The sequence below is a fragment of the Acidimicrobiales bacterium genome, from assembly GCA_016794585.1.
Classification (GTDB): Bacteria; Actinomycetota; Acidimicrobiia; order Acidimicrobiales; family DATDAH01; genus JAEUJM01.
Window position 1 is genome coordinate 1 of sequence record JAEUJM010000047.1, and the last position, 113,718, is coordinate 113,718.

The window sequence follows — 113,718 nt, forward strand, 5'->3', positions numbered from 1 at the left end:
ACCACCGCCGCAACCGAGCTCGGCACCCACCCATCGCGCATCAGCGAACTCGAACGAGGCACCCGCCGACCCCGCGAGCTCGAACACCGCTACCGCACCTGGCTCGACCAACAAGCCTCTTGACCATTCATAGGAGCATCAAGAAAGAGTGCTGTCGAGGGGTCAGCCTCGGCTCGACCTGGCGCTGATCGAAGCGCCCGTTCAGCGGGTCCGGTGGCGCGGGTCGAGGAGCCACGCGCTCGCCCCGGTCATGCAGAGCGAACCGAGGAAGACCAGCCACCAGCCGACGCTCGGAACCGCCCAGAGGTCGGGGTGGGCCCTCGCCCAACCGTCCAGGCGACCGAGGTCGTACACGGCGAGGGCCAACGTGAGGAGCGAACAGGCGAACGCAATCGCGTAGCGCCACGAGCGCAGCGGCCTGACGGCAAGGAACGCGATCGCGGCGATGGCGAGTATCGCGGCGGCCTGGAAGGTCATCGGGTCGACGGCTGGGAGCCCTGGTGGCGTGGCCGTGAACCGCGGGAGGTGGCCGGCGATCGCGACCACGATGCTCGATGCCAGCAGCACGTAGCCGGCGATGGGGATCGAGGGTGCGGCGGGCGGAACCGGCGCAGCGTCGAGCGGCGACTGCGGTTCGATCGGCGCCGCGGGAGCATCGAAGCCCCACCACGCCCACCGGGAGGGGTGTGCGTCGTCCTCGGCGATGCGTCGGCCGGTCCTCACCACCACAGTCTGCCGACCCGCCGCCTCACACGCCGCGGAGGTGGCGGAGGGGCGCCACCGGTTCCGGTGTCGGGTCGTCGATCTCGGGCGCCGGGTCGTCGTCCCACGGCATCGCCCGCTCGAGCCACATCGTGTCGAGGTAGGTGGGAAGGTCGGCGCGCCACAGGGCGGTGCGCAGCTCGCACTCGATGAAACGGCCGGCACTGCGGCCACTGGACGCCCAGGCGAAGCGGAAGGCCTGGCCGTCGGGCCCGAGGCAGAGCTCGCCGCCGCCGGCGTGGTGGCGGTAGATCGAGACGGTGGGCAGGCGGTCGCGGGCCACCGAGCCGAGGAAGTCGAAGTCCTCGATGTAGATCGCCCAGGGGAACTCGTCGATGCGGCACCGGCGGGCGTAGCCGACGAGGGGCCGCCACCACTCGACGAGCGGTGACTGCGACGGCGGCGGCGTCCAGAGGCGGTGGCGCACCGCGGCGGTGATGGGGCAGTCGGCGATGGGCAGGGAGACGACGTGGTTGGGCATGCCCCGAACGTACGGAGGGGGTCTGACGGGAATCCCCGCCCTGCCCCGCCGCCGACCCCTAGATTCCTCGCCCATGGCGGACACCCCGAGCACCCCGAGCACCCCGAGTACCCCGACCAGACCTGGGATCTCCCGTCGCGCCTTCCTGGTCGGGACCGTGGCCTCGGGCGCGCTGCTCGCGGTGGGCTGTTCGAGCGACGGCGGCGGCAGCGGCAGCGGGGGAGCGGCGGCCACCACCACGACGCTCCCCGTGCCCGACCTCCCCGGCGACCCGTTCACCCTCGGCGTCGCGTCGGGCGACCCTCTGAGCGACTCGGTCATCCTGTGGACCCGTCTCGCTCCCGAGCCCCTCGCCGCCCGTGGAGGCATGCCGCGTGGCGTCGACGTCCCGGTCCGCTGGGAGCTCCAGACCGCCGACGGCGGCGAGACCGTCGACGAGGGCGTCACCGTCGCCCCGGCCGACCAAGGCCACACCGTCCACCTCGATGCCCAGGGCCTCGAGCCCGACACCGTCTACCGCTACCGCTTCTCGGTCGGCGACTTCACCTCGAACTGGGGCCGGGCCCGCACCCTTCCGGCCGAGGGCACGTCGCCCGAGCAGTTCGTCATCGCCCAGGTCAGCTGCGCCCAGTACGACAGCGCCCGCTACGCCGCGTACCGGGACCTCGCCGAGCAGGAGCCCGATCTCGTCCTCTGCCTCGGCGACTACCTCTACGAGCATCCCGGCGGCGACGTGCGCCCCGGCGTCATCACGGCCATCGACCTGGCCGACTACCGCTACCAGTACGCCCTCTACCGCACGGACCCGCAGCTGCGCCGGGCCCACGCGGTGGCCCCGTGGATCGTCACCTGGGACGACCACGAGGTGTCCAACAACTACGTGTCGGACACCCCCGACCCCGAGAGCGAGTCGCCGAACGCGGCGGCGCTGCTGGAGCGGCGGGCCGCGGCCTACCGGGCCTGGTGGGAGAACATGCCGGTCCGCCTCGACCCGCCCGACGGGCCCGACCTCGCCATCCACCGCCGCTTCGCGGTGGGCGACCTGGCCGCCATCCACGTACTCGACACCCGCCAGTACCGCACCCCCCTCGACTGCGAGACCGCGGCCGGCATCTCCGCCGGCCGGCGGTGCGACACCAGCGTCGCCGCGTCCACGACCGTCCTCGGCGAGGAGCAGGAGGCCTGGTTGGCCGAGGGGCTCGCCGAGGAGGCGACCTGGCACGTGCTCGCGCAGCAGATCGTCACCCACCAGTGGCGCTTCGGCCCCGGCGACGACACCGTCTGGAACCTCGACCAGTGGGACGGCTACCCGACGGCCCGCGAGCGCCTCTTCGCCGACCTCGCCGACGCGGCCGGCGCCCCCGTCGTGCTGACGGGCGACGTCCACACGAGCTGGGCCGCCGACCTGCTCGAGGACTTCGACGACCCCGACTCGGCGCAGGTGGGCGTCGAGCTGGTCGCTCCGGGCATCGGCTCGTCGGGCGACGCGCTCGCCGGGATCCAGCAGGTGCTCCTCGACAACAACCCGCACATCGTCTACTCCGAGGTGGGCCACCGGGGCTGGATCAAGAACACCCTCACGCCCGACGACTGGACCGCCGAGTTCCGCCTGGTGGCCGACCACACCGACGCGGCCAGCCCGGTGACCGTCGACGCCACCCTCGTCACCCGCCCGGGCGAGGGCTTCACGCCGACCTGATCTCCTCCACGTCGAGGAGCAGGGGACCGGCGTCGAACGACGAGAGCACCTCGTCCACGTCGTCGCCCAGCAGCAGGGCGCGAGCCAGCTCGCCCTTGGCCGCCTTGGCGCCGTGTCCGCCGGGCTTGCCGTCGGCAGTGGTGAACGCCGGGCGCAGCAGGCGGTAGCGGGACGGGTCGGGCACCCAGGCGGCCCGGTGCTCGAGGGGCAGCAGGTCGACGACGGTGCGGCGCGCCAGGTGTCGGTTGAGCGCCGCCGACAGTGGCTCGCGCCAGAAGGCGTCGAGGCGTCCCAACCCCGGCGGGGCGACCGAGAGCTTGAGGCGGAAGTCGGGGACCGGGTCGCTCCACGCCGTGAGCCCCGTCAGCGCCGAGACCACGACCACCGAGGACCGGGCCCGCGCCTTGGCCTCCGGGGGCAGATCCGCCGCTCCGAGCGCCGTCCACACGACCCCGGTGAAGCGCCGCCACGCCGGCAACGTCGGTGCGCCGAGCACGGACCGGTTGGCCTCCCGGGCCCGCTCGAGCAGCTCGCCCCTCGCTCCGAGCAGCTTCTCGCTGCCGCCGCCGACGGCGACGAGCGCGTCGGCCACGGCCCGGCGTTGCTCGGCCAGGCGCCGGAACCGGCCCGAGGCCGGGTCCCACCCCGCGCCCCGCCCGCCCGGCGCCTTGCCCTCCGAGGGGGGCAACAGGATGGTCAGCACCCAGCGATCATGGCCGCACGACCGCATTCCGGTGGAACCCAGGGGATGCGATACCTTCGGCCTCCCCGACGACCGGAGGTTGGACGTGGCCGAACAGGTCCCCCTGGTGGACTACCTCGTCTTGGGAGACGAGCCCCACCTGCAGGCGAACGAGTGCACCGCGTGTGGTGCGCGCTTCTTCGACCGGCGCAACGCGTGCGCCTCGTGTGGCAAGACCGAGTTCACCAAGGCGGCCATCGCCACCGAGGGTGTGCTGCGGTCGTTCACCATCGTGGCCTTCGCTGCGCCGGGCATCCCCGTGCCCTTCGTGGCCGGCATCATCGACTGCGACGGCACGCAGGTGCGGGCCAACGTCGTGGACGTCGAGCCCGACCCCGAGCACGTCACCCTGGGCATGAAGCTCAAGCTCACCACCTTCCCGATCGGCGAGGACAGCGCCGGCACCGAAGCGATCGGCTTCGGCTTCGCACCCCTGGAGGCGAACTGATGGCAAGTGACGACATCTGGATCCTCGGCATCACCATGACCAAGTTCGGCAAGCGGCCCGAGGACGACGTCGTCGACCTCGCCGCCGAGGCCGCGCTCGGCGCGCTCGCCGACGGCGGGGTCACCATCCAGGAGATGGGCGTGCTGGCCGCCGGCAACCTCATGGGCGCGGCCGCGGGCATCGGCCAGCAGCTCCAGAAGCAGATCGGCCAGACCGGCATCCCCGTCTACAACGTGGCCAACGCCTGCGCCACCGGGGCCACCGCACTGCGCACGGCGATCATGGCGGTCAAGGCGGGCGAGTGCGACATGGGCCTGGCCGTCGGTGTGGAGAAGCTCTCCGGTGCCGGCCTGCTCTCCGGCGGCAGCCGCAAGGAGGACGCCGACACCTGGACGCCCAAGGGTCGCTACGGCGCCGTGGCCGGCCTCGACGGCCGCGTCGGCACCGAGATCATGCCGGGCGTCTTCGCCCAGGTGGGCATGGAGTACGGCTACGAACACGGCGGCGCCACGTTCGAGCTCTTCGCCCGCATCAGCGAGAAGAACCACTCGCACTCGACGCTCAACCCGCTGGCCGCCTACTCGAAGGCCATGACCCTCGAGCAGATCATGGGCGACATCATGATCGCCTACCCGAACACCCGGCCGATGTGCTCGGCCAACTGCGACGGCGCCGCCGCCGCGGTCGTGGTGTCCGACGCCAAGCTCAAGACCCTCGACCCCGACCAGCGCCGGCGGGCGGTCAAGGTGTCGGCGTCGGTGCTCACCAGCGATCCCTGGGACGAGGGCTGCCAGCAGCTCCCCAACGTGAACACCCTGACCCGCCGGGCCGCGGTCCAGGCCTACGAGCAGGCCGGCGTGGCCCCCGAGGATCTCGACCTCGTCGAGCTCCACGACTGCTTCGCCACCGCCGAGCTCGTCCACTACGACAACCTCCAGCTCTGCGCGCCGGGCGAGGCCGTCCCGTTCTTCGAGTCGGGCGCCACGTGGCGCACGGGCAGCACCCCGGTCAACGTGTCCGGCGGCCTCGAGTCCAAGGGCCACCCGATCGCCGCCACGGGCATCGCCAACATCTGGGAGGTGTGCCACCACCTCCGCGGCGAGGCCGGCGACCGCCAGATCGAGGGCGCGAAGGTGGGCCTGGCCCACGTCATCGGCCTCGGCTCGGCTTGCGGCGTGCACATCCTCGAGAAGGCCGCCTGAGCCTGATCGTCTGACGGCTCGGCGCCGCCGCCCCCCCGTGCGGGTCGGCGGCGCCGGGTCCACTCAGTCCTCGGCGCCCGCCGGGAAGCTGTCGACGTCGCGCAGGGCGGGGAAGAAGACCCACCACCCGGCGGAGATCAACACGGTGGCGATGCCGCCGAGCACCACCGCGCCGCCGGCGCCGAAGAACTGGCCGGCCACGCCGGACTCGAAGGCGCCGAGCTCGTTGGATCCCCCGATGAAGACGTTCTCGACCGCGAGCACCCGCCCGCGCTTGTCCCGCGGCGTGACCAGGGGGACGAGCGTGGCCCGGATGAACACGCTGATGGCGTCCGACCCGGACAGCACGAGCATGGCCACGAACGCGACCGCGTAGCTGGTGGTGGCGCCGAGCACGATCGTGCCGAGGCCGAAGATGGCGACGACCACGAGCAGGATGCGCCCCACGTGGCGCTTCAGGGGATGCCGGGCGAGGCGGAGGGTGACGACGCCGGCGCCGATGCCGCCGGCCGCCCGCAGCCACCCGAGGCCGACGGGGCCCACGCCGAGGCGCTGCTCGGCGAGCGCCGGCAGCAGGGCGATGGCCCCGCCGAAGAGCACCGCGAAGAGGTCGAGGGAGATGGCCCCGAGCAGGATCGGGGTGCGGCGGATGAAGCGGAGCCCCTCGAGCGCCTCGTGGCCCACTCGGGCGGGCGCCACCCCGGCCGTCGCCGAGGGCGCTTCGAGGGCTTCGACGGCGGCGGCGTCGACGGGGTCCTCGAGCAGGGGCGCCCCCCGAAGGAGCGTCTCCTGCGCCTCGGCGGCTTCGGACACCGGGTGGTGGGCGTCGGGGCGGATGCGCACGAGGCTCACCGAGACCGCCGCGGTGAAGAGCAGCACGGCCATGGCGGCGTACGGCAGGGCCGGGTCGACGGCGTAGAGGGTGCCGCCCAGGACGGGCCCGAAGATGATGGCCAGCTGCCAGGTGGCGGAGTGGCGGGCGACCAGCCACGGCAGGTCCTCTGGTGCCATCAGGTCGGCCGGCAGCGAGCGGGAGGTGGGGGCGACGAAGGCGCGGGCGGTGCCGAAGAGCACCACCAGCACGAAGATGGGGGCGACCGCAGTCGGGTCGCTGGCGGCGTACCAGGCCAGGACGACGGCCACCGCCCCCTCGGACAGCGCGCCGATGGCGGTGACCCGCCGGCGGTCGAAGCGGTCGGCCACCGAGCCCGTGACGAGGACGAGCAGGAGGGCCGGCGCGAACTCGGCGAGGCCGAGCAGGCCGAGGTCGATCTCGCGGCCGGTGAGGTCGAACACCTGGATGCCGAGGGCGGTGACGCCGGCGAAGGCCGCCGACGAGGCGCAGAAGACGCTCAGCAACAGCGCGGTGACCGAGCGGTCCCAGTGGCCGGTCGGCGCGGCCGCCTCGTCGCCCGACTCGCTCATGCGTGGCTCACCGGCGCATCTTCGCGGGGTCGATGCCAGGCGGCGAATCCCTTTCGGTGGCAGCATGCGCCCGTGCCGTGCCCCGGGTGCCCGTCGTGAGACTCCTCTACGTCGACATCGACACCCTGCGGGCCGACCACCTGGGCTGTCACGGATACCACCGGGACACGACGCCCACCATCGACGCGCTGGCGGCCGACGGTGTGCGCTTCACCAACGTGTACGCGTCCGACGTGCCGTGCCTGCCCAGCCGCACCGCGCTGAGCACCGGCAGCTTCGGCATCCGCAACGGCGTGGCCAACCACGGCGGACTCGCCGCCGACCTGCGCCCGGTCGGGGCCCGGCGGGGCTTCTTCAGCCAGTGGGCGGTCAATGCCTGGGCCAGCCGCTTCTACTGGTCGGGGTGGACTACGGCGTCGATCTCGAGCTTCCCGTTCCGCCACTCCGCGACGTGGTGGAACGCCGGGTTCATGGAGTCGATGAACCTCATGCGGGGGATGGGCATCGAGCGGGCGGACCAGGTGCTGCCCAGCGCCCTCGACTGGCTGGACCGCCGGGGCCGGGACGACGAGTGGTTCCTCCACGTGCACCTCTGGGACCCGCACACGCCCTACAACACGCCCGAGGACTACGGGAACCCGTTCGCCGGCGACCCCGTCCCGGCCTGGCACACCGAGGCGGTCCGCGCCCGGAACTGGACCCTGTCCGGGCCGCACTCGGCGCAGGAGCCCTGGGGCTTCCGCCCCGACGAGTGGGGCGACCCTCCACCCCGCCAGCCCTGGGACGCCTCGTCGATGGACGCGGTCAAGGCCATCTTCGACGGCTACGACGTCGGGGTGCGCTACGCGGACGACGCGCTGGCCACGCTGCTGGACAAGCTCGACGGCCTCGGAGTGCTGGACGAGACCGCCGTGCTCGTCAGCAGCGACCACGGCGAGGCCTTCGGGGAGCTGGGGGTCTACGCCGACCACCAGGCCGCGGACGAGGCCACCGCGCACATCCCGGCCGTCCTGCGGTGGCCCGGCGTCGCCCCCTCGGTGCACGACGGCCTGCAATACCACCTCGACATCGCGGCCACGACGCTGGCCCTGGCCGGGATCGAGCCCGGCCGTCAGTGGGACGGGAAGGCGGTCGACATCGGCGGGCCCGGCCGCGAGCACCTGGTCATCTCCCAGGGAGCGTGGTCGTGCCAGCGGGCCGTGCGGTGGGACGACCACCTGTACCTGCGCACCTGGCACGACGGCTACCACGGCCATTGGGCCGACGAGATGCTGTTCGACGTCGCCCGCGACCCCCACGAGACCGAGGACCTCGCCCCCTCGGCGCCGGAGCGCACCGCCGAGGGCGCGCGGCTCCTCGAGACCTGGACGGCCGAGCACCTCGAGCGCAGCGGCCAGGAGGACCCCCTCGACGCCGTGCGCCGCGAAGGCGGGCCGTTCCACGTCCGCCACCACCTGGGCCCCTACCTCGAGCGCCTGCGGTCGACGGACCGTGGCGAGTGGGTCGAGGTGCTCCTCGCCCGCCACGCCGACGAGCTGGGCTGAGCGCACCCGGCGGGAGAGCGCTGCTCGCACCTAGGGTCGCGCCGTGCCCACCGCCGCGCTGAACGGGATCGAGGTCTACTACGAGCAGCGGGGGACCGGGCCCCGCGTGCTCTTCGCGAACGGCTCGGGCTCCACGCTGGCGGAGGCGGCCCTCATCGTCGACGTGCTGGCCGCCGGGTGCGAGGTGGTGGCCCACGACCAGCGGGGATTGGGAAAGACCGAGGTGCCACCCGGGCCGTACACGATGGCCGACTACGCCGCCGACGCCATCGCCCTGCTCGACCACGTCGGCTGGGAGCGCTGCCGGGTGCTGGGCATCAGCTTCGGCGGGATGGTGGCCCAGGAGCTCGCGGTCACGGTGCCCGAGCGGGTCGAGCGCCTCGCCCTGCTCTGCACCTCTCCCGGTGGCGAGGGTGGCTCGTCGTACCCGCTGCACGAGCTGGGTGACCGCCCGCCGGCCGAGCAGGCGGCCATCGGCCTGAGCATCCTCGACACCCGCTTCACGCCGGAGTGGCTGGCGTCGCACCCGAGCGACCAGGCGTTGGTCGAGATGATGGTGGCGCGCCGCTCGCAGCCCGATGATCCCGAGCAGGCCCGCGGCAAGGCCGAGCAGCTCGGTGCCCGCCGCAACCACGACGTCTGGGATCGCCTCGGCCGCATCACCTGCCCGACGCTCGTCGCCGGCGGCCGCTACGACGGCATCGCCCCGCCCGCCAACAGCGAGGCCATCGCATCGCGGATCGCCGATGCCGATCTGCGCTTCTACGAGGGCGGCCACGCCTTCCTGGCCCAGGACCCGGCGGCGTTCCCCGACGTCCAGGCCTTCCTCAAGAGCTGAGGTCGGCGACTCCGAGCTCGATCAGCCCGACGTCCGGGGGCGCGAGGAAGCGGATCTGGGGCGCTCCCTGCTGCTCGTGGCCGACCCCGTGGCTCACGTAGATCGGGGTCCCCTCGATGTCGTGGAGCCCTCCGGCGGCGACGTCGCGAGGCACGTCGGTCAACGTCATCAGGGGCCCGATGAGGGGCAACTGGATCTGGCCACCGTGGGTGTGGCCGGCGACCATGAGGTCCACGGCGCCAGGGGTCCCGGGGACCTCGGTGATCCAGTCCGGCCGGTGGGTGAGGGCGAGGCGGACCGTCGTCGGTGGCGCCGCCGTCAGCTCGGCCAGCGCGGCCCGTCCTTCGCGGCCCCGACCGAGCCCCAGGCCGGCGATGCGCACCCTGCGGTCAGCGACCTGCGTGTCCACGACCTGGTTCCAGAGGTACGTCACCGAGGTTCCCGCGAACAGCTCGGCGAGCGTCGGCCCGTCGTCGGTGTCGCCCTGCACCACGTACACGCCGCCGGGTGCGTCGATGCCGGTGAAGAGGTCGCGCAGCGCCTCCCGGTTGGCCGCGAACTGGCCGGGGGTCCCCTGGAAGAGGTCGCCGCACACGAAGACGATGTCCGGGCGCTCTTCCTGGAGCAGGCGCACGGCCCGCCGCTCGTAGCCACCGATCTCGGTGGTCTGGAGGTCGGTGAGCACGCCGACGCGGATCACGTCGTCGCCCGAGCGTTCGGCGGGCAGGGCGAGCGAGGCGCGGTCCACCGAGACCGCGTAAGGCTCGACGTGGGTGGCGTAGAAGCCGAAGAGGGGCAGCGCCACGAGCACGAGCACGGCGAGGATCGACGCGACCCGGCCGAGGCGGGGGAGCCCCCACCGCCGACCCACCAGGCCACCGAGGAGGAGGATCAAGGCTATGAGCGGCAGGGCGACGACGACGTCCAGGTACACCACCGACATGGCGTCGAAGTTGTTGCCCCCGACCGCCAGGACCACGGCCAGCTGACCCACCCCGATCAGCACGGCGAGACCCAGCTCGAAGGCCGCCGCCTCGATGCCGTGGTGGCGGCGGGCGATGGCCCATACCCCGCCGACGAAGACGGGGACCGCCAGCAGGGCCAGCAGGAGGCTCAGCGTCGACGGGGCCACGGGAATCAGACGGGAGCGACCGCGGCCTCGGCGTCCAGCTCGGACATCGGCTCGTCGCGCCGTCCCGCCAGCCAGCAACCGGCCAGCACCACGGGGAAGCCGAGCAGCAAGCCGACGGTGAGGGCCTCGCCCAGGACGATGACCCCCAGCGTGACCGCCACCGCGGGATTGGCGAAGGTGATGAGCGTCGACCGGGCCGGGCCGATCTCGTCGATGAGGGCGAAGAACACGATGAAGGCGATGGCGGTGCAGAGCACGCCGAGGCCGACCATGGCCCAGAGCGCGTCGGCGGGCGGGGTGGTGTCCGGCCGTTGCACGACGGCCGCTGGCAGGTAGAGGAAGGCCACCCCGCCGATGGCGGCCGTCACCACGCCGAGCGTCGGCACGTCGGAGAGGCGCCGGTCGGCCACGAACGGGGCCGTGGCGTAGAGGACGGCCACGATCAGCACCTGCACGACGCTGCGGACGTCGACCGTGCCGCCTTCACCACCGAAGCCGACGAGCAGCCCGACGCCGGCCATGCCGAGCGCCAGCCCGGCGAGGCGCCGCGGCGCGAGCACCGAGCGGTCGCCGAGCCCCAGGGCGGCCATGGCGCCGAAGAGCGGCACGGTGGCCACGAGCAGGCCGGTGAGCGACGACGGCAGGCGCTGCTCGGCGTCCGTGAGCAGCAGCCACGGGATGGCCATCTCCATGGTGGCGAACAGGACGAGCCACGGCCAGCGGGCGAGCACGGGGCGCAACGCCTTGCGGTGGATTGCGACAGGGAGCAGCAGGACGAAGGCGATCATGGTGCGCCCGGCGACCACGACCGACGGGTCGAGGTCCTCCACCGCGATCTTGATGAAGAGGTACGGCAGGCCCCAGATCACCGACATCGCGGTGAAGAGCACCCAGCCTCGTCGGGTCACCTCGTCGCCCCGTCTACCAGCGCTCGGCCGGCGCCGGCACGGTGACGTGGATCTCCTCGCCCAGGGAGGCTCCGGCGGACAGGTCGAGCTCGTCGCCGCTCCAGAAGCGCCCCGGGTCGTACCAGTTCACCGGCCGCTTGGCATCGAGCAGGCCCATGCGCTGGTAGGTCAGGGCGACGAGCTCGGCGCAGTAGATGTCCTCCAGGGGCACGCCGCGCCGCACCCGGCCGAGTAGCCAGTGCTTCGCCAGGGTGCCCGTGTGGGGGAAGCGATGGCCGTCGAACTCGTTCACCACCCGCAGGACCTCGTCCTCCATCTCGCGGGTGACCTCGTGGTCGAGCTGGCGGAAATAGGGCGTCTGGCCGTACTTGTGGACCCAGGTCATCACGGCGTCTTCCAAGCGGTGCAGCTGGGCGCCCCGGTGGGGCTCGCCCGTCCATGCGTCCGGAAGGGACTGGCCCAGCTCTGCGTGCCAGAGCAGTGGCGGCAGGTCGTCGATGGTCACCGCCATGGCGACGTGGTTGACGGGACTGTTGGTGAACACCCGGATGGCGCGGTCGGCGGCCTTGCGTCCCCGGAAGAGCCAGAGGTCGCCGGTGGAGGTGACGTCGGCCGCCTCGGCGAGGGAGAGGGTCGTCGGGGCGGACATGACGGCTACGTTACGTGTCGTGCGCGTCTGGAAGCTCCTCGGGATCGCCGGCATCGTCGGCGTGGCCGCCACCGGCTACGTGCTGGTCCGGCGGCGCCGGGCCTGGCAGCACTACGACGCCGACGAGCTGCGCGACCGCCTCCGTGGCCGCCTCGCCGAAGCCGACGAGCGCGCCGCTTCCTAGAACCAGCCCCGCCGCTTCAGCAGCACGAGCACCGCGGCGACGCTCACGACCTGGAGGCCGACACCGAGCGCCAGGAAGGGCGCCGGCCCCTCGACGTTGCGGACCATCCAGGCGAAGTTCATGCCGAAGAAGCCGGTGAGGAACATGAGGGGCAGGAAGAACGTGGACACGGCGGTGAGCTGCTTCATGACGTCGTTCTGCTTGTTGCTGACCGTCGAGAGGTAGACGTCCATCACCGAGGCGGCGTGCTCGCGCTCGCTGTCGACCTGGTCGGCCACGTGGACCAGGTGGTCGTAGAGGTCGCGGAAGTAGCGCCGGGCCTCGTCGCTCATGCCCGGCAGCTCCTCGATGGCGAGGCTGGTGCCCCCGCCCAGCGTGTCCCGGCCCGGGATGACTGCCCGGCGCAGGTGGCTGAGTTGGCGCTTGAGCGACGTGAGCACGGCCATGTGGCTCGGATCCGGGTCGGCGAGGATCGCGTCCTCGAGCTCGACCAGTCGTTCGTCGATCTCGTCGAGCACCGGCGGGAAGCTGCCCGCCAGCGAGTCGAGCAGGCGGTAGAGCAGGAAGAGGCCCGGAGCGTCGAACTCGTGCTCGAAGCCCTTGGCCAGCCACTCCTCGACCGCAGGGCAGGGCTCGCGGTGCACGGTGACGATGACGCCCGGGCGGTAGTAGGCGTGGACCTCGGTCCGGTCGTGCTCGCTGTCGACGTTGGCCGCGAACGCGACGACGAACGCGTGGTCCTCGTAGACCACGAGCTTCGCTCGCTGCGAGAAGCGCTGGCTGTCGTCGATGGCGAGGCGGTGGAAGCCGAAGAGGTCACCGACCCGGTCGATGTCCTCGTCGGACGGATCCTGGAGGTCGAGCCAGATCGTGGTGCCCGCGTCGCGGTGCTGGGCGATCACCTCCCAGGACGGGTCGACCTCGATCCCGCCGGCGTCGACGAGTGTCACCCGCGGACCCGCATCCATGCCGAGATGGTGCCACGGCCCCGTCCCTGTCGAGGGGAGGCGTGCACCCACGTGGCAGAAAGTAGTTAGCTTGGTAAACTAACTTCCATGCCAAGCGCCGCCCTCCAGGATGACCGGCTCGATGGCCGCGACCGCAGCGGTGACGAGGCGCCCGACACGACCGACAGGACCGACACGACCGAGTTGGCCGGGCAGCTGCGGGTGGTCGTCGCCCGCCTGGCCCGCATCCTGCGCCAGCAGGATCAGAGCGGCATGCCGCCGACGCTGCTGGCGGCGCTCACCACCATCGGCCGCTCGGGCCCGCTCACCTTCGGTGAGCTGGCCGCCCACGAGCAGGTCGCCGCGCCGACCATCACCAAGGCCGTGCAGAAGCTCGAGGCCAAGGGCCTCGTGAGCCGCCGGCCCGATCCCGACGACGGCCGGGTGTGCCGGGTGGCCATCACCGCAGCCGGGCGGCGCCACCTCGAGCGGGCCCGTCGTCGCCGCACCGCCTGGCTCGCCACCCGCCTGACCGAGCTCGACGAGGACGACGTCCGCCGCCTCGCCGACGCGGTCGACGTCCTGGAGGCCCTCACCAACGCCGAGGCACCTGCCTCTGAAAGACCCGCCACATGACCCGATTCCGACTCGCCACGCGCGAGACCTTCAGCTCGCTGGCCATCCGCAACTTCCGCCTCTTCTTCGTCGGCCAGGGCATCTCCCAGGTGGGCAACTGGCTCACGCTGGTGGCCCAGAGCCTCCTGGTCCTCTCCATCACCCGTAGTGGCGTCGCCTTGGGCCTCCTGACCGCCTTCCAGTTCGGTCCGGTGCTCCTGCTCGGTGCCTGGGCCGGTCTGGTGGCCGACCGCTCCGACAAGCGCAAGCTCCTGATGATCGTGCAGGTCGGCGCGATGGTGCAGTCCTTCGTCCTGGCCGCCCTCGCGTTCATGGACGAACCACCGCTCGTCGCCATCTACGCCGTGGCCGCCCTCGGCGGGCTCGCCATGGCCTTCGACAACCCGGCCCGACGGGCCTTCGTGGTCGAGATGGTGCCGGAGGAGGCCGTGCCGAACGCCGTCGGCCTCAACTCCGCGGTCATGACCAGCTCGCGCATCGTCGGCCCGGCGCTGGCGGGCCTGCTCACGGTCACGGTCGGCTTCGGGTGGGCCTTCGTGGTCGACGGCCTCTCCTACGTCGCCGTGCTGGTTGCGCTGGCCATGATGCGCACCACTGAGCTGCGCCCGAGCGCGGTGGCCGAGCGGGCGAAGGGACAGGTCCGCGAGGGTCTGCACTACGTCCGCCGGGCCCCCGACCTGTTCATCCCGCTGGTGATGATGGGTGTGATCGGTGCGCTGGCCTTCAACTTCCAGGTGGTCCTGCCCTTGTTCGTGACCGACACCTTCGACGGGGCGCCGTCGACGTTCACCCTGCTGCTGTCGGCCATGTCGGCCGGCTCGCTCGTCGGTGCCCTCGTCGGCGCGAGGCGCACGCAGGTCGAGACGCCCCACGTCGTCGTGTCGGCCGCGTTCTTCGGACTGGCCATGCTGGCGCTCGCGCTGTCGCCCGTGTTGTGGATCGCCTTCCCGCTGGGCTTCCTCGTCGGCGTCGCCAGCATCACCTTCCTGACGACCTCCACGGCGATCGTCCAGATGAAGTCGGACCCCTCCATGCGAGGGCGGGTCCTCGCGCTCCAGGCCATCCTCTTCCTGGGCAGCACGCCCGTCGGCGGCCCCATCCTCGGCGTGGTGTGCGATGTCCTCGGGGCCCGCGCCGGTCTCGCCCTCGGCGGGTTCGCCGCCCTCGGCGCCGCCGCCTGGGGACGCGCCGCCCACCAGCGGGCCGCGGCCGGGGCCGACGATGCCGACCTGCTGGTGGCACCGGGGACGCAACCGGCCTGACCGTCGGCGCTCGTGCCCTGTGGCCGGCGCCGCTGGCTTAGGCTCCTGGCCCACACGACAACGGGGGGACCGTGAGCACAGTGCTGTCACACGTGGGGGTCTGCGTGAGCGACGTCGAGGCATCGACGCGCTTCTACTGCGAGGCCCTGGGATTCGAGGCCGCCGAGGCCTTCGACGTCGGCGACGAGTTCGGTCCGCTGATGGAGCTCGACGGGGTCCAGCTGCACTCGCAGTTCCTGCGCCGAGACGGCCAGGCCATCGAGCTGCTGTCGTTCGCGGCGCCCGAGCCGGGCGGCACCAAGGAGCGCCGACCGATGACCCAGTTCGGCCTCACCCACCTGTGCTTCCGGGTGGACGACGTGGAGGCGGTGGCCGCAGCGGTCGCCGCCCACGGGGGGACGGTGCTGGACCACACCCGCACGACGCTCGCCGACGGAGCCCTCGACTTCGTCTACTGCACCGACCCCGACGGTGTCCGTCTCGAGCTCATGAGGATGCCGTCGTGAGCGCCCCCGAAGTGGACCTCACCCCGCTCGACGCCGACGCCCTCATCACCGAGGTCGTCGAGGCCACCGGCTTGGACGACTTCGGCGAGCCGTTCTGGCGGGAGGGCTTCGAGCGCCTGCTGGACTCCCAGCGCACCGAGTCCCGCCTGCACGAGATCGGGGTCTTCGTCGCCGCCGACGACGCCCGCATGAACCTGACCAACCGCCTGGAGGTCACCGACTGGCACAAGCGCCACCCGGACATGGCCGAGCGCGACGTCACCCCGCCGATCGTCGTGGTGGGTCAGGGCCGCACGGGCACGACCATCCTCCTCGATCTGCTGGCGCAGGACCCCGCCCACCGGGTGCCCCTCACCTGGGAGGTGGACCAGCCCTGCCCCCCGCCCGAGACGGCCACCTACGACACCGATCCCCGCATCGCCATCTCCCAGGCCAAGGGCGACGCCAGCGAGCTGCTCATCCCCGGCTTCCAGGCCATCCACCCCATGGGCGCCCTGCTGGCCCAGGAATGCGTGCGCATCACCTGCGGCGACTTCCGCAGCCTCCTGTTCCCCACGCTGTTCCGGGTGCCGTCATACGCCCAGTGGCTGCTGAACGAGGCCGACATGGCGCCGGCCTACCGCTGGCACCGGAAGGTGCTCCAGCTGCTCCAGTGGCACCACCCCGGCGACCGCTGGGTGCTGAAGTCGCCAGGGCACATCTGGTGCCTGGACGCGCTGCTGGCCGAGTACCCCGACGCGCTGCTCATCCAGACCCATCGCGACCCCCTGCGCATCATCGCCTCGCTCGGCTCGCTGCTGGCCACCCTGCGCCAGATGACGAGCGATCACCACGAGATCACCGAGGCCGCCGAGGAGTGGTCCGAGTACGTGCTCGACGGGCTGGACCGGTCGGTCGACGCCCGGGAGGACGGCACGGTCGCCCCTGGTCGCATCGTGGACGTGCAGTTCCGCGACTTCATGGCCGACCCCTTCGGCACCATCGGTGGCATCTACGACCGCTTCGGCCTGGAGTACACCGCCGAGGCCGAGGCCGCCATGCGCGAGTTCCTCGCCGCTCACCCCGGCGACGGTTACGGCACCCATCAGTATTCGTTCGCCGACACCGGCCTCGACGAGGGCGCGCTGCGCGAGCGCGCCAAGCGCTACCAGGACTACTTCGACATCCCCTCGGAGAAGCTGGGCTGACGGGGCGAGCGCCGGCCCCGGTGCCCGGGGCCGGCGGTGCGATCAGCCCACGCCGAGCAGGTCGACGATGAACACGAGGGTCTCGTCGCCCTTGATGACGCCGCCGGCGCCGGCCTTGCCGTAGCCCTTGTGGGGCGGGATGGTGATGCGGCGGCGGCCGCCCACCCTCATGCCGGCGACACCCTCGTCCCAGCCGGTGATGACCTGGCCCTGGCCGAGGCCGAACGAGAAGATGTCGCCGCGGTCCCAGGAGGCGTCGAACTGCTGGCGGGTGCTCCACGCCACCCCGACGTAGTGCACGTTGACGTTCTGGCCGGGCGTGGCCTCGGGGCCGTCACCCACGACGAGGTCCTCCAGCACCAGGTCGGCCGGTGGAGCCTCACCCGGGGGGACGTAGACGTGGGGCTTCTCGTTGAGATCGTGGTCGGGCATCCGCCGAACCTACCGGGTGATGGGAGGGAGGTCACCCGATAGGTCCGGCGGGCCCGGAGACGCCGTGGCGGGAAGGGAGGGGACCCGCCCGGCGGTGGTGGAGATCAGTGGCGGCGGATCGCGATCAGTTGGCGTGGATCACGGTGTCGAGCATGGCCAGCTGGAGTGATGTGGCCGCACGGGTGGCGGCGAGACCCCGGTGGTCGCCGCTCTCGGCGTCGAGTCGGCGCAGTGCGGCCTCGAGCACCTTGCGGTCGCCGTGGGCGACCCGGGTGACCTCGTCGACCCGGGCGTCACCGGAGATGGTCGGGTCGAGGGCGGTGGAGAGGGCTCGTGCGAGCACCCGTTCGGTCCGGATGGGGTGGGGGTGGTTCGCATCCATGGGCCCAGGATGTCGACCTCGGCGTAAAGCTGGGTGAAAACCAGGCGGCATGCTGGTGTCGTGCCCGAGAACATCTTCCACGTCACCCGCGCCACGGACTGGGCCGAGGCCGCCGCCGCCGGCGAGTACCGGCGCTCGACCGTCGACCGCACGCTCGAGGAGGAGGGCTTCATCCACTGCTCGACGGCGGCGCAGGTGCCGGGCACCCTCGGCCGGTTCTACCGGGGCCTCCCCGACCTGGTGCGCCTCGAGATCGACCCGGCCCGCCTCGGCGACGTCGAGCTGCGGTGGGAGGGCGAGCCGGAGGCCTTCCCCCACGTGTACGGCCCGCTGCCGGTGGCGGCGGTGGTCTCGGTCGACCCCATCGAGGCGCCACCGGCCTGAGGGCGGCGGGCCGTGCCCCTCAGTCGAAGGGGTCGGACGCGAGTTCCGGCTGGCCACCGTTCGCCTCCAGCACGAAGCGGTGGCGGCGGTCGCCGGCGAAGGCGGGATCGTGCCAGCGGACCCGGTAGTGGTGGCGGTCGTCGTCCTGGCGGAGGAACGTGATCTCGACCGCCCACCCCTGGTCGTCCACGGGGCGCCCCCGGAAGCGGGCCGGCTCCCAGGGGCCCTCGCCGGAGGATGCCTCGACCCGCAGGAGGGGCCGGTGCCACTCGAGGTTGCCGGGGGCGACGTCGACCCACTCGGCCTCCCACCAGCCGTCGCTGCGGGGCGTGGGGTCCACGAAGCGGGCCGGCCCCACCCAGCACCGTTCGACGTCCACGGGGAGGGGCTCGGGCAGGTAGCGGTGGACCCGCAGGTCCCACCGGCGCTCGTGGGCCACGTCGCTCACCCGGCCGGCGCCGCCCAGGTCTCGCGCCAGGCGGGCCAGCTGCGCGGCGAGGAAGGCCTGGGTGTTCGGGCCGTACAGGGTGTGGCCGCCCTCGTAGTGCTGGAGGCGGTACTCCTCGGCGGTGGCGACGTAGCCCGAGTACTCGTTGGCCAGCGACGACACCGCCACCCGTTCGACGGCCAGGTCGGACGAGGTCAGGGCCGCCGCGGCCGCGGCCTCGATGCGCCGCCCCGACTCGACGGTGATCTCGAAGGGCAGGCCGACCACGGCCGTGCCGTCGATGACGAGGAGCTGGGCGGGCAGGATGCGGGGGAACGAGCGGGGCGGCACGAACAGGGGCTGGAGCCACCGGGTGCCGAGGACCCATTTCTCGCCCTGCGGGTTCGGCTTGCCCCAGCGCTTCGGTGTGCCCGGCTTGAACGGCGGCAGGCGGTGGATCACCGGGGTGAGGTTCTCGTGGGCACCGGCGACCAGCGCGGCGCCGACCGCGGGCCGCTCGGGCAGCTCGACGCCGTCGATGCGTCGGTCGGCCCTCAGGTCGATCTCCCGGAAGGCGGTGGCGAGGCGGACCTCGGACCGCAACTCGTCACCGAGGCGCTGGTGGAGAGCGGCTGCCTCCGCGCCGACGCCACGGCCGATGCGGGCCGCCTCCAAGGGTCCCGGCGCGCCCGGGCGGATGGCGGGAGCCACGTCGGCATGGGTCCCCTCGATGGCGCCGACGACGGCCCGGGTGCCGTGCGCCTCCTCGATGCGGTGGTCGAGCTCGCCGACGAGGTACGCCCAGACGTCGGCGTTGTACTCGGGGGCCTTCATCGAGATGCCGGTGCCGTGGACCGAGAAGATCACGGTGGCGGCGAGCGGTTCGGTGGCCCCGTCAGGGCGCTCGCGGTCGACGCGGATCAGGTGGAGCCACGGGTTGACCGACACGTACTTGCGCTGCGGCTCGGTGCGCTTGTCAGCCACGGTCTCGTTGTCGACGTGGGGGTCGAGCGAGCGGTTGCGGGTGAGCCCCCACACCTCGGTGCGGCCGGTCGCGAGCACGGCGGGGGAGCGGGACTCGACGGCCTCGATCACCGCGCCGGCGATCTGGCGCACGAGGAAGTCGGTGTAGGCGGGGTCGAAGCCCGACCGGTTGGAGGCGAAGCGGTTGTAGAAGTCGGTGCCGAGGAACTGGCCGGGGCCGGCGTGGGTGTGGGTCGCGCCGATCATCAGCCCGGCCAGCGGGACGTCGGTGCGACCGGCGACGGCCTTGGCCACGAGGTGCTGCACCACCGACGAGCCGCCCAGGAGGTCGCACTGGACGATGGCGAGCGAGGCCGTGCCCGCCCGCAGGTGCAGCACGCGAGCCCGGAGTCGGGTGCGCACCCCCTGCCCGTCCTGGGCGTTGGCCGAGTAGCCCGCCTTGGGCATGCCCGGGGGAGGGGTCAGATCGGCGACCGCGGCGCCGGCCAGGAGGCGGGGCTCGTGGGGCAGGGTCGGCATCGGGGTCGGCCGCACCGAGAAGCGGGCCCGACGGGTGTGGCCGTCGACGAAGGCCGCCAACGGCGTCGACAGGAACGCTTCTGGCCGCGCTGGATCTTCCGCCATGCCCTCACCCTCGCGCGCTCGGGGAGCGTCGTGCCTCTCGCCGCCGCCCAGGGCACTACGTTGCCCGCATGCCCGTTCCTGCCGACGAGTACCCCCTGCACCAGACGTCGTTGTCGCTCCAGTACCCCGCCACGAGCGACCGCAACGCCTACGACCGGTGCTACCTGAACGCCCACGACCGCACCGGCGACATCTTCCTCGTCACCGGCCTCGGCTACTACCCGAACCTCGGCACGATGGACGCCTACGCCACCGTGCGCCGGGGCGACCGCCAGCACACCGTGCGCATCTCCGACGCGATCAGCGAGGACCGCCTGAACCAGCAGGTCGGGCCCTACCGCATCGAGGTGGTCGAGCCGCTGAACGTGATCCACCTGGTGTGCGACGCGGATGACCACGGCCTCGGGTTCGACCTCACCTGGACCGGCTCGTTCCCGGTGGTCGAAGAGCCGCACCACGTCATGCGCCAGGGCCCCAAGGTGATCCTCGACGCCTGCCGCTTCGCCCAGGTGGGCAGCTGGGAGGGCACCCTGCGCCTCGACGGCGAGGAGATCGCCGTCACCCCCGATGTGTGGCTGGGCACCCGTGACCGCTCCTGGGGCATCCGCCCGACCGGCGAGGCCGAGCCTGCCGGTCGCACCGCCGCGGAGACGCCTCCGGACTACGGGTTCTGGTGGATGTACGTGCCGCTGCGCTTCGACGACTTCGCGGTCGTGCTCATCGCCCAGGAGGACGGCGACGGCCACCGCACCCTGAACGACGCCGTGCGCGTCTACGCCGACGGCAAGGTCGAGCAGCTCGGCTGGCCCCGCGTCGACATCCGCTATGCGTCGGGTACCCGCCACCCGGAAGGCGCCCGCCTGACCATGGCCAAGCACGACGGGACGCCCGTGGTGATCGACGTCGAGACCCTCGGCTTCGTCGCCCTCAACGCCGGGCCCGGCTACGGCGGCGACCCCGACTGGAACCACGGCCAGTGGTTCGGCCGCGACCACATCGACTCGCTCACCTTCGACATGTCCGACCCTGCCGTGATGGGCCGCGTCCCCTTCGGCGTGATCGACCACGTCGCCCGCGCCACGTGCACCGACGGCGACGGCCCGACCGTCGAGGGCTGGGGCATGTTCGAGCACGGCACCTTCGGCCGCCACGACCCCACCGGCTTCGCCGACTTCGGCTCCGTCGCCCCCTGAACCAGGAGACCTGCCATGCCCGAGCCCATCGAGATCGTGCAGCAGTTCTGCGACGCGTGGGGGACGCCCGATGAGATCGAGGCGTCGATCGCGCTGTTGTCGGACGACTGCGTGTACCACAACATCCCCGTCGACCCCGTGGTGGGGATCGAGGCCATCCGGGAGTTCGTGGCGAACTTCGCCGCCGGCGTCGAGTCGGTGACGTTCGCCACGAACGCGATCGCCGCCAACGGTTCGACCGTGCTCACCGAGCGGGTGGACACGTTCCTGTACCCGGGCGGCAAGCGCATCGACCTGCCGGTGATGGGCACGTTCGAGGTGAACGCCAGCGGGAAGATCAGCGCCTGGCGGGACTACTTCGACCTCAACCAGTTCATGTCGCAGATGGGCTGAGGTAGGGGAGCGGCGTGACCTCGTTCGCACCGTCGGGAGCCGCCCAGATCGCCTACGACGACGAGGGCTCGGGCCCGCCCGCGCTGTTCCTCCACGCCGGCGTGACCGACCGCCGCTCCTGGCGCGCGGTCGTGGACGACCTGCAGGGGTCGCGGCGCTGCCTCGCCTTTGACCAGCGGAAGTTCGGCGAGACCTCGTACACGCCCGAGCCCCACTCGACGCCGGCCGACGCCGTCGCCGTGCTGGACCACGCCGGGGTCGACGAGCCGGTGGCGGTGGTCGGGTGCTCGATGGGCGGGACCGCGGCGATGGACCTCGCGCTCCTGCACCCCGAGCGGGTCGAGCGCCTCGTCCTGATGGCGCCTGGCGTGCGCGTCGAGGGGGTCTACCCCGACACGATCCCGGACTCGTGGCGCGACCTCGTGGCGTCGCTCGAAGCGGCGGAGGAGGCCGGTGACCTCGACGAGGTGAACCGCCTCGAGGCCCACCTGTGGCTGGACGGGCCGACGGCGCCCGAGGGCCGGGTCGGCGGCGCCGCCCGGGAGCGGTTCCTCGCCATGAACGGGCGGGCGCTCGCCGCCGAGGACCCCGGCGGGACCGTGGGCGTGCCCGAGCTCTGGGAGGGACTGGAGCAGCTCACGATCCCGGTCCTGGTCCTCGTCGGCGACCTCGACACCGACGAGGAGCAGGGCGCCGCCGAGCAGCTCGCGGCGATGATCCCCGGCGCCCGCTTCGAGCGCCTCGATTCCACCGCCCACCTGCCGCAGATCGAGGCCCACCCCCGGCTGCTCGAGGTCGTCGCCGAGTTCCTCGCCTGAACGGCAGTCGCTCTCACTCACTGGAGGGAGTTGTCGCCACTGCGGCCCACTCCCTGCAGGCGGTGAGAGCGTCAGCGGCCGGTGATCTCGGTGGGGGAGATGCCCAGCCAGGCCTCGAGGTTGCGGTGGAGGTTCCAGATGCGGCACTCCTCGTTGGAAAGGGTGACGCGGGTGAACCCGGGTTGGTGCAGGCCCCGCTGGGCCCGCTCGGCGTTGGCCACGTCCTGGCTGAGGACGAGGCCGATGGGCAGGTCGCCGTCGGGCGGCAGGGTGACGTCGAGGGGCGGCGTGCGGGGCGGCGCCGGCTCGGTGGGCACCCGGTCGAAGACGAACACGTCCATGACGCCCTCGTCGGGGGTGGCGCCGGGGCGGGCCCGCACCACCGAGAGCAGGTCGGGGAACACCACCATGGTGATGTTGGGGAACAGGTTGTACTGCGACATGGTCAGCAGGCGGTCGTCGTCGTAGGCCGAGAAGTCGAGCCCTTGGGCCTCGTTGTGGGCCCGCAGGCGGCCCGCCAGCACGTCCCGCAAGGAGGAGCCCTCGGGCACCTCGGGCGCCGGCCCCGCGGTGGCTTTGTCCGAGATGCCGATGCGCTCGCCCATGACCTCGACGAACGACTGCCACACGCCCTCGTCGTCGGGGCGGTTCCGAAGGCGCGGCGACGGCAGGCCGTAGCGCTGCTCGAGCTTGCCGTGGTGGTCCCAGATGGTCTGGGGGCCGTCCACGTCGTCGACGCTGCCGAGCATCTCGCGGTGGATCCCCTGCACGTGGTACGTCTCGCTGAAGCCGTCGATGATCGTCTTCCAGTTGGCGGCCAGCGGGATGCTGACCAGGTAGCGGCAACGGAAGTCGTCGAGGCCCGCCCAGGCCACGTCGGCGGGCACCTCGCCGAGGAACTCGGCCAGGTCGGGGTGGTCGCCGTCGGCGGGCCCCGGGTGGACGAAGACCAGCGGCCCCCAGGTGGCGACCGCCACCGTGCGCAGCGCGTAGTCCTCCGGCGGGAGCACACCGAAGCCCTTGCGCGACGGCACCTCGCGCAGGCGGCCGGTGAGGTCCCAGCTCCACCGGTGGTACGGGCAGCGCAGTTCGTCGAGACCCGTGGCCGAGCCGGGGCACAGCTCGCTCCCACGGTGGAGGCACACGTTCTCGAAGCCCCGCAGCTCGCCGTCCTGGCCGCGCACGATCAGCACGGACCGGTCGGCGAGGCGGTAGTCGAAGACCGACCCGGGCTCGGCCACGTGGTCGACCGTGCAGGCGAGCTGCCAGACCCGGGGCCACAACCGCTCGTGCTCGAGGGCGGCGAAGGCCGGCGAGGTGTACCGGTCGGCCGGCACCGTCACCGGTCCGGTCGCGCCGATGCCGGTGCGGATGGTGGCGCCGAGCGGCGCCTCGTCGGTGTGGACGGCCTCGTGGAGGTCGGTCATCGCGGGTCCCCCTCGTCCGGTCCGGTCAGAGCACCCAGTTGTTCGGGACGTCGTCGGGGCGCAAGAGCGCGTCCGTGCCGCCGTCCACGAAGAGCAGCGAGCCCACGAAGAACTTCGCCTCGGGGCCGAGCAGGAAGGCCACGAAGGCGGCCAGCTCCTCCGCCTTGCCGGGCCGGCCCACCGGGAGGGGGAAGTCCTTCAGGAAGGGGGCGAGCATCGGGTCGGCCAGGCCCTCGTCCACCAGGGCGGTGGCGACCATGCCGGGGGCGACCACGTTGAGGTTGATGCCGGCGCCGATCCACTCGTCGGTGACCGCGGCGCGACGGCACCAGCGGGCGATGGCGGTCTTCGTGGCCGGGTAGGCGCCGAAGGACCCGTCGGCCTCGCTCGCCGCCCGGGCGGCAGCCTCGTCGCCGCTGAGGCAGGCCTCGACCACGGCGGCGGGCACACCGGGCTGGACCGTGGTCGAGTTGGAGCTGATGGCCACGGCGGCGGCGCCGTCGGGGGCTGCGGCGAGGGCCGGGCGCAGGCCCTCGAGGAGCGTGATGGCGCCGAAGTAGTTGACCGACACGACGATGGGTCCCGGACGGTCGGGGAGGGGACCGAGCCCGGCGAAGGGGACGAAGCCGTCGAGCACCCCGCCCGACGCGGCGAGGACGCCGTCGATGGCGGCCTGGCGGCCCTCCGGCGTGCCCAGGTCGGCTTCGATGTCGGCGTCGTGGAGGTCGACCCCGATGACCGTGTGCCCGTCTGCCTGGAGGCGTGCCCGCGTGGCCGCCCCCATGCCCGACGCCGACCCCGTGATGGCGATGGTTCCCATGCGTCCATCATGGCTGTTGGCGGCGGGCGGCCCGGTCGGAGCACACTGCCGGGCGATGATGCCCACCGACATCCGTGCCATCGACCTCATGATCGGCTTCCCCTCGGCCGAGTCCCGGGAGAAGTACGACTACCTCCGCAAGAACCTCCGCGACGCCGAGTCGGCCGAGATGGAGATGCCCGCCGAGTACATGTTCAAGGACATCCCGGACCACAAGGAGCCCGAGGACGACGCGGTGGCCATCACCCTCGCGGCGATGGACCAGTGCGGCGTCGAGATCGGCCTTGTCGGCGTCCAGTCCGACGCCGCGAAGCGGGCCCTGCGCCAGCACCCCGACCGCTTCGCGCCCAGCCTCGAGATCGACCCGAACGCGATCACGAAGGCGGTCCGACAGATCCGCGAGGCCCACGAGGAGTGGGGGCTGAAGGCGGTCACGACGTTCCCCTCGGGCTGCAACCCACCGGTGCCCGTGAGCGACCGTCGCTACTACCCGATCTACCAGACCTGCATCGACCTCGACATCCCGATCGTGGCCAACGCCGGCATCGCCGGGCCCCGCCTCCCGTCCGACGTGCAGGACGTCATGCACTTCGACCAGGTCTGCTACGACTTCCCCGAGCTGCGCATCGTCATGCGCCACGGCGCCGAGCCGTGGGAGGCGCTGGCGGTGAAGCTGATGCTCAAGTGGCCCGGCCTGCACTACATGACCAGCGCGTTCGCCCCGAAGTACTACCCGCAGGCCATCGTCGACTACGCCAACACCCGGGGCGCCGACAAGATCCTCTACGCCGGCTACTTCCCGATGGGCCTGAGCCTCGAGCGCATCTTCGCCGAGCTGCCCGACGTGCCCTTCCGCGACCACGTGTGGCCCAAGTTCCTCCGGGAGAACGCCCAGCGGGTCTTCAAGCTGTAGCGCTGGCCGAAGCGCGATTCAGAGCGCGTCGAGCGCGACCAGCACCGCCATCCCCACCACCAGGGTGAGGATGGAGTTCCTCGTCTTCCAGGCCACGCCGGCCGCGACGAGGCCTGCAGCGAGCTCGGGGGTCGACAACGAGAACTGGCCATCGGGACGCAGGAACGCCGGTACCACGATCGAGGCGAGCGCCGCCGGTGGGATCTGGCGCAGGATGCGCTGCACGAACGGGGGCACGTCGGCCATGCGGTGGGCGGCCATCAGGAACGACGCCCGCATCGAGAAGGTGCCGATGCCGCCGAGGATCACCGCGAACCAGAGTCGGCTCACGGCACCTCCTCCTCGCCTGGGCCCGCCTCGTCGGGCTCGACCGCCGGCGTGCTGGTCGCGGGACCGTCACGGCGGTACTCGGCGACGACGCCGGCGGTGATGCCCGCCGCTGCGCCGGCCACCGTGGCCAGGTGGGGGTCGCCGAACTGGGCGCACAGCACTGCGGCGATCCCACCGAACAACGCGGCCAAGACCGCGGGTGACGAGTTCAGCGTGGGGATGAGCAGCACGAGGAAGACGAGCGGGACGGCGAACTCGATGGGCAGCGAATCCGGGATGGCACCGCCGATCAGGACGCCGACCACGGTGCAGATCTGCCAGTTGACCCACAAGGCCAGTGCGGCGCCCAGGTAGAAGGGCACTCGCCGCTCGGGCTCGGCGCCGTGGCCGCCGCCGGTCCAGCGGGTGATGGACACGGCGTAGGCCTGATCCGTGAGCACGTAGGCGATGCCCGCCCGGTGGGCGTGTGACTCGCGGGCGAGGAAGGGCGAGAGGGACGCCGAGTAGAGCATGAGGCGCAGGTTGATGGTCCAGGCGGTGAGCACGGCCACGGCGACCGAGCCGCCGCCGCCCAGCACGTCGACCATCGCGAGCTGGCTCGCGCCCGCGAACACGATGCTGCTGAGACCGACGGCGATGCCGCCGCCGAGACCTGCGTCGACCGGGGCGGCCCCGGCTACGAGACCGAAGGGGATCACGCCGACGAGCAGGGGCGTGACGGCGATCACCCCGGCCCGGAACTCCTCCCTCCTCACCCGCTCTGTTTAGCGCCGCGCTGGCGCGCGCCCGGCACCGGATTCCGCCCAGGACCCCGATGGGTCGCCGCGGGCCTTGTTCCGGTCCCTCCCCGGCAACACCCCTGTGTAGCCAACTCGCTACCAGAACGCTGATGGGGGACGGGGACGTGCCGAGCGGGCGTCGGGGGCTCAGGTGCCGTGGGGGCCGAGCTGGGCCACGCCGCACACCACGTCGGCGTTGATGCAGTAGCGCACGTCGGTGGCGAGGGCCTCGGGGTCCCACGCGTTGAAGAAGTCGGCGTGGGCGGTGAAGGTCTCCCCGGAGGCGAGGCGGAGGTTGGAGGCGTCGCCGTGGAACGGGTACTCGATGATGAACTCGAGCTGCGGCACGGCCACCGGATGGCTGTCCGGGCAGCCGTCGGCATCGCTGTAGGCCATGTGGCTGGTGTGGTCGATCGGGTCGTCGAGGCGCTCGCCGTCCCAACAGTCGGGATAGGTGATGCGGACCCGCAGCGGCGAGCCCTCACCGCAGTCCGGGGGAGCGGCGTGACGGCGGGGGTTGAACCCGCACGACCAGCCCACGATCGCCGTGTCCTGCTCCTCGGTCGAGAACTGGTCGCCGCCCAGCATCTTGAGCCCGAGCGGGAAGGGCACGACGGTCGCCGGGTCCACCCCGGGGGCGGCCCGGTAGTAGGCGTTGGAGCCGGACGGCTCGATGCGTCGGTCGCCGTCGTAGAGCGCCGGCGCCCAGTAGCTGGCCCGGTCCTCCTTGTTGCGACAGGTGGTGTCGGCGTCGACGAGGTCGTCCACGGTCGTGGAGGCGTTCACCCCGACGGCGCCGAAGAACTCGTGGAGGTGGGACATGCCCTCCATGCCGTAGTGGACGATGGGGTCGGCCGGGGCCGCGTGGGACCACGAGCACTCCACCACGAAGCGACCCTGGTGGGGTGGCACCGGGCCGGCCTGCTCGTCGGACGAGCCGGACGACCCGAACGACGACGGCCGCGTCAGCGCGACCGCGGCCGCCACCGCCACGAGGGCGATGGCGGCCGCGGCCACGACGACGGTGCGGCGTCGGGTCAATCCGTGGGCGCCGGCGGCACCTGGATCGCGTCGACGTCGATCTCCTCGGTCGGGCCGCGGGCGGGCTCGGTCGGGGCGGTCGCGGCGTCGGGCATGTTCTCGAGGTCGCCCGGGTCGGGCAGCTCGACGGTCTCGAAGTCCGCGGGCTCGGCCTGGTTGGCGTCGAGCAGGCCGATGAGCGCGGCCGACTCGGCGTTCACGACGCCGAAGGGCCCGCCGCAGGGGGCGACCGTCTCGAGGTCGGCCGGGCTGAACACCGCGGCGTCGTTGTCCGCGAAGCAGTTCTCCTTGTCCTCGGGCTCGACGCTCATGATGTCCCAGCCGCCGTTGGCGTCGTTGCCCTGGGCGACGTTGCCGACGACCTGGTTGCGGTGGGCGTGCCAGACGAGCGGGTTGGGCAGCTCGGCCAGCTCGGCATCGGACACGGGCACCGAGTCCTCGACGCAGTTCGGGTCGGGCTCCTCGATCAATGGCCCGATCGGGTCCGACTCGGGGGTCGGCGCCACGAGGATGCCGGCCACCGGGTTGTTGTCCACCCGGTTGCGCTCGACGATGTTGTCGTTCGAGCCGGTGATGATGATGCCCACGCCGGGGAACTCGGCGGCCACCGCGATGGCACTGGTCTCGAGGTTGCCGTTGTCCGAGGCCACGTTGCCCACGATGGTGTTGCGAATCGGGGGCGCACAGCCCTCGTAGCTGCCGGCGTTGGGGACGATGCCCGAGCGGTTGTGGCGGAACGTCGAGTTGACGATGGTGACGTTGGTCGAGTTGGTGCCGGAGTAGCCCAGGCCGTTCCATTCGGACGTGAAGTCGTCGATGACCGCGTTGCAGTCCCCGCACTGGCCGATGTAGATGCCGGCGTCGGGGCTGCCCGAGCCGTACGAGTGCTCGAACACGCCGTTGACCGAGCCGTAGGCGTAGACGCCGTAGTCGCCGTTGCGGATGGCGGTCAGGTACGAGCCCCGGTAGCCGTCGGCGCCGGTCCAGAAGAACCCGTTGCCGGTGTAGTTCTGGGCGGTCATGTTCTCGACCACGACGCCGTCGGTCTCGAGGATGCGGATGCCGTTCTCGAGCTCGAAGCCGCCCTCGAGGATCACCTCGTTGCGGTCGATGCCGCGCAGTGTGATGTCGGGGCAGGTGACGTTGACGGCCTCTTCGTAGGTGCCCTCGGCGATCAGCACGAGCGCGCCGGGTGCGGCGGCGTCGGCCGCGGCCTGGATGGTGTCGAAGTCCTCGGGCACGTTGAGAGTGCCCTCGGTGTCACACGTCGGCGTCGCGGGCGCGTCGCCCCCGCTGCTGCTCTCGTCGCCGCCGTCGCCGCCATCGCTGCCGCAGGCGGCGGCGAAGAAGACGACGGCCAGCAGCACGGCCAGCAGTCGTTTGGTGGTGGTGGTCATCGGTGCAGGTCTCCCCCTGGTGTGCGGCCGTCAGCCTTCGACGGTGATGGAGCCGATCATGCCCGCCGTGGCGGTGCCGTGGATCGAGCAGAAGTAGTCGTAGGTACCGGGCTCGTCGAACGCGATCGGGGCCGCCTCGGTGCCGGGCTTGAAGTCGTCGACTTCGATGGTCCAGTCCTCGTCGGGGTCGGCCGGGATCACGTTGTGGTCGTTGCGGCCCCGGTTGGTGAAGACGATCTCGGTGCCGGCCTGCACGGTGATCTCCTCGGGAGCGAAGGAGTTGTCGAGGGCGTCGACGTTCTCGGTGACGCCTTCCACGAGCTCGACGTCGTCGCCGCCGCTGCCACAGGCGGTGAGGCCGAGGCCGGCCACGAGCAGCGTCGTGGCGGCGAGGCCGAGCAGGCGGCGGGGGGTCGAGTGGGATGGCATGGTCGAGCGTCCTCCGGAGATCACGGGCCGGGTGATGGTAGTGGCTCGGTCGCAACCCGTCGGTGCGGGTCGGGTGGAGCTCAGTTGCCGCGCACCGCGCCGTCGAGCATCGGTGGCCGGTTGGGCCACTTGTGGAACGTCTTGCGGTGCGCCGCCATGGCCGACTGGATCAGCTCGATGTAGACGAGCTTGCGGATCAGGTAGCTGTGCTGCTCCTTCGGGTCCAGGTAGAGGTTGAACATCTTCCCGTAGCCGTACTGCTGCATCACGCCGCTGAAGCCGCCCGAGTTCACCACGTCGGTGTCGTTGTCGGAGATCGACGCGATCATGTACTTGTACTCGGCCACCCGGATCGCCGAGAAGGTGGCCGTGAGCCAGTAGTAGTGGAACTTGCGGTTCGACAGGCCCTCGTCGCCCAGCAGGAACGAGGTCTGGTCGATGGAGTCGATGAAGCGGTCGCCCGGCAGGGTGTGATCGGCGCCGGCGAGGTGCAGAAGCGTCGCGAACAGGTCGAGCTGGTCGAACAGGCCGTCCGAGGCCCGGGGCGCGATCATCCCCGGCCACGAGAAGATGCCGGGCACGCGCACGCCGCCCTCCCACGTCGAGCCCTTGGCGCAGCGGAACGGGGTGTAGGCCGCGTCGGGCCACGTCTCCATCTCGGGGCCGTTGTCCGACGAGATGAAGATCATGGTGTTGTCGGCCTGGCCGGTGGCTTCGAGGCGGGCGACGAGGCGCCCCACGATGTCGTCGAGCTCGACGATGGTGTCCTTGTAGGGGTGCTTCGCCGGGGAGGAGCCCTGGAACTTCTCCAGCGGGTAGTTGTCGAAATGGGCACCGCGGGTGCAGTGGTAGAGGAACCACGGCCGCTCGTCGCCGGCCATCCGGTCGATGAAGGCCTCTGAGTACTCGGCCCAGCGGTCGTCGAGGGTCGAGAGCACCGGGATGGTGACCTCCTCGACGTTCTCGGGGTCCCCGCCGCGGGTGGCGTGCACCCAGCACTTGTTGAAGCGCTCGTTGCGCACCCACTCGGTGCGCTCCTCGCTGTAGACCACCTCCGGGAAGAAGTAGGGGTCGCGCCACTCGGTGTACATGTCCGACACGCTGAGGAAGCCGTAGAAGTCGTCGAAGCCCACGTGCTGGGGCTGCGAGCCGATGTTCTCGCCCATGTGCCACTTGCCCACGGCCTGGGTGACGTACCCCGCCTCGCTCAGCTTCTCAGCCAGGGTGACCTCGCCTTCGAGCCCGCCGGGCATGCCGTACATGGGCGGGATGAGCAGGCCGTGGCGCATCGGGAGGCGGCCGGTCATGATCGAGGCGCGCGACGGCGTGCAGGACGGCTCGGAGTAGCAGGACGTGAGGAGCAGCCCGTCCCGGGCGAGGCGGTCGATGTGCGGGGTGGGCGCCCCGGCCATGACCCCACCGCCGTAGCAGCCGAAGTCGCCCCAGCCGACGTCGTCCATGAGCACGATGAGCACGTTCGGCTTCTTGCCGGTCCGGGCCTCGAGGGCGGCCAGCTTGTCGGCGACCTCCCGCTCCTGGTCCGCGTGCACGAAGCGGGGCTCGCGGTTGTCGGCCACCGGCGTGGTGGCAGCGGTGATCGGATCGTGGGCCATGGTCCCCCCTCGAGGCGTCGCCAAGGACGTCTCCGGTCTAGTCGATGGGCCGCAGGGGCCCGGACGGCGCCGCGAGGTCAGCGGGGCGTCATCGTTCGTTCACGAGAATTAGGTCGATCGCCCTATCACAAGTCGGCTGCAACCGGTCGATACAAGTGTTTGTCAGAACACGGGTCCAGCAGGATCTCGTGCCGAAAGTACAAACACGGAGAAACCGATGATCCTCACCTACGAGTTCCTCGCCAACTGGATGCGTGCCCGCTTCGCCGATTCCGAGCGTGGTGCCTCGCTCGTGGAGTACGCGCTGCTGGTGGCCCTGATCGCCGTCGTGTGCATCGCCGCCGTCACCATCCTCGGCAACAACGCCTCGAAGAAGTTCGACAGCGTCGGCACCTCGATCAGCTGATCGACCGCTCGCAAGAGCTTGGCAAAGGGGGCGGGCCTTCGGGCCCGCCCCCTTTCCGCGTCCCTGCAGGGGCCCGCGCTGGCCCGGCAGGTCGGCGACCGGTGGGCGCACCCTCAGGTGCGCTTGACCTTGGCCCGCACCACGTCGGTGGCGCCGGCGTCGTTGCTCGAGGTGACCCGGACGTCGGCGTTGTGCCCCGAGCCACGCACGGAGGTCGTGGTGGCCTTCACCTTCACCCGCAGCGTGGTGGTGGCCCCGGGTGCGAGGTCGGGGACGACGTAGGTCCCGGCCTTCACCGCGGCGGTGATGTTGGTGCCGACGGCGTCGAAGTAGGACACCTTGTAGCCGGCGGCGCCCGAGTCGACGCCCCGGACGGTCAGCGAGTCGGTGGCGTCACCGTCGTTGCCGATGCGGACGTAGAAGTTGCGGGCTGCGCCCCTCGCCACGTTGGCCTTGGCGGTCTGGGCGGGGGTGACGGCGGGGGAGTAGGTGCCGTTGACCGCGAAGGGCCCGGCGAGCGCAGTGCCCACCTCGGCGTCGGCCGCTCGACGCGGGTTCACCGTCGTGCTCACCGCGTTGGTCGTGGTCCCCGTCGTCTCGGCGGTGTCGACCGAGGCCGTCCGGGTGAAGGAGCCGATGTCGGCGACGGTCGCAATGCGGGTGCACGCCACGTGGGCGGTCTCGCCCACCGCCACCGAGCTCGGCGGGGTGGCGCAGGTCGCGCCCGGGATCGTGGCCGTTACGCCGGTCAGGCCGATGTCGCCGGTGTTCGCCACGGCCACGTCGTAGTGGATGGTCTCGCCGACCTTCACGGTCGCCTCGGTTCGGCTCAAGGTCGCGGTCATCGCGGGGCTGGCGATGAGGGTCGAGACGATCACCTGGTTCGGGTCGTCGGGGATGCAGGGCGTGTTGGCGTCGTTCCAGTTGACGTCGATGAGCCCGAACACGTTCCGCTGGTACTTCACCACCGCGTTGAGGGTGGGGGCCTTCCAGTTGATCGAGTTGCCGCGTGCTCCCGTGACCACCGCATCGACGTCGACGCTCGGGACGAAGTCCAGGGGCTGCCAGTTCCCCGACGTCACCTCGATCTCGATGGTGGGCGGCGTCGCGTCGGCGTTGACCCGGATGTAGGAGCCGGGGACAGCGCTCTCGATCCGGACCTTGAGGTTGCCGCCTTCGCGGGCCACGGTGGCCCAGTTGGGCGACGGTGAGAGCGTGGCGGTCACGGTGTTCCAGTTGATGCCCGCCGGGAGCGGCTGCCAGATGTCGACCCGCTTGATGTAGAAGAAGCCGTAGCTGATCCCCACGTCCGGCAGGCTGGTCGTGATGTCCGGGAAGGGGACGTCGAGGTCCAGGTGGGTGGTCCCGCCCTGCAGCACCGGATCGGGGCTGTCCACCACGGTCACGTCGAACGAGTCCGTGATGGTGTCCGGGATCTGCGCGGCGAGGACCCCGGTCGCCCCGGCGGGCAGGTCGCAGGTGTAGGAGACCGCGGTGGTGTCGGCGCCGGCGGGCGCGAGGCCCCCGAGGGCGAGCACCCCCACGAGTCCGATCGTGGTCGCGACGGCGCGCAGCTTCTGCATCCCAGCCCCTTTGCTCGTTCCCGCCCCCGCACGTCGTGAACGGTGTTCAGATACTAGACACCCGTGGCTACACCGGACCCACGAGCTGGCTCACCTCGAACAGCTCGTTCAGGTCGAGCACGCCGCCGGCGGCCTCGATCTCAGTCCGGCTGATCGGGGCCGGCTCGAACTCGCCCTCGCTGTCCTCGAGGGTGACGAGGTAGTCGTCGGCCCCGGCCACCTGGGTGAACTCGACGGTGTACTCGCAGTCGTCGAAGAGCCCTCCCGCGACCTGCTCGCCCTCCGGGAAGGGAGTGGGCGCCACCACGACGGTGCCGTCGGCCGTCTCGAGGCCGACGCTGGCCCCAGGGGCGATGCACTCGGCGTCGCCGGTGAAGATCTGCCCGAAGATGTCCCCGAGGTCGTCGGCGCTCAGCGTCAGGACGGCGGTGGCGTCGAGGGGGGGCGGGGGCGGCTCGGTGGTGGTCGTCGGTGCCGCGGTGGTGGACGGCGCAGCCGGCCCCTCGGCGGGCCCCGAGGTCGCGGTGTCGTCCGCCGGGTCCGAGTCGTCACCACCCGAGAGCAGGAGCGCGGCACCCGCGCCCAGGGCCAGGCACACGAGAGCCACGATCAGCACGACTGGCCACACCCTTCGGTGCGGCTCGGGCGGGGTCGGTGCGGCGGCCGGGGCACCAACGGCCATCGGCGGCGAGGAGGAGGGTGGGGAGGGTGGCGCCGGAGCGACCGGCTGCACCGGGGTGGCCTCGGCCGACGCGGGCCACCCGGTCACCGGGAGGACCCAGGTGTGCTCGATGAGGTTCGTGGTCTCCTCGACGAGCTCGTCGGTGGACGCCTCGTCGGCGCCGCCGACCAGGCCGGACAGGACGGCACGGGCGGAGGGCCGCCGGGTCGGGTCCTTGATGAAGGCGGCCTCGACGAACGGGCGCACCTCCTGCGGCAGGCCGGCGAGGTCGGGCTCGCCCGAGAGGATCCGGGTGGTGACCTCCTCTGGCCCGCCCATCCCGAACGGCGGCCGGGCCGTGCCGGCGAACGCCACCAGGGAGGCCCAGGTGAAGACGTCCACCGCCGGCGTGGAGACCTCGCCGGCCGCCTGCTCGGGGGCCATCCATCCGGCCGAGCCGATCACCGTGCCGACCATCGTCAGCGGCATCGAGCCGGCGGCGGCGGCGATCCCGAAGTCCACCAGCTTGGGTTGGTCGGCGGCGAGGATCACGTTGCTGGGCTTCAGGTCCCGGTGGATCACGCCCACCTCGTGGATGAGGACCAGCGCCTCCGCCAGCGCGGCGGCGAGCGCCCGCAGGCGCGGGCCGTCGAGGGGGCCGTCCTTCACGACGCTGTCGGCGAGGGTGGGCCCGTCGACGTACTCGACGACGAGATACGGCTGCTCGGCCTCGGTGTCGGCCGCCACCAACGCCGCGACCCGGGGTCCGGACACCCGGCGCAGCGCCTCGACCTCGCGACGGAAGCGCTCGCGGAAGGTCGGGTCGTGGGCCAGGTCGGCGCGGACGAGCTTCACCGCCACCTGCTCGCCGGCGGGGTCCTCGCCGAGGTACACGACGCCCATGCCGCCGGCGCCGAGCCGTCCCGTGAGCACGAAGTCGCCGAGGCGCTGGGGGTCGCTCGGCTCGAGGGGGGTGACCGCCATCGCCCCCAGTCTGCCCGGTCGGGGGCCGGTGGGCGCTGCACGGGCAGCCACCCGCTTTGTTCCTGCGCCGCACGCGAGCACACTGGGCCCATGGCATCGCTCCCGGTGGACGACCCCCGTGACTTCCTCGGCCTCGACCTCCTCCTCGACGAGGAGGAGCGCCAGATCCGCGACACCGTCCGGGCCTTCGTCAATGACCGGGTGCTCCCCGACATCGGCGAGTGGTTCGACGAGGGCACCTTCCCCCGCGAGATGGCCAAGGAGATGGGGGCGCTCGGCCTGCTCGGCATGCACCTCGAGGGCTACGGCTGCGCCGGCACGAACGCCGTGAGCTACGGCCTGGCCTGCCTCGAGCTCGAAGCCGGCGACTCGGGCTTCCGCAGCTTCGTCTCGGTGCAGGGCTCGCTGGCCATGTTCCCCATCCACGCCTTCGGCAGCGAGGAGCAGAAGCAGGAGTGGCTGCCCAGGATGGCGGCGGGCGAGGCCATCGGGTGCTTCGGCCTCACCGAGCCGGACTCGGGCAGCGACCCCTCCAGCATGCGCACGAACGCCCGTCGCGACGGCTCCGACTGGGTCCTCAACGGCACCAAGATGTGGATCACCAACGGCGGCATCGCCGACGTGGCGGTGGTCTGGGCCCGCACCGACGAGGGCATCCGCGGCTTCGTGGTGCCCACCGACACCCCCGGGTTCTCCACCAACGACGTGCACCGGAAGGTCTCGCTCCGAGCGTCGGTCACCTCCGAGCTCGTCATGGACGACGTGCGCCTGCCCGCCGAGGCCGTGCTGCCCGGGGTGGCGACCATGCGGGGCCCGCTGTCGTGCCTCAACGAGGCCCGCTTCGGCATCCTGTTCGGCGCGGTGGGCGCGGCTCGGGCCTGTTACGAGGCCGCCCTCGACTACGCCGGGGAGCGCGAGCAGTTCGGCAAGCCCATCGCCTCGTTCCAGCTCACCCAGCGCAAGCTCGTCGAGATGATGGTCGCGGTCAATCGGTGCGCGCTCGTGGCGCTGCACCTGGGCCGACGCAAGGACGCCCACGAGCTGACCCCGGCACAGGTCAGCTTCGGCAAGTTCGACAACGTCCGTCAGGCCCTCGAGATCGCCAGGGAGGCCCGGAGCGTCCTCGGGGCCAACGGCATCACCCTCGAGTACCCGGTGATCCGCCACATGAACAACCTCGAGTCGGTGTTCACCTACGAGGGGACCAACGAGATCCACACGCTCGTCCTCGGCCAGGCCATCACCGGCCTCCCCGCCTTCCGCTGATCCGCCGCCGCACAGGAGCCGAACCCATGGAGTTCACCGAAGACCACGCCATGTTCCGCAAGACGGTGCGGGACTTCGTCGAGCGGGAGATCAACCCTCACGTCGACGAGTGGGAGTCCGCCGGGATCTTCCCGGCCCACGAGCTGTTCCCGAAGCTCGGCGCCCTGGGCCTGCTCGGCCTCGAGTACGACGAGGCCTATGGCGGCCAGGGCGCCGACCACTCGTACACGGTCATCTTCGGTGAGGAGCTCGGCCGCATCCACTGCGGGGGCGTGCCCATGGCCATCGCGGTGCAGTCCGACATGGCCACGCCGTCGCTGGCGCAATTCGGCACCGAGGAGCTGAAGCAGCGGTACCTCGTGCCGGCCATCAGCGGCGAAGCGGTGGCGGCCATCGCCGTGACCGAGCCCGACGCCGGCTCGGACGTGGCCTCGCTGCGCACCCGTGCGGTGCGCGACGGCGACGACTGGATCATCAACGGCACGAAGCTCTACATCACCAACGGCACCCAGGCCGACTGGCTGTGCCTGCTCGCCCGCACCTCCGACGAGGGCGGGTCGCGCGGGATGTCGCAGATCATCGTCCCCACCGACACGCCGGGCTTCCACGTCAGCCGCAGCCTCAAGAAGATGGGGATGTGGTCGTCGGACACCGCCGAGCTCAGCTTCGACGACGTGCGGGTGCCCGTGGCCAACACCATCGGGGAGGAAGGCCGCGGCTTCCAGCAGCAGATGGCCCAGTTCCAGAACGAGCGCATGATCGCCAACTACCTGGCGGTGGGCTCCATGGAGCTCGCCATCGAGCGGACGGTGGCCTACCTGCGCGAGCGGGTGGTCTTCGGCAAGCCGCTCGCCGAGAGCCAGCACATCCAGTTCGAACTGGCCGAGCTGGTCGCCGAGCTCGATCTCGTCCGCCACTACAACTACGCCTGCGCGGCGGCCTACCTGCGCGGCGAGGACACCACCCGCTTCGCCACCATCGCCAAGCTCGTGGCGCCCCGACTGGCCCGGCGGGTGGCCGACACCTGCCTCCAGTTCCACGGCGGCATCGGCTACATGGACGAGACCTGGGCGTCGCGCTACTTCCGCGACAGCCGCCTGTGGTCGATCGGCGGCGGCGCGGACGAGGTCATGTTGCGCACGATCGCCCGCATGGACGGCATTGGCGGCTGACCAGCGGGCGCCCACCCCGAACCACCCCGCGGGACGCGCGCTCGTCATCGCCGGCGGCGACCCGCCCCGCCCCGACGAGCTGGCGGGCGAGGCGGCCTGGGAGTGGGTGGTCGCCGCGGACTCGGGCCTCGATCACGCGGAAGCACTCGGGTTGGCCGTCGACCGGGTCGTCGGCGACCTGGACTCGGTGTCGGCCCCGGCGCTCGCCCGCGCCCGGGCCGCCGGCGTGGCCGTGGACGAGCACCCCCGTGACAAGGACGCCACAGATCTCGCCCTGGCGCTCGATGCCGCGCTCGACCTCGGCGCCGCGGAGCTGCTCGTCGTGGGGCTGGGGGGCGGCCGTCCGGACCACCTCCTGGCCAACCTCCTGCTGCTGGCGGCGCCGGCGTACGCCGAGGCCGAGATCGACGCCCGCACGGCCGACGCCCGCTACACCGTCGTGCGGTCCCGCCCGCGGGCCCTGCGTGGTCGGGCAGGCGACGTGGTCACGCTGCTGCCGCTGCACGGCGTCGCCCGCAAGGTGCACACCGAGGGCCTGCGCTGGCGCCTCCACGGCGACGACCTGGCGCACGGGTCCACCCGGGGCGTGAGCAACGAGATGACGGGCACCGACGCCTGGGTGCTCGTCGGTGAGGGCGTGGCGCTCGCGATCCAGCCACGGTGACCCGTGCGTAGACCATCTGGCGGGTAGGCCGCGGACGAGTAGGCCATCTGGCTCAGGTGGCGCACGGAGCTGCCGATAGCGACAACGATGTCCCGCCACGCCACGCGTGCGCTCCTCGTCGTCGTCTGTGCATCCGTCCTGCTCGCGCCGCCGGCGATGGCGGAGCGCCGTCCCCACACCGCCACGCGCGTCGACGACCCGGCCGGCGACACCACCACCTCCACGACGGCACCGCCGCCGCCCTCGTCGACCACGTCGACGACCGCCCCGTCCGGCACCAGCACGAGCACGACGTCGACCACCGTGTCGCCGACCGACCCGGGCGCCGGCGGCGACGTGACCGGCGGGGTGGTCCCCGACGTCGACGTCTCGGTGCCACCGCCCGGCGACCTCGACGGCACCCACGTGCCCAGCGTCGCCATCGTCGGCGACCTCTCGTCCGCCCGTGCCCTGCTCGACGAGGCCGTCGCCCGCGCCGACGCCGCCCGGCAGCGGGTCGACGACCTGCACCGCCGACTCGACGACGTCGACGCCCGGATCGTGGCGCTCACCGACGAGGAACGCCAGGCGGTGAAGCGGGTGGAGGAGTCCCAGAACGTCCTGGCCGAGCGGGCCGTCGACGCCTACATCCGGGGCAACTACGGCGATCTCGCCGCCACCCTCACCGCCGAGGACCCCAACGAGGCGAGCAGGAACGAAGCGATGATGGAGAGCGTCCTCGACGCCGACCACGACGCGGTGGGGGACTACCGCTCCGCCCGGCGCGAAGTCTCCGGTGAGCTCGTCGAGCTCGGGGAGCAGCGGGTCGAGGTGGCCGGTGACCTCGTGCAGGCCAAGGACTGGGACAAGGCCATGCGGGCAGAGGTGCGAGACGCCCGCGTGCAGCTCCTGGCCTTCGAGGCGGGCAGCGAGATCTTCGTCACCGGCATGCACTTCCCGGTGGACGATCCGCACGACTACATCGACTCGTGGCTCTCGCCGCGATCGGGCGGACGCCAGCACCAGGGCATCGACATCTTCGCCACGGCGGGCACCAATCTGTTCGCGGTCGAGCGGGGCGTGATCACCAACATGGGGAGCAACTCGCTCGGGGGCATCAAGCTCTGGCTCTACGGCGAGAGCGGCACGACCTACTACTACGCCCACCTGTTGCGCTTCGCGCCGGGCATCACCGAGGGCATGGTGGTCGAGGCCGGCGACGTGGTCGGCTTCGTCGGGAACACCGGCAACGCCGCCACGACCCCGTCGCACCTGCACTTCGAGATCCACCCGAACAACGGGCCCGCGGTCAACCCCACGCCGCTCCTCCGCGTCGTCGACGCCCTCGACGACGCCAGCGTCGCGTCGGTGGCCCGGCGCTGAGCTGCGCCACCGCCGGCACACGTCGCGCGACGCGTTGGCGGTCGGATCGGGTGGAATGAGGGCCATGGGCATGGATGTGACCGAGACGCTCGAGGTGGCGTGCGCCCCCGAGGCGCTGTTCGCCTGGGTCGAGACGTTGGACCGCTACCCCGAGTGGCTCGACATCGTCACCCGTGCCGAGCCGGCCGAGGCGGTCGAGGGTGACCCGGGGCCGGCCTGGTCGATCGACCTGAAAGGGCGCCTCGGGCCGTTGTCGCGGGCCAAGCGCCTGCGCATGGTCCGCACCCGGCACACCGCACCGACGCGAGCGGTCTTCGAGCGTCGCGAGCTCGACGGGCGGGCCCACTCGCCCTGGGTGCTCGACGCCACCGTCGAGGCCACGTCCGGCGGCGCCCGCCTCACGATGCTCCTGCACTACGGCGGCGGGCTGTGGGGACCGGTGCTCGAGCGCATGCTGCGCGACGAGGTCGAGCACAGCCGCCCCCGCCTGGCCGCCGCCGTCGAGAGCTGACCGCCGGCCACCCGACGGGTGTGGGGCGTCAGGGGGCGCGTCGGGCCAGGCGGGTGAGGGAGGCGGCGAGGGCGTAGATCACCCCGGCGTAGACGAGGACGAACTTCACGTAGGCGCACGCCGCCGCCACCTGGGGCGCCGGGGACTCGACCGGGCCCCGGATCATGTCGAGGAGGGCCACGTTCTCGACGGCGTCGAGGGCGCCGCCGACCCAGGCGGCCCACGCCAGCGCCCCACCCAGGGCGACGAGCCACGCGTGGCGGAACACGCGGCGTCCCCAGATGCACGCCAGGGCGATGGTGGACGAGTACGCCACGAGGAAGAGGTAGTCGAGGCCCGTCCCGAAGGCGGCGTGGATCACGTCGCGGTCGTCCCACGGCGCCATGACCTCGCGCGCCGCCTCCACGCTGCCCGCCACCTCGAGGCCGACGATGCCGTCCCCGCCCGGGTCGAGGAGGAGCAGTGCGGCGCCCACGACGACCGTGAGGCCGAGGAGGGGGAGGAACCACACCCGCAGCCGTCCGGGGGCGATCTCGTCGAACGGGTGGTGGAACCTCATCGGGCCCCAGCCTCGTCGTCGATCGCCTGTGCCGTCCACCGCCGGCCGCGCCGTTCGACGGCGAGGGGCAGCCCGAAGCACGCCGACAGCGCGTCGTCGGTCAGGACCTCGTCGGCGTGCCCCGCCGCCTGCACCTCGCCGTCGCGCAACAGCAGGACGTGGTCGAACGCCGGGGGGATCTCCTCGACGTGGTGGGTGACCAGCACCACGGGCGGGGTGGTGGGATCGCCGGCGAGGTGGCCGAGGCGACGGACGAGGTCCTCGCGGCCACCGAGGTCGAGGCCGGCCGTCGGCTCGTCCAGGAGGAGGAGGCCGGGGTCCCCCATGAGGGTCCGGGCGAGTTGCACCCGCTGGCGCTCACCGGAGGACAACGTGCCGAAGCGCTGCCCGGCGAGGGCCGCGCAGCCCAGCCGGTCGAGCAGGCCCAGGGCCCGCTCCCGATCGGCGTCGTCGTAGGTGTGCCACCACGGTTCCAGGGCGGCGTGCTTGGCCGTCATCACCACGTCGGTGGCGGTGAGGCCGGGGCGCAGGAGGTCGGCCATGGCGGCGCTTGCCACCCCGATGCGGGTGCGCAGGCGTCGCACGTCGGTGCGACCGAGTCGCTCGCCCAGCACCTCGACCACCCCCTCGGTGGGGTGGAGGTACAGCGAGGCGATCCGCAGGAGCGACGTCTTTCCCGACCCGTTGCGGCCGAGCACCACCCAGCGCTCGCCGGGCGCGACCGACCACGTGACGTCTCGCAGCACCCTCCGCCCGTCGATGGCGAGGCCGACCCCCTCGAGGTGCAGGGCCGGGCCGGTCGCCGGGCTCGGACGTGGGCCACCCATCCGAGGGGACGCTACCGGCCGCCGAGTACCGTGATCGGGACCCTTCGACGCCCTCGGACGCACCCTGCTCACCACCGCGCTCGGCCTGCTGGCCGTCCTGCTCCTGATCCTCGCAACGGCGTTCTTCGTCGCGGCCGAGTTCGCTCTCGTGGCCGTCGACCGGAGCCGGGTCGAGCACCTCGCCGGTGAGGGGTCGCGCCGGGCGAAGATCACCCTCAGCGTCCTGCGCCGCCTGTCGTTCCACCTCTCCGGAGCGCAGCTCGGCATCACCATCGTGTCCCTCGTGCTCGGCTTCGTGGCCGAGCCGACCATCGCGGCCCTCATCGAGCCGGCCCTCGAGCCGCTGGTGGGCGCCAGCTCCCGAGGTGTCTCGGTGGCCATCGCCCTCGCCCTGGCCACCGTCTTCCAGATGGTGGTGGGCGAGCTCATCCCCAAGAACGTGGTCATCGCCCGACCCACCCGTTCGGCGCTGCGGCTGGCGGCGCCCTTCCGGGCCTATGCCGTGGTGTTCGGGCCGGTGATCTCGGTGTCGGAGCGCGCCGCGAACTGGGCGGTGCGCAAGCTGGGCGTCGAGCCGCAGGAGGAGCTCTCCGCGGTGCGCTCGTTGCCCGAGCTCGAGCTGCTCTTCCGGACCTCGGCCGCGCAGGGGAGCCTCGAGCCGCGTGCCGCCGACCTGCTCACCCGGTCGATCCGCTTCGGGGAGAAGACCGCCGACGACGCCCTCACCCCACGGACGGCCCTCCAGGCCCTGGAGTCCGAGGCCACCCTCGCCGAGCTCACCGAGCGGAGCCTCGAGACCGGGTTCTCCCGGTTCCTCGTCTTCGGCACCGACCTCGACGACGTGCGCGGCGTGGTGCACGTCAAGTCGGTGTACGAGATCCCCCCGCAGGAGCGGGCCACGACGCCCGTGGCGGCGGTCATGAGTGAGGCCTTCGTGGTCCCCGAGAGTCGACCGCTGAGCTCGCTCCTCGGCGAGCTGCGCGAGGTGGGCACGCACCTCGCGGTCGTGGTCGACGAGTACGGGGGCACCGCCGGCATCGTCACGATGGAGGACCTCATCGAGGAGATCGTGGGCGAGATCGACGACGAGTGGGACCCCGAGCCGCCCGAGCTGTCGGTGGCGCAGCCCTCGGGTGCGTTCGTGCTGTCCGGGGGGCTCCACCCGGACGAGGTGCGGGACGCCTGCGGGTTCGTGATGCCCGACGGCGAGTACGAGACCCTCGCCGGCTTCGTCCTGGACCGGCTCGGCCACCTGCCGGTGCCGGGCGAGTGGGTGGCGCACGACGGCTGGGAGATCGAGGTCGTCGAGCTCGACCGCCGCCGCATCGACCGGGTCCGGGTCGTGCCGCCGGCCCCGCTGCCCGACTCCGAGGACGTGCCCTGATGGACGTCCCGGCGCTCCTCCTCACCGTCGCCCTGCTCGCGCTCAACGGATGGTTCGTGGCCGTCGAGTTCGCCCTCATCACGGCCCGACGCACCAAGCTCGAACAGGACCGCCAGGCCGGCAGCCGCGCCGCCGGTGTGAGCATCGGGCTCATCGACGAGCTGTCGGTGCAGCTCGCCGGCGCGCAGCTGGGCGTGACCGTGGCGTCCCTGGTGTTGGGCTACGTGGCCGAGCCGGCGGTGTCGCACCTGATCGAGTCGGCCATCTCCACCTTCGTGACCCTGCCCGAGGGGGTGCTGCGGACCATCGGCTTCGTCACCGGCCTGTCGCTCGTCGTGCTCGCCCACATGGTGCTCGGAGAGATGGTGCCGAAGAACCTCACCCTCGCCGCGCCCGAGCGCACGCTGCGGCTGCTGGCCCTCCCCACCCGGGCCCTCACGACCGTCCTGCGCCCGGTCATCGCCTCCCTCAACGCGATGGCGAACGTCGGCGTGTGGCTGCTCCGGGTCGAGCGTCGCGACACCCTGTCGGACATCCACTCGGCGGCGGAGCTGGCCACCATGCTCGAGGCCTCGCGCGAGGAGGGGCTCATCGCCGACGATCAGCACGAGCTGCTGGCGAGTGCCCTGGACTTCGGTGCGGCGCCGGTGTCGACGGTGATGGTGCCCCGTGACCGGGTGGTGCACATCCGTCGGGGCCAGACCCCGGCCGAGATCGAGGAGGTGATCCGCAGCAGCGGGCACAGCCGGCTCCCGGTCGTCGGGCGCGACCTCGACGAGGTGGTCGGGTTCATCCACGCCAAAGACCTCCTGACCCTTCGCCCCGACGCCCGGGACCTCCCGCTCCCCGAACGCCTGCTGCGGACCGAGCTGGTCGAGCTGGACGAGGCCGGCACCGTCGAGGACGCCATGGTCGAGATGCGGCGGCGGCGCCGCCACCTGGGGATCGCCCGGGACCGAGCGGGCCACACCACCGGCCTCGTGACCCTCGAGGACCTCGTCGAGGAGCTCGTCGGCGACATCCGCGACGAGTCCGACCGAGACGAGCCCGACCGGGGCACCGACGCCGTCGAGCCGCCGGCCGGGGCCGGTGACGACGGCGACGGCGGGCCCCGATGACCAGCCGCAACGGTCAGGCACTGGGTAGCCTCTGGCGGGTGCGGATGGCGTCGAGACTCCTCGTGGCCGCCCTCCTGTCGGTGGGCAGCGTGGCCGTGGTGACGGACGCCTCTGCCTCCGACGTCGACGAGGCCCGTGCCCGTGCCGAGGCGACCATCCGCGAGCTGGACGAGGCGCAAGAGGACCTCGGTCGCCTGGAGCAGCGCGTCTCGGAGGTGGAGCACCGCCTCGAGGTGGCCTCGAACGGCATCGAGGGGCTCGAGGCCGAGGTGCAGGCCATCGCCGTGGACCAGTACATGCGGGCGGGCGAGCCGCCCGCGCTGGTGCCCCTCGACGCCGACGTGGGCGACCAGCTCCTCGGCAACGAGCTGGCCCGCTTCGTCACCGAGGGCGACACCGACGCCATCGACGCCTACGCCGGCCAGCGGGCCGATCTCGAGGACGCCGCCGCCGAGCTCGACGCGCTCCGGGCCGAGCAGGAAGGCGCCGTCGAGCGCCTCGAGCAGCGCAACCGTGACCTCCAGGCCGAGGTGGCCCGCCTCGAGGAGCTCGAACGGGCCCGCATCGAGGCCGAGCGCCGTCGCATGGAGGAGGAGCGCCGCCGCCGCGAGGCCGCCGAGGCCGCCGCCGCGGCGGCAGCTGCGGACGCCGCCGACGATGCCGCCGACGACGCCGACCCGACCACCCCCTCCAGCGGGGGACCGGCCCCCGCGCCTCCCTCGGGGGGAGGCGACTTCCTGTGTCCGGTGCCCGGCTCGACCTTCATCGACTCGTGGGGCGCCCCCCGTTCCGGAGGCCGCAGCCACCAGGGCGTCGACATGATGGCCTCGTCCGGGACGCCGATCTACGCCCCCGTGACCGGCAACGTCTCGCACCGCGGGGTGAGCCTCGGCGGGCTCTCGTTCTTCCTCTACGGCGACAACGGCAACACGTACTTCGGCACCCACCTCAGCGGGTACGCCGCCTCCGGGCACGTCGTGGCGGGCACCGTCATCGGCTACGTCGGCGCCACGGGCAACGCCAACGGCATCAACCACCTGCACTTCGAGATCTGGCCGGGTGGGGGCGCCCCGGTCAACCCGTACCCGACCGTTGCCGCGGCCTGCTGACGAGGCGCTGGCGACAGCGCTCGAACAGGTCCTCGTCGACGCGCTCGGCGGTGCGGCCCGGGTCGAGGGGCTCCATCGCCTCTCGGGTGGTGCCTCCCGGGAGACCTTCGCATTCGACGCCGTGCTCGCCGACGGCACCACCTGCCCCCTCGTGCTCCAGCGCGAACGCCCGGGCGGGGCCATCAACACCGGCGGGGGCACGAGTACCGAGGCGGGGCTGCTGCGGGCCGCGGCGGCGCAAGGCGTCCCCGTGCCGGCGGTCGTGGCCACCGGGCCCGCCGACCCCGCCAGGACGGGGGAGGGGGAGGGCGAGCCGCTCGGGGCCGCCTACCTCGTGGTCGAGCGGCTCGAGGGTGAGACCATCCCCCGGCGCATCCTGCGCGACGATCAGTACGCGGCCGCCCGCGAGGGGCTCGCCGCCCAGTGCGGGCGGGCCCTCGCCGGCATCCACGCCATCCCCGTCGAGGACGCCCCCGGCCTCCACGACCTCGACCAGATCACGCAGTTCCGAAACCTGCTCGACGCGTTGGGCGAGCCTCACCCCGCCTTCGAGCTGGCCTTCCGCTGGCTGGAGGCCAACCGCCCGCCCGTCGGGCCCACGCGGGTCGTCCACGGCGACTTCCGCAACGGCAACCTGATCGTCGGACCCGAGGGGCTGCGGGCCGTGCTCGACTGGGAGCTGGCCCACCTCGGCGACCCCATGGAGGACCTCGGCTGGCTGTGCGTCAAGGCGTGGCGCTTCGGTGGCACCCCGCCGGTGGGGGGCTTCGGCGAGTACGAGGATCTCTTCGCCGCCTACGCCGACGCGGCGGGCCTGGCCGGCGGCGTCGATGCCGACGTGGTCCGGTGGTGGGAGATCCTCAGCACCGTGAAGTGGGGCGTCATGTGCATCATCCAGGCGGCGTCGCACACGCGGCGGGTCTCACGGTCGGTGGAGCTGGCGGCCATCGGTCGGCGCACCTGTGAGAACGAGCACGACGTGCTGGCGCTGCTGCCATGAGGCCCACGGGAGCGGGCAGGGCCCGAGCGGCCCGGCGCCGGAGCAGCCAGGAGGGGGTGGAGTGACCGCACCGCACGACTCGCCCACCGCCGCCGAGCTCGTCGAGGCCGTTCGGGAGTTCCTCGAGAACGACGTCCTCGGAGCCACCGAGGGCCGGGTGCAGTTCCACACCCGCGTGGCCATCAACGTCCTCGGCCAGGTGCAGCGCGAGCTCGAGTCGGGGGCGGCCATGGCCGACGCCCACCACGACCGCCTCGCCGCGCTCGGCTTCGCCGACGACATCGAGCTGGCCGCGGCGATCCGCTCGGGGGCCCTCGACGACCGTTACGACGAGGTGAAGGCGGCGGTCTGGGCCACCGTGCGGGACAAGCTGGCCGTGGCCAACCCCCGCTACCTCGAGTCGTGATCGCGCACCGGCGGTCCGCGGCGCCGCACGCGGGGTAGAGGGGGACGATGCGGCGCCTGGTCGACGGCCCACCGGTGGCTGACGTGCTCGGGCCCTACCGCGAGGTAGACCGGGTTCGTGCCGAGGGGGGCTGCTGGGTGCTCGCGAACATGGTCGGCGGGCTCGACGGGAGCGCGGCCGTGGGTGGTCGCGTCGGCGCCCTCACCGGGGGCGCGGACGCCGTGCTGTTCCGGCGCCTGCGCGCCCTGGCCGACGTGGTGCTCGTCGGCGCCCAGACGGTGCGGGCGGAGGGCTACGGCCCCGTGCGCCTCCCGGACGACCTGCGCGCCGAGCGCGAGGCGGCCGGGCGGCCGCCGGTGCCGCCGGTGGCGGTGGTGAGCCGGACGCTGCGGCTGGACTGGGAGAGCCCGTTGTTCACCGAGGCGGACGCTGCCAGTCCGACCTTCGTGGTGACCGGACCCGGTTCGGCGGAGGGGCCGGACGCACCGGCGGCCCGCCGAGGTGCGGAGCTCGTCGTGGTGGATCCCCCGGTGGACGCTCCCGACGCCGGCGTCTCGGTCCCGGGCATGCTCGCCGCCCTCGCCGATCGCGGCCACGAGGTCGTGTTGTGCGAGGGCGGCCCCACCCTCCTCGGCGAGCTCGTCGCCGCCGGCCGTCTCGACGAGCTGTGCCTCACCGTCGCCCCCGTCATCGGGGGAGACCCGCTGCCGGTGGTCACGACCGTCCCGGGCGCGTCCCTGCGGTCGTTCACGCTCGGCCACGTGGCGACCGATGAAGGCTCCCTGTTCCTGCGCTACGAGGCGAACCGCGATGGACGCTGATCCCGCCGAGACGACCACCGACGACTCGGTCGCCGAGGACTTCGACGAGCTCATGGCCCAGGTCGCCACGGCCATGGTGATCGTGACCGTCGCGGTCGACGGCGAAGCCTCCGGTTGCCTCGTGGGCTTCCACACCCAGTGCAGCATCAACCCCCGCCGCTACGCGATCTGGCTGTCGAAGGCGAACCACACCTACGAACTGGCCCTGCGGGCCCACACCTTCGCCGTGCACTTCCTCGACGACGGCGACGAGCAACTGGCGGCCCTCTTCGGCGGGCTGACCGGTGACGAGGTCGACAAGTTCGGGCGGACGGGCTGGGCCCCGGGCCCGGACGGGGTGCCGCTCCTCGACGACTGCGCCCACCGCCTCGTCCTCGCCCGCCACGCCCTCTTCGACGCGGGCGAGGACCACGTCTGCCTGGTGGGGGACCCGGTCGCCGCCACCAGCGCCGAAGACTTCATCCCCCTGCGCCTCCCGGACGTCGACGACATCGAGCCCGGCCACGAGGCCGAGGAGGAACGCCACGAGGGCTGAGGTGGGGCAACGGGAGGCGCCGGACGCCGGCGACGCGGGGTCGGTGCCGGGGTCAGGCCCCGATGGCGTGGTAGCCGCCGTCCACGTGCACGATCTCGCCGGTCGTGGCGGGGAACCAGTCCGAGAGCAGCGCCACGCACGCCTTGGCCACCGCCGAGCTGTCGGTCACGTCCCAGCCGAGCGGGGCGCGGGCGTCCCACACGTCCTCGAAGGCCGAGAAGCCGGGGATGGAACGGGCCGCGAGGGTCTTGATGGGGCCTGCGGCGACGAGGTTGACGCGGATCTGGCGCTCGCCGAGGTCGCGGGCGAGGTAGCGCGAGGTGGACTCGAGCGCGGCCTTGGCCACGCCCATCCAGTCGTACGCGGGCCAGGCCACCCGGGCGTCGAAGTCGAGGCCCACGATCGAGCCACCCCCCGCCATCAGGGGCACGACCGCGTCCGCGACGGCCCGGAGCGAGTAGGCGGACACTTGCACCGCGACCGAGACGTCGGCCCAGGTGGTGTCGAGGAACTGGCCGCCGAGGCAGGCCTCGGGGGCGAAGCCGATGGCGTGCAGGGCGCCGTCGACCTCGCCCCACCGCTCGGCGAGGGCGTCGCGCACCGCCGCCGGGTGGGTGTCGTCGGTCACGTCGAGCTCGAGGACGTCGGCCTCGTTCGGCAGCTTCCGGGCGGTGCGCTGAGTGAGGCGCATCCCGCGCCCGGCGCCGGTGAGGACGACCTCTGCGCCCTCCTCCTGGGCGAGCCTGGCCACCCCGAACGCGAGGGAGGCGTCGGTGAGCACGCCGGTGATCAGGAGACGCTTGCCGTCGAGGAGGCCCATGGCCGAGACAGTACGGCGCACGGCGGATGCGCGTGTCGGGAGAGGCCACCGATAACCTCACCGCCGTGAAGATCGGAGTGTTGGGAGGAACCGGCCCGGCCGGTCGGGCGATGGCTGCCCGGCTCGCCTCGGGTGGGTTCGATGTCGTCATCGGGTCGCGTTCGCGCTACCGGGCCATGGAGGAGCGGGACCGCCTGCTCGAGCGGTGGCCCGAACGCAACCTGTCGGTGGATTCCGAGGACAACGAGGGTGCGGCGGCCGCAGACGTCGTGGTCATCGCCACCCCGTGGGACGCCGCCGCGTCGACCGCGGCATCGGTGTCACGCCAGCTCCGCGGGAAGGTCGTGATCTCGATGGCCAACGCGCTCGCGAAGGTCGGCCACGAGTTCCAGCCACTTGTGCCGCCCCGCGGGTCGGTCGCGGCGAGCGTGCAGGCCGCGGTCCCGAAGTCGCTGGTCGCCGCCGCGTTCCACCACGTGCCCGCCAAGGAGCTGGGCGACCTCGACCACCCGGTCGAGAGCGACGTCCTCATCTGCTCCGACCACCCGTCGGCCACCGAGACGACGGCCGAGATCGTGCGCAAGCTCGCCGACATGCGCCCTCTGGACGCCGGAGAGCTCTCGAACGCGGCGCCCATCGAGGCCTTCGCCGCCGTGCTGCTCCAGCTCAACGTGCGCTACAAGACCCGCGCCGCGGTGAAGTTCACCGGCATCGACGAGTGACCACGCCGGGGGGCGAGCCGCCTCTGCGGCTGTACGACACGGCACGGCGCGAGGTCGTCGACTTCGCCCCGGGGCCCATCGTCACCATGTACACGTGCGGCATCACGCCGTACGACTCCTCCCACCTCGGCCACGCCGCGGTCTACCTGGCCTACGACGTCCTCCAGCGACGGCTCCGCGACCGGGGTCACGAGACCCGCTGCGTCCGCAACGTCACCGACGTGGACGACGACATCTTGCGCAAGGCCCGCGAGCTCGGCGTCCACTACCTCGACCTCGCCGCCGCCGAGATGACCAAGTTCGACGCCGACATGGACGCCCTCGGCATCGTGCCCTGCTGGAGCGAGCCGCGGGCGACCTCCGCCATCGCCGACATCCGTGGATTCATCGGCATGGTCCTCGACCAGGGCTACGCCTACGAGTCCGGCGGGGCCGTGTACTTCGACGTCGGCTCGTTCCCGCGGTTCGGCCAGATCAGTCACCTGTCACGCGAAGAGATGCTGGCGCTGGCGGCCGAGCGGGGCGGCAACCCGGACGACCCCAACAAGCGCGACCCCCTCGACTTCATCCTGTGGCAGCCCTCGGCCGAGGACGAGCCCGCGTGGGAGTCGCTCTGGGGCCCCGGTCGTCCCGGCTGGCACATCGAGTGCTCTGCGTTGGCCCTGCGCGAGCTCGACACCACCATCGACCTGCACGGCGGGGGAGCGGACCTGATCTTCCCCCACCACGAGTGCGAGGCGGCGCAGTCCGAGGCCGCCACGGGTCAGCCGTTCGTGCGCCACTGGATGCACCAGGCCATGGTGAGGATGGACGGCGAGAAGATGTCGAAGTCGCTCGGCAACCTCGTGTTCGTCCACGACCTGCTCGAGGACTACGACGCGCGGGCCATCCGCCTTGCGGTCGTCGCCCACCACTACCGCGATTCGTGGGAGTGGAACGAGGCGCTGATGCCCGCGTCGGCCGCTCGTCTCGAACGCTGGCTGGCCGCCGGCGCCGGTGACGGGGCACTGAGCGAGGTGCGAGCCGCGCTCGACGACGACCTCGACACCCCGACCGCGGTGGCGGCCATCGACGCCGCCGCGGCAGCGGGGGTCGGCGTGTCCTCGGCAGCCGCCCTCCTCGGCGTCCACCTCACCGGCTGACTACGCTCGCCGTTTCGGCGGAGTCGACCTGGAGGTCAACGGTGCGGGCAACGGTGCGGGCAATCTTGGCGGTCGTGATCGGGGCGGGTGCGCTGCTCGCCGCCGCACCCGCGGGCGCGGGTGCCCCGGTGTCGCTTCCCTACTCGTGCGAGACGGGTGTGCCCGCGATCGGGACCCTCTCCGCACCGATCGACGTGTTGACGGCGACGAACCCCCAGCCCGTGGACGTGTTCGAGAAGGTCACCTACACCGCCGACCTCTCGTTGCCCGACATCGCCCCGCAGGCGTTCGCCCTCAACTTCAACTACTTCAACGTCGACATCGCGGTGCCACCGGGGCTGCGTGCGGTGAAGGTCAAGATCCAGAACCCGGCGGCAGGCGCAGCCAACCCGGCGGTCACCGAGGTCTCGGCCACCGTCAGCGACGGCATGGTGCAGGTCAACCTCCCCGCGGTGCCCGCGGCCAACAAGCGGTTCCATTTCGGCACCGACGGCAGCTTCGTGTACCCGTTCAACACGAACACGAACCAAGGCGGGGCGCCGATCGTGCTGCCCCGCATCAAGATCACGGCCATGCCGACGTTCGCGGCCCGGGGCGCCACCGTCGACTGGGCCGCTCCCGAGGTCGAGACCTTCACCGGGTTCTTCAACATCGGGGTCATCCCGTGCACGCCGGACGATCCGGGCGACGTGCTCTTCTCGAGCGCCGTCACCACCGCCGTGGCCATCCCGGCCAACGGCTACCCGGACGTCCCGGCCTCCCTGGACGCCGCGGTCAACTGGTCGAAGCACCTCAAGGTCACGACCTTCCCCGGCACGACGTACCGCCCGAGCCAAGCCATCACCCGCGCCGAGGCCGTGCAGGCGCTCTGGAACATGGTCGATCGACCGGCGGCGACCAGCCAGCACACGTTCACCGATGCGCCCCGCACGGCCCCCTACGACGCCGCCCTCGACTGGGCCTTCAGCGAGGGTGTGGTCACCGACAACGGGAACCACAAGTTCAAGCCGTCCAACCCCGCGCTCCGGGGTGCGCTGGTCGACATGGTGTTCCACATGATCGAGGCGGAGGAGGGCAGTCCCTGGCCAGCCGAGCCGTACACCGACGTCGCGTCGACCGCTCCCTACGCGGAGGCGATGGGCTGGGCCAACGCCACCAACACCATCAACGAGTTCGCCGGCGGCACGCAGGTCAAGCCGACCGTGGCGGCCACCCGGGCCGACCTCGCCCGGATCCTGTTCAAGACGGCCAAGAACCCCACCTGGTTCCGTCCCTTCCCGACCACCGTGCTGGTCGCCCCCGCCTGACCCGGCCCCGCGGTAGCCTGCCGCGGAGCAGTCGAGCGATCGAGAGGGGGGCACGTGGCACGAGAGGCAGGACGTCTGTACCACGTGGCCCGCGCGGTCATGTCGCCGGTGTTCCGCTTCAACTGGCGCGTCTACGTGCGGGGCCTCGAGCACGTTCCCGACGACGGGCCGGCCATCTTCTGCCCGAACCACACGTCGGTGCTCGACTCGTTCTTCCTGCCCCTGGTGCTGCCGCGCCGCATCACCTACGTGGGCAAGGCCGAGTACATGGACGACTGGAAGACGAAGTTCATCTTCCCGGCCATGGGCATGATCCCGATCGACCGGTCGGGAGGCTCGGCCAGCGAGCGAGCGCTCAACGCCGCGGCACGGGTGCTCGAGGCCGGCGAGTTCTTCGGGATCTACCCCGAGGGCACCCGCTCCCGTGACGGCGTGCTGCACAAGGGCCACACGGGCCCCGCCCGGCTGGCCTTCCGCACCGGCGCACCCATCCTGCCGGTCGGCCTCGTGGGCACCCGCGAGGTACAACCGCCCGACGCGAAGTTCCCCAAGCCCTTCATGCCCGTGTGGGTCAACATCGGGGCGCCCATCGACCCGGCGCGCTACCGCGAACGCGAGGGCGACCGCCTCGCGCTGCGCCAGATGATCGACGAGGTCATGTTCGAGATCCGCTCCCTCTCGGGCCAGGACTACGTCGACCAGTACGCCACGAAGAAGGACGAGACGCTCCCGGCGCGCACCGCCGGTGTGATCACGAGCGAGGGCCTTTCGGCGAACGGGTCCGGCTCGAACGGCAACGGCAACGGCACGTCCGCCGAGGCCGCCCCGGAGCGCCGATCGTCGGCATCCGTGCTCAACTCGGCCTGAGCAGCCGCCCACCCCGGGAATGGACTGCCGGGCGCCAGGGGCGCCCCGGTAAGTTCAGGGCGTGAGCGAAGCGCTGGCCCGAGCGGCCCGGCGACGCAGTCGCCAGGAGCGGAGAGTATGAGCGAACAGATCAACATCGGCCTGCCGGACGGTTCCACGCGCCAGGTCGACGCCGGCGCCACCGCCGGTGAGCTCGCCGCGAGCATCGGTCGGGGCCTGGCCAAGGCCGCCGTCATCGCCGAGATCAACGGCGAGGAGCGCGACCTCGCCACCCCGCTCGCCGAGGGCGACACGGTGGCGATCATCACCGCCGACAGCGAGCGGGGCCGCTACACGATCCGCCACTCGACGGCGCACGTGTTGGCCCAGGCCGTGCTCGAGCTCTTCCCAGGCGCCACCTTCGCCATCGGTCCGCCCATCGAGAACGGCTTCTACTACGACTTCGAGCTCGCCGACGGCGGCACGTTCACGCCCGAGGACCTCGAGCGGCTCGACGCGAAGATGCGCGAGATCATCAAGGAGCGCCAGCCGTTCCTCCGCGACGAGATCCCCGACGCGCAGGCCCTCGAGTTCTTCGCCGCCCACAAGTACAAGTGCGAGATCATCCGGGGCGCGGCCGACGACCCCACGTCGGCGACGGAATCGGGTCTCGTCCGCACCTACGAGAACCCGCCGCGCTTCATCGACCTCTGCCGCGGCCCGCACGTCCCCGACACGGGGAGCCACCTCGGGCACTTCAAGCTGACGCGGGTGGCCGGCGCCTACTGGCGGGGCGACGAGCGCAACCCCATGCTCCAGCGCATCTACGGCACGGCATGGGAGTCCAAGGCCAAGCTCGACGAGTACCTCACGATGCTCGAGGAGGCGGAGAAACGCGATCACCGCCGCCTCGCCCAGGAGCTCGACCTGCTGTCGTTCCCCGACGAGCTCGGCCCCGGCCTCGCCGTCTGGCACCCCAAGGGCGCCATCGTGCGCAAACTCATGGAGGACTACAGCCGCGAGCGCCACGAGCGCGGCGGCTACCAGTTCGCCTACTCGCCCAACATCGCCAAGTCGGTGCTCTGGGAGACCAGCGGGCACCTCGGCTTCTACGCCGACGCGATGTACCCGCCCATGGAGCTCGACGACGGGGTGAAGTACTACCCGAAGCCGATGAACTGCCCGTTCCACATCCTGATCTACAAGAGCAACCAGCGCTCGTACCGCGAGTTGCCGTACCGGTTGTTCGAGCTCGGGACGGTGTACCGGTACGAGCGCTCGGGCACGCTGCACGGCCTGTTCCGCATCCGGGGCTTCACCCAGGACGACAGCCACATCTTCTGCACGCCCGATCAGCTGGCCGACGAGCTGGCCAGCCTGCTCGACTTCGTGCTGTCGGTCCTGCGGGCCTTCGGCTTCGAGGACTTCCAGGCCAAGCTCTCCACCCGCCCGCCCGAGAAGTCCCTCGGCTCCGACGAGGACTGGGAGCGCGCCACCGGCGCGCTGCGGTCGGCCATCGACGTCGCCGGCCTCGACTACGAGGTGGACGAGGGCGGCGGCGCCTTCTACGGGCCGAAGATCGACGTCGACGTCCGCGATGCCATCGGGCGGAGCTGGCAGCTGTCGACCATCCAGGTCGACTTCCAGAACCCGCAGCGCTTCGACCTCGAGTACGTCGGCGCCGACAACCAGCGGCACCAGCCGATCATGGTGCACCGCGCCCTGTTCGGCTCGGTCGAGCGGTTCTTCGGGGTGCTCCTCGAGCACTTCGCGGGCGCGTTCCCGGTGTGGCTGGCGCCGGTCCAGGTGCGGGTCCTGCCCGTGCGCGACGACCACGAGACCTACGCCCGCCGCCTCGTCGACCGCCTCCAGAGCGAGGGCTTCCGGGCCGACATGGTCGGCGCCGACGACAAGCTCGGGGCGCGCATCCGCAAGGCCAAGGTGGAGAAGCTGCCGTACGTGCTGGTCGTCGGTGACGACGACGTCGAGCACGGCACCGTCGGGGTCAACCCCCGTGGCGACGAGGTCGAGCGGGGCGTCACGGTCGACGACTTCGTCGCCCGACTCGGCGCCGACGTGCTCGCCCGTGCCTGACGGCGGCGGCCCCGCGCTCGAGCGCCAGTGGGCGGGCTGGCGCAGCGACTACATCACCAGCGCCTTCGCGGGCGACGCCACCACACCGTCCTCGTCGGCCGACCGGGACGACGAGGGCTCGCTGTTCGAGCGCATCCTGCACTCGGGCGAGCCCGACGACGTCACCTACGTGCTCCACCGTGGCGACCACACCTTCGCCATCTTGAACGCCTACCCCTACAACAGCGGGCATCTCATGGTGCTGCCGAACCGGGCCGTCGCCGACCTCGAGGGCCTCACCGCCGACGAGTCGGCCGAGCTCTGGGCAACCGTGACCGACGCGGTGGCCGCCATCAAGGCCGCCTACTCGCCCCAGGGGGTGAACGTGGGCATGAACCTCGGGCACGCCGCCGGCGCGGGCGTGCCCGACCACCTGCACGTGCACTGCCTGCCTCGCTGGTTCGGGGACACCAACTTCATCACCACGGTGGCCGAGACCCGGGTCCTGCCTGAGGCCCTGTCCGTGAGCTGGGAGCGGCTTCGGGCCGCTTGGCCCGGGTGAGCCGCGCCCCGGTACGGTCGTCGGCGATGGACGACGAGACGACCCCGGGCGACGCCCCCGACGAGGAGCTCCCCGAGACGGGCGACGCGCTGCCCGACGACCTCGACGTCTCGACCTTCGTCGGCCCCTACCAGTTCCCCAACAACAACCGCCGGCGCATCCCCGGCTACATCTACCTGGGGCTCGGGGCCGTCTGCATCGCGGTGTGGGGCTTCACCCGTGGCGGCGACCCGGTGCTGGTGAACGACGGCGTCCTCTACGCGGGCCTCGCCCTCGTGGTGGTGGCCGGCTACCACTTCCTCGCGGGCGTGAGCCTCGAGCTCGACGAGAAGGACGCCCTCGTGGGCGCCACGTCCGCCGTGGGCTTCCCCGTCGGACACGCCTCGGCCCAGATGGGCTGGCGGGGCCTGCGCAGCCGCCCGACGTGGCGGGTGCTCGTCTACTCCGCCGACGAGCCCCCGACGAAGCGCGGCCTCGTGCTCATCGACGGCGTCGACGGCGAGATCATCGACCAGTTCGTCGAGGACAACCCCGAGGACTGGACGCAGTTCCAGGACGACTGAGGCGCCCGGGAGGCCCGTCGGTCAGCTGCGACGCACCTCCTCGAAATCCCGTTCGGCGGCGCGCAGGTCGGTGACGCCGGTGCGGACCGCCTCGCGCAGGACGTCGAGGGCCGTGACCTCCGCACCGCCGCCGGCGACGGTGGCGGTGCGACCCCAGTCGCCGGCGGGCACCCGCTCGGCCACGGCGGCGAAGGCTTCGGCGGTCTCCTCCAGGCGGGAGAGCTCGTCGACGAGGCTGCCGCGGGCCGTCGGCCAGTCACGGGCCGCGGGATCGGTTGCCGCCGGTACGAGCACGGGGGTGTCGTGGTGGAGCACCTGCTCGAAGGCGTGGTGCAGGAGGGTGAGGCTGCGGTCGGTGTCCACGAGGTGGTCGAGGGGTGCGTGGCCGCTGGATGCGACCCGCTCGGCCCACTCGTCGAAGTCGGGATCGTCGAACGGGCGCAGCGCGCCCCGGAAGCGGCGGGGGAGCGAGCGCAGGGCCACCACCCCGTCCTGCGGGGCCATCCGGGCGAGGTCGCTGGTCTCCATCGTGTGTGTCTACCCCGGGCCGGGCGGCGGTGGTTCTGTCAGTCGTCGGTCGGGAGGGCGGCGACGAGGTGGTCGGGGAGCACGTCGTAGTGGTCGTGCTCGACCGAGAAGCGCCCCCGTCCGCCCGTCATCGAGCGCAGGTCGATGGCGTAGCGCAGGATCTCCGAGGTGGGGACGAGGGCCACGACGACGGCCTCGCCATCGTTGCCCGAGTCGCTGCCCTGGACCCGCCCGCGGCGGGCGTTGAGGTCGCCCATCACGTCGCCCAGCTGCTCCGCGGGCACGGTGACCTCCACCCGGGACACGGGCTCGAGCACGACGGGATCGGCGGCGGCCATGGCGTCCCGGAACGCCAGCCGCCCCGCCGTCTTGAAGCTCATCTCGTCGGAGTCGACGGCGTGGAACTTGCCGTCGAGGACGGTGGCCCGCACGTCGACCACGGGGAAGCCGTGGAGGCCGCCGCTGGCCATGGTCTCCTGGATGCCCTTGTCCACCGACGGGATGAGGTTGCGGGGGATGGCCCCGCCCACGATGGCGTCGACGAATTCGTAGCCCGCCCCACGCTCCATCGGCTCGATGCGCACGGACGCCACGCCGTACTGCCCGCGCCCGCCGGACTGCTTCTTGTGCTTGCCCTCCGCCTCGGCCGGCCCGGTGATGGTCTCGCGGTAGGCCACCCGCACCGGCTCGGTGAGCACCTCGACCCCGAACTTCCGCTTCAGGCGCTCGATGGTGACGTTGAGGTGGGTCTCGCCGGCGCCCCGCAGGAGATCCTGGTGGGTCTCGTCGTTGCGCTCCACGACCAGGGCCGGGTCCTCCTCGGCGATGCGGTGGAGCGCCCCGGCCACCTTGTCCTCGTCGGCCTGGGTCTTGGCCGAGATGGCGACGGCCAGGACCGGCACGGGTTGCTCGATGGCCGGCACCCGCACGGGCAGGCCCTTCGGGGCGAGGGTGTCGCTGGTCTCGGTGCCGCTCAGCTTCGCCACCGCGGCGAAGTCGCCGGCGGGGACCTCCTTCACCGGCTCCTGCTCACGGCCCCGGACCGACAACAGGCTGTGCAGGCGCTCGTCGGTGTGCGTGCGCGGGTTCACGAGATGGTCGTCCTGGCGGATCGTGCCCGACAGCACCTTGAGCAGCGAGATGCGCCCGACGTAGGGGTCGGCGATGGTCTTGAACACGAAGGCCAAGGGGTTGCCGCCCGGGTCGGGGGCGATCTCCGCGGTGCCGTCGCCGGCGTCGACCACGACCGGCGGCCGATCCTGTGGCGCCGGGCCGATCTCGCAGATGAAGTCGGCGAGGCGGTCGATGGCCACGTCGCCCGCCGCCGATCCGCACACGACGGGGAAGACCTGGGCCCCCGCCACCCCGTGGGCCAAGGTGTGCTCGAGCGCCTCCACCGAAGGGATCTGGCCCTCGAGGTAGCCCTCGAGCAGGTCGTCATCGGCTACGACGATGCCCTCGACCAGGTTGTCGTGGACCTCGTGCTCCTGGGCCTCCATGTCGTCGGGGATCTCGCCTTGCACGGCCCTGCCCGTGTCGTAGGTGAAGGCCGTGTCGGTGAGCAGATCGGCCACGCCTCGAAACGACGACTCCTCGCCGATGGGCAGCTCGAGGGGGGCGATGCCGGCCCCGAAGCGGTCGCGCAGTTGCTCGAGGACCCGGGGGAACGAAGCCCGCTCCCGGTCGAGCTTGTTGATGAACACCATCCGGGGCACCCCGAGGTCGGCGGCCATCTTCCAGATGACCTCGGTCTGCACCTCGACCCCCTCGACCGCGCTGACCACGAACACGGCCAGGTCGACGACCCGGAGGGCGGCGGCGACGTCGCCCACGAAGTCGGCGTAGCCCGGGGTGTCGATCAGGTTCACCTTGTGGCCCTTCCAGGTGAACGGGGCCAGCGAGAGCGAGAGCGAGAGGCGGTGGGCCTGCTCTTCGGGGTCGAAGTCGCAGACGGTGTTGCCGTCCTCGACCCGGCCCCGCCGGGTGACGGCTCCCGCTTCGAAGAGCAGCGCCTCGGCCAGGGTCGTCTTGCCGGCGCCCCCGTGGCCGACCAGGGCCACGTTGCGGATCCGGTCCGGGCTCACTACGTCCACGTCACGCACCTCCGCGCTTCGATCACGGTGTGGCCCGAGGGACGTGTGCCCCGCGGGCTCCGGCTGCCAGGCTAGGCACGCCGGGCCGGGCGCCGTGACGAGCGGGTCGGGGTGCCCGGGCACCCACCCTGCCGGTAGCCTGTGCACGGCTTCGCCCACCCCCGGTCAGGAGAACCATGTTCGACGGCAAGTTCCGCACGAACATCGAACGCGGACTCAAACCCGTCGGCAACAACCTGCGCAAGGTGGGCATCACGGCGGACTACCTGACCGCCACCGGCGTCATCATGGCCGGTGCCGCCGCAGTGGCCATCGCCAACGGGGCGTTGCGGGGCGGCCTCGTCCTGTTGATCCTGACCGCGCTCCCCGACGCGCTCGACGGCGCCGTGGCCAAAGCCTCCGGCACGGCCGGGCCCCGGGGCGCGTACTTCGACTCCGTGATGGACCGCGCCAGCGACGCCCTGCTCCTCGGCGGCGTCGCGTGGTACCTGATGGACACCGATCCCGGCAGCCACGTCGCCATCCTCCCGATGGCGGTGCTCGGCGCCTCCTTCCTGGTGTCGTACCAGCGGGCCAAGGCCGACTCGCTCGGCTTCGACGCCCGCGGCGGCCTGATGGAGCGGGCCGAGCGCACGATCATGCTCGCGTTCGGTCTGCTGTTCGACTCCCTGCTCGTCGCGGTGCTGTGGGTGATGCTCGTGCTCACCCTGTTCACCGCCGGGCAGCGCTTCGTGAAGGTGTGGCGCCAGGCCAGCGCCGAGCGTCCCAAGCCCGAGCCCCTGCTCGACCGCACCCGTCGGCGCAACCGACGCACGGCACGGCCCATCGCCCAGACCTGGCGGGCCCGGGCCCGCGAGCGCGCCGAGAACCGCCGGCAGAACCCCAGCTAGCAGAGGTCGGCGAGGTGGATCGGGCGCTGGCGGCCTACAAGCTCGGCTCCGGGGTGGCGCGTTCGCTGCCCGGGCCGCTCGCAGCCGCCGCGTCGCGCGCCGCCAGCGTCGGGGCGGCGCAGGCCATGCGTGAGCGCCGCCTCATGGTCGAGCGCAACCTCCGGCGCGCCACGGGCCGCGACCTGCGGGGTGTGGCGCTGCGCTCGGCGGTGCAGCGCACCTTCGAGTCCTACGGCCGCTACTGGATGGAGTCGTTCCGGCTCCCGGGCATGAGTCGGGCCGAGGTCGACGCCGGCCTGTCCTACGAGGGCTTCGAGCACATCGAGCAGGCCCGTGCGGACGGGTACGGGCCCCTCATGGCCATCCCACACCTCGGCGGCTGGGAGTGGGCCGCCTTCTGGTTGACCATGGTCGCCGACATCCCCGTCACCGCCGTCGTCGAGCCCATCGAGCCCCCGGAGCTGTTCGAGTGGTTCGTCGAGTTCCGTCGGTCGCTGGGGATGCACGTGGTGCCCCTCGGCCCGAAGGCGGGGTCGGAGGTGGTCCGGGGGGTCAAGGAGCGCCACGTGGTGTGCCTGCTGTCGGATCGTGACATCCAGGGCGGAGGCATCGAGGTGGAGTTCTTCGGCGAGCGCACCACGCTCCCGGGCGGTCCCGCCACGCTGGCCCTGCGCACGGGCGCGCCCATCCTGCCGTGTGCGGTCTACAACCGGGGCAAGGGCCACCACTGCGTGATCCGACCACCCCTCCCGGTGGAGCGTCGAGGCTCGCTCCGTGAGGACGTCACCCGCATCACCCAGCACGTGGCCACCGAGCTCGAGGTCCTCATCCGGGCCGCGCCCGAGCAGTGGCACCTCATGGCCCCCAACTGGCCCAGCGACCACGAGGCGCTCGTCGCGGCCGGGCTGCGACCTGCCGATCCGGATCCCACCGGGGGCGCCCCCGGCGAGGCCCCCGAGACGAACAAGTAGCCTCGAACGGTGCGCATCGGGCTGATCTGTCCCTACAGCCTCACCATTCCGGGCGGAGTGCAGGGGCAGGTGCTCGGCCTCGCCCGCTCGCTGCGGGGCATGGGGCACGACACGCGCGTGCTCGGCCCGTGCGACGGGCCGCCTCCCGACGCCGGCGTGACCCCGCTCGGCAACAGCGTCCCCACCGCGGCCAACGGCTCGGTGGCGCCCCTCGCCCCCGACCCGTCGGCCCAGCTCCGCACGATCCGCGCCCTGCGCGACGAGGCCTTCGACGTGCTCCACGTGCACGAGCCGATGTGCCCCGGCCCCACGATGACGTCGCTGCTGTTCAAGAGCGCCCCGCTCGTCGGCACCTTCCACGCCGCCGGCGTGAGCGCCGGCTACCGGTGGCTGAAGCCGGGACCCCGTCTCCTCGCCAACCGGCTCGACCACCGGTGCGCGGTGTCCGAGGACGCCCGACGGCTCGCGGCCACGGCCCTGGGCGGCGAGTACACGATGGTGTTCAACGGGGTCGAGCTCGATCACTTCGCCAAGGCCGACCCGTGGCCGACCGAGGGGCCCACCCTCTTGTTCGTCGGTCGTCACGAGCCACGCAAGGGCCTCGACGTGCTTCTCGCCGCGTTCGCCGACCTCCCCAACGACGTCCGCCTCTGGGTGGGCAGCGACGGTCCGGAGACCGACCGCCTCAAGGCCCGCCACGCCGGCGATCCGCGCATCGAGTGGCTGGGTCGCATCTCGGACGAGGAGAAGGCCTCGCGGCTGCGCGGTGCGGACGTGTTCTGCGCTCCGTCGCTGCGGGGGGAGTCGTTCGGGGTGGTGCTGCTCGAGGCCATGGCCGCCGGGTGCGCGATCGTCGCCAGCGAGCTTCCCGGGTACGCAAACGTCGCCCGCTCCGGCCAGGACGCCCTGCTCGTCCCGCCGGGGGACGCCGCCGCGCTCGCCGCCGCCATCGAGCGCCTGCTCGACGAGCCCGGTACCGTCGCCGACCTCGTGGCCTCGGGCGCCGAGCGGGCGGCGGGGTTCTCCATGGACCACCTCGCCGAGCGCTACGTGGAGATCTACGAGCGCATCTGCTGACCAGCCGCGGCCCAGCGGTGCCGGTGGTCAGGGGGGAGGCGGCCCTATGATGTCTCCGCTGTCGGCCTGACGCCGGCCCCGCCTCCAAGGAGACGACATGACCGCAGTCCTCATCATCATCGGCGTGATCGTGCTGCTGGCGATCATCCTGATGGTCCTCTACAACGGCCTGGTCAAGCTGCGCAACCGCATCGAGAACGCGTGGGCGCAGATCGACGTGCAGCTCAAGCGCCGCTACGACCTGATCCCCAACCTCGTGGAGACGGTGAAGGGCTACGCCTCGCACGAGCGCGAGACGCTCGAGGCCGTCACCCAGGCGCGCAACATGGCCGTCAACGCCGAGGGCCCCCACGCCCAGGCCGAGGCCGAGAACGTCCTGAGCGGTGCCCTCAAGTCGCTGTTCGCGGTGTCGGAGGCCTACCCGGACCTCAAGGCCAACCAGAACTTCCTCAACCTGCAGGAGGAGCTGACCGGCACCGAGGGGCGCATCGCCTACGCGCGGCAGTTCTACAACGACTCGGTTTTCAAGTACAACACCAAGATCCAGACCTTCCCGGCGGTGCTCATCGCCGGCATGTTCCGGTTCACCGCCCGCGAGTACTTCGAGGCCGAGGACGAGGCCCGTGGGCCCGTGCAGGTGTCGTTCGGCAACGACGCCCCCGCGGCGCCTCCGGCGGCCACGCCGCCCGCCGCGCCCCCCGCCGCCCCGCCGACGACGCCTCCGGCGCCCGGCGCGCCGTCCTGAGCTCCTCCGCCGGCCCCTCGGGGTGGCAGCGCGCCCGCGCCGCCACCCCGATCCGGTAACCCGCCATGGCCGCCATGTACGACCAAGTCGCCGCGAACAAGCGCCGCTCCGCGGCGCTCATCGTCGTGTTCGTCCTCTTCGTGGCGCTCGTGTGCGCCGCCTTCACCTACCTGCTCCAGTGGGGCCCGATCGGCATCGTGATCGCGTTCGCCATCGCCGGCGGCTCGGCGTTCTTCTCCTACTGGAAGTCCGACTCGATCGCGCTGGCCATGAGCCGAGCGCAGCCCGCCACCGTCGAGCAGTACCCCCGTCTCCACAACGTCGTCGAGGGCCTCTGCATCGCCAGCGGGCTGCCCAAGCCCCGGCTCTACGTCATCGACGACCCGGCGCCCAACGCGTTCGCCACGGGCCGCAACCCGAAGCACGCCGCGATCGCCGTGACCACCGGCCTGCTCGAGAAGATGAACCGCATCGAGCTCGAGGGCGTGCTCGCCCACGAGCTGAGCCACATCAAGAACGACGACATCCTCGTGTCGACGTTGGCGGTCACCATGGTGGGGGTCGTCGCCCTCCTCGCCGACATCGGCGTGCGCGGGCTGCTCTTCGGCGGCCGCAACCGCAACAGCAACGACGGCGGCAACATCGTCTACCTCGCCCTGATGGCCCTCGCCCTCGTGCTGTTGGTCCTGTCGCCCGTCATCGCCCGCCTCATGCAGTTCGCCGTCTCCCGCAAACGCGAGTCGCTGGCTGACATCTCCGGGGTGGAGATGACCCGCTACCCGCCGGGGCTGATCTCGGCGCTCGAGAAGCTCCAGGCCGACCAGACGGTGGTCCACAGCGCCTCGCGCGCCACGGCCCACCTCTGGATCGAGTCGCCCCTGGCCCGCACGCCCGAAGAGGGCAAGATGTCGAAGCTCAACCGGATGTTCGACACCCACCCGCCGCTCGAGGAGCGCATCGCCGCCCTCCAGGAGCTCTGAGCACGATGTCGTACCGCCGCTGCTTCGCGCGCCTCCTCGCGCCCCTCGTCCTGCTCGTGGCGGTGACGGGGGCCTGTGCCAAGAACGTCGACGGCCCCGAGGCGGCCCCGGACGAGTCGACGACCACGACCACCGCCGCCCCCGCCGGCCCGACCTTCCCGCTCACCGGCCTGCCGAGCGACGACGAGGCGCGCCGCACCCGGCCGGCGCTGGTGGTGAAGATCGACAACAACGAAGGGGCGCGCCCGCCGGTCGGCATCAACCAGGCCGACGTGGTCTACGAGGAGGAGATCGAGGCCGGCTTCACCCGCTTCGCGGCCGTGTTCCAGAGCCAGGACGCCGATCCGGTGGGCCCCATCCGGTCGGCCCGCATCTCCGACATCGAGCTCCTCGCCAACCTGAACCGGCCGCTGCTGGCGTGGTCCGGGGCCAACCCGGTGACGGCATCGGCCATCCGGTCGGCCGACCTCGTCGACGTGGGCTTCGACGCCGTCACCGACGAGTACGACCGCGCCACCAACCGGCCCGCCCCCTCCAACCTCTTCGCCACCACGACTGGTCTCTACGCCCACGCCGGCGACGCCCGCTTCGCCCCCGCGCTGTTCCAGTACGACACCGACACGGCGACCGCCGACGCGACGACCACGACCGCCCCCGCGGGTGCGGTGCCGTCCACGACCGTGGCGGCGGCAGGCGCGCCGACGCCGGTCGCCGGCGGTCGGGTGGCCTTCCGGTCGCGCGACATCGCGTACGTGTGGGACGAGACGCGGGCGGGTTGGGTCCGTTTCCAGGACGGCACGCCCTACGCCGACGACAAGAACGAGGTCGCGGCGCCGGCCAACGTGGTGTTCCTCTACATCGACTACGTGTGCTGCCCGACCGTGCCCGGCACGCCGGAGGCGCAGACCGTGGGCGAGGGGGACGCCGCGGTGTTCGTGGACGGCCACTTCATCGACGCCCGCTGGTCGCGGCCGTCCGCCGCCGACGTCTGGAACCTCACCGACAAGGCCACCGGCCAGCCCGTCCTGCTCACGCCGGGGCGCACGTGGGTCGAGCTGGCCAACCCCGGCACGGGCAGCTTCGTCGAGCCGACCGAGGCGACCGAGCTACTGGCGCTCGCCGCCCAACCGATCACCTCGGATCTCGGTACCCCCGAGTTCTAGGTCGGGCCGTAGACTCGGCCCATGGCTGAGAACGAAGCAGCGAGCAGCGGATCCATCGGACGCGAAACCGGCACCGTGCGGGTCAAGCGGGGGCTGGCCGAGATGCTCAAGGGCGGCGTCATCATGGACGTGGTCGACCCCGAGCAGGCCAAGATCGCCGAGGACGCCGGCGCCACCGCGGTGATGGCGCTCGAGCGGGTGCCGTCGGACATCCGGCGCGACGGCGGCGTGGCCCGCATGAGCGATCCCGAGATGATCGAGGGCATCAAGGCCGTGGTCACCATCCCGGTGATGGCGAAGGCCCGCATCGGCCACTTCGCCGAGGCGCAGATCCTCCAGTCGCTGGGCGTCGACTACGTCGACGAGAGCGAGGTGCTCACCCCCGCCGACGAGGCCCACCACATCGACAAGTGGGCCTTCACGGTGCCCTTCGTCTGCGGGGCGACGAACCTCGGTGAGGCCCTGCGCCGCATCAGCGAGGGCGCCTGCATGATCCGCTCCAAGGGCGAGGCGGGCACCGGCAACATCGTCGAGGCCGTACGCCACCTGCGGTCGATCCTCGGCGACATCCGCAAGATCACGCAGGCCGACTCGGCCGAGCTCTACGACTGGGCCAAGCAGCTCCAGTCGCCGGTCGGCCTCGTCCAGGAGGTCGCCGAGACCGGCACCCTGCCGGTGCCCATGTTCTGCGCCGGCGGCATCGCCACCCCGGCCGACGCCGCGCTCGTCATGCAGCTCGGGGCCCAGGCCGTGTTCGTGGGCTCGGGCATCTTCAAGAGCGACCAACCGTCGGTGATGGCCAAGGCCATCGTCGAGGCCACCACCAACTACGCCGACCCCGACATCCTGGCCAAGGTGAGCCGGGGCCTCGGTGGCGCCATGCCCGGCCTGGAGATCGACGCCCTCGACACCAAGCTCGCCGACCGCGGCTGGTAGGGGCGGGATGTCGCTGGAGGCTGCGGAGCGGAGCGAGGCAGCGGCAGCGGGCGAACCGGATCCCGAAGGGGCGCCGAGGGACGAGGCGCTGGTGATAGGCGTCCTGGCGCTCCAGGGGGCGTCGTCGCTGCACGCGGAGGCGCTGCGGGCGCTGGGCGCCGAGCCCGTCGAGGTGCGCACGCCCGAGGCACTGGCCGGGGTCGACGCCGTGGTGCTGCCCGGCGGCGAGTCCACCACCATCTCCATGCTCCTCGAGGCCAACGGGCTCTTCGAGCCCATGGCCGAACGCCTCCGCGGCGGCCTGCCCGCGTTCGGGACGTGTGCGGGCATGATCATGCTCGCCGAGCAGGTGCTCGACGGGCGCTCGGACCAGCGCAGCTTCGGGGCCATCGACGTCGACGTGCGCCGCAACGCCTTCGGCCGCCAGGTCGACTCGTTCGAGGCGCACCTGCCCGTCGCCGGCCTCGACGGCGGCGACTTCCCGGCGGTGTTCATCCGCGCCCCCGTCATCGAGCGGGCCGGCGCCGGCGTCGAGGTGCTCGCCACCGTCGACGGCCTGCCGGTGCTCTGCCGACAGGGGGCCGTGCTCGTCGCCGCGTTCCACCCCGAGCTCTCCGACGACCTCAGACTGCACCGGCTGTTCCTCGACCACGTATCGTCGCCAGGCCCGGCCGCCACCGGCCGCACCCCTTCCTCTTCCCCCGACTGACCCGACCCGGGAGCCATCGATGTCCGGACACTCCAAGTGGGCCACCATCAAGCACAAGAAGGGCGCCGCCGACAAGGCCCGCGGCAAGCTCTTCGCCAAGCTCATCCGCCAGGTCGAGGTGGCGGCCCGTGAAGGGGGCGGCGACCTCGACGCCAACGCCACCCTGCGCACGATGTACCAGAAGGCCCGTGACGCCTCGGTGCCGCTCGACACGATCGAGCGGGCCATCAAGCGCGGCACCGGCGACCTCGAGGGGGTCATCTACGAGCAGGTCACCTACGAGGGCTACGCCCCCCACGGTGTGGCCGTGCTGGTCGAGGTGCTCACCGACAACCGCAACCGCACCGGCTCGGACATCCGCAGCCTCTTCTCCCGCAGCGGCGGCAACCTGGCCGAGCCCGGCGCCGTGAGCTGGCAGTTCGAGCGCAAGGGGGTGGTGATCCTGCCGAACTCCGTCGAGGAGGACGCGCTCATGGAGATCACCATCGAGGCCGGCGCCGACGACCTCGTCGACGAGGGCGACACGTGGCGGGTCACCTCCGGCCCGAGCGAGCTGCCCGCGGTCCGGGCGGCCCTCGAGGGGGCCGGCATCGCGTTCGACTCGGCCGACGTGACGATGGTGCCCAGCACCACCATCGCGCTCGACACCGCCGACGCGGCCAAGGCCGTCCTGCGCCTCATCGACGCCCTCGACGACCTCGACGACGTGCAGGACGTCTACGCCAACTTCGACATCCCGATGGAGATCCTCGAGAACATCGAGGCCTGAGGCAGAGGCGGCGCCGCGCCCAGTTCGCCCAGATCGCTCAGGTGGGCCGGGTGGCGACCTTCCAGACGGGGAGCGGCTCGCGCAGGCCCTTGAGATCGATCTCGCCCACGAAGTCCATCGGGAAGTCGGCGGGCAGCCGCTCCCGGGTCGCGGGGCCGAGCACGATGTCGCCGGGGCCGCCGACGCCTTCGAGGCGGGCGGCCACGTTCACGGTGTTGCCGAGGACGGTGTAGTCCACCCGCCGGCTGCTGCCGATGTCGCCCACCACGACCGGCCCGCTGTTCAGGGCCACCCGGATCTCGATGGGGCGCTGGCCCGCCTCGACCCGGCGCTGGTTCTGCCGCGCCAGCCGGAAGCGCAGGTCGAGCGCCGCCCGCAGGGCGTGCTCGGCGTGGTCGTCGGAGGCGACCGGGGCGCCGAAGAACGCCATCACCGCGTCGCCGATGAACTTGTCGAGGGTGCCGCCGTGGTCGAACACGGCCTCGACGGCCTCGGTGAAGAAGGCGTCCAGGAGGCGGGCCACCCCGGCGGGGCTGAGCTCCTGGGAGGCGGACGTGAAGCCCACGAGGTCGGCGAAGAGGACAGTGACGTCGGCCTGGCGCAGTGCCGAGGTGTCCTCGGCGACCCCGCCGTGCTGGAGGGCCTCGATCATCGTGGGCGAGTGGTAGCGCTCGAGGTAGCGCCGCGCCTCGCGCTCGCGCTCGGCGTCCTGGGCGTGGCGCAGCGCCCGCACGGCCACCGCGAGGTTGTTGGCCATCGCGGTCAGGAGATCGAGCGCCGCCGCGGTGAACGGGTGGTGGGGGACGAGGGCATCGACGTAGATGACGCCGCTCACGTCGTCGCCGGACCACAGGGGCGCGCACATGGCGGCACGGATGTCGTGTGCCCTCATCGACCGACTGGCGGCCTGGGGGTCGAGGGTCATGTCCCCGGTGGCCACCGAGGCACGCTCGGCGAGGACCCGGCGGACGATGCTCATCGAGAGGGGGAGCGCGCCGTCGGGGTGCTGCACGCGGTCGCCGACGCGCGCCACGCGGTCCACCACCTGCCCCTCGGCGTCGGTGAACAGGATCCAGCCTCGGTCGACCCCCAAGGCGTGGAACGCCACGTCGAGGGTCTGGCGGGCGGCCTCGTCGACGTCGGCGGCCGTGCGCAACTCGTGGGCGAGGCGGGTGAGGTAGCCGACGGCCAGGCCCGAGTAGGGGTGGTCGGGGTCGTCGGGTGCTTCGCCGGCGTCGTGGGTGGTGTCGGCCTCGGGGGCGGGGGTCGACGCGGGCGTCCCTTCGACGTCGCGGGAGAGCCCGAGGGAGTCGGCGAACTCGGCGACCGGACGCACGAGGCCCGGGGGCGCGGCCGGGGCCGGTCCGTCCGCCCCCTCTGCGTCGACGTCGGGGGACTCGCCGAGGCTCGACCGGTCGGCGGCGAGGTCCTCGCCGGCCACGTCCTCGACGGTGAAGTCCACCGTGCCGATGGTGATGACATCGCCCGGCCGGAGGTCGGCCTCGTCGGCGACGTCGTCGTTGACCCGCAGGCCGTACCGGCTCTCGAGGTCCCGGATCCACCACCGGCCGCCGTCGTGCAGCACGACGGCGTGGTGGCGTGAGGTCACCCGGTCGATCAGCACGACGTCGTTGTCCTCGGCCCGGCCGAGGGTGGTCTCGAGGCGGTCGAGCACAACGGTGTGCTCGACCCCGCCGATCACCCCCCGGAGCTGCAGCACCCGGGAGAGGTTAGGAGGCGGCCCCCGGGCCGCGCCGCGTCAGATCCCGTCGGCCACACCGAGCAAGCGGGCCCGGGTCACGGCCCGCATGCCACGGGTCAGGCCCAGGAGGGCGATGATCCAGGCGACCGCACCGATCCAGATGGAGGCGGACCCGGCGCCGAAGAGCGCCCCGGTCGACTGGCTGTAGGCCACCATGATGAGGGGCAGGGTCACGAGGCCGGACGCCTGTTGGGCCGCCGCGGTGCTCTTCACCCGGGCCGACAGGCGCAGCACGAGCGAGAGGGTGAGGGCCAGGAAGGGCGGCACGACCCAGAGCATCAGGATCCACCACTGCTTGGTGGGGAAGAACCAGCCGCCCACCTCGGGGCCGACGATGAGGTTGACCACCAGCGAGTAGACGCCGAAGCCCACCAACGTGGTGAGGTACCCCGGGATCAGGCTGGCGATCAGCTTGCCGAGGTAGATCTCCTTCACGTTGGCGGGGGAGTGGGCGAGGAACTCACCGGTGCCCCGCTCGCGCTCGCCGACGATGGTGGCGGCGCCGACCGCGGTCGAGATGGTGAGCGGCACCACCACCGCCACGGGGGCGAACAGGTAGACGGCCATCGCGTAGGACGCCCGGCCCGCAGGGGAGTCGCCCTGGATGGCCTGCTGGGCCTGGGCGGGGAGGACCTCGAGGGCGTTCGAGAGCTGCTGCACCGCGTTGATGTCGCCGACGCGGGTGATGGCGAGCAACAAGATGGTGGGCACCACGAAGAAGAAGATCGACCCGAGGATGCCCATCGGCATCCAGAAGTCCTTGGCCTGGATGAGCTGGCGCAGGTCGGTGCGGGCCACGGTGCGGACGCGTCCCCAGTTCATGCCGCCACCTCCTCGGCCTTGACGTGGCCTCTCTCGGAGAAGGCCTCCCGTCCGTCCCGGACCGCGAAGTAGAGGTCCTCGAGCGACGGGATGTGGGGCTCGACCCTGGTCACGCGCACGCCCTGTTGCGCGAGGGCGAAGACGATCTCCGGGACGCGGGCCAGGTCGTCGAGCTGCACGGTGGCGGCGCCTGCGGCGGCCCCTGCACCCGAGGCGGCGAGGCCCCGGTCGTCGCGGTCGTAGGCGAGCACGCCGTCGAGGCCCGCGAGGCAGTCCAGACCGGCGGGATCCTCGGCGTCGAGGCGCACCACCAGATTGGGCCAGAACCGCTTGGTGAGCTCGCCCGGCGGACCGGCGATGAGGTCGGTGCCGGCGTCGAGCACCACGACCTGCTCGGCGAGCCCCTCCGCCTCGAGCAGGAGGTGGGTGCACATGACCACGGTCGAGCCGCTGTCGGCCATCTCCCGGATGAGCTCGAGCACGGCGTGCGACGACTCGGGGTCGAGGCCCGACGTGGGCTCGTCGAACAACAGGAGGTCCGGCCCGTGCATCACCGAGCGGGCGAGGGCGAGCCGGGTCTTCATGCCGGTGGAGTAGCCGCCCACCTGCTGGTCGAGGGCCTGCTCGATGCCGAAGCGGGCGGCCGACTCACGGATGGCGGTGGCGGCGACCTCGCCACGTCCCAGGCCGTACAGCTCGGCGGAGTAGAGCAGGTTGTCCCACCCGCTCAGGCGGTCGTAGAGGGCGGGCTTCGCCGACACGACCCCGCAGCGGGTGCGCACCTCCTCGCCGTCGACGGTGGGATCGAGACCGAACACCCGCACGGCGCCCTCGTCCGGGTCGAGCGCGCCGGTGATCATGCGGATCGCGGTGGTCTTGCCGGCCCCGTTCGGCCCGAGCAGCACGGTGATGCTGTTGGCCGGCGCCAGCAAGGTGAGGTCGTCGAGCGCCTTCACCTCGCCGAAGCCCCGCGACACCGAGCGCAGCTCGACCGCGAGCTCCGGGGAGTCGGTGGCGGGGGAGGGGTCGGGAGGCGCCGTGGAGAGGGTCACGGAGGTTCCATCGGCACCCCCGTGCCGGGCTGTAGCCCGTCGGATCCGCGCGCCGGTGGGGCGTGCCCACTACCCTTGCGTACGTATGTTCGTGCTCGGGATCGACCCCGGCCTCTCGCGCTGCGGCTACGGGTGCGTCGAGGCGCGCCCCGACGGTCCCCGCGCCGTGGCCATCGGGGTGATCACCACGCCCGCGTCCGAGCCGCTCCCGCAGCGGCTGGCCGAGCTCCAGGCGGAGCTGCGGGCCCTCCTGGTCGAGCTCCAGCCGCAGGCCGTCGCCGTCGAGCGGGTCTTCTTCCAGAACAACGTGCGCACCGCCATGTCCGTCGGGCAGGCCAGCGGGCTGGCCATGGCCGAGGCGGTGGCCGCCGGCTGCGAAGTGGTGCAGTACACCCCGAACCAGGTCAAGGAGGCGGTGACCGGACACGGCGCCGCGGACAAGGAGATGGTGCAGACCATGGTCCAGACGCTCCTGCGGCTCCCGGCGCCGCCGCGGCCCGCCGACGCCGCCGATGCGGCCGCGCTCGCGCTCTGCCACCTCGCCTACGAGCCCACACGGCGCGCCGTCGCTCGGGTGGCCCCGTGATCGGCTCGCTGCGGGGCACCCTGCTCGACCGGGGCGTGGGTGGCGCCGAGGTGCTCGTCGAGGTCGCCGGCGTCGGCTATCGGGTCACGGTGTCCCCGGCGACGGCCGTGGCGGTGGGCGAGGTCGGCGACGAGGTCTTCCTCCACATCCACCACCACATCCGTGAGGACGCGCAGACCCTCTACGGCTTCCCCTCCCGTGAGGAGCGCGTGTGCTTCGAGGCGCTGCTGAGCGCCCACGGGGTCGGCCCCGCGCTGGCGCTGGCGATCTTGTCGGTCCACGATCCGGTCGGCCTCCAGCAGGTGCTGGCCGATGACGACCTCGACGCGCTGTGCCTCGTTCCCGGGGTCGGCCGCAAGACCGCCACGCGCCTGCTCATGGAGCTCAAGTCGCGGCTCGACCTCGGCGACCTCGACCTCACCCGCATCGAGGGCGCCGACGGGTCGCCCGGGGCGTCCTCGCGCAAGGACGTCCACGATGCCCTCGAGGGTCTGGGTTACGGCCCCGACGAGATCCGGGAGGTCCTGCACGACCTGCCGGCAGAGGGCGACAGCGCGCTGTTGCTGCGCGTGGCCCTCCAGCGCCTGGCGGTGGCCTCGTGAGGGAGGAGCTGCTCACCCCACAGGCCACCGAGGACGAGGTGGCGGAGGAACTGGCCGACGAGGTCGGGCTGCGCCCGCGCACCCTCGACGAGTTCGTGGGGCAAGCCGAGCTGAAGGACCGCCTCCAGGTGATCCTCGAGGCCGCCCGCAAGCGGGGCCAGGCCGCGGACCACCTGCTCTTCGCGGGTCCCCCTGGTCTCGGCAAGACCACCCTGTCGGGCATCGTCGCCACCGAGATGGGGGTGGCCATGCACGTGACCTCGGGCCCCGCCCTCGAGCGCGCCGGCGACCTCGCCGCGATCCTCACCAAGCTCGACGAGGGCGACGTGTTGTTCATCGACGAGATCCACCGTCTCTCCCGCGCCGTGGAGGAGGTCCTCTACCCGGCCATGGAGGACTTCCAGCTCGACATCGTGTTGGGCAAGGGGCCCGCCGCCCGGTCCATCCGCCTCGACCTGCCCCGGTTCACGCTCGTGGGGGCCACCACCCGCACCGGGCTCATCACCGGTCCGCTGCGCGACCGCTTCGGCCTCGTGGCCCGCCTCGACTACTACGAGGTCGACGACCTCGACGCCATCGTGGGCCGCACCGCGGAGATCCTGGGCGTCCCCATCGACGGCGACGGCCGGCGCGAGATCGCCTCGCGATCGAGGGGCACGCCGCGCATCGCCAACCGCCTGCTCCGTCGGGTGCGCGACTTCGCCGAGGTCCGAGCCGAGGGCATGGTCGACGAGGCCACCGCCCACGCCGGCCTCGCCCTGTTCGGGGTCGACGCCCTCGGCCTGGACAAGGTCGACCGCGCCATCCTCAGCGCCATTTGCGGGCACTTCGCCGGCGGCCCGGTGGGCCTCAAGACCCTCGCCATCAGCGTGGGCGAGCCCACCGAGACGGTCGAGGACGTCTACGAGCCGTTCCTCATCCAGCAGGGCCTGCTCATGCGCACCCCGCAGGGCCGGACCGCCACGCCAGCGGCCTGGCACCACCTCGGGCTGGCCGTGCCCCCGGCGGCCAACCGGTCCGCCACGCCGGGCCCGGGTCTCTTCGACGACGCCCCGCCGCTGTAACCTCACGTCTCTGCACATCCCCTTCAACAGCTCCGTGGGCCCCAGCCTCGGGGTCGAGGTCGAGTTCGAGCTGGTCGACCGAGACACCCGCGAGCTCTCCAGCGCCGCCTCGGCGATCCTGGAGGAGATCGGCGCGGGCCATCCCGGGGGCGAGCACCCCAAGGCCAAGCACGAGCTCTTCGAGTGCACGGTCGAGATCATCACCGGCATCTGCCAGACCGTGGCCGAGGCCAAGGCCGACCTCGCCAGCACCCTCGCCGAGGTCAGCGAGCGGGCCGCGGCCCGCAACCTCGACCTCGTCTGCTCTGGGACCCATCCCTTCTCGGACTGGCGGGAGCAGACCGTCACCGACAACGAGCGGTACCACCTCCTCGTGCGCGAGATGGCGCTGATGGCCCAGCGGCTCCAGATCTTCGGGGTGCACTTCCACGTCGGCGTGCGCTCGCCCGAGAAGGCGGTGGCCATCGCCAACGCGCTCGCCGGGTACATCCCCCACCTGCTGGCCCTCTCGGCCTCCAGCCCGTTCTCCGAGGGGCGCGACACCGGCCTGGCGTCGAGTCGCAGCAAGATCTTCGAGGGTCTCCCCACGGCCGGTCTGCCCGAGCAGATCGTGAATTGGGAGGAGTTCGAGCAGTTCATGGAGACCCTCGTCTCGGCGGAGGCCATCGGCACCGTCCGCGAGGTGTGGTGGGACATCCGCCCCCACCCCGACTTCGGCACCGTCGAGCTGCGCATGTGCGACGGCATCCCCACCCTGCGGGAGGTGGCGGCCATGGCCGCCCTCGCCCAGTCGCTGGTCCACTGGCTCGACACGCTGCACGACCGTGGCTACCAGCTCCCGGTCTCGCGCGAATGGGTGCTGCGCCAGAACAAGTGGCGGGCCGCCCGTCACGGCCTCGACGCCTCGCTCATCGTCGACGACCAGGGGGCCTGTCGTCCCATCCGCGACGTGATCGCCGAGTTGTTGGACGAGCTGCAACCCATCGCCCAACGCCTCGGCTGCGCCGACGAGCTGAAGGACGTCCACCAGATCCTCCAGGGGGGTGCCAGCTACGAGCGTCAGCGCCGCGTCATGGCCGACGAGGGCTCGCTCGTCGCGGTGGTGGACTCCCTCGTCCGCGAGCTGGTCGAGGACCAGCCGGGAGCTCGGCGATGAACAGGTCCTCCGCACGACAGCAGTTCGTCGACGAGCGCTTGGACAAGTTCCTCGCGGCCCACGAGGAGGAGCTGGTGGCGTTCCGCCGCCAGCTGCACGCCCATCCCGAGCTGTCCTGGGAGGAGCACGAGACCACCGCGCTCGTGAACTCGCGTCTGAGCGTCGCCGGGCTCGAGCCCCGGGCCCTCGACACCGAGACCGGCCTGGTGCTCGACCTCGGCGATCCCGCCACCGGGCCCACCGTGGCCCTCCGCGCCGACATGGACGCCCTGCCGCTCGACGACGAGAAGGACGTCCCCTACCGCAGCACGGTCCCGGGCGCCTGCCACGCGTGCGGGCACGACGTGCACACCGCCATCCTGCTCGGCACCACCCTGGCCCTCGCCGACCTCCTCCCGGACCTCGATCCGGCCGGGCGCCTCCGACTCATCTTCCAGCCGGCCGAAGAGGCCATGCCGGGCGGCGCCGACCACCTGTCGAAGACCGACCTCATGGACGGGGTCGACGTGATCTACGCCGTGCACTGCGACCCCTCCCTCGAGGTCGGCAAGGTGGGCATGCGGGTCGGCCCCATCACCGCCGCGGCCGACCGCATCATCATCACCCTGCACGGCCCGGGCGGTCACACGGCCCGGCCCCACCTCACCGCCGATCTCGTCCACATCGCGGGGCGCATCATCTGCGACCTGCCGGCCGGGTTCTCCAAGCTCTCGGACCTCCGCGACGCTCCCACCCTGGTGTTCGGCGCGGTGCAGGCGGGCCACGCCGCCAACGTGATCCCGTCGACCGCCGTGCTCAAGGCCACCCTGCGCTCCCAGGGTCGAGCCACGTGGGACCAGGCCCCGGCCATCATCGAGACCCTCCTGGCCTCGATCGTCGACCCCTTCGGCGCGACCTACGAGCTCGACTACGTGCGGGGATCGCCTCCGACCGACAACGACGAGCAGGCCACGGCGGTCTTCGCCGACGCCGCTCGCCTCGCCCTCGGTCCCGACAGCGTGGTGCCCACCGCCCAGAGCGTCGGCAACGAGGACTTCTCCTGGTTCCTCGACCGGGCCCCGGGCTCGTACGCCCGCCTGGGCGTCCGTCCGCCCGACGCAACGCGCAAGCTCGACCTGCACGCCAGCAGCTTCGACGTGGACGAGGCGTCCATCGGTCTGGGGGTGCGCCTCCTCACCCACACGGCCCTGCGGGCCCTCGCTGCGTACGGGGATGCCTGACCCCGAGACGTCGATCGACGCGTTCGACTACGACCTGCCCGCCGAAGCCATCGCCCAGCAGCCTGTCGAGCCTCGGGACGCGGCGCGCCTGCTGGTCGATGGGGGCCCGGAGGCCGGGCCCGCGCATCGCCACGTCCGTGACCTCCCCGAGCTGCTCGGGCCCGGCGACCTGCTCGTGGTGAACGACTCGCGGGTCCGGCCCGCGCGACTGGCCCTTCGCAAGCCCACCGGGGCCGCGGTCGAGGTGCTGTTGTTGGACCCGCTCGACGGGGCCGGCGCCACCTGGGAGGCGCTCGTACGCCCCGGGCGCCGGGTCCGGCCCGGTCAGGTGCTGCTGACGGCCGCTCCCGGCGACGATGCCCCGGTCGAGCTCGTCGAAGTGGGGGACGCCCTCGGTGGCGGTCGCCGGCGCGTTCGGCTGCTGCGCCCCGAGGCGGAGGTCCTCTCCCATGGCGAGGTGCCGCTCCCGCCGTACCTGCACGAGCCGCTCGCCGACCCCGAGCGGTACCAGACCGTGTACGCCCAGCGCCCGACCTCCGTGGCCGCCCCCACCGCAGGCCTCCACCTCACCCCGGACCTCCTGGCCCGGTGCGAGGCCGCCGGCGCGGCGGTGGCGCGGGTCGAGCTCGGGGTGGGCATCGGCACCTTCCAGCCCATCACCGTCGACGACGTGGCCGACCACGTGGTCCACACCGAGCGCTTCGTGGTCCCCGAGGGAACCTGGGCGGCCTGCCAGGAGGCGCGCCGGGTGGTGGCGGTGGGGACCACGACCGTGCGCGCCCTCGAGAGCGCGGCGACCCTGGGCCGACTCTCGGGCCCCACCGACCTCTACCTCCGTCGCGGCCACCGGTTCGCGGTGGTCGGCGCGATGCTCACCAACTTCCACGTCCCGCGGTCGTCGCTCCTCGTGCTCGTGGACGCGTTCGTGGGGGCGCGGTGGCGGGCCCTCTACGCCGCCGCGCTCGCCGAGGGCTACCGGTTCCTGTCGCTGGGCGACGCCATGTTCCTGCCCGGGCCGCCCCTCGCAGGCCCGACGTCGGGACGGGCGCGGTGACGCTGCACCTCACCGTCGAGTCCACCGACGGCGCCGCCCGTGCCGGGACGATCACCACCTCACGTGGGGTCATCGAGACGCCGTGCTTCATGCCCGTCGGGACGCGTGCGGCAGTGCGCCTGCTCGACAGTGCCGACCTCGATGCCCTGGGCGCCTCGGTCCTGCTGGCCAACACCTACCACCTCATGTTGCGCCCCGGCGCCGACGTCGTGCGCGACCTCGGCGGGCTCCACCGCATGATGGGCTGGGAGGGCCACGTCCTCACCGACTCGGGCGGCTACCAGGTGTTCTCCCTCGACCCGAAGGTGGACGACGAGGGGGTGACCTTCCGGTCGACCTACGACGGGAGCACCCACCACCTCTCACCCGAGCGGGCGGTGGAGATCCAGGGCGACCTCGCCGCCGACATCGCGATGGTGCTGGACGTGTGCCCCCCGTGGCCCGCGTCGGACCGGGTGCTGCGCCTGGCCGTGGAGCGGACCGGCGCCTGGGCGGCTCGCGCCCGATCGGCCCACGCGGCGGCCGTGGCCTCGGGTCGGGCGCCGGCGACCCAGCAGCAGTTCGGCATCGTCCAGGGCGGCGTGGAAGAGGCGCTGCGGACGGAGAGCGCGGCGCGGACGCTCGACGTGGGCTTCGACGGCTACGGCATCGGCGGCTTCTCGGTGGGAGAGCCGCGTGAGCTGATGGTCCCGGCGCTGGCGGCGACCACGGCGCTGCTGCCGGACGACCAGCCGCGGTACCTGATGGGCGTCGGGGACCCGGTGGGCCTCGTCGAGGCCATCGCCCTCGGCGTCGACCTCTTCGACTGCGTGCTGCCCACGCGCTTCGCCCGTCACGGGACGGTGCTCACCCGCGGCGGTCGCTACAACCTGAAGGCGGCGGCGCACGCACGCGACGACCGGCCGCTCGACCCCGACTGCTCCTGCGCCGTGTGCGCACGCTGGTCACGGGGCTCGCTGCGCCACCTGATGATGGTGGCCGAGCCCACCGGCGCCCGCCTGGTCACCCGCCACAACCTGGCCTGGACCTTCGCCCTGGTCGCCTCGGCCCGTGCGGCGATCCGGGCGGGCACCCTCGACGGCCTGCGATCCGACATCCGCGCGGTTTGGGGCTAGCCTGACCCGCCGTTCACCGGCGCCCCTGCGCGCCGGTCGCCCCACCCGTCGACCGTCCGGACCGCTCCATGCAGATCGTGCTGCTCATCGTCATGATGGGCGTGTTCTACTTCATCCTGATCCGCCCCCAGCAGCGCAAGGTCAAGGAGCACCAGGCGCTCGTGGCCGCCCTCGAGGTGGGCGACGACGTGGTGACCTCCGGCGGCATCTACGGCCAGGTGACCGCCATCGACGGTGAGGTCCTGAAGCTCGAGGTCGCCGACGGCGTCGAGCTCCTCCTCGCCCGCGAGGCGATCGCGGAGCTGGTCGAGTACTCGTCGCCCGACGACGATGACGACCAGGACTAGGCGGGCCCGGCCTTGAAGCGCAAGGGGGTCGGCGGCCTCGTCGCCTTCCTCGTCATCTCCATCGGTGCCTTCGCCGCCGTCATGGTGCTCGGGTACAAGCCGCTGCTCGGCCTCGACCTCCAGGGCGGGGTCTCGGTGGTCCTCCAGCCGGCCAACGACGTCGACAGCGACCAGATCGACCAGGCCATCGACATCATCCGGAGTCGCGTCGACGCGCTCGGCGTGGCCGAGCCCGACATCTCGCGCCAGGGCGACACCATCCTCGTGCAGCTCCCCGGGGTCGAGAACCAGACCCGCGCCCTCGACCTCGTGGGCCAGACCGCAGAGCTGCGCTTCCGGCCGGTGTGCGCCGTTCTCGAGCCCGACGTGAACGCCGCGGCGGCGCAGACCACCACGACCACGGTCCCCGCCGACGGGGACACCACCACGACCGCGCCCGACGCCGCCACGTCCGCCACCACGGTGGCCACGACGGGCTCGTCGGCGACCGACACCACCGAGACCGGGCTCGCCCCGACCGGTGGGTTCGTGCCGGGCGAGAGCGCCGCCGGTCTGCAGACCGACACCACCGACACCACCGGGGCCACTGACACCACTGCTCCGGCCACCACGGCGGCGACGACGGCCACGACGGTGCCGGGCACCACGGCCACCACGGTGCCGGCCACCACCGACGCCGCCACGGGTTGCACCAGCCCGCCCACGGACCTCAACCGCAACGGCATCACCCGGCGGGCCGACGACAAGGCCAACCAGTCGGTCGTGCTGCCCGAGATCGACCCCGAGTGCGATCCCGAGCCGGGCGATCCCGCCAAGTGCTGGGTGGCCCGCTACTGGCTCGGGCCCACCGCGCTGAAGGGCGACGCGCTCAGCGACGCCAACGCCAGCTTCCCCCAGAACGCCTGGGTGGTGAACCCGGTGTTCAAGTCGGGCGAGGACGGCATCGACCAGTTCAACGCCGTCGCCGCCCAGTGCAACACGGCGGCGCCGAGTTGCCCGACGACCCAGTTGGCCATCGTCCTCGATGGCGTGGTCATCTCCGCGCCCCAGATCCAGCAGCCGAGCTTCGAGCGCGACCAGATCCAGATCACGGGCAACTTCGACGAGGGCAGCGCCAAGGACCTCGCCCTGGTGCTGCGCTACGGCTCGCTGCCGGTCGAACTCGAGCCCCAGCAGACCCAGACCGTCTCCGCCACCCTCGGCACCGATGCCCTCCACGCCGGCCTCGTGGCCGGGTTCATCGGTCTCGCCATCGCGACCATCTTCATGATCGCCTACTACCGGCTCCTGGGCGTGGTGGCCATCGTCAGCCTCCTCTCGGGGGCGATGATGCTGTGGACGATCATCGCCTACCTCGGTGAGACCCGGGGACTGGCGCTCACGCTGGCCGGCGTGACCGGCATCATCGTGTCGATCGGCGTCTCCCTGGACTCGAACGTCGTCTACTACGAGCACCTCAAGGAAGACGTGTCCAACGGCCGCACCCTGCGGTCGTCGGTCGAGCGCTCGTTCTCCACGGCGTTCTCCACCATCGTCAAGGCGGACATGGCCTCGATCATCGGCGCCGCCATCCTCTACTTCCTCACCGTGGGCGCCGTCCGTGGCTTCGCCTTCTACCTCGGGCTGGCGGCCCTCCTCGACCTCGTCGCCTTCTACTTCCTGCTCAAGCCGCTGGTGGCGATCATGGTCCGCAGCCGACGACTCGGTTCGCACCCGTCGTGGTTCGGCATCCCCGAGCCCGTCGCGGCGTCGGGCCTCGTCGCGGCAGGTGGCGGGCGGGCGCCCGACGTCGACGTCGACGCCGACGCCGACGATGACGGGGAGGAGGCGCCGTGAGCGGTCTCCGACGCCTCTACCGGGGCGAGAACGACTACGACTTCCGCAAGCTGTGGCGCATCGGCATCCCCCTGTCGATCATCTTCGTGATCCTGAGCGTCGTCTCGCTGGCCACGCGCGAGCTCAACCTCGGTATCGACTTCGAGGGTGGAGGCGTCTGGGAGGTGCCCTCCGAGAGCTTCTCCGTGAGCGACGCCCGCGACGCGATGGGCTCGGTCGACGAGTCCGAGGCCAAGATCCAGACCCTCACCAACTCCTCGGGCGACACCATCGTGCGCATCCAGGCGGGGGCCGAGTCGGTCAACCGCTCCGGCGAGATCACCGAGACGCTCGCCGACGCCGCCGGGGTCGAGGCCAGCGACATCAGCGTCAGCACGGTCGGGCCGTCCTGGGGTCAGAACATCACCGACAAGGCCCTACGGGCACTGATCGTCTTCTTCGTGATCCTGGGGATCTACATCGCGCTCACCCTCGAGTGGCGCATGGCCATCGGTGCGCTCGTGGCCGTGGCCCACGACATCATCATCAGCGTCGGCGTCTACTCGATCTTCCAGCTCGAGGTCACCCCCGCCACGGTGGTGGCCTTCCTGACCATCCTCGGGTTCTCGCTCTACGACACCATCGTCGTGTTCGACAAGGTGAAGGAGAACCAGGCGCGCGTCGGCCTGGCCAACCGGACCACCTACACGGGTCTGATGAACCTCTCGTTGAACCAGACGCTGATGCGGTCGGTCAACACGACGTTCGTGACCATCGTGCCGGTGCTGTCGATCCTGCTGATCGGAGCCGTGCTGCTGGGCGCGGTGACCCTCGAGGAGTTCGGCTTCGCACTGCTGATCGGCCTCGTGAGCGGCGCGTACTCCTCGATCGTCGTGGCCTCCAGCCTCGTGGCCTGGCTGAAGGAGCGCGAGCCCCGCAACCGCACGCTCCGCGAGCGCCTCGAGAAGTCCTACGGCGGCCCCGTGCCCGTCACCGGCATCCGCCACGTCAGCCCGTCGTCACTGCGTGCGGCGGCCACGGCGGGCGTGGGGGCCGGCGGGCCCGCCTCCTCGGGCCCGGCGACCGGTGGCGTGGCCACGGCACGCCCCGCGGCGCCGTCGGCGACGGCCATCCCGCCCCGGCCCCGCAAGAAGAAGAAGCGCTGACGCACCGGTCCGGCCCCCGGGGCGCGGCACGTAGACTGCGTTGATGGCGGTCGACCCTGCGTGGCTCAAGTCCCACATCCGTGACATCCCCGGCTTCCCGAGTCCGGGCATCATCTTCAAGGACATCACGCCCCTGCTGGCCGATGTCGAGGCCTTCCGGGCCACCGTCGACGCGCTGGCCGAGGAGTTCGCCGGGCAGCAGGTCGACCGGGTGGTGGGCATCGAGGCGCGGGGCTTCATCCTCGGCGCGCCGGTCGCCTACAAGCTCGGCGCCGCGTTCATCCCGGTGCGCAAGCCCGGGAAGCTGCCCCACGACACCGAGCACCTCGAGTACGAGCTCGAGTACGGCACCGACACCCTCGAGGTGCATCGCGACGCCCTCGGTCCCGGTCACCGCGTGGTGATCATCGACGACGTGCTGGCGACCGGCGGCACGGCCGCGGCGGCCGCCGGCCTCATCGAGAAGCTGGGCGGCGAGGTCGCCGGCCTCGGTTTCCTGATGGAGCTCGAGTTCCTCGGAGGACGGTCCCGCCTGCCCGACCGCGACATCCGCTCGCTCCTGGCGTACGACTGAACTCGTGGCCACGACCGTCGATCGCGTCCTGCCCTGGCGGCGGCACAGCGTCCCCGCGGCGGTCGAGCTCAAGCCGCTGATCGACACGTTCCGTCGCCACCACCCCAAGGCGTCGACGGCGATGATCGAGGAGGCGTACCGGCTCGCGGCGACGGCCCACGAGGGGCAGTTCCGCAAGTCGGGCGACCCCTACGTGACCCATCCCCTCGCGGTGGCCACCATCGTGGCCGACCTCGGCCTCGACGAGGACACCGTGGCGGCGGCCCTGCTGCACGACGCGGTCGAGGACACCCGTGTCAGCCTCGACGAGCTCGAGCGGGACTTCAGCCCGACGGTCGCGTCGATCGTCGACGGGGTCACCAAGCTGGAGCGGCTGGACTTCGAGACGAAGGAGGCCCAGCAGGCCGCCACCATCCGCAAGATGCTCGTGGCGGTCGCCGAGGACCTGCGGGTTCTCATCATCAAGCTGTCGGACCGGCTCCACAACATGCGCACGATCGCGGCGATGCCCGAGTGGAAGCAGGAGCGCACCGCGCAGGAGACCCTCGACGTCTACGCCCCGCTGGCCCACCGCTTCGGGATGCAGGAGATGAAGCAGCAGCTCGAGGACCTCGCCTTCGCGGCGCTGCACCCCAAGCGCTACGCCGAGATCGACCACATGGTGTCGATCCGGGCCCCCGAGCGCGAGCTGTACCTCACGCAGGTCCTGGAGGAGGTGCGCCTGCGCCTGGGCGAGCTCGGCATCGAGGCGGAGGTCACCGGTCGGCCGAAGCACCTCTGGAGCATCTACGAGAAGATGGTCGTGAAGGGCCGGGACTTCGAGGACATCTACGACCTGGTGGGCATCCGCGTCATCGTGGGCACGGTCAAGGACTGCTACGCGGCGCTCGGGTCCATCCACGGCACCTGGCACCCCGTGCAAGGCCGCTTCAAGGACTACGTGGCCATGCCCAAGTTCAACCTGTACCAGTCGCTGCACACGACGGTGATCGGGCCGCAGGGCAAGCCCCTCGAGGTCCAGATCCGCACCCGGGAGATGCACGGGCGGGCCGAGATCGGCGTCGCGGCCCACTGGAGCTACAAGGACCCGTCCCCGGCCGGCGACGCGGTGTGGCTCAACCGCATCATCGACTGGCAGGAGGAGACGTCGGACCCGTCGGCCTTCATGGCCAACCTGAAGATCGACCTGGACCAGGACGAGGTCTACCTGTTCACCCCTCAGGGCGATGTCGTCACCCTCCCGCGGGGTGCCACCCCCATCGACTTCGCGTACACCATCCACACCGAGGTCGGCCACGCGTGCATCGGGGCCAAGGTGGACGGCCGCCTGGTGTCGCTCGAGACCCCGTTGCGGTCGGGGGCCACCGTCGAGATCTTCACGGCGAAGACGGGCAGCGCCGGGCCGTCCCAGGACTGGCTGAACGTCGTGGTCACCCGTCGCGCCGCGAACAAGATCCGCCAGTGGTTCTCGCAGGAGCGCCGCGAGGACGCCATCGAGACCGGACGCGACGAGGTCCAGAAGGCCCTGCGGCGCGCCGGGGTGCCGGTGCGGACGCCCGCCGCCGCGAAACTCGTCAGCGACGTCGTGGCCAGCCTCAACTACGCCGACCTCGACGCCCTCTACGCCGCGGTGGGCGAGCACCACGTGTCCCCCGAGGCGGTGTCGGCCCGGGCCATGCGCCTGCTGCGGGGCGGGGACCCCGAGCGCGAGGAGCAGCTCCCCACCACGGCTCGCACCCGACGGTCGTCGGTGGACGGCGCCGGCGTGCACGTGGAAGGCCTCGACGACGTCCTCGTGCGCCTCTCCCGGTGCTGCACCCCGGTCCCCGGCGACGAGATCATGGGCTTCGTCACGCGCGGTCGAGGGGTGTCGGTGCACCGGACGGACTGCGCCAACGCCGTGTCGCTCACCGCCGGCCAGGCCGACCGGCTCATCGAGGTCGAGTGGGACGAGGCCCACAGCGGCAGCTTCGTGGCCGCCCTCGAGGTCAAGGCGCTCGACCGTCGGTCGCTGCTGGGCGACGTGTCCTCGGTCTTCGCCTCCTATCAGGTCAACATCCTCGCCTCGAACACGCAGACCACCGCCGACCGGGTGTGCAAGATGCACTTCGACGTCGAGCTCGGCGACCCGTCGCACCTCGACTCCGTGATCAGCACCATCAAGGGCATCGAGAGCGTCTACGACGCGTACCGGGTGCTGCCCCGGGGGTGAGTCCCGGGCGCTCACGACCCGACGGCTCGGAGCGTCGGCGGATGGCCTGCGGGTCCGGAGGGCCGGTCCGGTAGCCTCGGACCCCGTGCCCCGCCCGCCCCGGCGGGCGAGGAGAAGATCACCACCGATGACGACGGCCGTTCCAGCAGCAGGCATGCGCACCGACTACTGCGGTGAGCTCCGAGCCGCCGACGCCGGTCGCGAGGTGGCGGTGTGCGGGTGGGTGGCCACCCGTCGCGAGCACGGCGAGCACCTCGCCTTCGTCGACGTCCGCGACCGCACCGGAGTGGTGCAGTGCGTGGTCGACGGCGCCAACGACCTGCGTTCCGAGTACGTCGTGCGGGTGCGGGGCACGGTCCGCTTGCGCCCCGAGGGCACCGGCAACCCGGCGTTGCCGAGCGGCGAGATCGAGATCGGCGATGCCACGGTCGAGGTGCTGTCCGAGGCCGAGCCGCCGCCGTTCTCGCTGGCCGGCCGGGTCGACACGGACGAGACCATCCGCCTGCGCCACCGCTACGTCGACCTCCGGCGCGACCGCATGCAACACAACCTGGCCGTGCGCGCGACGGTGAACGCGGCAATCCGCCGGTCCATGGCCGACCAGGGCTTCACCGAGGTCGAGACGCCGATGCTGATCGCGTCCACGCCCGAGGGCGCACGCGACTTCGTGGTGCCGTCGCGACTGCGCCCCGGCTCGTTCTACGCGCTGCCGCAGAGCCCCCAGCTGTTCAAGCAGCTGTGCATGGTGGGTGGCCTCGACCGCTACTACCAGATCGCCCGCTGCCTGCGTGACGAGGACCTGCGTGCCGACCGGCAGTTCGAGTTCATGCAGCTCGACCTCGAGGCCAGCTTCGTGGGCCAGGACGAGGTCCTGGCCTTCACCACCGAGGCCGTGCTGTCGGCGGTCGAAGCGGTGACGGGGGAGCGGCCGGGCGCCATCCCCACCATGACCTGGCACGACGCCATGGAGCGTTACGGGAGCGACAAGCCCGATGTGCGCTTCGGGATGGAGCTGGTCGAGCTGACCGAGCTGTTCGCGTCGACCGGGTTCAACGCGTTCAAGGCCCCGTGCGTGAAGGGGATCCGGGTGCCCGGCAAGGCGGACACCACCCGCAACCAGCTCGACGCCCTCACCGACGACGCCAAGCGCTACGGCGCGAAGGGCCTCGTGTGGATGAAGGTCGAGGCCGGCGGCGCGGTGAGCTCTCCGGTAGCCAAGTTCTTGTCCGACGACGAGCTCGTCGGCCTGTCCTCGGCGCTCGACGCCGAGGAGGGTGATCTGTTGCTGCTCGTCGCCGACGAGCGGCGGACGGTGCAGCACGTGCTCGGCCTGCTCCGCTTGGCGCTCGGGCGCCCGCCGGTCACCGAGGGCGGGCTCCACTTCCTCTGGGTCGTCGACTTCCCCCTCTTCGAGGGACTCGACGACGCCGGGCGGCCGGTGTCGGCCCACCACCCGTTCACCATGCCCAACCTCGAGGACCTCCACCTGCTCGACGAGGGCGGCGAGGCCCTCCTCGGCATCCGCTCGCAGTCCTACGACCTCGTCCTCAACGGCTGGGAGCTGGGCTCGGGCTCGGTCCGGGTCCATCGCCCGGACATCCAGACCAAGATCTTCGCCGCCCTCGGGATCGCCGCCGAGGAGGCGCAGGCGAAGTTCGGTTTCCTGCTCGACGCGTTCCGGTACGGGGCGCCGCCCCACGCCGGCTTCGCCGTCGGCCTCGACCGCCTCGTCGCCCTGCTGGCCGGCGAGGAGAACATCCGCGAGGTCATCGCCTTCCCGAAGACGCAGTCGGGCACTGATCCCCTCACCTCGGCGCCGACGCCCATCGATGCCGACCAGCTCACCGAGCTGGGCCTGCGCCTCCTGCCCCCCAAGGCCTGATCCGGGCCCCGACGGGCGACGGTCAGAGCCGGAGCTCGAGGACCACGTCGCCCGGCGAGGTGGTGGGGAAGGCCGAGCGCTTGCCCGACAGCTCGTCGTGGGGTCGCTCGTGCAGGACCACGGTGATGCGGTCGGGGCCCCGGGTGGCCATGACCGTCACCGGGCCCATCGGGGTGATGGCGTAGCCGAGCGCCTCGAGGGCCGACGCGAAGGCCTCGCCGACGTCTTCTGGTTGGTACCCGGATGTCACCAGCAGGAGCTCACGCTCGCCGAGGACCCGGCCCTCGACGGAGGTGAGGGGGAGCAGGTCGCAGGGCATGGTGATGCCGGCGAGCGCCTCGATGAGGGTGGTCGCCGGGGGCAGGTCGGTCCGCCGCGCCGGGGCGACGGACGCCGGTGACGGGGCGGGCGTGACCGGTGGCGTCGGCGGCGCCGGGTGGGGGACGAGCGGAGGCCCATCGGCGGGGGAGGGGCCCGGCGGCGGTCCCCAGTCGACCCGGTGCGCCCGGTCGGTGTCGTCGGCGCGGACGATGGTGGCCCGGCGGCTGTTCCTGGTGGCGATGCGGTAGATGAGGATGCCGACCGACACGAGCAGCCACACGTAGAAGAGCACGACGAGGGGGGTCGGCACGCTCACGATCGTGGCACACCGGCGTCGCCGGCCCCGGCGCGACGGGCCGCGGGTACCCTCCGCCGGGATGGCTGACGACCTCTTCGGTGCCGCGGCGGACGAGCGGCTCCGCCGCACCGCGCCGCTGGCCGACCGCCTCCGGCCCGCCTCGCTGGACGACGTGGTCGGCCAGGAGCACCTGCTGGGGCCGGGTCGGCCGCTCCGGGCGCTGGTCGAGGCCGACCGCCTCTCGTCGGTGATCCTCTGGGGGCCACCCGGGACGGGCAAGACCACCCTGGCCCGGCTGATCGCGGCGCGCTCATCGAAGACCTTCGTGGCCCTCTCGGCGGTCACCGCCTCGGTGAAGGACGTGCGGGAGGTGACCGCCGCGGCACAGCACCGCCTCGGCGAGCGCGGCCAGGGCACGATCCTCTTCCTCGACGAGGTCCACCGGTTCAACAAGAGCCAGCAGGACGCGCTCCTGCCGTCGGTCGAGACCGGCCTGCTCGTGTTGGTGGGGGCCACCACGGAGAACCCCTACTTCGAGGTCAACCCGCCGCTGCTGTCGCGCTCCACGCTGTTCCGCCTCGAGCCCCTCGACGACGACGCACTGCACCGGTTGCTCGAGCGTGGTCTGGAGGCCGAGGGAGCGACCGCGGACGAGGAGGCCCTGGCGCTGCTCGTCCTGCGCTCGGCCGGCGACGGCCGCCACGCGCTCACCGCACTGGAGGTGGCGGTCGCGCTCGCCGGCGAGCGGGCCCGGTCCGCGGGTGGCCCGCCCCACGTGGCCGTGGCCGACAGCGAGGCGGCGCTCGACACCAAGGCGCACCGCTACGGACGCGACGACCACTACGACGTGGTCAGCGCCTTCATCAAGAGCATCCGGGGCTCCGATCCCGATGCCGCCCTCTACTGGTTGGCGCTGATGCTCGCCGCCGGCGAGGACGCCCGCTTCATCGCCCGCCGGCTCGTCATCCTCGCGTCGGAGGACGTGGGCCTCGCCGATCCGCAGGCACTGGTGGTGGCGGACGCCGCGGCCCGGGCGCTCGAGTTCGTGGGCCTCCCCGAGGCCAAGCTCAACCTGGCCCAGGCCACCGTGTACCTGGCCGCCGCGCCCAAGTCGAACCGCGTGACCGTCGCGCTCGGCCGAGCCGAGGCCGACGTGCGCGACCAGCCCCGCGGCGACGTCCCCGCCCACCTGCGCGACGCGCACTACCGCGGCGCCGCCGACCTCGGCCACGGTGCGGGGTACAAGTATCCTCACGACGACCCCCGTGGATGGGTCCGCCAGGACCACCGGCCCGAGCACCTGGCCGGACGGGTGTACTACGAGCCGTCGCCCCACGGGGCCGAGGAGGAGATCGCCGAGCGCATGCGCCAGCGAAGCGAGCCGGAGACCGGGGGGAAGTCGTGAGCGGGGCCGAGGTCGCCGCCCTCGTCGTCGCGGTCGCCGCGACGGTCGCCCTCTGCCTGCTCGTCGCCGTGGTGGTGTGGCTGGCGCGTGCCGTCCGGGCCCTCAACGTCGAGGTCGACCACCTGCGCCGCGAGACCGCCGCCACCGTCGCCGCCCTCGTGGACGCCGTGGGGCACGCCGAGGCCGAGATGGACCGCACCGACGGCCTGCTCGACGCCGCGGAGCGCATCACGGCCGCCGCCGAGGCGCGCGCCCGGCTCACCACCGACGCCCTGTCCACGCCGGTGATCAAGGCGCTGGCCCTCGCCGCCGGCACCAACCGCGCCGCGCAGCGCCTGCGCCGCACGAGCTGAGGCCGCCGTGCTGAAGCGCCTGCGCTGGTTCCTGATGGGCATGGTGGCCGGGGTGGCCGGCACCGTGTGGGCCTTCGCCTACGGGCGCCAGAAGGTGCAGGAGCTGACGCCCGCGCACGTGGCCGGCGAGCTGGCGACGAGGGCCCGCTCCCGGCTCGACGATGCGAAGGACGCCCTCTTCGAGGCCCGCCTGGCCATGCGGGAGCGCGAGGCCGAGCTCCGGGCCGGGTTGGAGGGCGATCCCGCGCCCGGGTCCTCGGTGCGGGCCATCACCGTCAAGTCGTCCCCGAACTGACCGGCGCGCCCCGTACATTGTCGGGGTGCAGGCGAACGAGCTGCGACGAGCCTTCCTGGGCTACTTCGAGGAGCGGGGCCACACGGTGGTGCCGTCGGCCAGCCTCATCCCCCACGACGCCACGGTGCTGTTCACCATCGCCGGCATGGTGCCGTTCGCTCCCTTCCTGACGGGGGAGCAGCCGGCGCCCTACCCGCGTGCCACCTCGGTGCAGAAGTGCGTGCGTGCCGGCGGCAAGCAGAACGACCTGGACGAGGTGGGCCGCACCACCCGGCACCTCAGCTTCTTCGAGATGTGCGGCAACTTCAGCTTCGGCGACTACTTCAAGGACCGTGCCATCCCGTTGGCCTGGGGCTTCCTCACCGAGACGCTCGGCCTCGACCCGGAGCGCCTCTGGATCACCGTCCACGTCTCCGACGACGATGCCGAGGTCATCTGGCGCGACGACGTCGGCGTGCCCGCCGAGCGCATCCAGCGCCTCGACGAGGACAACTTCTGGCGGATGGGCGACACGGGTCCGTGCGGGCCCTGCTCGGAGATCTTCTGGGACAAGGGCCCCGAGTACGGCGCCGACGGCGGTCCGGCACTCGGTGGCGAGGAGCGCTTCGTCGAGATCTGGAACCTCGTGTTCATGCAGTTCGAGCGCCAGCCCGACGGGTCGATGGTCCCGCTGCCCAAGCCCAGCATCGACACGGGCTTCGGCCTCGAGCGGAACCTGGCGGTGCTCCAGGGGGTCGACTCGGTCTTCGACACGGACGAGCTCGCCCGTCTCATCGCTCGGGCCGCCACCCTCACCGGGGTCGCCTACGGCAGCGGCGACGCCAGCGACGTGTCCCTGCGCATCCTCGCCGAGCACGCCCGCACCATGACCTTCCTCGTCAGCGACGGGGTCTTCCCGTCCAACGAGGACCGGGGCTACGTGCTCCGGCGCATCATGCGTCGCGCCGTGCGCCACGCGTACCTCCTCGGCGTCGACGAGGTGGTCACCCCTGCCCTGGTCGACGAGGTCGTGGCCGTCATGGGCGACGACTACCCAGACCTGCGCAAGAACCACGACTTCGTGCGCGGGGTGGTCGAGCGCGAGGAGACCCGCTTCCGCCAGACCCTGAAGACGGGCTCGGTCCTGCTCGACGACGAGCTGGGCCGCCTCCCCGAGGGCGGCGTGCTCGACGGTCGGGTGGCCTTCACCCTCCACGACACCTACGGCTTCCCCCTCGAGGTCACCCAGGAGATCGCCTCCGAGCGGGGCTTCGGCGTGGACGATGCCGGCTTCGCGGTGGCCATGGACGAGCAGCGCACCCGGGCCAAGGAGTCGCGCAAGGCCGCCGGCCCGGCCAGCGGCGACGCCGACCGCTACCACGAGGTGCTCGACGAGTTCGGGCCGACCGACTTCACCGGTCGGGAGGAGTTCGAGACCACGGCTCGCGTCCTGGCCGTCACCGACGTCGCCGTCGGCGAGGACGGCGCCACCACCGCCGCGGTGTTCCTCGACCACACCCCCTTCTACGCCGAGTCCGGCGGCCAGGTGGGCGACACGGGCACCATCAGCACCGACACGGGCCGTGCCGAGGTGCTCGACACCACGTACGCACTGCCGGGGCTGCACCGCCACTCGGTGCGCATCCTCGACGGCGAGCTCAACGCCGGGCAGATGGCCACCGCGGCCATCGATGTCGACCGGCGCAACGCGATCCGCCGCAACCACACCGCCACCCACCTCCTGCACTGGGGGCTCCGCAAGGTCCTGGGGGACCACGTGAAGCAGCAGGGCTCGCTCGTCACGCCCGAGCGCCTCCGCTTCGACTTCAGCCACTACGAGGCCGTGACCCCCGAGGAGCTCGTGGCCATCGAGGACCTCGTCAACCGCGAGATCCTCGCGAACGACCCCGTGCGCCACTACGAGACCACCAAGGCCAACGCCGAGGCCGTGGGTGCCATCGCCTTCTTCGGCGACAAGTACGGCGAGATCGTCCGGGTCCTCGAGGCCGGCCGGCACTCCGTCGAGCTGTGCGGTGGCACCCACGTGCGGGCCACCGGCGACATCGGCCCGGTGAAGATCGTGTCGGAGGGCTCGATCGGCTCGAACCTGCGGCGCATCGAGGCCCTCACCGGCACGGGCCCCATCGACCGCCTCCGGCGCGAGGAGGCCGTCCTGGCCAAGGCGGCCGCGCTGCTGGGCGTGCCACCCGATGAGTTGGTGGAGGGCGTCGAGAAGCGGCTCACCGAGCTCAAGGCCACTCGCGACGAGCTGAAGGCCCTGCGGCGCCAGGCCGCCAGTGGGCGTGCCGCCGAGCTCGCCGCGGCCGCCACCAGCGGCGTGGTCGTGGCCCGGGTCGACCGCATCGGCCGAGACGATCTGCGCGACCTCGCCGTCGCCGTCCGCGACCTCGGCGTGCGCGCCGTGGTGCTGGGCGGCGCGCCCGACGACGGAGGGGTCGCCCTCGTCGCCGCGGTGACGAAGGACAGCGGCTTCGAGGCGTCCGCGCTCATCGCCGACGCCGCGAGAACGGTGAAGGGGGGCGGCGGCAAGAGCCCCGACCTCGCCGTGGCCGGGGGCAAGGACGTGGGCGCCCTCGACGAGGCCCTCGACCAGGCTCGGGCGGCCGCCGGGCTCGCTTGACCCGCGCCCCGTCATCGGGTCGGGTCCTCGGCATCGACCTCGGCCAGCGCCGCATCGGCCTGGCCATCAGCGACCCCGACCGGGCCGTGGCGTCGCCCGACCGGGTGATCATCCGATCGGGCGACGTGCCGCGTGACCGCCGGGCCATCGCCGAAGCCGCGGCCGAGTGGGAGGCGACCCTCATCGTGGTGGGTCTCCCGCTCTCCCTCGACGGCACGGACGGTCCGGCGGCCACGGCGGCGCGCGCCGAGGCAACCAAGATTGGTGAGGTCACCGGACTGCCCGTCGAGACCTACGATGAGCGCTTCACGACCGTGACCGCGCAGCGCAGCCTGGCCGAGCAGAACGTGCGTGGAAAGGACCGGCGCAAGGTGATCGACATGGTCGCCGCCGCCGTGCTCCTGCAGGCGTGGTTGGACCGACGACACCAGGAACCTCAGTGAGCAACCCCACCGACGACGGCAGCGACATCCTGGCCGAGCTCCTCGGCCCCCGCCGCGGCCGACCGGCCGAGCCGGCGCCGTCGCAACCCCGACCCCAGGCTCCGCCCCAGCCCGAGGCGCAGGCACGGCAGGGGACCCCGTCGCCGCAGGGACCGCAGCCGAGGCGGGCGCCTCGACCAGCGACCCCTGGAACGGACCCTGCGCCGAGCGACCGCTCGTCCGGGAGCGCAGGGAGCCCCGCGGCCTCGCGTGCGTCGCAGCCGGGTGGCGGCGAGCGCCCGCAGCCCCAGCGGCCGGCAGGAGGCACTGGCCAGGAGCGCATGGTCGTGCACCAGCCCCGTCGGGGGCGCGGTTGTCTCGTCGTGCTGGCCGTGCTGGTGGTGTTCGCCCTCGGCGCCGCCGGCGTCTCCGTGTGGCTGATGAAGCAGGTCGATCCAGGGTCCCCCGGGGTCGAGGTCGCCCTGACCATCCCGGAGGGCACGTCCACCAGCGGGATCGCGCAGCTCCTCGCCGCAGAGGGCGTGGTCACCAACGCGACCATCTTCGAGTACTACGTGAAGTTCCGCGGTGAGGGCACCATCCAGGCCGGCGACTACGTGCTCACCGAGAACGCCTCGATGGGCTCGACCCTGGCCGTCCTCGAGGCCGGGCCGCAGGCGCCCCCGTACGACCAGGTGACCATCCCCGAGGGCTACAGCGTGTGGAACGGGGCCGGGCTGCCGGTGCCGGGCAACACGATCGCGGCCCTCGACGAAGCGGTGGACCGCTTCACCACGGAGTCCCTCAGCACCGTGCTGCTTAGCGGCGAGCTGCGCTCGCGCTACCAGCCGGCCGACCAGGGCAACCTCGAGGGCCTGCTCTTCCCGGACACCTACCGCATCGAGGAGGAGGACACGGAAGCCGCCATCGTCCAGGCCATGATCAACCGCTTCGACCAGGTCGCCCAGGAGGCGGGCTACGACAACGCCGAGGCGGTCACCGGCCTCAGCGCCTACGAGACCATCATCGTGGCCTCGCTCGTCGAACGGGAGGCGGGCATCGACGAGGACCGTGCCAAGGTGGCGAGGGTCATCTACAACCGCCTCGCCCAGGGGATCCCCCTCGGGATCGACGCCAGCATCGCCTATGCCGTCGGTGGCGCCACGGACGGCACGCTGACCGCCTCGCAGCTCGACGTCGACTCGCCGTACAACACGCGGGAGAACGCCGGCCTCCCCCCGACGCCGATCGGCCTGCCCGGGCGGGCCTCGCTCGAGGCCGCCATGAACCCCGCCGGCGGCCCGTGGCTCTACTACGTGCTCGCCGGCCAGGACGGCCACCACTTCTTCACCGACAGCTACGACGAGTTCCTGACGGCCAAGGAAGAGTGCCAGGACCTCGGCCTGTGCTGAGCGGCGACACCCGGGTCGCCGCGGTCATCGGCCATCCGGTGCGTCACTCGCTGTCGCCGGCCATCCACAACGCCGCCTTCGCGGCGCTCGGCCTGGACTGGGCGTACGTGGCCTTCGATGTGGCACCGGGGGCCACCGCCGGCGCGGTCGAGGCCGTCCGGACCCTCGGCCTCGCCGGCCTGTCGGTGACCATGCCCCACAAGGACGGCGCCGCCCGGGCCGTCGACCGCCTCAGCGCCGACGCCGAAGCCCTCGGTGCGGTGAACTGCGTGGTGCCCCTGGCGGACGGCGAGCTGCTGGGGGAGAACACCGACGGGGCCGGGTTCCTCGATGCGCTGCGCGCCGACCAAGGCGTCTCCCCGGACGGCCGGCGTTGTGTCGTCCTCGGCGCGGGGGGCGCGGCGCGCGCCGTCGTGCTCGCCCTCGCCGGCGCCGGCGCTCGAGAGGTGATGGTGGTCAACCGGACCCCGGAGCGGGCGGCAGAAGCGGTCGCCCTGGCCGGCCCGGTCGGCCGGCTCGGTCCACCCGAGGCCGCGGCCGACGCCGAGATCGTGGTCAATGCCACCCCGGTCGGCATGGACGGCGCATCCACCCCGCTGCCGGGCGTCCACTTCGGCGGTGGGCAGGTCGTCGTCGACCTGCTGTACCACCCGCGGGTCACCCCGCTGCTCGCCGGCGCCGAGGCCGACGGAGCCACGGTGGCCAACGGACTGGGCATGCTCGTGCATCAGGCGGCCCACGCGTTCGTGCACTGGACGGGGCTCGAGGCGCCCGTGGCGGCCATGGCCGCAGGCGCGCGCCGCGGCCTCGAGGAGCGCTCTTCCCGCACACACTGAATTCTCAGCGACCTCCTGCCGATGGAAGCGGAGTCAATCCGTCGTTGGAGGTTGCTCCGTGGCACTACAGGGCACGATCGAGACGTTTGCGTTGCCCGAGGTTCTCCGCATGCTCGGCTCGGGGGCCAAGACCGGCCGCCTGCGGCTGAGCGGTGACCGGGGATCCGGCAGCGTGTGGATCGACGGCGGCAAGGTCGTCGGCGCCGAGGCCACGGGCGCCCGTGACGCCGCCGCCGCGGTGGCCGTGCTGTTCGAGCTGCTGCGCTACGGCGAGGGCTCGTTCAGCTTCGAGGCCGACGAGACCACCACGCAGCCCGGAAACCCGCAGGACATCGAGGTGCTGCTGGGTGAGGCCGAGCGCCAGCTCGAGGAGTGGCGCGAGATCGAGGCGGTCGTGCCGTCGTTGGCGGTGGGCCTCGCCCTCGTGCCCGACCTGCCCACGAGCGAGGTGGTCGTGGACCGCGTGCGCTGGAAGGCGATCGTCGCCGTTGCCGAGGGGCGCTCGGTCGCCGCCGTCGCGGACGCCTTGGAGCTCGACGAGCTCGATGCCTGCCGTCGGGCCAAGGACCTGGTGGAGGCGGGCCTGGTCGAGGTGGTCGAGCTCGAAGAGGTACTCGCGCCGGAGCCGGCCGTGCCCGAGACGCTGCCGGGGCCGACCCTCGATGACGCGCCGGCCACGGACCCGTGGGCCGAGCCGGTGGCCGTCGCCGGGCCCGGCCACGACGCCGCTCCGGGCGCAGACCTGCCCTATGCCGCCGACGAGCCCGGGCAGGGGGACCTCTCCGCGGCGGACGCCGCCTACACCGCGGCGGCCGAGCCCTACGCCACCGAGCCGTACGCCAGCGATCCGTACGCGACCGACCCCTATGCCCCCGCCAACGGGTACGGCGCGCCGTCGAGCGAGTCGGCGGCGTCGAGCGCCCGCGCCGAGCTCGACGCGATGGCCTCGGGCTTCGGCCTGGCCGACGCCGCCCCCGAGGCCCCTGCCTACGAGTCGCACTACGGAGAGGACACCGGCTCGGGACTCGCTCAGGGCTTCGGCTCCGACGGAGGAGGCGGGTTCGACCAGGGCTTCGCCTCCGACCCGAGCGAGGACCCGGCCTTCTCCTTCGCCGCCCCCGACGCTGGCGGCGACTTCGCCGGGTTCGGCTCCTTCGACAGCGCGCCCGCCGAGCCGCTCGACAGCCCGATGCCCATGGGCGGTGCGGGCGCGGCGCTCTTCGCGGACGACCTTCCCAGCGGGGGCGGCTCCGACGCCCTGTTCAGCCCCGGCACCTCGGGGTTCGAGGCCGACGACACCGGCGACGCCGCCGAAGTGGCCCGCCAGCTCGCCAACCTGAGCCCGAAGGCGGCCCGAGCGGTCGCGGCCGCGGCCCGGGCCACCACGGTCGAGGAGCGGGAGGCGGCGCTGGCCGAGGTGACCTCCGAGGGCGACGAGCCCATCAACCGGGGCCTGCTGTTGAAGTTCCTGTCCTCGGTCCAGACCTGAGCCCTCCGCGTCGCCGCACGCGGTCGCCACTACCGTGCCCGACGTGTCGGATGCCCTCGTCGTCGCGCTCTGCGTCGTCGCCGGCCTGCTGGTCGCCCCCTTCCTGACCACGCTGATCGACGAGGTCCCCCACAAGCGGCCCGTCCGCTGGCCGAGCCTGCGAGAGCACCCACCCGTCCTCTACTGGGTGCGGGCCCCGGCCGCCCCGCCGGCCTCCTCCGCTCCAGGCGACGTCGTCGACGACGAGGCGGAAGAGGTCGAGGACGAGGTCGAAGGTGCCGGCGGACCGCTGACCCGCGGCGGGGGCATCGCCGTGGAGCTCCTGACCCCGGTGCTCTTCGCGCTCGCCGGCGTCCGCTTCGGCGTCAGCGCCGTGGTGGTGCCGTTCTGCGTGCTCTTCGCCTCGCTCCTGGTCGTCTCGGTGATCGACATCGAGCACTACCGCATCCCCGACCGGATCGTGTTCCCGACCCTGGCGCTGTCGCTGCCGCTCATCGTGGTGGTGTCGCTCGGCCTCGGGCTGCCCGAGACCATCGGCTACGCGCTGGTGGGCGCCGGCACCTACTTCGCCCTGCTCTTCGTCGCCCACCTCGTGTACCCGGCCGGCATGGGCTTCGGCGACGTGAAGCTCGCCCTCGTCATGGGCCTCTTCCTCGGTTGGCTCGCGCCGGACCCCATCCGGGCGATCACCCTCGTGCTGTTCGGCCTCATGATCGGCTGCGTCGTCGGGGTCGTCGTGGGCGGCGCTCTCGCCCTCATCCGCCGGAAGAACGCGGCGTTCCCCTTCGGCCCCGCCCTGGCGGCGTCCACGGTGATCGCCGTGCTGTTCAGCAACCAGATCCTCGGGCTCGACTGAGTCGCGGCCCGGGCGGACTGGTGGGCAGGCGCTGCGCCTCCCTACCATCGGCGCGACCCCGCCGGGCCGGCGGGCTGATTCGCCGAGCTCCCGGGGGAACCCATGGCCGACACCGTGCAGGACACCGACGTGATCACCGAGCTGACGTCGTGGCTCGAGGACAACTGGGATCCCGACCTCACCGTGGGGGAGTGGTGGGACCGCCTCGGCCTCGCCGGGTGGGCCGCCCCCAACCTGCCGGCCAACGCCTACGGACGTGAGCTGTCGCGCAACGACACCGTCAAGGTCCAGGAGACCATCGCCTCGTTCGGTGCCCTCGGTGCACCCGGTGGGCTCGGCCTGATGCTGGCGGCGCCCACCATCGCCACGCACGGCACCCAGGAGCAGATCGACCTCTACGTGCGGGACATCGTCACCGGCCAGAAGGCCTGGTGCCAGCTCTTCAGCGAGCCCGGGGCGGGCTCGGACCTCGCCGGCCTCACCACGAAGGCGGTCAAGGACGGCGACGAGTGGACCGTCGAAGGCCAGAAGGTGTGGACCTCCGCCGGCCAGGTGGCCGACCTCGGCATGCTCATCGCCCGCACCGACGCCAGCGTGCCCAAGCACCAGGGCATCAGCTACTTCGCCATCGACATGCACCAGCCCGGCGTCGAGATCCGCCCCCTGCGGGAGATGACCGGCCACGCGATGTTCAACGAGGTGTTCCTCAGCGAGGCACGCGTCCACGACGACGCCCTCGTCGGCGGCCTCGGCAAGGGTTGGGCGGTGGCCAACACCACCCTCATGCACGAGCGGGCCAGCCTCGGCTCGGGCGGGGGGCACGCCGCGACGAGCGTGGCCATCCCCGGCACGGTGATGGGGCACCTCTCCCAGCGCGCCGGTGACTTCGTGCGCACCCCGGGCGGCAAGGCAAAGACCGGCCGCCGCCGCGCCGGCAACCCGTTCTCGGCCAGCGCGCAGCTGCTCATCGACCTCGCCAAGGGCAACGGCAAGAACACCGACCCGCTCGTCCGTCAGGACCTCGTGAAGCTCTACACCCTCGGTGAGCTGGGCCGGTACAACGGCCTGCGCCAGAAGGCGCTCCGCTCCCAGGGCAAGGACCTGCCCGGAGTGGGCAACATCGCCAAGCTCTCCATGAGCGAGATGATGCGGGTGTCGCGCGACCTCGGCCTGCGCATCGTGGGCCCGGCCGGCACCCTGCACGCCTACGAGGGCCAGGACGGCGACGCCGTGGTCGAGGCCACCGGCAACCCCCTCCTGCCCGTCGTCACGGGCACCGCGCTGTTCGCCCAGGGCCCCGCGATCTACGGCGGCACCGACCAGATCCAGCGCAACATCATCGGCGAGCGGGTCCTCGGGCTGCCCAAGGAGCCCAACAACGACAAGACCCTGCCGTTCAGCGAGCTGCCCAAGAACGCCTGACCCGAGGAGTTGCGGTGCCGGAGCGGAGCGGAGGCGCGCCGCGGTCGGGAGTCGGATCCCGGAGGGGTGGCGACGAAGGAGCCACAAAGCAGGTGGCAACGGACTCGGGGGTCGCGGCCCCCGGTCAGTAACCTCACGGGTGATGTTGCGCTACCTCACCGCCGGCGAATCGCACGGTCAGGCCCTCGTGGTCGTGATCGAGGGCCTGCCTGCCGGCCTGGAGCTCACCGAGGCCGACCTCCAGGTCGAGCTCGGGCGCCGGCGCCTGGGCTACGGGCGGGGCCCTCGCATGCGCTTCGAGCAGGACGAGCTGAGGCTGCTCGGCGGCATCCGCCACGGGCGCACCCTGGGGTCCCCGGTGGCCATCGAGATCGGCAACTCCGAGTGGGAGCGCAAGTGGACCGAGGAGATGTCGCCCGCCCCCGGTGAGACGGCCTCGCCGCTGACCCAGCCCCGCCCCGGCCACGCCGACCTCGCCGGCATGCAGAAGTACGGCTTCGACGACGCCCGCAACGTGCTCGAGCGGGCCTCGGCCCGTGAGACCGCGGCCCGGGTCGCCGCCGGCGCCATCGCCAAGAAGCTGCTGTCCGAACTGGGCGTGTCGATCCTGTCGCACGTCGTGGCCGTGGGGCCGGTCGAGTCCAAGTCCACCGTGCGACCCACGCCGGACGACCTCGACCGCATCGACGAGTCGCTGGTGCGCTGCAACGACCCCGACGCCGAAGCCGCGATGATCGACGAGATCAAGGCCGCGGCGAAAGACGGCGACTCCCTCGGCGGGGTCGTCGAGGTGCTGGCCTACGGCGTGCCCGTCGGCCTCGGCAGCCACGTGCACTGGGACCGCAAGCTCGACGCGTTGCTGGCCCAGGCGCTCATGAGCATCCAGGCCGTGAAGGGCGTCGAGATCGGCGAGGGCTTCGAGGTCGCCACGCGGCGCGGCAGCGCGGCCCACGACCCGATCGGCTGGGACGCCGACGACCACCGCTACGTCCGCGAGTCCGGCCTCGCCGGCGGCGTCGAGGGCGGCATCTCCACCGGCGAGGTGGTGATGGCACGGGTGGCCATGAAGCCGCTCGCCACCTTGAACCGGCCCGTCCTCAAGACGGTCGACACCGTCACCAAGGAGGAGACGGTGTCGTTCAAGGAGCGGACCGACGTCACCGCGGTGCCCGCGCTGGGCGTGGTGGCCGAGACCATGATGGCGCTCGTGCTGGCCGACGAGGCCACCCGCAAGTTCGGGGGCGACTCGGTGGCCGAGCTCGTACGCAACGCCGAGTCCTACCTGGCCCAGCTCGACGGCGGCGCCGGCACACCAGGTGCCTGAGCACGTGGTGCTCGTGGGCATGATGGGGTCGGGCAAGTCCTCGGTCGGCCGCCGGGTCGCCGAAGCCCTCGACCGGCCGCTGCTCGACACCGACACGCTGGTCGAGGAGCGCACCGGCCGCTCCGTCCGCCAGCTCTTCGAGGACGGCGGCGAGGCGGGCTTCCGCCGGGCCGAGACGGAGGCCGTCGCCGTCGCCGCCGGATGGCCCGAGCCCGCCGTGATCGCCGCCGCCGGCGGCGCCGTGCTCGCCCCGGCCAACCGTGAGGCGCTGTCCGAGGCCGGCACCGTGGTGTGGCTGTCGGCCACGGTCGCCACGCTGCTCGGACGCGTGCGCACCGGAGGCCACCGGCCCCTGCTGGGCGACGACCCCGAGCCGGTGCTGCGCCGGCTCGTGGAGGAGCGCACCCCCGTGTACGAGGCCATGGCCGACGCCGTCGTCGTCGTGGACGACCTCACCAGCGAGCAGGTGGCCGAGTGCGTGCTCGCCGCTCACCGCACCGCCACCGAGGCCCGATGACCGTGGGCGAGCTGATCACCGTGCCGGTCGACCTCGGCGACGACTCGTACGAGGTCCTCGTGGGCGACGGCGCCCGCCACCGACTCGCCTCGGTGCTGCCCGCGGGGGCCCAGCGCGCCGCGGTCGTCACCCAGGCGGGCATCGCCGTCCCGGTCGACCCCGGCATCGAGCACCGCGTCTTCACCATCGACGAAGGCGAGTCCGCCAAGAGCCTCGCCACCATCGAGCACCTGTGCCGCCAGTTCGCCCAGTGGGGGCTCACCCGCCGGGATGTCGTGGTCGCCGTGGGGGGCGGGGTCGTGACCGATGTCGGAGGCTTCGCCGCCGCGGTCTACCACCGGGGCGTGGCCGTGGTGCACGTGGCCACGACCCTCCTGGGGCAGGTGGACGCCGCCATCGGGGGCAAGACCGGGGTGAACCTCCCCGAGGGCAAGAACCTGGTCGGCGCGTTCTGGCAGCCCAGTGCGGTGCTGTGCGACACCGAGGTGCTCGAGGCGCTCCCACCCCGGGAGTACGCCAGCGGCCTCGGCGAGATGGCCAAGTACCACTTCCTCACGGGCGACGACCTCGGCGCCCTGCCCCTCGACGAGCGGGTCGCCCGCTGCGTCGCCATCAAGGCGGAGATCGTGGCGGCCGACGAGCGCGAGGGCGGGCGCCGGGCGCTGCTCAACTACGGCCACACCCTCGCCCACGCACTGGAGACGGCCGGCCACTACGACCTGCGCCACGGCGAAGCTGTCGCCCTGGGCCTGATCTTCGCGGCGCGCCTCGCCCAGCGCCTCGAGCGGGTGGACGCCGCCCGGGTGGATGAGCACGAGGCGGTCGTGGCGGCCTACGGGCTCCCGACTCGTCTCGACCCCGGCCACGACCCCGACGAACTGGTGGAGCTCATGAAGCGGGACAAGAAGGCCTTCGACGGCCTCACCTTCGCCCTCGACGGCCCTGACGGCGTCGACATCGTCGAGCGGGTCCCACCGGACGTGGTGCGGTCGGTGCTCGGCACCTGGCTCGGCGAGACGGGCGCCTGATGGCCGTCGTCGTGCTCCTGTCAGGGCCCAACCTCAACCTGCTCGGCGACCGTGAGCCGGAGATCTACGGCACCGCCACCCTCGACGACCACGTCGCCGCCGCGCACGCCCGGGCCGCCGAGCACGGTCTCGAGCTCGAGCACGTCCAGAGCAATGCTGAGGGCCCTCTCGTCGACGCGGTCCACGCGGCCCGGGGCCGCGCCGCGGCGATCATCGTCAACGCCGGCGCGCTGACCCACTACGGCTGGTCGCTCCACGATGCGCTGAGCGCCTTCGCCGGGCCCGTGGTCGAGCTGCACCTGTCCAACCCCGACCGGCGCGAGCCATGGAGACACACCTCGGTGGTCTCGCCGGTCGCCACCGGCCTGATCTCGGGCTTCGGCGGCCACGGCTACCGGCTCGCGGTGGACGCCGTGGCCGAGCTGCTGGCAGGGCCCGGTGCCTGACGCGAAGCTCGCCTCCCTGCCGGCGATGGAGGTCGCCGGCCGGCTGGGCCGGCTCCGCCCCGCCCTCGTGCCCGCCGGGTGCGACGCCCTCCTCGTCACCAGCCTGGTGAACATCCGGTACCTCACGGGGTTCACCGGATCGGCCGGGCTCCTGCTCGTCACCGCCGACGACCTGCTGTTCGTCTCCGACGGCCGGTACGCCCGGCAGGCCGCCGACCAACTGGCCGCAGCGGGTGTCGACGCCCGCATCGAGATCTCCGGGACCGGCCAGCGCGAGCTGCTCCGCGCCGCGGCCGAGGGCATCGGACGCCTCGGTCTCGAGGCGGCGGCCGTCACGTGGGCCCAGCAGCGGCGCTACGCCGACGAGTGGTTCCCCGGCGCCGAGCTGGTCGCCACCGAGGGGCTCGTCGAGTCCCTGCGCATCGTCAAGGACGAGGGCGAGGTGGCCCGCATCGAGGCGGCGGCGCACATCGCCGACACCGCGCTGGCGGAGGTGCGGCCCCTGCTGCTCGACGGCCCGACCGAGGCCGAGTTCGGCCTCGCCCTCGACACGGCCATCCGGCGCCTCGGCGCCGAGGGCACCTCGTTCGAGACCATCGTCGCCTCGGGTCCCAACGGGGCCAAGCCCCACCATCGGCCCGGTGAGCGCCACATCACGGAGGGCGACCTCGTGGTCGTCGACTTCGGGGCGCTGGTGGACGGCTACTGCTCGGACATGACCCGCACGCTCATGGTGGGCGAGCCCACCCCCACCCAGCAGCGCATGCTCGACGTCGTGGGCGCCAGCCAGCAGGCCGGCGTGGACGCGGTGGCCGCGGGCGTGGCGACCGCCGCAGTGGACGCGGCCTGTCGGCGGGTGATCGAGGACGCCGGCTGGGGCGACGCGTTCGTGCACGGCACCGGCCACGGCGTCGGCCTGCTCATCCACGAGGACCCGAGGGTGGCGGCCACGGCCACTGCTACGCTCGCACCCGGCCACGTCGTCACCGTCGAGCCCGGCGTCTACCTGCCCGAGCACGGCGGGGTGCGGGTCGAGGACACCGTCGTGGTCACCGCCGAGGGCTGCCGACCGCTCACCCTCGCGCCCAAGCGACCGCTCGTCGTCGCCTGACCGACCGCCCGACTTCCCGACTGCCTGACCGAAGGACCACCCATGGCCACCATCACCACCAACGACCTCAAGAACGGCATGAGCCTCGACCTCGACGAGGGCCTGTTCCAGGTGGTCGAGTTCCAGCACGTGAAGCCCGGCAAGGGCGGTGCCTTCGTGCGCACCACGCTCAAGAACGTGCGCAACGGCGCCGTGGTCGACAAGACCTTCCGGGCCGGGGAGAAGGTCGAGCGGGCCATCATCGACAAGCGCGAGATGCAGTTCCTCTACCGCGAGGGCGACGACTACGTCTTCATGGACAACCAGTCCTACGAGCAGGTCAACGTGACGAGCGCCGCCCTGGGCGACGCCGCCAACTACCTCATCGAGGGCAACGCCGCCGTGCTGCAGATGTACGGCGACGAGATCGTCGGCGTCGACCTGCCCGCCGCGGTCGAGCTGGCCATCGCCGAGACGGAGCCCGGCATCCAGGGTGACCGTGTGTCGGGGGCGCGCAAGCCCGCCACGCTCGAGACCGGCCTCATCGTCCAGGTCCCGCTCTTCGTGGGCCCGGGTGACCGCGTCAAGGTGGACACCCGCACGGGCGACTACCTCAGCCGCGCCTGAGCCGACCGACACCCTCGCGCCCATGACCGTCGCCGGAAGTCGCCGCGAGGCGCGCGAGCGTGCCCTGGCCCTGCTCTACGAAGCCGAGGCCAAGGCGGACACTCCGGCCGAGGTCGTGGCCGCCCTGCCCATCGAGCCCGACGCCTACGCCGAGCGCCTCGTCCTGGGGGTGGGGGAGCACGGCGGGGCCATCGACGGCCTCATCCGCCGCTACGCCCGGGGCTGGAAGCTCGAACGCATGCCGGCCATCGACCGCGCCGTGCTGCGCGTCGCCATCTACGAGCTCCTGTTCGAGCCCGGCGTCCCGACCGCCGCCGTGGTGTCCGAGGCGGTGGAGTTGGCGTCGGAGTACTCCACGGACGAGTCCGGTCGTTTCGTGAACGGCCTGCTCGCCCGCATCGCCGGCGAAGTGCGCGACGGCGACGGCGTGCCGCTCGAGTGGGTGCCCGACGAGGAGGAGCTCGACGACGAGGAGCTCGACGAGTGGATCGACGAGGATCTCCCGGCCGGTGAGGTACCGGCGGCCGGGGAGGATCGCGACGCCGACGCCGAGCCCGAGCCGGCGCCCGAGCCCGAGTCGGAGACCGAGGTCGAGCCTGCAGTCGAGCCCGAGCCCGAGTCGGAGACCGAGGTCGAGCCCGAGCCCGAGCCCCAGCCGGCGCCTGAGCCCGCGGCCGCAGTTGAGCCCGAGTCGGCGCCTGAGCCCGAGCCGGCGCCGCCGGCCGCCGACGTGGGGCAGCGGCCGCCGCTGCCGCTCCCGCAGCCCCCGTTGGGCGACGGGGTCGTGCGCCTGCGTTCCTGGCAGGCCGCCGACGCTCCCGCCCTGGTCGCGGCGTGGGCCGATCCGGCCGTGGCCCGTTGGAGCGCGCCCCCGGCGGCGCGCTCGCTGGTGGATGCCCGACGGTGGATCGACGGCACCCCCCGGCTGCGCGAGCGGGGCCTGTCCCTCGATCTCGTCGTCGCCGGGATCGGGGCCCGCCCCGAGGTGCTCGGCGAGGTCGGTCTGGCGGCGTTCGACGACGAGGGCGGCGCGCAGATCGGCTACTGGATCGCGGCACCCCACCGCGGCAAGGGGCATGCCACCCGGGCGGTGCGCCTCGTCACGTCCTGGGCGGTGCGCGACCTCGGGCTCCATCGGGTGGTGGCGGAGGTCGACCCGGTCAACCGGGCGTCGGTGGGCGTCGTGCGCCGCGCCGGTTTCCGGGCCGAGTCGCCCAGCCGGTGGGTCTTCCCGGCGTAACCGGGCGAGATCTCGGAACGGCCGCCCCCGACCCGGACGCGGCGGCCCGCGCGACTGCTACGGTGCACTCCTGACCGTGAATCGGGTCCCGTGAGGCCCGAACGGACAGAGGAGACGTCGCTTGGCTGAACGCGAACGCCGCATCACGCCCCCCTACGGGGGCGTTTTTGTTGCCCGGGCACGGGTGATGGAAGCCGACGACATCCGCCGGGCGATCTGGCGGATGGCCCACGAGGTCATCGAGCGCAACCAGGGCGTCGACGAGACGGTGGTCATCGGCCTCCAGACCGGCGGGGTGGCGCTCGCCGACGCGTTGGCCAAGGCGCTCCACGACGTCGGCGAGGACGACGACGCGCCGCCGGTGCCGATGGGCACCCTCGACGTGGCCTTCTACCGCGACGACATCGGGCTGCGCCCGGTGCTCCCCGAGGCGGTCACCGACATCCCCTTCGACATCACGGGCAAGTACGTCGTCCTGGTCGACGACGTGCTCTTCACCGGCCGCACCATCCGGGCGGCCCTCGATGCGCTCACGGACTACGGCCGCCCCCGGGCCATCCAACTGGCGGTGATGATCGACCGGGGCCACCGTGAGTTGCCCATCCGCCCGGACTACGTGGGCAAGAACCTGCCGACCCGCCGCGACGAGGTGGTCGACGTCACCCCCGACGGGGTCGACATCGGGGAGATGCGGAAGTGACCCGGCCGTCGTGTGCCCGAGCGGTGCCGGCCCGATGAGTCGCAACCTGCTGTCGGTCGCCGACCTCGGCGCCGACGGGATCGACGAGATCCTGCGCCTGACCGACTCGTTCGTCGAGGTCAGCGAACGGGCCATCCCGAAGGTGCCGGCCCTGCGGGGCAAGACCGTGGCCTGGCTGTTCTTCGAGGACTCCACCCGCACCCGGCTCTCGTTCGAGACCGCCGCCCGCCGGCTGTCGGCCGACGTCATGAACTTCTCGGTCTCCTCCTCCTCGGTGAAGAAGGGCGAGTCCCTGCGCGACACCGTGCAGACCATCGAGGCCATGGGCGTCGACGCCATCGTGGTGCGCCACCGCTCGGCGGGGGCGCCCTGGCAGGTCGCCCGCTGGGCCGACGCCTCGGTCGTCAACGCCGGTGACGGCTGGCACGAGCACCCCACGCAGGCGCTGCTCGACTGCTACACGATCCGCCAACACCTCGGCTCGTGCGAGGGCCTGCGCATCGCCATCGTCGGCGACGTCAAGCACTCCCGGGTGGCGCGCTCGGACGTGCTGGCCTTCACCAGCCTCGGCGCCGAGGTCACCCTGGTGGCCCCGCCCACGCTGCTGCCGCCCAGCCTCGAGGGCTGGCCCGTCACCGTGAGCCACGACCTCGACGCCGTCTTGCCCAAGGTGGACATCGTCTACCTGATGCGGATGCAGCGTGAGCGCATGGACTCGGCCCTGGTGCCCTCCCTGCGCGAGTACACCGCCCGCTACGGCCTCACCCGGCGACGGGTGGACCGCCTCGACGACGCCGCCCTCGTGATGCACCCGGGGCCCATGAACCGGGGGGTGGAGATCGCCGCCGACGTGGCCGACCTGCCCCGCTCGGTGATCGTCGACCAGGTGCGCAACGGCGTGGCCGTGCGCATGGCCGTCCTGTACCTCCTGCTCGGATCGGGCAGCGACAAGGTCCTGCAACTGGAGAACCCCTCATGATCATCGTCAAGGGCGGCACGGTCGTCGACGCCACCGGTGAGCGCCGGGCCGACGTGGCCATCGACGACGACGGCACCATCGCCGCCGTCGGCGAGGGCCTCGAAGGGGGGCGGGTCATCGACGCCGACGGCTGCTATGTGGCTCCCGGCCTGGTCGACCTCCACACCCACCTGCGAGAGCCCGGACGCGAGGAGGCGGAGACGGTCGAGACCGGGTCCCGAGCCGCTGCCCTGGGCGGGTTCACCGCCGTGGTGGCCATGCCCAACACCGATCCCCCCATCGACAGCGCCTCGGTGGTCCGCGAGGTGCTCGAGCTGGGCCGGGCCGCCCCGTGCGACGTGCACTCGTCGGGGGCCATCACCGTCGGGCGCAAGGGCGAGCAGCTCACCCCCATGGCCGAGATGGCCGACCTCGGCGTGCGCCTGTTCACCGACGACGGCGACGGGGTCCAGGACGCCGGCCTGATGCGTCGCGCCCTCGAGTACGCGTCCGGCCTCCCCCAGCAGGTCACGCTCGCGCAGCACTGTGAGGTCGCGGCCCTGGCCGCCGGCGGGCACATGCACGAAGGCGAGTGGTCCAGTCGACTCGGCATCCCCGGCCAGCCGGCCGAGTCCGAGGAGCTGATGGTGGCCCGGGACATCGTGCTGTCCCGCCTCACCGGCATGCGGGTGCACTTCCAGCACCTGTCCACGGCGGTCTCGGTCGACCTCGTCTGCGAGGCGAAGGCCCGGGGCCTGCAGGTCACCGCCGAGGCCACCACCCACCACTTCACCCTGACCGACGCCCAGGTGGCGTCGTACGACCCGCTCTACAAGGTCAACCCCCCGTTGCGCCCGGACGCGGACGTCGCCGCGGTGCGGGCCGGGCTCGCCGACGGCGCCATCGACGCCATCGCCACCGACCACGCGCCGCACACGCAGGAGGCCAAGGAGCAGGCCTTCGACCAGGCGCCACCCGGGATGCTCGGCCTCGAGACCGCACTCGCCCTGGCCCTGACCAAGCTCGACCTCCCCATCGCCCAGGTGCTGGCGCTGCTGTCCTGGCAGCCGGCCGCCATCGCCGGCCTGGCCGACCAGCACGGCGGCCCGGTGGCCGAAGGGCGCCCCGCCAACCTGTGCGTCATCGACCCCACCGAGACGTGGACGGTCGACCCGGCGCAGTCGGCCAGCCGTAGCCGCAACAACCCCTATGCCGGCCGCACCCTCACCGGCCGGGTCCGCCACACCTTCCTGTTCGGAGAACCCGTTGTCCTCGATGGAGAAGCGCAGAGATGACTGACCCGATCCGGCCGGCCCTGTTGGTCCTGGCCGACGGCACCACCTTCGAGGGCGAGGCCATCGGCGCCGAGCCGCCCGGGGGCGTCGCCACCGGGGAGGTGGTGTTCAACACCGTCCTCACCGGCTACCAGGAGGTGATCACCGACCCGTCCTACGCGGGGCAGATCATCACCTTCACCTACCCCCACATCGGCAACTACGGGGTCACCGCGCTCGACGACGAGAGCCGCCGGCCCTTCTGCCGTGGCGTCATCGTCCGCGAGATGGCCCGGCGGCGCAGCAACTGGCGGTCCACCGACGACCTCGACGGCTACCTGGCGGCGAAGGGCGTCCCCGGCATCGGAGGGATCGACACGCGACGGCTCACCCGCCACATCCGCGAGGCGGGAGCCATGCCCGGCGCCTTCGGCACCGCCGACGAGGTCACCCTCAAGGCGGCGGCGCAGGCTGAGCCGGGTACCGACGGCGCCGACCTCGTCGCCGAGGTCACGTGCGCCGAGCCCTACACGGTCGGCGACGGGCCTCGCCGGGTCGTGGCCTACGACCTCGGCATCAAGGCCACCATCCTCCACCACCTCGGCCAGCACGCGACCGTCGAGGTCGTGCCCGCCCACACCTCGGCCGCCGACGTCCTGGCCCGGCGCCCTGACGGCGTGTTCCTGTCGAACGGCCCCGGGGACCCGGCGGCGGTGACGGGCACCGTCGAGGCCATCCGCGGCCTCCTCGGCGAGGTGCCGATCTTCGGCATCTGCCTCGGCCACCAGCTGCTGGCCACCGCCCTCGGGGGCAGCACCTACAAGCTGCCCTTCGGCCACCACGGCGGCAACCATCCGGTGCGGCGCCTCGACACCGGGGCCATCGAGATCACCAGCCAGAACCACAACTACGCGGTGGCGGAGGGCTCGCTCGCCACCGCCGACGTGAGCCACGTGAACCTGAACGACGGCGTGGTCGAGGGCCTGCGGGTGCGCGACGTGCCCGCCTTCTCCGTGCAGTACCACCCCGAGGCCGGCCCGGGGCCGCACGACTCGCGCTACCTGTTCGACCTCTTCGACGACCTCATGGACTCGCCCCGGGAGGGCACCCGCTGATGCCGAAGCGCACCGACATCGAATCGATCCTCATCATCGGATCGGGCCCGATCGTCATCGGGCAGGCGTGCGAGTTCGACTACTCCGGCACGCAGGCCTGCCGCGTCCTGCGCCAGGAGGGGTACCGGGTGATCCTGGCCAACTCCAACCCGGCCACGATCATGACCGACCCGGACTTCGCCGACGCCACCTACGTCGAGCCGCTCGACGCCGACGTGCTCACCGCCATCATCGACAGGGAGCGCCCCGATGCGGTGCTCCCCACCCTGGGCGGGCAGACCGCGCTGAACCTGGCGATGGAGCTGGTCGAGCGGGGCGTGGTGGACGGCACCGGGACCGCGAACGACGGGCGTCCGGAACTGATCGGGGCGCGTGCCGAGGCCATCGCCACGGCCGAGGACCGCGAGCAGTTCAAGGTGGCCATGAAGGAGATCGGCGTCGGGGTACCCGAATCAGCCATCGCCCACACCCTGGACGAGGCGATGGCCGCGGTGGACTCCATCGGCCTGCCCGTGATCATCCGTCCGGCGTACATCCTCGGCGGGCGCGGCACCGGCATGGCCGCCACCCACGAGGAGTTCCGGGCGGCGGCGGCGCACGGCCTCGAGGCCAGCCCGATCTCCGAGATCCTGATCGAGGAGTCGATCGCGGGCTGGAAGGAGTTCGAGCTCGAGGTCATGCGCGACCACGCGGACAACTGCGTGGTGGTCTGCACCATCGAGAACTTCGACCCGATGGGCGTCCACACGGGCGACTCCATCACCGTCGCCCCGGCCCAGACGCTGAGCGACGTCGAGTACCAGCTGATGCGCGATGCCGCCTTCGCCTGCATGCGGCGCGTCGGCGTCGAGACCGGCGGCTCGAACGTGCAGTTCGCGCTCAACCCCGTCGACGGCAAGATGGTCGTGATCGAGATGAACCCGCGGGTGAGCCGCTCCTCGGCGCTCGCCTCGAAGGCCACCGGGTTCCCCATCGCCAAGATCGCGGCGCGCCTCGCCGTCGGCTACACGCTCGACGAGATCCCCAACGACATCACCGAGAAGACGCCGGCCAGCTTCGAGCCGACCATCGACTACGTGGTCACCAAGATCCCGCGCTGGGCCTTCGAGAAGTTCCCCGGGACGCCGGCCGTCCTCGGCACCCAGATGCAGTCGGTGGGCGAGGCCATGGCCATCGGCCGCACCTTCCCCGAGTCGATGCAGAAGGGCCTGCGGTCGCTCGAGCACGGGCGCTTCGGCCTCAACTGCGACCCGGGCGAGGCCCTCTACGACAACCTGGGCGACGACGAGCTCATCGCCAAGGCCGCCATCGGCACCCCCGACCGCCCCTTCCAGCTCGAGGCTGCCCTTCGGCGCGGCATCAGCATCGAGCGTCTGTACGAGGCCACGCGCGTCGACCCGTGGTTCCTGGATCAGTTCCTCGCCATCGTGGAGGAGCGGGCCCACCTCGCCGAGGTCGGCTTCTCGGCGATGACCCGCCAGGACTGGCGGCGGGCCAAGCGCCTCGGGTTCTCCGATGCCCAGCTCGGGTACCTGTGGGACGTGCCGGAGGCCGAGGTGCGCACCGCCCGCCTCGCGGCCGGCGTGGTCCCGACCTTCAAGACGGTCGACACCTGCGGGGCCGAGTTCGAGGCCCGCACGCCGTACCACTACTCGACCTACGAGGACGAGGACGAGATCCGCCCGGGCGACCGCCCCAAGGTGATCATCCTCGGCTCCGGGCCCAACCGCATCGGCCAGGGCATCGAGTTCGACTACTGCTGCGTCCACGCCAGCTTCGCCCTGTCCGAGGCGGGCTACGAGACGGTGATGGTCAACTGCAACCCCGAGACCGTGTCCACGGACTACGACACCAGCGACCGGCTCTACTTCGAGCCCCTCACCCTCGAGGACGTCGCCAACGTGCTCGACGCCGAGTCGGCCGAGGGTGAGGTGGCCGGGGTGATCGTGGCCCTCGGGGGTCAGACGCCCCTCAAGCTGGCGGGCCTGCTGCCCGAGGGCCTCGTCCGGGGCACCAGCGCGGCCTCCATCGACCTCGCCGAGGACCGGGAGCGGTGGAACTCGCTGTGCGCCCACCTCGACATCCCCCAGCCCGCGGGCGGCACGGCGTCGACGGTCGAGCAGGCGCAGGCCGTCGTCGACCGCGTCGGCTACCCCGTCCTGGTGCGCCCCTCCTACGTGCTGGGCGGCCGGGCCATGGAGATCGTCTACGACGACGAGAGCCTGCGCCGGGCCATGGAGCAGCTCGCCGGCTTCGGCTCGCTCGGCAAGGAGGGCGGCCTGTCGGCCGAGCGCCCCGTGCTCATCGACCGCTTCCTCGAGGACGCCACCGAGGTCGACGTCGACGCCATCCGCGACACCACCGGCGAGGTGGTCATCGGGGGGATCATGGAGCACGTCGAGGAGGCTGGTGTCCACTCCGGCGACAGCGCGTGCGTCATCCCGCCGCCGAACCTCTCCGAGGAGACCATCGAGGTCCTCGAGACCTACACCCGGGCCATCGCGGAGGCCCTCGACGTGTGCGGGCTGATCAACGTCCAGTACGCCGTGAAGGCGGGCCAGGTGTTCGTCATCGAGGCCAACCCACGCGCCTCTCGCACCGTGCCCTTCGTGGCCAAGGCCACCGGCGTGCCCCTGGTGAAGGTCGCCGCTCGCACGATGATGGGCGCGAGCCTCGCCGAGCTGCGCGAGGAGGGCCTGCTCCGGGACCCCGTCGTGGGCGACCACTACGCGGTCAAGGAGGCGGTCCTGCCGTTCAGTCGCTTCCCCGACGCCGACGCGGTGCTCGGGCCCGAGATGCGCTCGACGGGCGAGGTCATGGGCATCGACCTGACCGTGGGCCTCGCGTTCTTCAAGAGCCAGCTGGCGGCCGGTGAGCGCATGCCGGCGAGCGGCACCGTCTTCTTGTCCCTCGCCGACCGCGACAAGGCCGTCGCCCTCGAAGCGGCCCGCCGGTTCGTCGACCTGGGCTTCGACATCGCCGCCACCGCCGGCACCGCCGCGCTGCTCCAGGAGCACGGCATCGACGTGGCCACCGTGGTGGCCAAGCTGGGGGAGGAGGGCGGCGGCACCGACGCCGTCGAGCTCATCTCCAGCGGCAAGGTCGACCTGGTGATCAACAGCCCCCGTGGCCGTGGGCCGCGCTCGGACGGCGCCCACATCCGCGCCGCGGCCGGCCGGCACCACGTGCCCCTGCTCACCACCGGCGCGGCGGGCCTCGCCGCGGCCAAGGGAATGGCGGACTGGTCCCGCCACGAGCTCCGGGTGCGCAGCCTGCAGGACTTCCACCTCGGCGTCAGCACCGACGATCTCGCCCCGTCCTCGTGATGCCACCGCCGGCGCCCGCATGGACCTGACCACCACGATCGGGTCCGTGACCCTGCCCAACCCGGTGATGACGGCGTCGGGCACGGCCGGCCATGGCACCGAGCTGTCGCCGTACCTCGATCTCGCCGAGCTCGGAGCCGTCGTGGTGAAGTCGCTCTCCGCCGAGCCGTGGCCCGGCAACCCCGCCCCCCGGGTGCACGAGACGCCGGCGGGGATGCTCAACAGCATCGGGTTGCAGGGCCGCGGAGTGGCCTTCTGGCTCGAGGAGGAGCTCCCACCGTTGCTCGACCTCGGCGCCCGGGTGGTGGTTTCCATCTGGGGTCGTTCGGTGGAGGACTACGCCGCCGCGGCCGCACTGTTGGCGGACGCCCCGCCCGAGGTGGTCGCAGTGGAGGTCAACCTGTCGTGCCCGAACGTCGAGTCCCGCGGCTCGATGTTCGCCCACTCCCCGGCGTCGACCACCGAGGCGATGGCCGTCACCGAAGTGTGCGGCCGTCCCCGTTGGGCCAAGCTCAGCCCCAACGTCACCGACCTCACCGCCATCGCCGCCGCCGCCCGGGAGGGTGGCGCCGAGGCCGTCACCCTCATCAACACGGTCATGGGCCTGCTCATCGATCCGGAGACCCGCCGCCCGCGCCTCGGTAACGGCGGCGGCGGGCTCTCGGGGCCGGCCATCCACCCCGTGGCGGTGCGGGCGGTCTACGAGTGCCGGGCCGCCCACCCCGACCTGCCCATCGTCGGCGTGGGTGGCGTGGCCAAGGGTGCGGACGCCGCCGAACTGCTGTTGGCCGGCGCCTCGGGGGTGCAGGTTGGCACGGCCACGTTCGCCGATCCACGCGCTCCGGCTCGCGTGCTGAAAGAATTAGCCGCGTGGGTCCGGCGCCAGGCGGATCCCCGTCTCTCGCACATCATCGGAGGAGCACATGACTGAGACCACCGCGGCGGCCGCCGCCACCGAGGCGCGGGACCATCTGGCCCTGGCGCTCGACGTGGACGACCTCGTGGTGGCCATGCGCCTGGCCCGCCAGCTCCAGCCGTACTTCCGGGTGGCCAAGGTCGGCCTCGAGCTCTACAGCGCCGTCGGGCCCGACACCATCGGTGCCCTCACCGACCTCGGCTACGACGTCTTCCTCGACCTCAAGCTGCACGACATCCCCACCACGGTGGAGAAGGCCGCCAAGGTGCTCGGGTCCCTCGGCGCCTCGTACCTCACGCTGCACGCCCATGGTGGGGTGCCCATGCTCCGTGCCGGCGTCCACGGCCTGGCCGAAGGTGCGGCCAACGCCGGTCTCGAGCCTCCCATGGCCATGGCGGTCACGGTCCTCACCAGCGACGCCGACGCTCCGCCCCACATCGTCCCCAAGCGGGTGATGGTGGCCGCCGAGGCGGGCTGCGGCGGCATCGTCTGCGCCGCGTCCGACCTCAAGGACGTGCACGAGTACGCGCCGCGCCTGTTCCGCATGGTGCCCGGCATCCGCCCCGCGGGCAGCGACGCGAACGACCAGGCCCGCACGGCCACGCCCCGCGAGGCACTCGACGCCGGCGCCGACGTGCTCGTCATCGGCCGCCCCGTCACGTTGGCCGACGACCCGGTGGCTGCGGCAGCGGCGCTCGTCGCCGACCTCAGCTGATCGACCGGGGTCCGTTCGGAGGCACTCGCGGCCGACGGTAGGGTCCGAGGGATGCCGCAACCGCCGACGTTGTCCGACGAGCAACGGGCCGCCGCCCGCGACAAGGCCCTGCGCGCCCGCCAGGAGCGGGCCCGGCTGAAAGAGGACCTGAAGGCCGGCACCGTGAGCCTCGCCGACGTGTTCGCCCGCGCCGTCGACGACGAGGTGGTCGCCGGCACGAAGATGCTCGTGATCCTCGAGTCCCTGCCGGCGGTGGGCAAGGTCAAGGCGCGGCGCACCATGGACACCATCGGCATCGCCCACTCGCGCCGGGTGCGCGGGGTGGGGGAGCACCAGCGCGAGAAGCTGCTGGCCGAATTCCCGTCGACGTCGTCGTCGTCGTGAACGTCGTCATCTGCGGTCCGGGTGGGGCCGGCAAGGGCACCCTGGTCGCCCGACTGCTCGAGCGTGATCCGAGCCTCTGGCTGAGCCGGTCGTGGACCACCCGCGCCCGCCGCCCCGGTGAGGCCGAGGACGCCTACGTGTTCGCCAGCCCCGAGGAGTTCGAGGCCAACGTGGCCGCCGGCGGGTTCCTGGAGTGGGTCGAGTTCCTCGACTACCGCCAGGGCACGCCGCTGCCCGACCCGCCCGAGGGCGTGGACATGGTCTTCGAGATCGACGTCCACGGGGCCCGCTCCATTCGCGAGCACGACCCTGACGCCCTGGTCGTGTTCGTCACCACCCCGACGCCCGAGGTGCAGGCGGCCCGCCTGCGCAACCGGGGCGACGATCCCGCGGTGATCGAGAAGCGCCTCGCCAAGGCGCCCGAGGAGCACGAGGTGGCCTCGTCCCTCGACGCCCATGTGGTCATCAACGACGACCTCCTGCAGGCCCTGCACGAGATCGAGACGCTGATCGCCGGCGCCCGCAGGCGTCCCGCCGGCGCCTGAGCGGGCGACCCGTCCGGCCCGCACCATCTCGGGATTCCGGGGGTGCGGCTGGTAACCTGGCACGCCCGCTGTCTGAGGAGTCCGCATGCCGACGCGCCACAACACGATGATGAACCCGCCGATCGAGGAGCTGCTCTCCAAGGTCGACTCCAAGTTCACCCTGGTCACGCTGGGCTCGATGCGGGCACGCCAGATCAACTCCTACTTCAACCAGCTGGGCGAGGGCCTCGGCTCCGCCGTCCCGCCCCAGGTCACCTCGCTGGCCCGCAAGCCCCTCTCGATCGCCTTCGAGGAGATCGCCGCCGACAAGATCATCGGTGTCGTCCCCGAGCCGGCGCCCGAGGTCGAGGTCGTCGCCGATGAGGCCGACGACGCGGGCGACGCCGAGACCGACACCGAGTAGGAGCACCCGGCCATGCCCGCGGCCCTCGAGGGCCGCCGCATCGTCCTGGGCGTCACCGGGGGCATCGCCGCCTACAAGGCGGTCGAGGTCTGCCGTCGCCTGGTCGACGCGGGGGCGCACGTGAGCCCCGTCCTCACCGAGGGCGCCACCCGTTTCGTGGGCGAGGTCACCTTCTCGGCCCTGGCCTCCGAGCCCGTCCAGACGTCGCTCTGGGACGAGGCCAGCCCCATCCCGCACACCCGGCTCGGCCAGGGCGCGGACCTCATCCTGGTGGCGCCGGCCACGGCCCGTCTGCTGGCGGCCTATACGGCCGGGCTCTCCGACGACCTCCTCACGGCCACGCTGCTCGCCACCCGCGCGCCCGTGGTGGTCTGCCCGGCCATGCACACCGAGATGTGGGAGCACCCGGCGGTCCAGGACAACCTGCGCACGCTGGCCGAGCGGGGGGTCACCATCGTCCCGCCCGCCGAGGGTCGCCTGGCCGGGGGCGACGTCGGCGCCGGTCGCCTCGCCGAGCCGGAGGACATCGTCGCGGCGGTCGAGCGCCTCCTGGCCCCGCAGGACCTCGCCGGCCTCCGGGTCCTCGTCACCGCCGGCGGCACCCGTGAGCCCCTCGACCCCGTGCGATTCCTGGGCAACCGCTCGTCGGGCAAGCAGGGCCACGCGATCGCCGACGAGGCCGCGGCGCGGGGCGCCAAGGTCACCATCGTCACCACCACCGGGAGGCCCGTCGCCGCCGGGGTCGAGGCC

The 113,718-nt window shown here is 72.3% G+C and carries 115 protein-coding genes (1 of these 115 only partly in view); 85 read left to right on the forward strand and 30 right to left on the reverse strand.

What is annotated here, in order from left to right; genetic code table 11:
- Positions 1–201: 201 nt before the first annotated feature.
- Together JNK12_23745 and JNK12_23750 are read right to left on the reverse strand one after the other, a co-directional pair.
- Entirely contained in the window at positions 202–723 is a 522-nt protein-coding gene (locus JNK12_23745; GenBank protein ID MBL8778959.1) for a hypothetical protein, read from the reverse strand.
- A gap of 25 nt (positions 724–748) precedes the next feature.
- Positions 749–1,243 (reverse strand): hypothetical protein, encoded by a 495-nt coding sequence (locus JNK12_23750; protein ID MBL8778960.1) that lies wholly within the window; start codon positions 1,241–1,243, stop codon positions 749–751.
- A 73-nt stretch (positions 1,244–1,316) separates the two neighbouring features.
- Between JNK12_23750 and JNK12_23755 the strand changes: the two genes are divergently transcribed.
- Positions 1,317–2,942: an alkaline phosphatase D family protein gene (locus tag JNK12_23755; GenBank protein MBL8778961.1), complete on the forward strand. Its 1,626-nt coding sequence runs from the start codon at positions 1,317–1,319 to the stop codon at positions 2,940–2,942.
- On the opposite strand, the gene yaaA is transcribed toward JNK12_23755, so the two are convergent.
- On the reverse strand, positions 2,929–3,645 hold the full coding sequence (yaaA, locus tag JNK12_23760; GenBank protein MBL8778962.1) for a peroxide stress protein YaaA: 717 nt from the start codon (positions 3,643–3,645) through the stop codon (positions 2,929–2,931). The genes JNK12_23755 and yaaA overlap by 14 nt on opposite strands.
- On the opposite strand from yaaA, the gene JNK12_23765 reads away from it, so the two are divergent.
- Both JNK12_23765 and JNK12_23770 read left to right on the forward strand, forming a co-directional pair.
- A complete protein-coding gene (locus JNK12_23765) occupies positions 3,635–4,132 on the forward strand; it encodes an OB-fold domain-containing protein (GenBank protein MBL8778963.1) in 498 nt (165 codons plus the stop codon). The two genes, yaaA and JNK12_23765, sit on opposite strands and share 11 nt — an antisense overlap.
- Positions 4,132–5,334, forward strand: a complete 1,203-nt coding sequence (locus JNK12_23770; protein ID MBL8778964.1) for a thiolase family protein — start codon at positions 4,132–4,134, stop codon at positions 5,332–5,334. Before JNK12_23765 ends, JNK12_23770 begins: the two co-directional genes overlap by 1 nt.
- Positions 5,335–5,397: 63 nt before the next feature.
- On the opposite strand, the gene JNK12_23775 is transcribed toward JNK12_23770, so the two are convergent.
- Complete coding sequence (locus JNK12_23775) at positions 5,398–6,759, reverse strand: MFS transporter (GenBank protein MBL8778965.1); 1,362 nt, start codon at positions 6,757–6,759, stop codon at positions 5,398–5,400.
- Positions 6,760–6,845: 86 nt separating this feature from the next.
- Between JNK12_23775 and JNK12_23780 the strand changes: the two genes are divergently transcribed.
- Together JNK12_23780 and JNK12_23785 are read left to right on the forward strand one after the other, a co-directional pair.
- The gene (locus JNK12_23780) at positions 6,846–8,303 is read left to right on the forward strand and encodes a sulfatase (GenBank protein MBL8778966.1); all 1,458 of its coding nucleotides are present in this window, start codon (positions 6,846–6,848) and stop codon (positions 8,301–8,303) included.
- A 43-nt stretch (positions 8,304–8,346) separates the two neighbouring features.
- Positions 8,347–9,141: an alpha/beta fold hydrolase gene (locus JNK12_23785; protein ID MBL8778967.1), complete on the forward strand. Its 795-nt coding sequence runs from the start codon at positions 8,347–8,349 to the stop codon at positions 9,139–9,141.
- Here JNK12_23785 and JNK12_23790 read toward each other — a convergent pair.
- The 3 genes from JNK12_23790 to JNK12_23800 are packed head-to-tail and all read right to left on the reverse strand — an operon-like array spanning position 9,131 to position 11,830.
- Positions 9,131–10,273, reverse strand: a complete 1,143-nt coding sequence (locus tag JNK12_23790; protein ID MBL8778968.1) for a metallophosphoesterase — start codon at positions 10,271–10,273, stop codon at positions 9,131–9,133. The genes JNK12_23785 and JNK12_23790 overlap by 11 nt on opposite strands.
- 5 nt (positions 10,274–10,278) lie before the next feature.
- A complete protein-coding gene (locus tag JNK12_23795) occupies positions 10,279–11,181 on the reverse strand; it encodes an EamA family transporter (GenBank protein ID MBL8778969.1) in 903 nt (300 codons plus the stop codon).
- Between the two features lie 13 nt (positions 11,182–11,194).
- Entirely contained in the window at positions 11,195–11,830 is a 636-nt protein-coding gene (locus JNK12_23800) for a hypothetical protein (GenBank protein MBL8778970.1), read from the reverse strand.
- A gap of 19 nt (positions 11,831–11,849) precedes the next feature.
- Here JNK12_23800 and JNK12_23805 point away from each other — a divergent pair, with 19 nt between their 5' ends.
- Positions 11,850–12,014, forward strand: a complete 165-nt coding sequence (locus JNK12_23805; GenBank protein MBL8778971.1) for a hypothetical protein — start codon at positions 11,850–11,852, stop codon at positions 12,012–12,014.
- Here JNK12_23805 and JNK12_23810 read toward each other — a convergent pair.
- Complete coding sequence (locus tag JNK12_23810) at positions 12,011–12,982, reverse strand: magnesium transporter CorA family protein (protein ID MBL8778972.1); 972 nt, start codon at positions 12,980–12,982, stop codon at positions 12,011–12,013. The genes JNK12_23805 and JNK12_23810 overlap by 4 nt on opposite strands.
- 87 nt (positions 12,983–13,069) lie before the next feature.
- On the opposite strand from JNK12_23810, the gene JNK12_23815 reads away from it, so the two are divergent.
- From JNK12_23815 to JNK12_23830, 4 genes are all read left to right on the forward strand, one after another.
- Complete coding sequence (locus JNK12_23815; GenBank protein MBL8778973.1) at positions 13,070–13,597, forward strand: winged helix-turn-helix transcriptional regulator; 528 nt, start codon at positions 13,070–13,072, stop codon at positions 13,595–13,597.
- On the forward strand, positions 13,594–14,859 hold the full coding sequence (locus tag JNK12_23820) for an MFS transporter (protein ID MBL8778974.1): 1,266 nt from the start codon (positions 13,594–13,596) through the stop codon (positions 14,857–14,859). The genes JNK12_23815 and JNK12_23820 overlap by 4 nt, the downstream gene beginning before the upstream one ends.
- A 71-nt stretch (positions 14,860–14,930) precedes the next feature.
- The gene (locus JNK12_23825) at positions 14,931–15,365 is read left to right on the forward strand and encodes a VOC family protein (protein MBL8778975.1); all 435 of its coding nucleotides are present in this window, start codon (positions 14,931–14,933) and stop codon (positions 15,363–15,365) included.
- Positions 15,362–16,552, forward strand: coding sequence for a sulfotransferase (locus JNK12_23830; protein MBL8778976.1), 1,191 nt, complete (start codon positions 15,362–15,364; stop codon positions 16,550–16,552). Before JNK12_23825 ends, JNK12_23830 begins: the two co-directional genes overlap by 4 nt.
- 42 nt (positions 16,553–16,594) lie before the next feature.
- On the opposite strand, the gene JNK12_23835 is transcribed toward JNK12_23830, so the two are convergent.
- Both JNK12_23835 and JNK12_23840 read right to left on the reverse strand, forming a co-directional pair.
- A complete protein-coding gene (locus tag JNK12_23835) occupies positions 16,595–16,984 on the reverse strand; it encodes an FKBP-type peptidyl-prolyl cis-trans isomerase (GenBank protein ID MBL8778977.1) in 390 nt (129 codons plus the stop codon).
- A 124-nt stretch (positions 16,985–17,108) separates the two neighbouring features.
- Positions 17,109–17,366, reverse strand: a complete 258-nt coding sequence (locus tag JNK12_23840; protein ID MBL8778978.1) for a hypothetical protein — start codon at positions 17,364–17,366, stop codon at positions 17,109–17,111.
- A gap of 60 nt (positions 17,367–17,426) precedes the next feature.
- On the opposite strand from JNK12_23840, the gene JNK12_23845 reads away from it, so the two are divergent.
- Complete coding sequence (locus JNK12_23845) at positions 17,427–17,750, forward strand: DUF952 domain-containing protein (GenBank protein ID MBL8778979.1); 324 nt, start codon at positions 17,427–17,429, stop codon at positions 17,748–17,750.
- A gap of 19 nt (positions 17,751–17,769) precedes the next feature.
- Here the strand turns inward: JNK12_23845 and JNK12_23850 are convergent, their stop codons facing one another.
- Positions 17,770–19,785, reverse strand: a complete 2,016-nt coding sequence (locus JNK12_23850) for a neutral/alkaline non-lysosomal ceramidase N-terminal domain-containing protein (protein ID MBL8778980.1) — start codon at positions 19,783–19,785, stop codon at positions 17,770–17,772.
- Between the two features lie 68 nt (positions 19,786–19,853).
- On the opposite strand from JNK12_23850, the gene JNK12_23855 reads away from it, so the two are divergent.
- Genes JNK12_23855 through JNK12_23865 form a run of 3 tightly spaced genes read left to right on the forward strand, consistent with a single transcriptional unit; the run spans position 19,854 to position 22,189 of the window.
- A complete protein-coding gene (locus tag JNK12_23855; protein ID MBL8778981.1) occupies positions 19,854–20,978 on the forward strand; it encodes a hypothetical protein in 1,125 nt (374 codons plus the stop codon).
- 15 nt (positions 20,979–20,993) lie between these two features.
- Complete coding sequence (locus JNK12_23860; protein ID MBL8778982.1) at positions 20,994–21,371, forward strand: nuclear transport factor 2 family protein; 378 nt, start codon at positions 20,994–20,996, stop codon at positions 21,369–21,371.
- Between the two features lie 14 nt (positions 21,372–21,385).
- Entirely contained in the window at positions 21,386–22,189 is an 804-nt protein-coding gene (locus JNK12_23865; GenBank protein ID MBL8778983.1) for an alpha/beta hydrolase, read from the forward strand.
- A gap of 71 nt (positions 22,190–22,260) precedes the next feature.
- Here the strand turns inward: JNK12_23865 and JNK12_23870 are convergent, their stop codons facing one another.
- Both JNK12_23870 and JNK12_23875 read right to left on the reverse strand, forming a co-directional pair.
- The gene (locus JNK12_23870) at positions 22,261–23,616 is read right to left on the reverse strand and encodes an aromatic ring-hydroxylating dioxygenase subunit alpha (GenBank protein MBL8778984.1); all 1,356 of its coding nucleotides are present in this window, start codon (positions 23,614–23,616) and stop codon (positions 22,261–22,263) included.
- A gap of 25 nt (positions 23,617–23,641) precedes the next feature.
- Complete coding sequence (locus JNK12_23875; GenBank protein MBL8778985.1) at positions 23,642–24,436, reverse strand: SDR family oxidoreductase; 795 nt, start codon at positions 24,434–24,436, stop codon at positions 23,642–23,644.
- A gap of 58 nt (positions 24,437–24,494) precedes the next feature.
- Between JNK12_23875 and JNK12_23880 the strand changes: the two genes are divergently transcribed.
- The gene (locus JNK12_23880) at positions 24,495–25,349 is read left to right on the forward strand and encodes an amidohydrolase family protein (protein ID MBL8778986.1); all 855 of its coding nucleotides are present in this window, start codon (positions 24,495–24,497) and stop codon (positions 25,347–25,349) included.
- A gap of 18 nt (positions 25,350–25,367) precedes the next feature.
- Here JNK12_23880 and JNK12_23885 read toward each other — a convergent pair whose 3' ends face one another.
- From JNK12_23885 to JNK12_23910, 6 genes are all read right to left on the reverse strand, one after another.
- Positions 25,368–25,679: an AzlD domain-containing protein gene (locus JNK12_23885; protein ID MBL8778987.1), complete on the reverse strand. Its 312-nt coding sequence runs from the start codon at positions 25,677–25,679 to the stop codon at positions 25,368–25,370.
- Positions 25,676–26,434, reverse strand: a complete 759-nt coding sequence (locus JNK12_23890; protein ID MBL8778988.1) for an AzlC family ABC transporter permease — start codon at positions 26,432–26,434, stop codon at positions 25,676–25,678. Before JNK12_23890 ends, JNK12_23885 begins: the two co-directional genes overlap by 4 nt.
- Positions 26,435–26,605: 171 nt before the next feature.
- Positions 26,606–27,499 (reverse strand): DUF1996 domain-containing protein, encoded by an 894-nt coding sequence (locus tag JNK12_23895; protein MBL8778989.1) that lies wholly within the window; start codon positions 27,497–27,499, stop codon positions 26,606–26,608.
- A complete protein-coding gene (locus tag JNK12_23900; GenBank protein MBL8778990.1) occupies positions 27,496–28,896 on the reverse strand; it encodes a right-handed parallel beta-helix repeat-containing protein in 1,401 nt (466 codons plus the stop codon). Before JNK12_23900 ends, JNK12_23895 begins: the two co-directional genes overlap by 4 nt.
- 30 nt (positions 28,897–28,926) lie before the next feature.
- Entirely contained in the window at positions 28,927–29,325 is a 399-nt protein-coding gene (locus JNK12_23905) for a cupredoxin domain-containing protein (protein MBL8778991.1), read from the reverse strand.
- A gap of 80 nt (positions 29,326–29,405) precedes the next feature.
- Positions 29,406–30,938: an arylsulfatase gene (locus tag JNK12_23910; GenBank protein MBL8778992.1), complete on the reverse strand. Its 1,533-nt coding sequence runs from the start codon at positions 30,936–30,938 to the stop codon at positions 29,406–29,408.
- A 217-nt stretch (positions 30,939–31,155) separates the two neighbouring features.
- On the opposite strand from JNK12_23910, the gene JNK12_23915 reads away from it, so the two are divergent.
- Positions 31,156–31,344, forward strand: coding sequence for a Flp family type IVb pilin (locus JNK12_23915; protein ID MBL8778993.1), 189 nt, complete (start codon positions 31,156–31,158; stop codon positions 31,342–31,344).
- Positions 31,345–31,457: 113 nt separating this feature from the next.
- Here JNK12_23915 and JNK12_23920 read toward each other — a convergent pair whose 3' ends face one another.
- Together JNK12_23920 and JNK12_23925 are read right to left on the reverse strand one after the other, a co-directional pair.
- Positions 31,458–32,927, reverse strand: coding sequence for a hypothetical protein (locus JNK12_23920; protein ID MBL8778994.1), 1,470 nt, complete (start codon positions 32,925–32,927; stop codon positions 31,458–31,460).
- Between the two features lie 67 nt (positions 32,928–32,994).
- Positions 32,995–34,572: a serine/threonine protein kinase gene (locus tag JNK12_23925; GenBank protein MBL8778995.1), complete on the reverse strand. Its 1,578-nt coding sequence runs from the start codon at positions 34,570–34,572 to the stop codon at positions 32,995–32,997.
- A 90-nt stretch (positions 34,573–34,662) separates the two neighbouring features.
- On the opposite strand from JNK12_23925, the gene JNK12_23930 reads away from it, so the two are divergent.
- The 5 genes from JNK12_23930 (at position 34,663) to JNK12_23950 (ending at position 39,547) form a co-directional block, all read left to right on the forward strand.
- Positions 34,663–35,838 carry an acyl-CoA dehydrogenase family protein gene (locus tag JNK12_23930; GenBank protein MBL8778996.1) on the forward strand — a complete coding sequence of 392 codons (1,176 nt, stop codon included), beginning with the start codon at positions 34,663–34,665 and terminating at the stop codon, positions 35,836–35,838.
- 26 nt (positions 35,839–35,864) lie between these two features.
- Positions 35,865–37,010 (forward strand): acyl-CoA dehydrogenase family protein, encoded by a 1,146-nt coding sequence (locus tag JNK12_23935; GenBank protein ID MBL8778997.1) that lies wholly within the window; start codon positions 35,865–35,867, stop codon positions 37,008–37,010.
- A complete protein-coding gene (locus tag JNK12_23940) occupies positions 37,000–37,674 on the forward strand; it encodes a thiamine diphosphokinase (protein MBL8778998.1) in 675 nt (224 codons plus the stop codon). Before JNK12_23935 ends, JNK12_23940 begins: the two co-directional genes overlap by 11 nt.
- Before the next feature lie 87 nt (positions 37,675–37,761).
- Complete coding sequence (locus JNK12_23945) at positions 37,762–39,036, forward strand: peptidoglycan DD-metalloendopeptidase family protein (GenBank protein ID MBL8778999.1); 1,275 nt, start codon at positions 37,762–37,764, stop codon at positions 39,034–39,036.
- Positions 39,037–39,100: 64 nt separating this feature from the next.
- Positions 39,101–39,547 (forward strand): SRPBCC family protein, encoded by a 447-nt coding sequence (locus JNK12_23950; GenBank protein ID MBL8779000.1) that lies wholly within the window; start codon positions 39,101–39,103, stop codon positions 39,545–39,547.
- Positions 39,548–39,575: 28 nt separating this feature from the next.
- On the opposite strand, the gene JNK12_23955 is transcribed toward JNK12_23950, so the two are convergent.
- Complete coding sequence (locus JNK12_23955) at positions 39,576–40,106, reverse strand: hypothetical protein (protein ID MBL8779001.1); 531 nt, start codon at positions 40,104–40,106, stop codon at positions 39,576–39,578.
- A complete protein-coding gene (locus JNK12_23960) occupies positions 40,103–40,933 on the reverse strand; it encodes an ABC transporter ATP-binding protein (GenBank protein MBL8779002.1) in 831 nt (276 codons plus the stop codon). Before JNK12_23960 ends, JNK12_23955 begins: the two co-directional genes overlap by 4 nt.
- A gap of 148 nt (positions 40,934–41,081) precedes the next feature.
- Here JNK12_23960 and JNK12_23965 point away from each other — a divergent pair, with 148 nt between their 5' ends.
- The 7 genes from JNK12_23965 (at position 41,082) to JNK12_23995 (ending at position 47,306) form a co-directional block, all read left to right on the forward strand.
- Complete coding sequence (locus JNK12_23965) at positions 41,082–42,317, forward strand: HlyC/CorC family transporter (GenBank protein MBL8779003.1); 1,236 nt, start codon at positions 41,082–41,084, stop codon at positions 42,315–42,317.
- Positions 42,317–43,435, forward strand: a complete 1,119-nt coding sequence (locus JNK12_23970; protein MBL8779004.1) for an HlyC/CorC family transporter — start codon at positions 42,317–42,319, stop codon at positions 43,433–43,435. The genes JNK12_23965 and JNK12_23970 overlap by 1 nt, the downstream gene beginning before the upstream one ends.
- Before the next feature lie 44 nt (positions 43,436–43,479).
- Entirely contained in the window at positions 43,480–44,544 is a 1,065-nt protein-coding gene (locus JNK12_23975) for a peptidoglycan DD-metalloendopeptidase family protein (protein ID MBL8779005.1), read from the forward strand.
- A complete protein-coding gene (locus JNK12_23980) occupies positions 44,528–45,544 on the forward strand; it encodes a phosphotransferase family protein (GenBank protein MBL8779006.1) in 1,017 nt (338 codons plus the stop codon). Before JNK12_23975 ends, JNK12_23980 begins: the two co-directional genes overlap by 17 nt.
- Before the next feature lie 61 nt (positions 45,545–45,605).
- On the forward strand, positions 45,606–45,950 hold the full coding sequence (locus JNK12_23985; GenBank protein MBL8779007.1) for a hypothetical protein: 345 nt from the start codon (positions 45,606–45,608) through the stop codon (positions 45,948–45,950).
- Between the two features lie 74 nt (positions 45,951–46,024).
- A complete protein-coding gene (locus JNK12_23990; protein ID MBL8779008.1) occupies positions 46,025–46,771 on the forward strand; it encodes a pyrimidine reductase family protein in 747 nt (248 codons plus the stop codon).
- Complete coding sequence (locus JNK12_23995; protein ID MBL8779009.1) at positions 46,761–47,306, forward strand: flavin reductase; 546 nt, start codon at positions 46,761–46,763, stop codon at positions 47,304–47,306. The genes JNK12_23990 and JNK12_23995 overlap by 11 nt, the downstream gene beginning before the upstream one ends.
- Before the next feature lie 52 nt (positions 47,307–47,358).
- Here the strand turns inward: JNK12_23995 and fabI are convergent, their stop codons facing one another.
- The gene (fabI, locus tag JNK12_24000) at positions 47,359–48,126 is read right to left on the reverse strand and encodes an enoyl-ACP reductase FabI (protein ID MBL8779010.1); all 768 of its coding nucleotides are present in this window, start codon (positions 48,124–48,126) and stop codon (positions 47,359–47,361) included.
- Between the two features lie 65 nt (positions 48,127–48,191).
- On the opposite strand from fabI, the gene npdG reads away from it, so the two are divergent.
- The 7 genes from npdG to JNK12_24035 all read left to right on the forward strand — a co-directional run bounded on the left by npdG (position 48,192) and on the right by JNK12_24035 (position 55,341).
- Positions 48,192–48,848 carry an NADPH-dependent F420 reductase gene (gene npdG, locus JNK12_24005; GenBank protein ID MBL8779011.1) on the forward strand — a complete coding sequence of 219 codons (657 nt, stop codon included), beginning with the start codon at positions 48,192–48,194 and terminating at the stop codon, positions 48,846–48,848.
- A 23-nt stretch (positions 48,849–48,871) separates the two neighbouring features.
- On the forward strand, positions 48,872–49,990 hold the full coding sequence (locus JNK12_24010; GenBank protein MBL8779012.1) for a cysteine--tRNA ligase: 1,119 nt from the start codon (positions 48,872–48,874) through the stop codon (positions 49,988–49,990).
- 53 nt (positions 49,991–50,043) lie between these two features.
- Positions 50,044–51,297, forward strand: a complete 1,254-nt coding sequence (locus JNK12_24015) for an S-layer homology domain-containing protein (GenBank protein MBL8779013.1) — start codon at positions 50,044–50,046, stop codon at positions 51,295–51,297.
- Between the two features lie 54 nt (positions 51,298–51,351).
- Positions 51,352–52,164, forward strand: a complete 813-nt coding sequence (locus JNK12_24020; protein ID MBL8779014.1) for a 1-acyl-sn-glycerol-3-phosphate acyltransferase — start codon at positions 51,352–51,354, stop codon at positions 52,162–52,164.
- A 117-nt stretch (positions 52,165–52,281) separates the two neighbouring features.
- Complete coding sequence (gene thrS / locus JNK12_24025) at positions 52,282–54,237, forward strand: threonine--tRNA ligase (GenBank protein ID MBL8779015.1); 1,956 nt, start codon at positions 52,282–52,284, stop codon at positions 54,235–54,237.
- A complete protein-coding gene (locus tag JNK12_24030) occupies positions 54,230–54,778 on the forward strand; it encodes an HIT domain-containing protein (protein MBL8779016.1) in 549 nt (182 codons plus the stop codon). The genes thrS and JNK12_24030 overlap by 8 nt, the downstream gene beginning before the upstream one ends.
- 26 nt (positions 54,779–54,804) lie before the next feature.
- Entirely contained in the window at positions 54,805–55,341 is a 537-nt protein-coding gene (locus tag JNK12_24035) for a hypothetical protein (protein MBL8779017.1), read from the forward strand.
- A gap of 21 nt (positions 55,342–55,362) precedes the next feature.
- Here the strand turns inward: JNK12_24035 and JNK12_24040 are convergent, their stop codons facing one another.
- Positions 55,363–55,869: a hypothetical protein gene (locus tag JNK12_24040; protein ID MBL8779018.1), complete on the reverse strand. Its 507-nt coding sequence runs from the start codon at positions 55,867–55,869 to the stop codon at positions 55,363–55,365.
- Positions 55,870–55,907: 38 nt separating this feature from the next.
- Entirely contained in the window at positions 55,908–57,962 is a 2,055-nt protein-coding gene (locus JNK12_24045; protein ID MBL8779019.1) for an elongation factor G, read from the reverse strand.
- 176 nt (positions 57,963–58,138) lie between these two features.
- On the opposite strand from JNK12_24045, the gene JNK12_24050 reads away from it, so the two are divergent.
- From JNK12_24050 to JNK12_24090, 9 genes are all read left to right on the forward strand, one after another.
- Positions 58,139–58,852, forward strand: coding sequence for a CDP-alcohol phosphatidyltransferase family protein (locus JNK12_24050; GenBank protein MBL8779020.1), 714 nt, complete (start codon positions 58,139–58,141; stop codon positions 58,850–58,852).
- A 14-nt stretch (positions 58,853–58,866) separates the two neighbouring features.
- Positions 58,867–59,823 (forward strand): phosphatidylinositol mannoside acyltransferase, encoded by a 957-nt coding sequence (locus JNK12_24055; GenBank protein ID MBL8779021.1) that lies wholly within the window; start codon positions 58,867–58,869, stop codon positions 59,821–59,823.
- Positions 59,824–59,832: 9 nt separating this feature from the next.
- Entirely contained in the window at positions 59,833–60,900 is a 1,068-nt protein-coding gene (locus JNK12_24060) for a glycosyltransferase family 4 protein (protein MBL8779022.1), read from the forward strand.
- Between the two features lie 97 nt (positions 60,901–60,997).
- Complete coding sequence (locus JNK12_24065; protein MBL8779023.1) at positions 60,998–61,645, forward strand: LemA family protein; 648 nt, start codon at positions 60,998–61,000, stop codon at positions 61,643–61,645.
- A gap of 74 nt (positions 61,646–61,719) precedes the next feature.
- The gene (locus tag JNK12_24070; protein MBL8779024.1) at positions 61,720–62,625 is read left to right on the forward strand and encodes a M48 family metallopeptidase; all 906 of its coding nucleotides are present in this window, start codon (positions 61,720–61,722) and stop codon (positions 62,623–62,625) included.
- Positions 62,626–62,630: 5 nt separating this feature from the next.
- Positions 62,631–63,788 carry a DUF3048 domain-containing protein gene (locus JNK12_24075; protein MBL8779025.1) on the forward strand — a complete coding sequence of 386 codons (1,158 nt, stop codon included), beginning with the start codon at positions 62,631–62,633 and terminating at the stop codon, positions 63,786–63,788.
- Between the two features lie 54 nt (positions 63,789–63,842).
- On the forward strand, positions 63,843–64,724 hold the full coding sequence (gene pdxS, locus JNK12_24080) for a pyridoxal 5'-phosphate synthase lyase subunit PdxS (protein MBL8779026.1): 882 nt from the start codon (positions 63,843–63,845) through the stop codon (positions 64,722–64,724).
- A gap of 7 nt (positions 64,725–64,731) precedes the next feature.
- Entirely contained in the window at positions 64,732–65,433 is a 702-nt protein-coding gene (gene pdxT / locus JNK12_24085; GenBank protein ID MBL8779027.1) for a pyridoxal 5'-phosphate synthase glutaminase subunit PdxT, read from the forward strand.
- Positions 65,434–65,452: 19 nt separating this feature from the next.
- Positions 65,453–66,202 (forward strand): YebC/PmpR family DNA-binding transcriptional regulator, encoded by a 750-nt coding sequence (locus JNK12_24090; protein MBL8779028.1) that lies wholly within the window; start codon positions 65,453–65,455, stop codon positions 66,200–66,202.
- A gap of 37 nt (positions 66,203–66,239) precedes the next feature.
- Here the strand turns inward: JNK12_24090 and JNK12_24095 are convergent, their stop codons facing one another.
- From JNK12_24095 to JNK12_24105, 3 genes are read right to left on the reverse strand one after another with little or no spacing between them, the layout of a single operon-like run.
- Positions 66,240–67,922, reverse strand: coding sequence for a GAF domain-containing protein (locus JNK12_24095; protein ID MBL8779029.1), 1,683 nt, complete (start codon positions 67,920–67,922; stop codon positions 66,240–66,242).
- Between the two features lie 39 nt (positions 67,923–67,961).
- Positions 67,962–68,786, reverse strand: a complete 825-nt coding sequence (locus tag JNK12_24100; GenBank protein MBL8779030.1) for an ABC transporter permease subunit — start codon at positions 68,784–68,786, stop codon at positions 67,962–67,964.
- Positions 68,783–69,838, reverse strand: coding sequence for an ABC transporter ATP-binding protein (locus JNK12_24105; GenBank protein MBL8779031.1), 1,056 nt, complete (start codon positions 69,836–69,838; stop codon positions 68,783–68,785). Before JNK12_24105 ends, JNK12_24100 begins: the two co-directional genes overlap by 4 nt.
- An 85-nt stretch (positions 69,839–69,923) precedes the next feature.
- Here JNK12_24105 and ruvC point away from each other — a divergent pair, with 85 nt between their 5' ends.
- From ruvC to aspS, 13 genes are all read left to right on the forward strand, one after another.
- Positions 69,924–70,424, forward strand: coding sequence for a crossover junction endodeoxyribonuclease RuvC (gene ruvC / locus JNK12_24110; protein MBL8779032.1), 501 nt, complete (start codon positions 69,924–69,926; stop codon positions 70,422–70,424).
- Positions 70,421–71,026, forward strand: a complete 606-nt coding sequence (gene ruvA, locus JNK12_24115; GenBank protein ID MBL8779033.1) for a Holliday junction branch migration protein RuvA — start codon at positions 70,421–70,423, stop codon at positions 71,024–71,026. The genes ruvC and ruvA overlap by 4 nt, the downstream gene beginning before the upstream one ends.
- Before the next feature lie 8 nt (positions 71,027–71,034).
- On the forward strand, positions 71,035–72,090 hold the full coding sequence (ruvB, locus tag JNK12_24120; protein ID MBL8779034.1) for a Holliday junction branch migration DNA helicase RuvB: 1,056 nt from the start codon (positions 71,035–71,037) through the stop codon (positions 72,088–72,090).
- Between the two features lie 10 nt (positions 72,091–72,100).
- Positions 72,101–73,246, forward strand: a complete 1,146-nt coding sequence (locus JNK12_24125) for a glutamate--cysteine ligase (protein ID MBL8779035.1) — start codon at positions 72,101–72,103, stop codon at positions 73,244–73,246.
- A complete protein-coding gene (locus JNK12_24130; GenBank protein ID MBL8779036.1) occupies positions 73,243–74,466 on the forward strand; it encodes an amidohydrolase in 1,224 nt (407 codons plus the stop codon). The genes JNK12_24125 and JNK12_24130 overlap by 4 nt, the downstream gene beginning before the upstream one ends.
- Positions 74,459–75,520, forward strand: a complete 1,062-nt coding sequence (gene queA / locus JNK12_24135) for a tRNA preQ1(34) S-adenosylmethionine ribosyltransferase-isomerase QueA (GenBank protein MBL8779037.1) — start codon at positions 74,459–74,461, stop codon at positions 75,518–75,520. The genes JNK12_24130 and queA overlap by 8 nt, the downstream gene beginning before the upstream one ends.
- The gene (gene tgt, locus JNK12_24140) at positions 75,517–76,635 is read left to right on the forward strand and encodes a tRNA guanosine(34) transglycosylase Tgt (GenBank protein ID MBL8779038.1); all 1,119 of its coding nucleotides are present in this window, start codon (positions 75,517–75,519) and stop codon (positions 76,633–76,635) included. The genes queA and tgt overlap by 4 nt, the downstream gene beginning before the upstream one ends.
- Before the next feature lie 68 nt (positions 76,636–76,703).
- A complete protein-coding gene (yajC, locus tag JNK12_24145) occupies positions 76,704–76,982 on the forward strand; it encodes a preprotein translocase subunit YajC (protein ID MBL8779039.1) in 279 nt (92 codons plus the stop codon).
- 12 nt (positions 76,983–76,994) lie between these two features.
- On the forward strand, positions 76,995–78,818 hold the full coding sequence (gene secD / locus JNK12_24150) for a protein translocase subunit SecD (GenBank protein ID MBL8779040.1): 1,824 nt from the start codon (positions 76,995–76,997) through the stop codon (positions 78,816–78,818).
- On the forward strand, positions 78,815–79,963 hold the full coding sequence (gene secF / locus JNK12_24155; protein MBL8779041.1) for a protein translocase subunit SecF: 1,149 nt from the start codon (positions 78,815–78,817) through the stop codon (positions 79,961–79,963). Before secD ends, secF begins: the two co-directional genes overlap by 4 nt.
- A gap of 43 nt (positions 79,964–80,006) precedes the next feature.
- The gene (locus JNK12_24160; protein ID MBL8779042.1) at positions 80,007–80,537 is read left to right on the forward strand and encodes an adenine phosphoribosyltransferase; all 531 of its coding nucleotides are present in this window, start codon (positions 80,007–80,009) and stop codon (positions 80,535–80,537) included.
- A gap of 4 nt (positions 80,538–80,541) precedes the next feature.
- Positions 80,542–82,749, forward strand: coding sequence for a bifunctional (p)ppGpp synthetase/guanosine-3',5'-bis(diphosphate) 3'-pyrophosphohydrolase (locus JNK12_24165; GenBank protein MBL8779043.1), 2,208 nt, complete (start codon positions 80,542–80,544; stop codon positions 82,747–82,749).
- A gap of 154 nt (positions 82,750–82,903) precedes the next feature.
- Positions 82,904–84,631, forward strand: coding sequence for an aspartate--tRNA ligase (gene aspS, locus JNK12_24170; GenBank protein ID MBL8779044.1), 1,728 nt, complete (start codon positions 82,904–82,906; stop codon positions 84,629–84,631).
- Between the two features lie 22 nt (positions 84,632–84,653).
- Here the strand turns inward: aspS and JNK12_24175 are convergent, their stop codons facing one another.
- Positions 84,654–85,262, reverse strand: coding sequence for a hypothetical protein (locus JNK12_24175; GenBank protein ID MBL8779045.1), 609 nt, complete (start codon positions 85,260–85,262; stop codon positions 84,654–84,656).
- 67 nt (positions 85,263–85,329) lie between these two features.
- Between JNK12_24175 and JNK12_24180 the strand changes: the two genes are divergently transcribed.
- The 28 genes from JNK12_24180 to coaBC form a co-directional block, all read left to right on the forward strand.
- Entirely contained in the window at positions 85,330–86,655 is a 1,326-nt protein-coding gene (locus JNK12_24180) for a replication-associated recombination protein A (GenBank protein ID MBL8779046.1), read from the forward strand.
- Positions 86,652–87,008 carry a hypothetical protein gene (locus JNK12_24185; GenBank protein MBL8779047.1) on the forward strand — a complete coding sequence of 119 codons (357 nt, stop codon included), beginning with the start codon at positions 86,652–86,654 and terminating at the stop codon, positions 87,006–87,008. Before JNK12_24180 ends, JNK12_24185 begins: the two co-directional genes overlap by 4 nt.
- A 7-nt stretch (positions 87,009–87,015) precedes the next feature.
- Positions 87,016–87,303, forward strand: coding sequence for a hypothetical protein (locus tag JNK12_24190; protein MBL8779048.1), 288 nt, complete (start codon positions 87,016–87,018; stop codon positions 87,301–87,303).
- A 25-nt stretch (positions 87,304–87,328) separates the two neighbouring features.
- On the forward strand, positions 87,329–89,923 hold the full coding sequence (gene alaS / locus JNK12_24195; GenBank protein ID MBL8779049.1) for an alanine--tRNA ligase: 2,595 nt from the start codon (positions 87,329–87,331) through the stop codon (positions 89,921–89,923).
- Entirely contained in the window at positions 89,920–90,366 is a 447-nt protein-coding gene (gene ruvX / locus JNK12_24200; protein MBL8779050.1) for a Holliday junction resolvase RuvX, read from the forward strand. The genes alaS and ruvX overlap by 4 nt, the downstream gene beginning before the upstream one ends.
- Before the next feature lie 326 nt (positions 90,367–90,692).
- A complete protein-coding gene (gene mltG / locus JNK12_24205) occupies positions 90,693–91,757 on the forward strand; it encodes an endolytic transglycosylase MltG (GenBank protein ID MBL8779051.1) in 1,065 nt (354 codons plus the stop codon).
- Complete coding sequence (locus JNK12_24210; GenBank protein MBL8779052.1) at positions 91,751–92,593, forward strand: shikimate dehydrogenase; 843 nt, start codon at positions 91,751–91,753, stop codon at positions 92,591–92,593. Before mltG ends, JNK12_24210 begins: the two co-directional genes overlap by 7 nt.
- A 91-nt stretch (positions 92,594–92,684) precedes the next feature.
- Positions 92,685–94,082, forward strand: coding sequence for a DUF4388 domain-containing protein (locus JNK12_24215; GenBank protein MBL8779053.1), 1,398 nt, complete (start codon positions 92,685–92,687; stop codon positions 94,080–94,082).
- A gap of 43 nt (positions 94,083–94,125) precedes the next feature.
- Positions 94,126–94,938: a prepilin peptidase gene (locus JNK12_24220; GenBank protein MBL8779054.1), complete on the forward strand. Its 813-nt coding sequence runs from the start codon at positions 94,126–94,128 to the stop codon at positions 94,936–94,938.
- 102 nt (positions 94,939–95,040) lie between these two features.
- Positions 95,041–96,360 carry an acyl-CoA dehydrogenase family protein gene (locus JNK12_24225; protein MBL8779055.1) on the forward strand — a complete coding sequence of 440 codons (1,320 nt, stop codon included), beginning with the start codon at positions 95,041–95,043 and terminating at the stop codon, positions 96,358–96,360.
- Between the two features lie 142 nt (positions 96,361–96,502).
- Positions 96,503–97,684: a chorismate synthase gene (aroC, locus tag JNK12_24230; protein ID MBL8779056.1), complete on the forward strand. Its 1,182-nt coding sequence runs from the start codon at positions 96,503–96,505 to the stop codon at positions 97,682–97,684.
- Entirely contained in the window at positions 97,677–98,201 is a 525-nt protein-coding gene (locus JNK12_24235) for a hypothetical protein (protein MBL8779057.1), read from the forward strand. Before aroC ends, JNK12_24235 begins: the two co-directional genes overlap by 8 nt.
- Complete coding sequence (locus JNK12_24240; GenBank protein MBL8779058.1) at positions 98,198–99,229, forward strand: 3-dehydroquinate synthase; 1,032 nt, start codon at positions 98,198–98,200, stop codon at positions 99,227–99,229. The genes JNK12_24235 and JNK12_24240 overlap by 4 nt, the downstream gene beginning before the upstream one ends.
- On the forward strand, positions 99,229–99,675 hold the full coding sequence (locus JNK12_24245; protein ID MBL8779059.1) for a 3-dehydroquinate dehydratase: 447 nt from the start codon (positions 99,229–99,231) through the stop codon (positions 99,673–99,675). The genes JNK12_24240 and JNK12_24245 overlap by 1 nt, the downstream gene beginning before the upstream one ends.
- A complete protein-coding gene (locus JNK12_24250) occupies positions 99,668–100,786 on the forward strand; it encodes an aminopeptidase P family protein (GenBank protein MBL8779060.1) in 1,119 nt (372 codons plus the stop codon). Before JNK12_24245 ends, JNK12_24250 begins: the two co-directional genes overlap by 8 nt.
- A 42-nt stretch (positions 100,787–100,828) precedes the next feature.
- Positions 100,829–101,392, forward strand: coding sequence for an elongation factor P (efp, locus tag JNK12_24255; protein ID MBL8779061.1), 564 nt, complete (start codon positions 100,829–100,831; stop codon positions 101,390–101,392).
- Positions 101,393–101,414: 22 nt separating this feature from the next.
- Positions 101,415–102,632: a transcription antitermination factor NusB gene (gene nusB, locus JNK12_24260; protein ID MBL8779062.1), complete on the forward strand. Its 1,218-nt coding sequence runs from the start codon at positions 101,415–101,417 to the stop codon at positions 102,630–102,632.
- 187 nt (positions 102,633–102,819) lie between these two features.
- On the forward strand, positions 102,820–103,332 hold the full coding sequence (gene pyrR, locus JNK12_24265) for a bifunctional pyr operon transcriptional regulator/uracil phosphoribosyltransferase PyrR (protein ID MBL8779063.1): 513 nt from the start codon (positions 102,820–102,822) through the stop codon (positions 103,330–103,332).
- Between the two features lie 34 nt (positions 103,333–103,366).
- Positions 103,367–104,311, forward strand: a complete 945-nt coding sequence (locus tag JNK12_24270; GenBank protein ID MBL8779064.1) for an aspartate carbamoyltransferase catalytic subunit — start codon at positions 103,367–103,369, stop codon at positions 104,309–104,311.
- Positions 104,308–105,585: a dihydroorotase gene (locus tag JNK12_24275; protein MBL8779065.1), complete on the forward strand. Its 1,278-nt coding sequence runs from the start codon at positions 104,308–104,310 to the stop codon at positions 105,583–105,585. The genes JNK12_24270 and JNK12_24275 overlap by 4 nt, the downstream gene beginning before the upstream one ends.
- Positions 105,586–105,593: 8 nt before the next feature.
- Positions 105,594–106,679, forward strand: coding sequence for a glutamine-hydrolyzing carbamoyl-phosphate synthase small subunit (gene carA / locus JNK12_24280; GenBank protein ID MBL8779066.1), 1,086 nt, complete (start codon positions 105,594–105,596; stop codon positions 106,677–106,679).
- The gene (carB, locus tag JNK12_24285) at positions 106,679–110,005 is read left to right on the forward strand and encodes a carbamoyl-phosphate synthase large subunit (protein ID MBL8779067.1); all 3,327 of its coding nucleotides are present in this window, start codon (positions 106,679–106,681) and stop codon (positions 110,003–110,005) included. Before carA ends, carB begins: the two co-directional genes overlap by 1 nt.
- 19 nt (positions 110,006–110,024) lie before the next feature.
- The gene (locus JNK12_24290; GenBank protein MBL8779068.1) at positions 110,025–110,936 is read left to right on the forward strand and encodes a dihydroorotate dehydrogenase; all 912 of its coding nucleotides are present in this window, start codon (positions 110,025–110,027) and stop codon (positions 110,934–110,936) included.
- Positions 110,929–111,636, forward strand: a complete 708-nt coding sequence (gene pyrF / locus JNK12_24295; protein ID MBL8779069.1) for an orotidine-5'-phosphate decarboxylase — start codon at positions 110,929–110,931, stop codon at positions 111,634–111,636. Before JNK12_24290 ends, pyrF begins: the two co-directional genes overlap by 8 nt.
- Positions 111,637–111,687: 51 nt before the next feature.
- Positions 111,688–112,020 (forward strand): integration host factor, encoded by a 333-nt coding sequence (locus JNK12_24300; protein MBL8779070.1) that lies wholly within the window; start codon positions 111,688–111,690, stop codon positions 112,018–112,020.
- Positions 112,017–112,565, forward strand: coding sequence for a hypothetical protein (locus tag JNK12_24305; protein MBL8779071.1), 549 nt, complete (start codon positions 112,017–112,019; stop codon positions 112,563–112,565). Before JNK12_24300 ends, JNK12_24305 begins: the two co-directional genes overlap by 4 nt.
- 85 nt (positions 112,566–112,650) lie before the next feature.
- A complete protein-coding gene (gene rpoZ, locus JNK12_24310) occupies positions 112,651–112,968 on the forward strand; it encodes a DNA-directed RNA polymerase subunit omega (GenBank protein ID MBL8779072.1) in 318 nt (105 codons plus the stop codon).
- Between the two features lie 12 nt (positions 112,969–112,980).
- On the forward strand, positions 112,981–113,718 hold the 5' portion of the coding sequence (coaBC, locus tag JNK12_24315) for a bifunctional phosphopantothenoylcysteine decarboxylase/phosphopantothenate--cysteine ligase CoaBC (GenBank protein MBL8779073.1). The gene runs 492 nt beyond the window's last position; the window shows 738 of its 1,230 coding nt (coding positions 1–738); its start codon is at positions 112,981–112,983; its stop codon lies beyond the right edge, outside the window.

What these genes read in the sequence shown, in the direction of transcription:
- JNK12_23915 (MBL8778993.1), top strand. Translation starts at nt 31,156, where the DNA reads ATGATCCTCACCTACGAGTTCCTCGCCAACTGGATGCGTGCCCGCTTC.
- JNK12_23755 (MBL8778961.1), top strand. Translation starts at nt 1,317, where the DNA reads ATGGCGGACACCCCGAGCACCCCGAGCACCCCGAGTACCCCGACCAGA.
- JNK12_23840 (MBL8778978.1), bottom strand. Translation starts at nt 17,366, where the DNA reads ATGGATGCGAACCACCCCCACCCCATCCGGACCGAACGGGTGCTCGCA.
- JNK12_24040 (MBL8779018.1), bottom strand. Translation starts at nt 55,869, where the DNA reads ATGGAGACCAGCGACCTCGCCCGGATGGCCCCGCAGGACGGGGTGGTG.
- JNK12_23815 (MBL8778973.1), top strand. Translation starts at nt 13,070, where the DNA reads ATGCCAAGCGCCGCCCTCCAGGATGACCGGCTCGATGGCCGCGACCGC.
- JNK12_24065 (MBL8779023.1), top strand. Translation starts at nt 60,998, where the DNA reads ATGACCGCAGTCCTCATCATCATCGGCGTGATCGTGCTGCTGGCGATC.
- JNK12_23930 (MBL8778996.1), top strand. Translation starts at nt 34,663, where the DNA reads ATGGCATCGCTCCCGGTGGACGACCCCCGTGACTTCCTCGGCCTCGAC.
- JNK12_23820 (MBL8778974.1), top strand. Translation starts at nt 13,594, where the DNA reads ATGACCCGATTCCGACTCGCCACGCGCGAGACCTTCAGCTCGCTGGCC.
- JNK12_23835 (MBL8778977.1), bottom strand. Translation starts at nt 16,984, where the DNA reads ATGCCCGACCACGATCTCAACGAGAAGCCCCACGTCTACGTCCCCCCG.
- JNK12_24180 (MBL8779046.1), top strand. Translation starts at nt 85,330, where the DNA reads ATGGCTGACGACCTCTTCGGTGCCGCGGCGGACGAGCGGCTCCGCCGC.
- JNK12_23975 (MBL8779005.1), top strand. Translation starts at nt 43,480, where the DNA reads ATGGCGTCGAGACTCCTCGTGGCCGCCCTCCTGTCGGTGGGCAGCGTG.
- nusB (MBL8779062.1), top strand. Translation starts at nt 101,415, where the DNA reads ATGACCGTCGCCGGAAGTCGCCGCGAGGCGCGCGAGCGTGCCCTGGCC.
- JNK12_24290 (MBL8779068.1), top strand. Translation starts at nt 110,025, where the DNA reads ATGGACCTGACCACCACGATCGGGTCCGTGACCCTGCCCAACCCGGTG.
- JNK12_23995 (MBL8779009.1), top strand. Translation starts at nt 46,761, where the DNA reads ATGGACGCTGATCCCGCCGAGACGACCACCGACGACTCGGTCGCCGAG.
- JNK12_23900 (MBL8778990.1), bottom strand. Translation starts at nt 28,896, where the DNA reads ATGACCACCACCACCAAACGACTGCTGGCCGTGCTGCTGGCCGTCGTC.
- JNK12_24245 (MBL8779059.1), top strand. Translation starts at nt 99,229, where the DNA reads ATGGCCGTCGTCGTGCTCCTGTCAGGGCCCAACCTCAACCTGCTCGGC.
- JNK12_24090 (MBL8779028.1), top strand. Translation starts at nt 65,453, where the DNA reads ATGTCCGGACACTCCAAGTGGGCCACCATCAAGCACAAGAAGGGCGCC.
- JNK12_24240 (MBL8779058.1), top strand. Translation starts at nt 98,198, where the DNA reads ATGACCGTGGGCGAGCTGATCACCGTGCCGGTCGACCTCGGCGACGAC.
- JNK12_23920 (MBL8778994.1), bottom strand. Translation starts at nt 32,927, where the DNA reads ATGCAGAAGCTGCGCGCCGTCGCGACCACGATCGGACTCGTGGGGGTG.
- queA (MBL8779037.1), top strand. Translation starts at nt 74,459, where the DNA reads ATGCCTGACCCCGAGACGTCGATCGACGCGTTCGACTACGACCTGCCC.
- JNK12_24270 (MBL8779064.1), top strand. Translation starts at nt 103,367, where the DNA reads ATGAGTCGCAACCTGCTGTCGGTCGCCGACCTCGGCGCCGACGGGATC.
- rpoZ (MBL8779072.1), top strand. Translation starts at nt 112,651, where the DNA reads ATGCCGACGCGCCACAACACGATGATGAACCCGCCGATCGAGGAGCTG.
- ruvC (MBL8779032.1), top strand. Translation starts at nt 69,924, where the DNA reads ATGTTCGTGCTCGGGATCGACCCCGGCCTCTCGCGCTGCGGCTACGGG.
- fabI (MBL8779010.1), bottom strand. Translation starts at nt 48,126, where the DNA reads ATGGGCCTCCTCGACGGCAAGCGTCTCCTGATCACCGGCGTGCTCACC.
- carB (MBL8779067.1), top strand. Translation starts at nt 106,679, where the DNA reads ATGCCGAAGCGCACCGACATCGAATCGATCCTCATCATCGGATCGGGC.
- pyrF (MBL8779069.1), top strand. Translation starts at nt 110,929, where the DNA reads ATGACTGAGACCACCGCGGCGGCCGCCGCCACCGAGGCGCGGGACCAT.
- JNK12_23950 (MBL8779000.1), top strand. Translation starts at nt 39,101, where the DNA reads ATGGGCATGGATGTGACCGAGACGCTCGAGGTGGCGTGCGCCCCCGAG.
- JNK12_23860 (MBL8778982.1), top strand. Translation starts at nt 20,994, where the DNA reads ATGCCCGAGCCCATCGAGATCGTGCAGCAGTTCTGCGACGCGTGGGGG.
- JNK12_23775 (MBL8778965.1), bottom strand. Translation starts at nt 6,759, where the DNA reads ATGAGCGAGTCGGGCGACGAGGCGGCCGCGCCGACCGGCCACTGGGAC.
- JNK12_23945 (MBL8778999.1), top strand. Translation starts at nt 37,762, where the DNA reads ATGTCCCGCCACGCCACGCGTGCGCTCCTCGTCGTCGTCTGTGCATCC.
- JNK12_23960 (MBL8779002.1), bottom strand. Translation starts at nt 40,933, where the DNA reads ATGGGTGGCCCACGTCCGAGCCCGGCGACCGGCCCGGCCCTGCACCTC.
- thrS (MBL8779015.1), top strand. Translation starts at nt 52,282, where the DNA reads ATGAGCGAACAGATCAACATCGGCCTGCCGGACGGTTCCACGCGCCAG.
- JNK12_23955 (MBL8779001.1), bottom strand. Translation starts at nt 40,106, where the DNA reads ATGAGGTTCCACCACCCGTTCGACGAGATCGCCCCCGGACGGCTGCGG.
- efp (MBL8779061.1), top strand. Translation starts at nt 100,829, where the DNA reads ATGGCCACCATCACCACCAACGACCTCAAGAACGGCATGAGCCTCGAC.
- JNK12_24070 (MBL8779024.1), top strand. Translation starts at nt 61,720, where the DNA reads ATGTACGACCAAGTCGCCGCGAACAAGCGCCGCTCCGCGGCGCTCATC.
- JNK12_23810 (MBL8778972.1), bottom strand. Translation starts at nt 12,982, where the DNA reads ATGGATGCGGGTCCGCGGGTGACACTCGTCGACGCCGGCGGGATCGAG.
- pyrR (MBL8779063.1), top strand. Translation starts at nt 102,820, where the DNA reads ATGGAAGCCGACGACATCCGCCGGGCGATCTGGCGGATGGCCCACGAG.
- JNK12_24035 (MBL8779017.1), top strand. Translation starts at nt 54,805, where the DNA reads ATGGACGACGAGACGACCCCGGGCGACGCCCCCGACGAGGAGCTCCCC.
- JNK12_23750 (MBL8778960.1), bottom strand. Translation starts at nt 1,243, where the DNA reads ATGCCCAACCACGTCGTCTCCCTGCCCATCGCCGACTGCCCCATCACC.
- JNK12_23850 (MBL8778980.1), bottom strand. Translation starts at nt 19,785, where the DNA reads ATGGCGGAAGATCCAGCGCGGCCAGAAGCGTTCCTGTCGACGCCGTTG.
- aroC (MBL8779056.1), top strand. Translation starts at nt 96,503, where the DNA reads ATGTTGCGCTACCTCACCGCCGGCGAATCGCACGGTCAGGCCCTCGTG.
- JNK12_23870 (MBL8778984.1), bottom strand. Translation starts at nt 23,616, where the DNA reads ATGACCGACCTCCACGAGGCCGTCCACACCGACGAGGCGCCGCTCGGC.
- JNK12_23925 (MBL8778995.1), bottom strand. Translation starts at nt 34,572, where the DNA reads ATGGCGGTCACCCCCCTCGAGCCGAGCGACCCCCAGCGCCTCGGCGAC.
- JNK12_24100 (MBL8779030.1), bottom strand. Translation starts at nt 68,786, where the DNA reads ATGAACTGGGGACGCGTCCGCACCGTGGCCCGCACCGACCTGCGCCAG.
- JNK12_23855 (MBL8778981.1), top strand. Translation starts at nt 19,854, where the DNA reads ATGCCCGTTCCTGCCGACGAGTACCCCCTGCACCAGACGTCGTTGTCG.
- JNK12_23935 (MBL8778997.1), top strand. Translation starts at nt 35,865, where the DNA reads ATGGAGTTCACCGAAGACCACGCCATGTTCCGCAAGACGGTGCGGGAC.
- aspS (MBL8779044.1), top strand. Translation starts at nt 82,904, where the DNA reads ATGCGCACCGACTACTGCGGTGAGCTCCGAGCCGCCGACGCCGGTCGC.
- JNK12_23905 (MBL8778991.1), bottom strand. Translation starts at nt 29,325, where the DNA reads ATGCCATCCCACTCGACCCCCCGCCGCCTGCTCGGCCTCGCCGCCACG.
- JNK12_24275 (MBL8779065.1), top strand. Translation starts at nt 104,308, where the DNA reads ATGATCATCGTCAAGGGCGGCACGGTCGTCGACGCCACCGGTGAGCGC.
- JNK12_23910 (MBL8778992.1), bottom strand. Translation starts at nt 30,938, where the DNA reads ATGGCCCACGATCCGATCACCGCTGCCACCACGCCGGTGGCCGACAAC.
- JNK12_24225 (MBL8779055.1), top strand. Translation starts at nt 95,041, where the DNA reads ATGGCCGACACCGTGCAGGACACCGACGTGATCACCGAGCTGACGTCG.
- JNK12_23875 (MBL8778985.1), bottom strand. Translation starts at nt 24,436, where the DNA reads ATGGGAACCATCGCCATCACGGGGTCGGCGTCGGGCATGGGGGCGGCC.
- JNK12_24160 (MBL8779042.1), top strand. Translation starts at nt 80,007, where the DNA reads ATGGCGGTCGACCCTGCGTGGCTCAAGTCCCACATCCGTGACATCCCC.
- JNK12_24300 (MBL8779070.1), top strand. Translation starts at nt 111,688, where the DNA reads ATGCCGCAACCGCCGACGTTGTCCGACGAGCAACGGGCCGCCGCCCGC.
- JNK12_23970 (MBL8779004.1), top strand. Translation starts at nt 42,317, where the DNA reads ATGGACGTCCCGGCGCTCCTCCTCACCGTCGCCCTGCTCGCGCTCAAC.
- JNK12_24050 (MBL8779020.1), top strand. Translation starts at nt 58,139, where the DNA reads ATGTTCGACGGCAAGTTCCGCACGAACATCGAACGCGGACTCAAACCC.
- pdxT (MBL8779027.1), top strand. Translation starts at nt 64,732, where the DNA reads ATGTCGCTGGAGGCTGCGGAGCGGAGCGAGGCAGCGGCAGCGGGCGAA.
- JNK12_23880 (MBL8778986.1), top strand. Translation starts at nt 24,495, where the DNA reads ATGCCCACCGACATCCGTGCCATCGACCTCATGATCGGCTTCCCCTCG.
- yajC (MBL8779039.1), top strand. Translation starts at nt 76,704, where the DNA reads ATGCAGATCGTGCTGCTCATCGTCATGATGGGCGTGTTCTACTTCATC.
- JNK12_24130 (MBL8779036.1), top strand. Translation starts at nt 73,243, where the DNA reads ATGAACAGGTCCTCCGCACGACAGCAGTTCGTCGACGAGCGCTTGGAC.
- JNK12_23765 (MBL8778963.1), top strand. Translation starts at nt 3,635, where the DNA reads ATGGTCAGCACCCAGCGATCATGGCCGCACGACCGCATTCCGGTGGAA.
- JNK12_23800 (MBL8778970.1), bottom strand. Translation starts at nt 11,830, where the DNA reads ATGTCCGCCCCGACGACCCTCTCCCTCGCCGAGGCGGCCGACGTCACC.
- JNK12_24075 (MBL8779025.1), top strand. Translation starts at nt 62,631, where the DNA reads ATGTCGTACCGCCGCTGCTTCGCGCGCCTCCTCGCGCCCCTCGTCCTG.
- JNK12_23770 (MBL8778964.1), top strand. Translation starts at nt 4,132, where the DNA reads ATGGCAAGTGACGACATCTGGATCCTCGGCATCACCATGACCAAGTTC.